This is a genomic window from Enterobacter sp. YSU (assembly GCF_016082135.1).
GTDB classification, from domain to species: domain Bacteria; phylum Pseudomonadota; class Gammaproteobacteria; order Enterobacterales; family Enterobacteriaceae; genus Enterobacter; species Enterobacter hormaechei_C.
Genome location: NZ_CP059487.1, coordinates 1,379,220 through 1,494,088 on the forward strand (window position 1 = coordinate 1,379,220; position 114,869 = coordinate 1,494,088).

General features: G+C 55.9%; 109 protein-coding genes and 4 tRNA genes (2 of these 113 cut by a window edge). 44 read left to right on the forward strand and 69 right to left on the reverse strand.

Annotated elements, in window-relative coordinates:
- Positions 1-748: the beginning of a 4-hydroxy-3-polyprenylbenzoate decarboxylase gene (ubiD, locus tag H2Z33_RS06680; protein ID WP_023295742.1), read on the reverse strand. Its footprint begins 749 nt before the window's first position; the window shows 748 of its 1,497 coding nt (coding positions 1-748); its start codon is at positions 746-748; its stop codon lies beyond the left edge, outside the window.
- Between the two features lie 169 nt (positions 749-917).
- On the opposite strand from ubiD, the gene rfaH reads away from it, so the two are divergent.
- Positions 918-1,409, forward strand: coding sequence for a transcription/translation regulatory transformer protein RfaH (gene rfaH / locus H2Z33_RS06685; RefSeq protein ID WP_003860779.1), 492 nt, complete (start codon positions 918-920; stop codon positions 1,407-1,409).
- Here the strand turns inward: rfaH and tatD are convergent.
- From tatD to udp, 9 genes are all read right to left on the reverse strand, one after another.
- The gene (gene tatD, locus H2Z33_RS06690; protein WP_017694739.1) at positions 1,406-2,188 is read right to left on the reverse strand and encodes a 3'-5' ssDNA/RNA exonuclease TatD; all 783 of its coding nucleotides are present in this window, start codon (positions 2,186-2,188) and stop codon (positions 1,406-1,408) included. The two genes, rfaH and tatD, sit on opposite strands and share 4 nt — an antisense overlap.
- A gap of 41 nt (positions 2,189-2,229) precedes the next feature.
- Entirely contained in the window at positions 2,230-3,000 is a 771-nt protein-coding gene (tatC, locus tag H2Z33_RS06695; RefSeq protein ID WP_015569997.1) for a Sec-independent protein translocase subunit TatC, read from the reverse strand.
- A 2-nt stretch (positions 3,001-3,002) separates the two neighbouring features.
- The gene (gene tatB / locus H2Z33_RS06700; protein WP_003860783.1) at positions 3,003-3,545 is read right to left on the reverse strand and encodes a Sec-independent protein translocase protein TatB; all 543 of its coding nucleotides are present in this window, start codon (positions 3,543-3,545) and stop codon (positions 3,003-3,005) included.
- A 3-nt stretch (positions 3,546-3,548) separates the two neighbouring features.
- Entirely contained in the window at positions 3,549-3,803 is a 255-nt protein-coding gene (gene tatA / locus H2Z33_RS06705; protein ID WP_003860787.1) for a Sec-independent protein translocase subunit TatA, read from the reverse strand.
- Between the two features lie 76 nt (positions 3,804-3,879).
- A complete protein-coding gene (gene ubiB / locus H2Z33_RS06710; RefSeq protein WP_023295741.1) occupies positions 3,880-5,520 on the reverse strand; it encodes a ubiquinone biosynthesis regulatory protein kinase UbiB in 1,641 nt (546 codons plus the stop codon).
- On the reverse strand, positions 5,517-6,122 hold the full coding sequence (gene ubiJ / locus H2Z33_RS06715) for a ubiquinone biosynthesis protein UbiJ (RefSeq protein ID WP_023295740.1): 606 nt from the start codon (positions 6,120-6,122) through the stop codon (positions 5,517-5,519). Before ubiJ ends, ubiB begins: the two co-directional genes overlap by 4 nt.
- A gap of 13 nt (positions 6,123-6,135) precedes the next feature.
- The gene (ubiE, locus tag H2Z33_RS06720; RefSeq protein WP_063134718.1) at positions 6,136-6,891 is read right to left on the reverse strand and encodes a bifunctional demethylmenaquinone methyltransferase/2-methoxy-6-polyprenyl-1,4-benzoquinol methylase UbiE; all 756 of its coding nucleotides are present in this window, start codon (positions 6,889-6,891) and stop codon (positions 6,136-6,138) included.
- Between the two features lie 66 nt (positions 6,892-6,957).
- A complete protein-coding gene (rmuC, locus tag H2Z33_RS06725) occupies positions 6,958-8,415 on the reverse strand; it encodes a DNA recombination protein RmuC (protein ID WP_017383581.1) in 1,458 nt (485 codons plus the stop codon).
- A gap of 138 nt (positions 8,416-8,553) precedes the next feature.
- Positions 8,554-9,315, reverse strand: coding sequence for a uridine phosphorylase (gene udp / locus H2Z33_RS06730; RefSeq protein ID WP_003860792.1), 762 nt, complete (start codon positions 9,313-9,315; stop codon positions 8,554-8,556).
- Positions 9,316-9,574: 259 nt separating this feature from the next.
- Between udp and H2Z33_RS06735 the strand changes: the two genes are divergently transcribed.
- Positions 9,575-10,381, forward strand: a complete 807-nt coding sequence (locus tag H2Z33_RS06735) for a dienelactone hydrolase family protein (RefSeq protein WP_003860793.1) — start codon at positions 9,575-9,577, stop codon at positions 10,379-10,381.
- 47 nt (positions 10,382-10,428) lie between these two features.
- Here H2Z33_RS06735 and metE read toward each other — a convergent pair whose 3' ends face one another.
- A complete protein-coding gene (gene metE / locus H2Z33_RS06740) occupies positions 10,429-12,690 on the reverse strand; it encodes a 5-methyltetrahydropteroyltriglutamate--homocysteine S-methyltransferase (protein ID WP_063134717.1) in 2,262 nt (753 codons plus the stop codon).
- 116 nt (positions 12,691-12,806) lie between these two features.
- Between metE and metR the strand changes: the two genes are divergently transcribed.
- Positions 12,807-13,760, forward strand: a complete 954-nt coding sequence (gene metR / locus H2Z33_RS06745) for an HTH-type transcriptional regulator MetR (protein WP_015570000.1) — start codon at positions 12,807-12,809, stop codon at positions 13,758-13,760.
- Here the strand turns inward: metR and H2Z33_RS06750 are convergent.
- The 3 genes from H2Z33_RS06750 to pldB form a co-directional block, all read right to left on the reverse strand.
- Positions 13,648-14,547: a carboxylate/amino acid/amine transporter gene (locus tag H2Z33_RS06750; protein ID WP_023295736.1), complete on the reverse strand. Its 900-nt coding sequence runs from the start codon at positions 14,545-14,547 to the stop codon at positions 13,648-13,650. The genes metR and H2Z33_RS06750 overlap by 113 nt on opposite strands.
- An 82-nt stretch (positions 14,548-14,629) precedes the next feature.
- On the reverse strand, positions 14,630-15,430 hold the full coding sequence (gene yigL, locus H2Z33_RS06755; RefSeq protein WP_015570001.1) for a sugar/pyridoxal phosphate phosphatase YigL: 801 nt from the start codon (positions 15,428-15,430) through the stop codon (positions 14,630-14,632).
- Between the two features lie 31 nt (positions 15,431-15,461).
- Positions 15,462-16,454 (reverse strand): lysophospholipase L2, encoded by a 993-nt coding sequence (pldB, locus tag H2Z33_RS06760; RefSeq protein ID WP_063136115.1) that lies wholly within the window; start codon positions 16,452-16,454, stop codon positions 15,462-15,464.
- 111 nt (positions 16,455-16,565) lie between these two features.
- Here pldB and rhtB point away from each other — a divergent pair, with 111 nt between their 5' ends.
- A complete protein-coding gene (gene rhtB / locus H2Z33_RS06765; RefSeq protein ID WP_006812363.1) occupies positions 16,566-17,186 on the forward strand; it encodes a homoserine/homoserine lactone efflux protein in 621 nt (206 codons plus the stop codon).
- Here the strand turns inward: rhtB and rhtC are convergent.
- The 3 genes from rhtC to pldA form a co-directional block, all read right to left on the reverse strand.
- Positions 17,183-17,803 (reverse strand): threonine export protein RhtC, encoded by a 621-nt coding sequence (gene rhtC, locus H2Z33_RS06770; protein ID WP_006179256.1) that lies wholly within the window; start codon positions 17,801-17,803, stop codon positions 17,183-17,185. The two genes, rhtB and rhtC, sit on opposite strands and share 4 nt — an antisense overlap.
- A 61-nt stretch (positions 17,804-17,864) precedes the next feature.
- Positions 17,865-19,694, reverse strand: a complete 1,830-nt coding sequence (gene recQ, locus H2Z33_RS06775) for an ATP-dependent DNA helicase RecQ (RefSeq protein ID WP_063134716.1) — start codon at positions 19,692-19,694, stop codon at positions 17,865-17,867.
- 90 nt (positions 19,695-19,784) lie between these two features.
- Positions 19,785-20,654, reverse strand: a complete 870-nt coding sequence (gene pldA / locus H2Z33_RS06780) for a phospholipase A (protein WP_003860803.1) — start codon at positions 20,652-20,654, stop codon at positions 19,785-19,787.
- A 160-nt stretch (positions 20,655-20,814) separates the two neighbouring features.
- Here pldA and yigI point away from each other — a divergent pair, with 160 nt between their 5' ends.
- On the forward strand, positions 20,815-21,282 hold the full coding sequence (yigI, locus tag H2Z33_RS06785; protein WP_006812366.1) for an acyl-CoA thioesterase YigI: 468 nt from the start codon (positions 20,815-20,817) through the stop codon (positions 21,280-21,282).
- A 51-nt stretch (positions 21,283-21,333) separates the two neighbouring features.
- Positions 21,334-22,230 carry an EamA family transporter RarD gene (gene rarD / locus H2Z33_RS06790; RefSeq protein ID WP_017694744.1) on the forward strand — a complete coding sequence of 299 codons (897 nt, stop codon included), beginning with the start codon at positions 21,334-21,336 and terminating at the stop codon, positions 22,228-22,230.
- 428 nt (positions 22,231-22,658) lie between these two features.
- On the opposite strand, the gene corA is transcribed toward rarD, so the two are convergent.
- From corA to lptM, 8 genes are all read right to left on the reverse strand, one after another.
- Positions 22,659-23,609, reverse strand: coding sequence for a magnesium/cobalt transporter CorA (gene corA / locus H2Z33_RS06795; protein ID WP_003860807.1), 951 nt, complete (start codon positions 23,607-23,609; stop codon positions 22,659-22,661).
- A gap of 150 nt (positions 23,610-23,759) precedes the next feature.
- Positions 23,760-23,816, reverse strand: a complete 57-nt coding sequence (gene ysgD / locus H2Z33_RS23380; protein ID WP_212743980.1) for a YsgD/CorL family protein — start codon at positions 23,814-23,816, stop codon at positions 23,760-23,762.
- Between the two features lie 149 nt (positions 23,817-23,965).
- The gene (gene uvrD, locus H2Z33_RS06800; RefSeq protein ID WP_017383586.1) at positions 23,966-26,128 is read right to left on the reverse strand and encodes a DNA helicase II; all 2,163 of its coding nucleotides are present in this window, start codon (positions 26,126-26,128) and stop codon (positions 23,966-23,968) included.
- A 79-nt stretch (positions 26,129-26,207) separates the two neighbouring features.
- Positions 26,208-26,924, reverse strand: coding sequence for a 5-amino-6-(5-phospho-D-ribitylamino)uracil phosphatase YigB (yigB, locus tag H2Z33_RS06805; RefSeq protein ID WP_063135302.1), 717 nt, complete (start codon positions 26,922-26,924; stop codon positions 26,208-26,210).
- Positions 26,924-27,826 carry a tyrosine recombinase XerC gene (gene xerC / locus H2Z33_RS06810; protein WP_063135303.1) on the reverse strand — a complete coding sequence of 301 codons (903 nt, stop codon included), beginning with the start codon at positions 27,824-27,826 and terminating at the stop codon, positions 26,924-26,926. The genes yigB and xerC overlap by 1 nt, the downstream gene beginning before the upstream one ends.
- Positions 27,823-28,530, reverse strand: coding sequence for a DUF484 domain-containing protein (locus tag H2Z33_RS06815; protein WP_015570007.1), 708 nt, complete (start codon positions 28,528-28,530; stop codon positions 27,823-27,825). Before H2Z33_RS06815 ends, xerC begins: the two co-directional genes overlap by 4 nt.
- Positions 28,527-29,351: a diaminopimelate epimerase gene (dapF, locus tag H2Z33_RS06820; protein ID WP_023295730.1), complete on the reverse strand. Its 825-nt coding sequence runs from the start codon at positions 29,349-29,351 to the stop codon at positions 28,527-28,529. Before dapF ends, H2Z33_RS06815 begins: the two co-directional genes overlap by 4 nt.
- Before the next feature lie 35 nt (positions 29,352-29,386).
- Positions 29,387-29,590: an LPS translocon maturation chaperone LptM gene (gene lptM, locus H2Z33_RS06825; RefSeq protein WP_003860815.1), complete on the reverse strand. Its 204-nt coding sequence runs from the start codon at positions 29,588-29,590 to the stop codon at positions 29,387-29,389.
- Between the two features lie 135 nt (positions 29,591-29,725).
- Here lptM and cyaY point away from each other — a divergent pair, with 135 nt between their 5' ends.
- On the forward strand, positions 29,726-30,046 hold the full coding sequence (cyaY, locus tag H2Z33_RS06830; RefSeq protein WP_003860816.1) for an iron donor protein CyaY: 321 nt from the start codon (positions 29,726-29,728) through the stop codon (positions 30,044-30,046).
- A gap of 91 nt (positions 30,047-30,137) precedes the next feature.
- Here cyaY and cyaA read toward each other — a convergent pair whose 3' ends face one another.
- Complete coding sequence (gene cyaA, locus H2Z33_RS06835) at positions 30,138-32,681, reverse strand: class I adenylate cyclase (RefSeq protein WP_017383591.1); 2,544 nt, start codon at positions 32,679-32,681, stop codon at positions 30,138-30,140.
- A gap of 350 nt (positions 32,682-33,031) precedes the next feature.
- On the opposite strand from cyaA, the gene hemC reads away from it, so the two are divergent.
- From hemC to hemY, 4 genes are read left to right on the forward strand one after another with little or no spacing between them, the layout of a single operon-like run.
- The gene (gene hemC / locus H2Z33_RS06840; protein ID WP_017383592.1) at positions 33,032-33,973 is read left to right on the forward strand and encodes a hydroxymethylbilane synthase; all 942 of its coding nucleotides are present in this window, start codon (positions 33,032-33,034) and stop codon (positions 33,971-33,973) included.
- Positions 33,970-34,710, forward strand: a complete 741-nt coding sequence (gene hemD, locus H2Z33_RS06845) for a uroporphyrinogen-III synthase (RefSeq protein WP_033486955.1) — start codon at positions 33,970-33,972, stop codon at positions 34,708-34,710. The genes hemC and hemD overlap by 4 nt, the downstream gene beginning before the upstream one ends.
- A gap of 20 nt (positions 34,711-34,730) precedes the next feature.
- Positions 34,731-35,924, forward strand: coding sequence for a uroporphyrinogen-III C-methyltransferase (gene hemX, locus H2Z33_RS06850; protein ID WP_015570012.1), 1,194 nt, complete (start codon positions 34,731-34,733; stop codon positions 35,922-35,924).
- Between the two features lie 2 nt (positions 35,925-35,926).
- On the forward strand, positions 35,927-37,126 hold the full coding sequence (gene hemY, locus H2Z33_RS06855; protein ID WP_063135304.1) for a protoheme IX biogenesis protein HemY: 1,200 nt from the start codon (positions 35,927-35,929) through the stop codon (positions 37,124-37,126).
- Positions 37,127-37,663: 537 nt separating this feature from the next.
- Here hemY and H2Z33_RS06860 read toward each other — a convergent pair.
- The 17 genes from H2Z33_RS06860 to trxA all read right to left on the reverse strand — a co-directional run bounded on the left by H2Z33_RS06860 (position 37,664) and on the right by trxA (position 52,817).
- Positions 37,664-37,740: transfer RNA gene (locus H2Z33_RS06860), tRNA-Pro, on the reverse strand.
- A gap of 44 nt (positions 37,741-37,784) precedes the next feature.
- Positions 37,785-37,871: transfer RNA gene (locus tag H2Z33_RS06865), tRNA-Leu, on the reverse strand.
- A 21-nt stretch (positions 37,872-37,892) separates the two neighbouring features.
- Positions 37,893-37,968 (reverse strand) — tRNA-His (locus tag H2Z33_RS06870).
- A gap of 67 nt (positions 37,969-38,035) precedes the next feature.
- Positions 38,036-38,112, reverse strand: a tRNA-Arg gene (locus H2Z33_RS06875).
- Between the two features lie 102 nt (positions 38,113-38,214).
- Positions 38,215-39,600, reverse strand: coding sequence for a bifunctional threonine/serine APC transporter ThrP (gene thrP, locus H2Z33_RS06880; protein ID WP_017693946.1), 1,386 nt, complete (start codon positions 39,598-39,600; stop codon positions 38,215-38,217).
- A 197-nt stretch (positions 39,601-39,797) separates the two neighbouring features.
- Positions 39,798-40,538 carry a lipopolysaccharide N-acetylmannosaminouronosyltransferase gene (wecG, locus tag H2Z33_RS06885; RefSeq protein WP_015570015.1) on the reverse strand — a complete coding sequence of 247 codons (741 nt, stop codon included), beginning with the start codon at positions 40,536-40,538 and terminating at the stop codon, positions 39,798-39,800.
- 12 nt (positions 40,539-40,550) lie between these two features.
- Entirely contained in the window at positions 40,551-41,903 is a 1,353-nt protein-coding gene (gene wzyE, locus H2Z33_RS06890; RefSeq protein ID WP_017693948.1) for an ECA oligosaccharide polymerase, read from the reverse strand.
- Positions 41,900-42,979, reverse strand: a complete 1,080-nt coding sequence (locus H2Z33_RS06895; RefSeq protein WP_033486959.1) for a TDP-N-acetylfucosamine:lipid II N-acetylfucosaminyltransferase — start codon at positions 42,977-42,979, stop codon at positions 41,900-41,902. The genes wzyE and H2Z33_RS06895 overlap by 4 nt, the downstream gene beginning before the upstream one ends.
- A complete protein-coding gene (gene wzxE / locus H2Z33_RS06900) occupies positions 42,976-44,226 on the reverse strand; it encodes a lipid III flippase WzxE (RefSeq protein ID WP_033486960.1) in 1,251 nt (416 codons plus the stop codon). Before wzxE ends, H2Z33_RS06895 begins: the two co-directional genes overlap by 4 nt.
- Position 44,227: 1 nt before the next feature.
- The gene (gene rffA / locus H2Z33_RS06905; RefSeq protein ID WP_015570019.1) at positions 44,228-45,358 is read right to left on the reverse strand and encodes a dTDP-4-amino-4,6-dideoxygalactose transaminase; all 1,131 of its coding nucleotides are present in this window, start codon (positions 45,356-45,358) and stop codon (positions 44,228-44,230) included.
- Positions 45,359-45,362: 4 nt separating this feature from the next.
- Entirely contained in the window at positions 45,363-46,040 is a 678-nt protein-coding gene (gene rffC, locus H2Z33_RS06910) for a dTDP-4-amino-4,6-dideoxy-D-galactose acyltransferase (protein WP_032646798.1), read from the reverse strand.
- Positions 46,037-47,299 carry a UDP-N-acetyl-D-mannosamine dehydrogenase gene (wecC, locus tag H2Z33_RS06915; RefSeq protein WP_063135305.1) on the reverse strand — a complete coding sequence of 421 codons (1,263 nt, stop codon included), beginning with the start codon at positions 47,297-47,299 and terminating at the stop codon, positions 46,037-46,039. Before wecC ends, rffC begins: the two co-directional genes overlap by 4 nt.
- Entirely contained in the window at positions 47,296-48,426 is a 1,131-nt protein-coding gene (gene wecB, locus H2Z33_RS06920) for a non-hydrolyzing UDP-N-acetylglucosamine 2-epimerase (protein ID WP_063135306.1), read from the reverse strand. The genes wecC and wecB overlap by 4 nt, the downstream gene beginning before the upstream one ends.
- Before the next feature lie 56 nt (positions 48,427-48,482).
- On the reverse strand, positions 48,483-49,529 hold the full coding sequence (gene wzzE, locus H2Z33_RS06925; RefSeq protein WP_017693953.1) for an ECA polysaccharide chain length modulation protein: 1,047 nt from the start codon (positions 49,527-49,529) through the stop codon (positions 48,483-48,485).
- A gap of 13 nt (positions 49,530-49,542) precedes the next feature.
- Positions 49,543-50,646 (reverse strand): UDP-N-acetylglucosamine--undecaprenyl-phosphate N-acetylglucosaminephosphotransferase, encoded by a 1,104-nt coding sequence (wecA, locus tag H2Z33_RS06930; protein WP_023295723.1) that lies wholly within the window; start codon positions 50,644-50,646, stop codon positions 49,543-49,545.
- A 240-nt stretch (positions 50,647-50,886) separates the two neighbouring features.
- Positions 50,887-52,146: a transcription termination factor Rho gene (gene rho, locus H2Z33_RS06935; RefSeq protein ID WP_001054528.1), complete on the reverse strand. Its 1,260-nt coding sequence runs from the start codon at positions 52,144-52,146 to the stop codon at positions 50,887-50,889.
- A 341-nt stretch (positions 52,147-52,487) separates the two neighbouring features.
- Positions 52,488-52,817 carry a thioredoxin TrxA gene (gene trxA, locus H2Z33_RS06940; protein ID WP_006812392.1) on the reverse strand — a complete coding sequence of 110 codons (330 nt, stop codon included), beginning with the start codon at positions 52,815-52,817 and terminating at the stop codon, positions 52,488-52,490.
- A gap of 144 nt (positions 52,818-52,961) precedes the next feature.
- On the opposite strand from trxA, the gene rhlB reads away from it, so the two are divergent.
- The gene (rhlB, locus tag H2Z33_RS06945; protein ID WP_006812393.1) at positions 52,962-54,230 is read left to right on the forward strand and encodes an ATP-dependent RNA helicase RhlB; all 1,269 of its coding nucleotides are present in this window, start codon (positions 52,962-52,964) and stop codon (positions 54,228-54,230) included.
- 5 nt (positions 54,231-54,235) lie between these two features.
- Positions 54,236-55,720, forward strand: coding sequence for a guanosine-5'-triphosphate,3'-diphosphate diphosphatase (gene gppA / locus H2Z33_RS06950; protein ID WP_017383602.1), 1,485 nt, complete (start codon positions 54,236-54,238; stop codon positions 55,718-55,720).
- Between the two features lie 51 nt (positions 55,721-55,771).
- On the opposite strand, the gene rep is transcribed toward gppA, so the two are convergent.
- On the reverse strand, positions 55,772-57,796 hold the full coding sequence (gene rep, locus H2Z33_RS06955; RefSeq protein WP_063867156.1) for a DNA helicase Rep: 2,025 nt from the start codon (positions 57,794-57,796) through the stop codon (positions 55,772-55,774).
- Between the two features lie 85 nt (positions 57,797-57,881).
- Between rep and ppiC the strand changes: the two genes are divergently transcribed.
- The gene (gene ppiC, locus H2Z33_RS06960; protein WP_006812396.1) at positions 57,882-58,163 is read left to right on the forward strand and encodes a peptidylprolyl isomerase PpiC; all 282 of its coding nucleotides are present in this window, start codon (positions 57,882-57,884) and stop codon (positions 58,161-58,163) included.
- A gap of 54 nt (positions 58,164-58,217) precedes the next feature.
- Here the strand turns inward: ppiC and cysE are convergent, their stop codons facing one another.
- The 5 genes from cysE to H2Z33_RS06985 all read right to left on the reverse strand — a co-directional run bounded on the left by cysE (position 58,218) and on the right by H2Z33_RS06985 (position 61,327).
- Positions 58,218-59,039: a serine O-acetyltransferase gene (gene cysE, locus H2Z33_RS06965; RefSeq protein WP_022646641.1), complete on the reverse strand. Its 822-nt coding sequence runs from the start codon at positions 59,037-59,039 to the stop codon at positions 58,218-58,220.
- A gap of 75 nt (positions 59,040-59,114) precedes the next feature.
- Positions 59,115-60,134: an NAD(P)H-dependent glycerol-3-phosphate dehydrogenase gene (gene gpsA / locus H2Z33_RS06970; protein WP_006812398.1), complete on the reverse strand. Its 1,020-nt coding sequence runs from the start codon at positions 60,132-60,134 to the stop codon at positions 59,115-59,117.
- Complete coding sequence (secB, locus tag H2Z33_RS06975) at positions 60,134-60,601, reverse strand: protein-export chaperone SecB (protein ID WP_014168079.1); 468 nt, start codon at positions 60,599-60,601, stop codon at positions 60,134-60,136. Before secB ends, gpsA begins: the two co-directional genes overlap by 1 nt.
- A 31-nt stretch (positions 60,602-60,632) precedes the next feature.
- Complete coding sequence (gene grxC, locus H2Z33_RS06980) at positions 60,633-60,884, reverse strand: glutaredoxin 3 (protein ID WP_003860837.1); 252 nt, start codon at positions 60,882-60,884, stop codon at positions 60,633-60,635.
- Between the two features lie 11 nt (positions 60,885-60,895).
- On the reverse strand, positions 60,896-61,327 hold the full coding sequence (locus H2Z33_RS06985) for a rhodanese-like domain-containing protein (RefSeq protein ID WP_017383604.1): 432 nt from the start codon (positions 61,325-61,327) through the stop codon (positions 60,896-60,898).
- Positions 61,328-61,575: 248 nt separating this feature from the next.
- Between H2Z33_RS06985 and gpmM the strand changes: the two genes are divergently transcribed.
- The 3 genes from gpmM to H2Z33_RS07000 are packed head-to-tail and all read left to right on the forward strand — an operon-like array spanning position 61,576 to position 65,349.
- Complete coding sequence (gpmM, locus tag H2Z33_RS06990; RefSeq protein WP_063135308.1) at positions 61,576-63,120, forward strand: 2,3-bisphosphoglycerate-independent phosphoglycerate mutase; 1,545 nt, start codon at positions 61,576-61,578, stop codon at positions 63,118-63,120.
- 33 nt (positions 63,121-63,153) lie between these two features.
- Positions 63,154-64,413 carry a murein hydrolase activator EnvC gene (gene envC, locus H2Z33_RS06995; RefSeq protein ID WP_026094345.1) on the forward strand — a complete coding sequence of 420 codons (1,260 nt, stop codon included), beginning with the start codon at positions 63,154-63,156 and terminating at the stop codon, positions 64,411-64,413.
- A gap of 3 nt (positions 64,414-64,416) precedes the next feature.
- Positions 64,417-65,349 (forward strand): divergent polysaccharide deacetylase family protein, encoded by a 933-nt coding sequence (locus H2Z33_RS07000; protein WP_017693955.1) that lies wholly within the window; start codon positions 64,417-64,419, stop codon positions 65,347-65,349.
- Positions 65,350-65,402: 53 nt separating this feature from the next.
- Here H2Z33_RS07000 and H2Z33_RS07005 read toward each other — a convergent pair whose 3' ends face one another.
- Positions 65,403-66,161, reverse strand: a complete 759-nt coding sequence (locus tag H2Z33_RS07005; protein ID WP_063135310.1) for a glycosyltransferase family 2 protein — start codon at positions 66,159-66,161, stop codon at positions 65,403-65,405.
- Between the two features lie 206 nt (positions 66,162-66,367).
- Here H2Z33_RS07005 and H2Z33_RS07010 point away from each other — a divergent pair, with 206 nt between their 5' ends.
- Entirely contained in the window at positions 66,368-67,573 is a 1,206-nt protein-coding gene (locus H2Z33_RS07010; RefSeq protein WP_063135311.1) for a glycosyltransferase, read from the forward strand.
- A gap of 15 nt (positions 67,574-67,588) precedes the next feature.
- A complete protein-coding gene (locus H2Z33_RS07015) occupies positions 67,589-68,503 on the forward strand; it encodes a hypothetical protein (protein ID WP_198091829.1) in 915 nt (304 codons plus the stop codon).
- A gap of 26 nt (positions 68,504-68,529) precedes the next feature.
- Here H2Z33_RS07015 and tdh read toward each other — a convergent pair whose 3' ends face one another.
- Positions 68,530-69,558, reverse strand: coding sequence for an L-threonine 3-dehydrogenase (gene tdh / locus H2Z33_RS07020; RefSeq protein ID WP_017383610.1), 1,029 nt, complete (start codon positions 69,556-69,558; stop codon positions 68,530-68,532).
- A gap of 9 nt (positions 69,559-69,567) precedes the next feature.
- Positions 69,568-70,764 carry a glycine C-acetyltransferase gene (gene kbl / locus H2Z33_RS07025; protein WP_015570030.1) on the reverse strand — a complete coding sequence of 399 codons (1,197 nt, stop codon included), beginning with the start codon at positions 70,762-70,764 and terminating at the stop codon, positions 69,568-69,570.
- A gap of 213 nt (positions 70,765-70,977) precedes the next feature.
- Here kbl and rfaD point away from each other — a divergent pair, with 213 nt between their 5' ends.
- Genes rfaD through H2Z33_RS07055 form a run of 6 tightly spaced genes read left to right on the forward strand, consistent with a single transcriptional unit; the run spans position 70,978 to position 77,163 of the window.
- Positions 70,978-71,910, forward strand: a complete 933-nt coding sequence (gene rfaD, locus H2Z33_RS07030; protein ID WP_003860858.1) for an ADP-glyceromanno-heptose 6-epimerase — start codon at positions 70,978-70,980, stop codon at positions 71,908-71,910.
- 2 nt (positions 71,911-71,912) lie between these two features.
- Entirely contained in the window at positions 71,913-72,959 is a 1,047-nt protein-coding gene (gene rfaF / locus H2Z33_RS07035) for an ADP-heptose--LPS heptosyltransferase RfaF (RefSeq protein WP_015570031.1), read from the forward strand.
- Between the two features lie 3 nt (positions 72,960-72,962).
- Positions 72,963-73,946 carry a lipopolysaccharide heptosyltransferase RfaC gene (gene rfaC, locus H2Z33_RS07040; protein WP_032652135.1) on the forward strand — a complete coding sequence of 328 codons (984 nt, stop codon included), beginning with the start codon at positions 72,963-72,965 and terminating at the stop codon, positions 73,944-73,946.
- A gap of 3 nt (positions 73,947-73,949) precedes the next feature.
- Entirely contained in the window at positions 73,950-75,059 is a 1,110-nt protein-coding gene (locus H2Z33_RS07045) for a glycosyltransferase family 9 protein (protein WP_017693958.1), read from the forward strand.
- 5 nt (positions 75,060-75,064) lie between these two features.
- A complete protein-coding gene (locus H2Z33_RS07050) occupies positions 75,065-75,964 on the forward strand; it encodes a glycosyltransferase family 2 protein (protein WP_047364928.1) in 900 nt (299 codons plus the stop codon).
- The gene (locus tag H2Z33_RS07055) at positions 75,952-77,163 is read left to right on the forward strand and encodes an O-antigen ligase family protein (protein WP_063135312.1); all 1,212 of its coding nucleotides are present in this window, start codon (positions 75,952-75,954) and stop codon (positions 77,161-77,163) included. Before H2Z33_RS07050 ends, H2Z33_RS07055 begins: the two co-directional genes overlap by 13 nt.
- 26 nt (positions 77,164-77,189) lie before the next feature.
- Here H2Z33_RS07055 and H2Z33_RS07060 read toward each other — a convergent pair whose 3' ends face one another.
- Positions 77,190-78,143, reverse strand: coding sequence for a polysaccharide deacetylase family protein (locus tag H2Z33_RS07060; RefSeq protein WP_023302886.1), 954 nt, complete (start codon positions 78,141-78,143; stop codon positions 77,190-77,192).
- 150 nt (positions 78,144-78,293) lie between these two features.
- Between H2Z33_RS07060 and rfaQ the strand changes: the two genes are divergently transcribed.
- The 7 genes from rfaQ (at position 78,294) to coaD (ending at position 85,186) form a co-directional block, all read left to right on the forward strand.
- Complete coding sequence (gene rfaQ / locus H2Z33_RS07065; protein ID WP_074133810.1) at positions 78,294-79,364, forward strand: putative lipopolysaccharide heptosyltransferase III; 1,071 nt, start codon at positions 78,294-78,296, stop codon at positions 79,362-79,364.
- A complete protein-coding gene (locus H2Z33_RS07070; protein ID WP_063135313.1) occupies positions 79,361-80,488 on the forward strand; it encodes a glycosyltransferase family 4 protein in 1,128 nt (375 codons plus the stop codon). The genes rfaQ and H2Z33_RS07070 overlap by 4 nt, the downstream gene beginning before the upstream one ends.
- 2 nt (positions 80,489-80,490) lie before the next feature.
- On the forward strand, positions 80,491-81,591 hold the full coding sequence (locus tag H2Z33_RS07075) for a glycosyltransferase (protein WP_062933122.1): 1,101 nt from the start codon (positions 80,491-80,493) through the stop codon (positions 81,589-81,591).
- An 11-nt stretch (positions 81,592-81,602) separates the two neighbouring features.
- Positions 81,603-82,592 (forward strand): glycosyltransferase, encoded by a 990-nt coding sequence (locus H2Z33_RS07080; RefSeq protein ID WP_063135314.1) that lies wholly within the window; start codon positions 81,603-81,605, stop codon positions 82,590-82,592.
- 66 nt (positions 82,593-82,658) lie between these two features.
- The gene (waaA, locus tag H2Z33_RS07085; protein WP_003860874.1) at positions 82,659-83,933 is read left to right on the forward strand and encodes a lipid IV(A) 3-deoxy-D-manno-octulosonic acid transferase; all 1,275 of its coding nucleotides are present in this window, start codon (positions 82,659-82,661) and stop codon (positions 83,931-83,933) included.
- The gene (locus H2Z33_RS07090) at positions 83,933-84,703 is read left to right on the forward strand and encodes a glycosyltransferase family 2 protein (protein ID WP_032668867.1); all 771 of its coding nucleotides are present in this window, start codon (positions 83,933-83,935) and stop codon (positions 84,701-84,703) included. Before waaA ends, H2Z33_RS07090 begins: the two co-directional genes overlap by 1 nt.
- Before the next feature lie 3 nt (positions 84,704-84,706).
- Complete coding sequence (gene coaD, locus H2Z33_RS07095; protein ID WP_015570040.1) at positions 84,707-85,186, forward strand: pantetheine-phosphate adenylyltransferase; 480 nt, start codon at positions 84,707-84,709, stop codon at positions 85,184-85,186.
- Between the two features lie 2 nt (positions 85,187-85,188).
- On the opposite strand, the gene mutM is transcribed toward coaD, so the two are convergent.
- From mutM to radC, 4 genes are all read right to left on the reverse strand, one after another.
- Positions 85,189-85,998: a bifunctional DNA-formamidopyrimidine glycosylase/DNA-(apurinic or apyrimidinic site) lyase gene (gene mutM / locus H2Z33_RS07100; protein WP_003860879.1), complete on the reverse strand. Its 810-nt coding sequence runs from the start codon at positions 85,996-85,998 to the stop codon at positions 85,189-85,191.
- 72 nt (positions 85,999-86,070) lie between these two features.
- On the reverse strand, positions 86,071-86,238 hold the full coding sequence (gene rpmG / locus H2Z33_RS07105) for a 50S ribosomal protein L33 (protein ID WP_003024094.1): 168 nt from the start codon (positions 86,236-86,238) through the stop codon (positions 86,071-86,073).
- A gap of 22 nt (positions 86,239-86,260) precedes the next feature.
- The gene (gene rpmB, locus H2Z33_RS07110) at positions 86,261-86,497 is read right to left on the reverse strand and encodes a 50S ribosomal protein L28 (protein WP_002436699.1); all 237 of its coding nucleotides are present in this window, start codon (positions 86,495-86,497) and stop codon (positions 86,261-86,263) included.
- Between the two features lie 217 nt (positions 86,498-86,714).
- On the reverse strand, positions 86,715-87,380 hold the full coding sequence (gene radC, locus H2Z33_RS07115; protein WP_063135315.1) for a RadC family protein: 666 nt from the start codon (positions 87,378-87,380) through the stop codon (positions 86,715-86,717).
- A 173-nt stretch (positions 87,381-87,553) separates the two neighbouring features.
- Between radC and coaBC the strand changes: the two genes are divergently transcribed.
- The 3 genes from coaBC to slmA all read left to right on the forward strand — a co-directional run bounded on the left by coaBC (position 87,554) and on the right by slmA (position 89,919).
- Complete coding sequence (gene coaBC / locus H2Z33_RS07120; RefSeq protein ID WP_168728665.1) at positions 87,554-88,765, forward strand: bifunctional phosphopantothenoylcysteine decarboxylase/phosphopantothenate--cysteine ligase CoaBC; 1,212 nt, start codon at positions 87,554-87,556, stop codon at positions 88,763-88,765.
- Positions 88,743-89,201 (forward strand): dUTP diphosphatase, encoded by a 459-nt coding sequence (gene dut, locus H2Z33_RS07125; RefSeq protein WP_045348433.1) that lies wholly within the window; start codon positions 88,743-88,745, stop codon positions 89,199-89,201. The genes coaBC and dut overlap by 23 nt, the downstream gene beginning before the upstream one ends.
- Before the next feature lie 121 nt (positions 89,202-89,322).
- Complete coding sequence (slmA, locus tag H2Z33_RS07130; RefSeq protein WP_003860901.1) at positions 89,323-89,919, forward strand: nucleoid occlusion factor SlmA; 597 nt, start codon at positions 89,323-89,325, stop codon at positions 89,917-89,919.
- Positions 89,920-90,001: 82 nt separating this feature from the next.
- On the opposite strand, the gene pyrE is transcribed toward slmA, so the two are convergent.
- Positions 90,002-90,643, reverse strand: a complete 642-nt coding sequence (pyrE, locus tag H2Z33_RS07135) for an orotate phosphoribosyltransferase (protein WP_063135316.1) — start codon at positions 90,641-90,643, stop codon at positions 90,002-90,004.
- 66 nt (positions 90,644-90,709) lie between these two features.
- The gene (gene rph / locus H2Z33_RS07140) at positions 90,710-91,426 is read right to left on the reverse strand and encodes a ribonuclease PH (protein WP_015570044.1); all 717 of its coding nucleotides are present in this window, start codon (positions 91,424-91,426) and stop codon (positions 90,710-90,712) included.
- Positions 91,427-91,551: 125 nt separating this feature from the next.
- Here rph and H2Z33_RS07145 point away from each other — a divergent pair, with 125 nt between their 5' ends.
- The gene (locus H2Z33_RS07145; protein ID WP_003860907.1) at positions 91,552-92,415 is read left to right on the forward strand and encodes a YicC/YloC family endoribonuclease; all 864 of its coding nucleotides are present in this window, start codon (positions 91,552-91,554) and stop codon (positions 92,413-92,415) included.
- A 208-nt stretch (positions 92,416-92,623) separates the two neighbouring features.
- On the forward strand, positions 92,624-93,241 hold the full coding sequence (locus H2Z33_RS07150; RefSeq protein WP_032672156.1) for a trimeric intracellular cation channel family protein: 618 nt from the start codon (positions 92,624-92,626) through the stop codon (positions 93,239-93,241).
- 26 nt (positions 93,242-93,267) lie between these two features.
- Here the strand turns inward: H2Z33_RS07150 and etk are convergent, their stop codons facing one another.
- From etk to ligB, 8 genes are all read right to left on the reverse strand, one after another.
- A complete protein-coding gene (gene etk, locus H2Z33_RS07155; protein WP_063135317.1) occupies positions 93,268-95,445 on the reverse strand; it encodes a tyrosine-protein kinase in 2,178 nt (725 codons plus the stop codon).
- A 22-nt stretch (positions 95,446-95,467) separates the two neighbouring features.
- A complete protein-coding gene (locus H2Z33_RS07160) occupies positions 95,468-95,911 on the reverse strand; it encodes a protein-tyrosine-phosphatase (protein ID WP_015570047.1) in 444 nt (147 codons plus the stop codon).
- Entirely contained in the window at positions 95,899-97,032 is a 1,134-nt protein-coding gene (locus H2Z33_RS07165; RefSeq protein WP_032652117.1) for a polysaccharide export protein, read from the reverse strand. The genes H2Z33_RS07160 and H2Z33_RS07165 overlap by 13 nt, the downstream gene beginning before the upstream one ends.
- Positions 97,033-97,075: 43 nt before the next feature.
- Positions 97,076-99,169: a YjbH domain-containing protein gene (locus H2Z33_RS07170; RefSeq protein ID WP_074133811.1), complete on the reverse strand. Its 2,094-nt coding sequence runs from the start codon at positions 99,167-99,169 to the stop codon at positions 97,076-97,078.
- Positions 99,169-99,906, reverse strand: a complete 738-nt coding sequence (locus H2Z33_RS07175; RefSeq protein ID WP_047637999.1) for a capsule biosynthesis GfcC family protein — start codon at positions 99,904-99,906, stop codon at positions 99,169-99,171. The genes H2Z33_RS07170 and H2Z33_RS07175 overlap by 1 nt, the downstream gene beginning before the upstream one ends.
- Positions 99,903-100,547: a YjbF family lipoprotein gene (locus tag H2Z33_RS07180; RefSeq protein WP_047638000.1), complete on the reverse strand. Its 645-nt coding sequence runs from the start codon at positions 100,545-100,547 to the stop codon at positions 99,903-99,905. Before H2Z33_RS07180 ends, H2Z33_RS07175 begins: the two co-directional genes overlap by 4 nt.
- A gap of 115 nt (positions 100,548-100,662) precedes the next feature.
- Complete coding sequence (locus H2Z33_RS07185) at positions 100,663-100,959, reverse strand: hypothetical protein (RefSeq protein WP_017383628.1); 297 nt, start codon at positions 100,957-100,959, stop codon at positions 100,663-100,665.
- A gap of 704 nt (positions 100,960-101,663) precedes the next feature.
- On the reverse strand, positions 101,664-103,334 hold the full coding sequence (gene ligB / locus H2Z33_RS07190) for an NAD-dependent DNA ligase LigB (RefSeq protein ID WP_063135320.1): 1,671 nt from the start codon (positions 103,332-103,334) through the stop codon (positions 101,664-101,666).
- Between the two features lie 250 nt (positions 103,335-103,584).
- Between ligB and gmk the strand changes: the two genes are divergently transcribed.
- Genes gmk through recG form a run of 5 tightly spaced genes read left to right on the forward strand, consistent with a single transcriptional unit; the run spans position 103,585 to position 109,451 of the window.
- Positions 103,585-104,208 (forward strand): guanylate kinase, encoded by a 624-nt coding sequence (gmk, locus tag H2Z33_RS07195; RefSeq protein ID WP_006177710.1) that lies wholly within the window; start codon positions 103,585-103,587, stop codon positions 104,206-104,208.
- 54 nt (positions 104,209-104,262) lie between these two features.
- The gene (gene rpoZ, locus H2Z33_RS07200; RefSeq protein ID WP_000135058.1) at positions 104,263-104,538 is read left to right on the forward strand and encodes a DNA-directed RNA polymerase subunit omega; all 276 of its coding nucleotides are present in this window, start codon (positions 104,263-104,265) and stop codon (positions 104,536-104,538) included.
- A 19-nt stretch (positions 104,539-104,557) separates the two neighbouring features.
- A complete protein-coding gene (gene spoT, locus H2Z33_RS07205) occupies positions 104,558-106,672 on the forward strand; it encodes a bifunctional GTP diphosphokinase/guanosine-3',5'-bis pyrophosphate 3'-pyrophosphohydrolase (protein ID WP_003860921.1) in 2,115 nt (704 codons plus the stop codon).
- Between the two features lie 4 nt (positions 106,673-106,676).
- Positions 106,677-107,366 carry a tRNA (guanosine(18)-2'-O)-methyltransferase TrmH gene (gene trmH, locus H2Z33_RS07210; RefSeq protein ID WP_003860922.1) on the forward strand — a complete coding sequence of 230 codons (690 nt, stop codon included), beginning with the start codon at positions 106,677-106,679 and terminating at the stop codon, positions 107,364-107,366.
- 3 nt (positions 107,367-107,369) lie between these two features.
- Positions 107,370-109,451: an ATP-dependent DNA helicase RecG gene (gene recG, locus H2Z33_RS07215; RefSeq protein ID WP_033486998.1), complete on the forward strand. Its 2,082-nt coding sequence runs from the start codon at positions 107,370-107,372 to the stop codon at positions 109,449-109,451.
- A gap of 3 nt (positions 109,452-109,454) precedes the next feature.
- On the opposite strand, the gene gltS is transcribed toward recG, so the two are convergent.
- A complete protein-coding gene (gltS, locus tag H2Z33_RS07220) occupies positions 109,455-110,657 on the reverse strand; it encodes a sodium/glutamate symporter (protein WP_006812438.1) in 1,203 nt (400 codons plus the stop codon).
- A 225-nt stretch (positions 110,658-110,882) separates the two neighbouring features.
- Between gltS and xanP the strand changes: the two genes are divergently transcribed.
- Complete coding sequence (xanP, locus tag H2Z33_RS07225; protein ID WP_015570053.1) at positions 110,883-112,274, forward strand: xanthine/proton symporter XanP; 1,392 nt, start codon at positions 110,883-110,885, stop codon at positions 112,272-112,274.
- 118 nt (positions 112,275-112,392) lie between these two features.
- Positions 112,393-114,087, forward strand: a complete 1,695-nt coding sequence (locus H2Z33_RS07230) for an AsmA family protein (RefSeq protein WP_063135322.1) — start codon at positions 112,393-112,395, stop codon at positions 114,085-114,087.
- A gap of 128 nt (positions 114,088-114,215) precedes the next feature.
- Here the strand turns inward: H2Z33_RS07230 and yicI are convergent, their stop codons facing one another.
- A protein-coding gene (gene yicI, locus H2Z33_RS07235; protein WP_032104029.1) for an alpha-xylosidase crosses the window boundary here: on the reverse strand, positions 114,216-114,869 show its end. Its footprint extends 1,665 nt past the window's final position; 654 of the gene's 2,319 nt are visible here — the last part of the coding sequence; the start codon falls outside the window, past its right edge — the gene reads right to left on this strand; its stop codon occupies positions 114,216-114,218.

The window sequence follows — 114,869 nt, forward strand, 5'->3', positions numbered from 1 at the left end:
GCAGCAGCCCTGCAAAGGCATATTCAGACAGCGTATCAGGAACAGGCGTCACCGCGCCCAGAATGGTTGCCGGATCGGCACCCAGCGCGACGGAAACCGGGAAGCGTTCGCCCGGATGGGCCGCGCACCACTCCTGGAAATCCAGCGCCCCGCCGCGATGGGACAACCAGCGCATGATGAGCTTGTTTTTGCCAATCAGCTGCTGGCGGTAAATGCCGAGGTTTTGACGCTCTTTATGCGGCCCACGCGTCACGGTGAGGCCCCAGGTGATCAGCGGTGCGGCATCGTCAGGCCAGCACTGCATGATGGGAATTTTGGTCAGATCCACCGCATCGCCTTCCAGCACTTTTTGCTGGCACGGCGCACCGCGCAGGCGTTTGGTGGGCATGTTCAGCACCTGCTTAAACTGCGGCAGCTTGTCGAACAGGTCGCGGAACCCTTTTGGCGGCTCCGGCTCTTTAAGAAAGGCCAGCAGTTTGCCCACTTCACGTAACGCCGTGACATCTTCCTGTCCCATCCCCAGCGCCACGCGGCGAGGTGTGCCAAACAGGTTGCACAGCACCGGCATGGCGTAGCCTTTTGGGTTTTCAAACAGCAACGCCGGGCCGCCCGCGCGCAAGGTGCGGTCAGCGATTTCTGTCATTTCCAGATACGGATCAACAGGAAGCGTAATGCGTTTGAGTTCGCCCTGCTTTTCCAGCAGCGCCAGGAAGTCGCGTAGATCGTGGTATTTCATGCAGTTAATCATGGCCTCTCTGTAAGCGCTTCATTATACGGCGTAAGACCGCGTGATGCTGTAATTTTGTTAAATTAGCGTGAACTTCCACGACTTACTCTCTTTTTCGCCATTATAATCACCTTAGCGATCCCGCCAGGGTTTTGGTATGCTTGCGCCCCGAACAATGGGAAGAGTGATTATGCAGGCCTGGTATTTACTGTATTGCAAACGCGGGCAACTTCAGCGCGCGCAGGAACATCTTGAACGTCAGTCTGTTAACTGCCTGACACCCGTGATCACGCTTGAAAAAATGCAGCGTGGAAGACGCACGACCGTCAGTGAGCCTCTGTTCCCGAACTATCTGTTCGTCGAGTTCGACCCCGAAGTGATCCACACCACGACGATCAGCGCCACGCGCGGCGTCAGCCATTTTGTGCGTTTTGGCGCCCATCCGGCAAGAGTACCGTCATCGGTTATTCATCAGCTTTCTGTCTACCAGCAGCCTGAAGATATTACCGATCCGGAAACCCCTTATGCCGGCGACAGCGTGGTGATCACCGAAGGCGCCTTTGAAGGGTTACAGGCCATCTTCGCTGAGCCGGACGGTGAAGCGCGCTCCATGCTGCTGCTCAACCTGCTGAACAAAGAGGTGTTGCAGAGCGTTAAAAACACCGATTTCCGCAAAGTTTAGAACTGCACGCCGAACAGACGACGCACGTTATCATCGGTTTGTGCTGCCAGCCACTGGGCATCTTCTCCGCGCCAGTGCGCCACTCGCTCAGCAATATGCCCCAGGTAGGCCGGTTCATTACGTCGTGATGGCGGTTTGGGCTGCATATCCCGGGGCAACAGATACGGCGCATCCGTTTCCAGCAGCAAACGATCGGCCGGGATAACGGGTAACAGCTCACGCAGTTCCAGCCCACGACGCTCATCGCAGACCCAGCCCGTGATACCCAAATACAGCCCGCGGTTCAGGCAATCCAGCGCTTCCTGACGGGAGCCCGTAAAGCAGTGCAACACCGCGCCCGGCAGTTTCTCCAGCCAGGGTTCCAGTAGCGCCATAAAACGTTCATGCGCATCGCGACAGTGCATAAACACCGGCATCTCCAGCTCTGCTGCCAGCGCGAGCTGGGCGGTAAATGCCTTCTCCTGCTCTTCAGGCGTCGAGAAGTTACGGTTGAAATCAAGCCCGCATTCGCCAATGGCAACCACTTCTGGCGTTTGTGCCAGACGATGAAGCGCCTCAGCGCTTTCATGCGTCCACTGGCTGCTGTCATGAGGATGCACGCCTGCGGTGGACCAGCAGTGTTGATAGCGTTGCGCCAGCTGCCGTGCCTGCTCACTCTCATGCAGATTCGTTCCCGTCAGTAGCAGCCCACCCACGCCGGCGGCAAAGGCGCGCGCCACCACCTCATCGTGGTCTTTCGCAAACTGGGCGCTGGTGAGGTTAAGCCCGATATCAAACATACGTATCCCCATATGACAACCGCCCTGACGGGCGGTTGGTTTTATTCTTTAGTGGTCTCTTCAGACGGCTCGTCTTCTTCGTCCCGGGTACGCCCCTTTCCGACGTAGAAACGAGCGAAGAACACGCCGACTTCAAACAGGCAGTACATAGGTATCGCCAGTAAGGTTTGCGAGAAGACGTCCGGTGGCGTTAACAGCATACCTACGACAAATGCCCCCACCAGGATGTACGGGCGCTTCTTACGCAGATCGTCAGGCGTGGTCACCCCCACCCAGCAGAGCAGGACAATTGCTACGGGCACCTCGAAGGCGACACCAAAGGCCATAAACAGCGCCATCACGAAGCTGAGGTAGCTGGCGATGTCCGTCGACACCTGTACCCCTTCCGGCGCGGTATGCGTCAGGAAGCCGAAGGCCAGCGGGAAGACAACGAAGTAGGCGAACGCCATGCCGATATAAAACAGCAGCGAACTGGACACCAGCAGCGGAATAACCAGCTTGCGTTCATGCTTGTACAGCGCGGGCGCCACAAATGCCCAGACCTGATACAGAATGACCGGCGCAGAGGCAATCAACGACACCCAGAAGGTCAGTTTGATCGGGGTAAAGAACGGTGAAGCAACGTCTGTTGCAATCATCGTCGCGCCCAGAGGCATCTGTTTAATCAGCGGCGCGGAAACCACCTGATAGATATCGTTGGCAAAATAGACCAGACATAAAAAAATGAGGAAAACCGCAATAATGCAGTTTAACAGGCGCTTACGCAGCTCAATGAGGTGCGTAATAAGCGGTTGAGTATCATCTACTGCCATGTTTACGCTTTATCACTCGACGAGGGGGATGATTCGGAAACGGGCGCGGCGGGTTTTACCTCAGCCGTTTTGACCACGGGCTCTTCCGGCGGCACCTGCTTTTTCACTTCGGGCTCCTGCGGCGATTGCTCTGGCGAAGCAGCCTGATGCTCCGCGCTGGAAGGCGTTACACCCTCGCGCTGCTCTTCGCTACCCTTCACCACCGGATTGTGGATGGTGTTTGCTTCATCGCTCGCCTTCTCAGGATCGTTAATGCTGTAAGAACGCTTCATGGATTCCGCCGCTTCGCGCAACTCATCCATTGATGCTTTCAGCTCCGGCGTCAGGTTGTCCATGCTCGCCTTTTCAACCTTTTTCAGGCTGTCCTGAAATTCCTGAAGCTTCAGCTCCTGCGCCAGTTCGTTCTGCACGGTAGTTGCCAGCGAGCGAAGCGCCCGCACCCAGCCCACGACGGTTTTCACCGCAACGGGTAAACGCTGCGGCCCCAACACAATCAGACCAATCACAAAGACCAGCAGTAACTCACCAAAACCAATGTCGAACACGAATTACACCTGCTCTTTATCGTGACGTTTAGCCTCTTCCTTTTTGGCTTCGTCCTGCTTATCGGCGATGGATTTAGCGGTAAAATCAGCATCCTGACTGGTTTTTTCCTGCTTATTCTCATCATCGCTCATGGCTTTCTTGAAGCCTTTGATTGACGCGCCCAGGTCGGAACCAATCGATCCGAGTTTTTTCGTGCCAAACAGCAGCACAACGATGACGGCAATGATCACTAACTGCCAGATACTGATACCACCCATGCGTGTTCCCCAGTGATAGATGATTAATTAGTCAGATCGCATTATACGTATGCAATCTCTCGATAGCGACGCTAATTCAGCGCGTTTTTCGCCAGCCAGCAAGCCAGACAACCACACCGGCAGCCATAATCCAGGCTGGCATCATTTCCCAGTCCGGACGATTGATCAACAGCAACGTGCCGCTTATCAGCAGCGTCGCGCCAATTCCGAAGAGATAGCGGGACTGCCCCTGACGCACGCGACTGGATTGAAGCTCGTGCGCGATTTTATCCATGCTGTGCTGAAGGTTCTTGCTCTGACGCAAACTGTCGTAAACCAGTTCAGGAATTTCAGGCATTTTTTCAATCCAGAACGGGCCTTTCTCTTTAAGCGAGCGAACCAGGGCTGGAATACCGACCTGATCCTTAATCCAGGATTCGAGGAACGGTTTCGCGGTTTTCCACAAGTCTAACTGAGGATAGAGCTGGCGGCCTACGCCCTCAACGTAAAGTAATGTTTTCTGAAGTAAAACTAATTGTGGCTGCACTTCCATATTGAAACGGCGTGCGGTGTTGAACAGGTTGAGCAGGACGTGTCCGAAAGAGATCTCCGAGAGCGGCTTTTCAAAAATCGGCTCACAGACGGTGCGGATCGCAAATTCAAACTCTTCCACGTTGGTATCTGGCGGAACCCAGCCTGAATCCACGTGCAGCTCGGCCACCTTACGGTAGTCGCGATTGAAGAAAGCGATAAAGTTCTCGGCGAGATAACGCTTATCCTCTTTATTCAGCGAGCCGACAATACCGCAGTCGATGCCGATGTATTTCGGATCTTCCGGGTGCTCATAGCTGACGAAAATGTTGCCCGGATGCATGTCTGCATGGAAGAAGCTGTCGCGGAAAACCTGAGTAAAGAAGACCTGCACGCCACGCTCGGCCAGCAGCTTCATGTTGGTGCCCTGTTTTTCCAGCGCCACCACGTCCGAGACCGGAATACCGTAGATACGTTCCATCACCATCATGTTCTGACTGCAATAGTCAGAATAGACTTCAGGAACATACAGCATCGGGCTGTCTTCAAAGTTTCGACGCAGCTGAATGGCGTTCGCCGATTCACGCAGCAGGTTAAGCTCGTCAATCAGCGTTTTTTCGTATTCCCGAACCACTTCCAGCGGACGCAGACGGCGACCATCCGGCAACAGACGCGGCACCCAGCGAGCCAGGCGATAAATCAGCTTCATGTCTGCTTTGATAACCGGCAGGATATCCGGACGAATCACTTTGATGACCACCTCTTTGCCATTTTCCTTCAGGCGCGCGGTGTGAACCTGCGCAATAGAGGCAGAGGCCAGGGGCTGAATATCGAAATCATCAAACCAGGTCTCGATGGGGATATTGCCCATCGCTTCTTCGATTTGTTTCTTCGCTCTCGCTCCGTCAAACGGAGCAACGCGGTCCTGCAATAGCGCGAGCTGATCGGCAATCTGCGGTGGGAAAAGGTCGCGACGTGTTGAGAGCATCTGCCCAAACTTGATCCAGACCGGGCCCAGCTCCTGTAACGCAAGACGCAGGCGTGCGCCCAGCTCCTGATCCTTATGGCGATTCGGCATCCAGAACAGCGTGCGACGCCAAAGCCGAAGCGGCAGGGTGATACGCATTCTGGGGATAAGCTCGTCGAGCCCGTAGCTCAAAAAGGTGCGAACGATAAAATAGAGGCGCCGAATTTCACCAGGCGTCATTTGCCCTCCAGTTTTTCCAGCCGTTTGGTTAACGCATCAACTGCGCGCTCAACTGCCGCGGTCTCTTCTGCAAACCAGGCGACTTCTAAAGGCCCCGGCGCCATACGCCACTCTTCGGTCAGCACCTCGGCAGCGTAGCGCTGTTGACGGAGCAGACCTTTACGAAGGAAAGCGGAACCCGTGCGCAGCGTTTTGCTTATACCTTCAGCCGCGATGTCGCCGATATAGGGCGCCATCAGTTCCGCCGGGTCGAATTCAGCCTGATCGCTGAGTGCAACGAAGTTCTGTACCACCTGAATATCGCCTTCGACCTCCAGCTCACCGCTGCGAATAAGCGCCGTCATCTGCTGACGGTCACGCAGTTTTGGCAATACGCTCATGTGCGTAATCACCGAGCAGTCAGCCTCGCCTTCCCACTCACCCAGAACGTCAAGCTGGCGTTCGCTGAAGACCAACACAAGCGGCGTCGAGAACTCCTTTAAAACGATGCGCAGCACCTTTCCGTTAAGCCGCTGACGTGCGGTTTTCAGCGCCGGAGCGCGATACAGAAAGGCATTCAGCACATTCTCGATGCCAGCGGTGACTAAGGGTTTAATGGGCACGGGAAACCTCCACTCAGAACTTGTAACCACGATGCAGCGCGACGACACCCGCCGTCATATTGAAGTATTCCACGTTTTCAAACTCCGCATCCTGCATCATCGCTTTCAGCGTGTCCTGATCCGGGTGCATTCGGATGGACTCGGCCAGATAACGGTAACTTTCTGCATCGTTTGCCACCAGCTCGCCGATGCGCGGCAGAACGTGGAAGGAATAGGCATCGTAAGCTTTGCTCAGCGGGTCGATAATCGGTTTAGAAAACTCGAGTACCAGCAGTCGACCGCCCGGCTTAAGCACGCGGTACATGGAGCGCAGCGCTTTATCTTTATCGGTCACGTTACGCAGACCGAAAGAGATGGTGATGCAGTCGAACGTATTATCCGGGAACGGCAGCGCTTCGGCGTTGGCCTGAACATATTCAACGTTGCCTACCACGCCGATACTACGCAGCTTTTCGCGTCCCATTTTCAGCATGGAGTCGTTGATATCCGCCAGCACCACGCGGCCGGTTTCGCCAACCAGACGGGAGAATTTAGCGGTCAGATCCCCTGTGCCTCCGGCTAAATCCAGCACCGTTTGTCCACGGCGCACGCCGCTGCAATCAATAGTGAAGCGCTTCCACAAGCGATGAATGCCAAATGACATCAAATCATTCATCACATCGTACTTCGCCGCCACGGAATGAAATACGTGGGCCACCATGTCAGCTTTCTGCGCTTTGGCGACAGTCTGAAAGCCAAAGTGCGTTGTGTCTTGTGAATCGTCAACCATCTCAGAGCCTGCTAATCAGTCAAATGTTCGTGAAGTGTAACAGATTGGGCGCATTTGCCCTACGTTTCAACCACCGTGAAAGAAACGCGCCGGCTGCGCTTCGGGGGATAAACTCGCCGCTAAATCGTTGTCTTCATTGCGGCTATTTTGCTTACCGTCGCCTTCACGCAGACGAAACTCTTCGTCCTGAGCGGTAGCCTGCTCCACCAGTTCCGGATTAATCTCGCGTTTAACTTCCACCCCCAGGCTGCGAAACGCCTCCGCCTGCGCCAGCAAATTGCCACGCCCGGAGGAGAGTTTTTTCATCGCCTGGCGGTAGTTATCCTGCGCGCGATCCAGGCTTTGCCCCACCGAGGACATATCGTCCACAAACAGCCGCATTTTGTCGTACAGCTTGCTGGCGCGATCGGCAATCTGCTGCGCGTTACGGCTTTGGTGCTCATAGCGCCACAGGTTGGCAATGGTACGTAACGCCACCAGTAGCGTGGTGGGGCTGACCAGCATAATGTTATTTTTCAGCGCTTCGGTGATCAGTTCGGGCTGTCTGTCGAGCGCCAGCAGGAACGCAGGCTCGACCGGAATGAACATCAGCACATAATCCAGCGATCGCAGCCCCGGCAACTGCTGATAATCTTTTCTGCCCAACAGACGGATATGGTTACGCACGGAGGCGATGTGCTCCTGCAACGCTGTTTCGCGGGTGTAGTCATCCTCAGCGTTGAAGTAGCGCTCATAGGCCACCAGCGTCATTTTGGCGTCGATAACCACATCTTTGCCCTGTGGCAGACGAACAATGACATCCGGCTGCATCCGCGAGCGCGCATCGTTCTCAATGCTGACCTGCGTTTCGTATTCGTATCCTTCGCGCAGGCCAGAGGCCTCCAGCACGCGCGTCATGACCACTTCGCCCCAGTTTCCCTGCGCTTTGTTATCACCTTTCAGTGCGCGCGTCAGGTTAACCGCCTCCTGCGCCATCTGCGCATTCAGCTGCTGGAGATTACGAATTTCATGCGCCAGCGTGTGGCGTTCGCGGGCTTCCTGACCAAAGCTGTCCTGTACCTGACGGCGAAAGCCATCCAGCTGTTCACGCAGCGGCGTCAGCAGGCTGTTCAGGCTCTGGCGGTTCTGCTCATCCACGCGGCGATTGCTGTGCTCAAAAATGCGGTTCGCGAGGTTCTCAAACTGCTCGCTAAGACGCTGCTCGCTGTTGATCATCTGACGGATTTTGTCTTCGGCGTGCAGTTGGGTGGACTCAAGACGGGTGGTCACTTCACGGAGATCGGCCTCCAGCGAGGTATTGATATCACGCAGATTGCGCAGTTCGTTATTGAGCAGTTCGCATTCGTCGCGCCAGTGGTCACTCAGCGCAAGCTGTTGTTTCGTCGCGCTAAGTTCAGCGACGATCTCTTCGCGCTCTGCCAGCTGTTCGGCTTTCTGCTGCGCATGCTGGTAGCCGGAAATGAGCCAGCCAATCCCCACGCTCACCAGCGCAATCACTGCATAAATAAGGATTGAGATATCCACAATGCCCCCTGCATCAACGTATTACCGCACAAAATAGAATTGTGCTGTATAAACGTCCAGTTTGAAAGGGTTTTCCTGCGAGGCGTTACGCAAAAAGAAAAGGCCGAGCATGTCGGCCTTTCAGCACTGAAGAGAGAATTAGATCAGGCGGCGCGCCGCTTCAACCACGATTTTCACCGCATGGCTTTCAGTCTGCTTCATGGTTTCAGCGTTCGGGATCTCCTGCTGGGTACGGTTGACGATAACGCCCGCCACCATACCGGCACGCAGACCCTGGCTTGCGCACATGGTCAGCAGCGTCGCAGATTCCATTTCGTAGTTCATGACGCCCATCGACTGCCACTCTTCCATGGAGCCTTTGAAACGGCTCACCACGCGACCAGAGAAGGTGTCGTAACGCTCCTGGCCCGGGTAGAAGGTATCGGAAGAGGCAGTTACGCCCACGTGGGTGGTTGCGCCCACGGACTTCGCGGCTTCAACCAGCGCGGTGGTGCATTCGAAATCGGCCACTGCCGGGAATTCCATCGGTGCAAAGTGCAGGCTTGCCCCGTCCAGACGCACGGATGCGGTGGTAACCAGCACGTCGCCCACGTTGATGTGCGGCTGAATGGCGCCTGTGGTGCCGATGCGCAGGAAAGTACGAATGCCCAGCTGCGCCAGCTCTTCAACGGCGATAGAGGTAGACGGGCCACCAATACCGGTAGAGCACACGATCACCGCTTTACCGTCCAGCTCTGCGCGCCAGGTGGTGAATTCGCGATGCGCTGCCAGCTTAACCGGCTTATCCATCAGCGCGGCGATCTTTTCCACACGCTCAGGATCGCCAGGGACGATAGCAAGCGTAGCCCCTTGTAAATCGTTTTTAGTGAGGCCGAGATGAAAAACATCAGACTTAGACATAGGTGACTCCTCTGTGGGTCGGTTTGTCAGAAGAAGTAAAACGGTACTTTACAGAAGCAATGTGCATTATTTCGTGACACACCTCACCATGAATGAAAATGATTGCAGTTAATTTCCATAAAATAGTGATTCACATCACATTAACAAGTTATATCGCCGGGTGCTGCACAAAAGATAGACGCTATAAGGCACTGTGGATTGTTAACCTGGTGTCTATATTTATCTTTGCGCTAATCCATTCATTGGTACGGAGAATGCCATGACTGAAAAAACCGGTTTTGCACCTGCTGCGGCCCCGCATGCTTCAACCATCGTCTCAACCCCTGAAGAGGCCATTACCGCAGGCGAGACCTCCATTCCCTCCCAGGGAGAGAACATGCCAGCGTACCACGCGCGGCCAAAATCCGCCGATGGCCCGCTGCCCATCGTGATCGTGGTGCAGGAAATATTTGGCGTTCATGAACATATTCGCGACCTCTGCCGCCGTCTGGCGCTGGAAGGTTACCTGGCCGTTGCGCCGGAACTCTACTTCCGTCAGGGCGATCCGAATGATTACAGCGACATCCCGACGCTGTTCAGCAACCTGGTCAGCAAAGTGCCGGACGCGCAGGTGCTGGCCGATCTCGACCACGTTGCCAGCTGGGCGGCGCGCAACGGTGGCGACCCGCACCGTCTGATGGTGACCGGCTTCTGCTGGGGCGGACGCATTAGCTGGCTGTATGCCGCGCACAATCCGCAGCTGAAAGCCGCTGTGGCCTGGTATGGTAAACTGGTGGGTGAAAAGACCCTGAACTCGCCGAAACATCCAGTTGATATCGCCACCGATTTAAATGCCCCGGTGCTAGGGCTGTATGGCGGCCAGGATACCGGCATTCCGCTTGATACCGTCGAGACCATGCGCCACGCGCTGCGGGCGGCAAACGCGAAGGCCGAAATCGTGGTGTACCCGGATGCGGGACACGCGTTTAATGCCGATTATCGTCCGAGCTATCACGCAGAATCGGCGAAAGATGGCTGGCAGAGAATGCTGGCGTGGTTCAGCCAGTACGGCGGGAAGAAAGCGTAATACAAAAAGCCCGGTGGCGGCTGCGCCAACCGGGCAATCCAGCCCCACTACGCCTGACGCAAATTCTGCGCCGCCTGCACCATGTTCGCCAGCGCCGCGCGGGTTTCAGGCCAGCCGCGAGTTTTCAGGCCGCAGTCCGGGTTTACCCACAGGCGTTCCGCCGGAATGCGCCGGGCGGCTTTTTGCAGCAGCGATTCAATCCACTCCACGCTCGGCACGTTAGGGGAGTGAATGTCATACACGCCCGGCCCGATTTCGTTCGGGTAGTCGAACTCTTCGAACGACTCCAGCAGCTCCATGTCTGAACGCGAGGTCTCGATGGTGATCACATCGGCGTCGAGCGCGGCAATGGAGTCCATGATGTCGTTAAATTCGCAGTAACACATGTGGGTGTGGATCTGCGTGTCGTCCTTCGCGACGGCCGCGTTGAGGCGGAACGCCTCCACGCCCCACGTCAGATAAGCATCCCAGTCGCTGCGACGCAGCGGCAAGCCTTCACGCAGCGCCGGTTCGTCGATCTGAATGATGCCAATCCCCGCCGCTTCCAGATCCGCCACTTCATCACGCAGCGCCAGGGCGATCTGTTTGGCGATGGTTTCCCGGGATACATCTTCACGCGGGAACGACCAGCAGAGAATGGTCACCGGCCCCGTCAGCATGCCTTTTACCGGTTTGTCGGTCAGAGACTGCGCATATTTCGCCCACTCCACGGTGATCGCTTCCGGGCGGCTGACGTCACCGATCACCACCGGCGGCTTCACGCAGCGGGAGCCGTAGCTTTGCACCCAGCCGTTCTGGGTAAAGACAAAGCCGTCCAGGTGTTCACCGAAGTATTCCACCATATCGTTACGCTCGGCCTCGCCGTGCACCAGCACGTCCAGACCCAGACGTTCCTGCTCGACGATCGCCTGTTTGATGTGCTCCGCAATGCCGGTGCGGTAGTGATTCGCATCCAGATTGCCCTTTTTGAAGTCCAGGCGCAGGCCGCGGATCTCGGTAGTCTGCGGGAAGGAGCCGATGGTTGTGGTCGGCCACGCGGGCAGGTTAAAGCGCGCACGCTGGGCTTCGGCGCGCACTTCATACGGGCTCTGGCGCTGGCTGTCCCGGGCAGTGATGGCCGCCAGACGTTTTTCCACCGCCGGGTTATGCACGCGCGTCGAGTGACGGCGCGCCTGGATCGGGGCGCTCCAGTCAGTAATCGCTGCTGTGTCGCCGCTGTTCAACGCGTCGCGCAGTAGAGCCAGCTCCTCACACTTTTGCAGGGCAAAGGCAAACCAGCTTTTCACCTCAGGATCGAGTCGGGTCTCCACGCTCAGGTCGATCGGGCTGTGCAGCAGGGAACAGGAAGAGGCTACCCACAATTCACGTTTACCGACAATGTCCTTGATTTGTGCATATTTCCCGGTGAGATCGGCACGCCAGACGTTACGACCATTCACCAGACCGGCAGAGAGCAGCCACTCCGCAGGCAGACGCTTGTGCAACTCTGCCACATCGTCTTTGCCGTGAACGAGATCAACGTGCAGACCCTGAACCGGCAGCGCGGTAATGGTGTCGAGGTTCGGCGTTACGCCCTCGAAATAGGTGGTCAGCAGCAGCTTCACCTGGCCCGTGAGCGCGTCATACGCCGGTTTGAAGGCATCCAGCCACGCCTGCGGCAGCTCAAGCACCAGCGCCGGTTCATCGATTTGCACCCACTGAATACCGCGTTTGCCCAGCTCAATCAGCACCTGCTTATAAACCGGCAGAATATCGTTCAGCAGGCTGAGGCGGTCGAACTGCTCGCCTTTCACTTTGCCCAGCCACAGGTAGGTGACCGGCCCCAGCAGCACGGGTTTCACCTGGTGACCCAGCGCCAGCGCTTCGTCCACTTCATCCAGAAGCTGGGTCCAGGTCAGTTTGAACTGCTGGCCCTTAACGAACTCCGGCACCATATAGTGATAGTTAGTGTTAAACCACTTGGTCATTTCCGCCGCTGCCGCTGGCTCACCCGTTGGCGCGCGGCCACGGCCGATGCGGAACAGGGTATCGATATCCACCGATCCATCGTTGTTCTGATGACGAGCCGGCACGTTGCCAAGCAGCAGGCTGGTGGTCAGAACATGGTCGTACCAGGCGAAATCGCCCACCGGCAGCAGGTCTACGCCCGCCTGTTTTTGCTGATCCCAGTGAAGGGCGCGCAGCTCGCGCCCCACCGCCAGCAGTTCTTCGCGGGTGGCGTTACCCGCCCAGTAGCTTTCTTGCGCTTTTTTCAGCTCGCGACGCAGACCAACGCGAGGGAAACCGAGAGTGTGAGTGCGGATTGTCATGGCATACCCCTTGTAGAAATTCGTTATTTAGACGTCCAGATGTTTACACTTCTATAATTGGCAGGTACTGTATATTCCTCAAGCGCAAAATGTTCATGGCGAAGTGAAGGACTTTCATGATCGAGATAAAACACCTGAAAACGCTACAAGCGTTGCGGAACTGCGGTTCTCTTGCGGCGGCAGCGGCCACGCTGCACCAGACTCAGTCTGCCCTTTCTCACCAGTTCAGCGATCTGGAACAACGCCTCGGCTTTCGTCTTTTTGTGCGTAAGAGCCAGCCTTTGCGCTTTACGCCGCAGGGCGAAATTTTGCTTCAGCTGGCGAACCAGGTGTTGCCGCAGATTGCCAGCGCGTTGCAGTCCTGCAACGAGCCGCAGCAGACCACCCTGCGCATCGCCATTGAGTGTCACAGCTGTATTCAGTGGCTGACCCCCGCGCTTGAGAACTTCCGCCAGAAGTGGCCGCAGGTGGAGATGGACTTCAAATCCGGCGTCACGTTTGATCCGCAGCCGTCGCTTCAGCAGGGTGAGCTGGATCTGGTGATGACCTCAGATATTCTGCCGCGCAGCGGTCTGCACTATTCGCCAATGTTTGATTTTGAGGTGCGTCTGGTGCTGGCCCCGGACCATCCGCTGGCCGCTAAAACGCGTATCACGCCGGAAGATCTGGCAACGGAGACGCTGCTGATTTACCCGGTACAGCGCAGTCGTCTGGATATCTGGCGCCATTTCCTGCAACCCGCGGGCATCAGCCCACAGCTGAAAAGCGTGGATAACACGCTGCTGTTAATTCAGATGGTGGCGGCCAGAATGGGGATTGCGGCGCTGCCGCACTGGGTGGTCGAGACGGTTGAACGCCAGGGTCTGGTGGTCACCAAAACCCTGGGTGAAGGACTGTGGAGCCGGCTGTACGCCGCCGTGCGCGACGGCGAGCAGCGTCAGCCGATTACGGAAGCGTTTATTCGCTCAGCGCGGAACCACGCGTGCGACCATCTTCCGTTTGTGCGGAGCGCGGAGCGACCCAGCGGCGATGTACCCACAGCGAAGCCAGGATCACCGTTCCCCCAATAAGGAAACTCGGCCAGTGCGGCTGCTCCTGCCAGATGGCGAGGTTCACCAGTAGCCCCGCCGGCACGTGCACATTGTTCATGATCCCCAGCGTCCCGGCGTCTACCTGCGTAGCGCCGTAGTTCCACATAAAATAGCCCAGCCCCGACGCCACCACGCCCAGCCAGACCAGAACGCTCCACTGCACGGAGGTAGTCGGCAGCTTTTGCGGATTGCCGAGCAGAAACCACGCCGCTACCGCGACAATCGCCGCGCCCATATAGAACCACGCAAACGCGTTATGCTGCGGCATCGGGCGGGTCTCCATCAGACGTTTGTAACCCACCATCCCAATGGCAAAGCTGATATTAGCGAGCTGGACGAACATCAGCCCGGTCCAGAAGTGATCGCTTACCTTGTCATAGCGAATAATCGCAGCGCCAATGACTGCCAGCGCAGCGCTCAGCAGATATCCCCAGCGCAAACGGCGCCTGCTGAGCAAGTCATAAATCAGCGTGATGTAGAGCGGCGTCAGCACGGTGAAGAGCAGAAATTCCGAGACGGACAGGTAAACGTAGGCCCGGAAGCTGAACAGGTACATGATGCCGAGCTGCATCGCGCCTACCAGCATGTACAGCAGTATCGTTTTTAGCGACTGCCCGCGGGTACGCAGGAACGGCAGGAACACCAGCGCCGCCAGCCCCACGCGCATCAGCACCGAGAAGTAGCTGTCGACCGATCCGGCAAGGTATTCGCCAATCAGACTAAAGGAGAAGGCCCACAGGATAGTGGTGATAATGAGTAGCGCCACAATGCTTGTCTCTCAGAAAGAAGGAGAGGCATTGTAGCGAACTCTTCAGTTGACATCTGAACAATAAACAATCAATTGAAGATTATTCAAGGAACAGTTTGCGCAGATACTTAGGCACGGCGTTATCGCCGTTGGTGCCGATCACTTCCAGCTCCGGGTGCAGATCTTTCAGGCGCTGGTGCGCGTTCTGCATGATGCAGCCTTTACCCGCCATGGAGAGCATCTCGGCATCGTTCATGCCATCGCCAAAGGCGATACAGTCTTTCAGATCAAAGCCCAGCCGTTTCGCTACCGCTTCCAGCGCGTGACCTTTGGACACCCCGCCCGCCATCACTTCCAGACAGGTCAGCGTGGAGAAGCTCACGTTCACGCGGTCGCCCCAGCGGGCGTTGATCGCCTGCTCCAGCGGCAGTAACTCCTCATGATTTACACAGGTGAAGAATACCTTGCTGATCCCTTCCGGCTCCAGCAGACCCGGCTCGTACAGTGAGTACTGGAATACGGCTTCCTTGAAGAAGCGCATCTCTTCCGGGCGATGGCGGTTCATAAACCACTCGTCGTCGCGGTAAACGTTAGTCACGATATCCGGGTTGTTATGCACAATGCCGAACAAATCGGTGGCGATGTCACGATCGAGATTATGGGTAAAAATCAGGTTGCCGTCCGTGTCATGTACGCGCGCACCGTTAGAGGTGATCATGTACGACTTGATCTCCAGGTTATCGCGGATCTGTCCCACGTCCACGTGGTGGCGACCGGTGGCGAACACAAAGTTCACGCCACGGGCAGTCAGGAGTTTTAGGGTCTCTTTCGCATAAGGCGACAGGGTGTGGTCGGGGGAAAGCAGCGTGCCATCTAAATCAGATGCAACAACCTGGTACATAGGGATTTCAACCTCTGGTGGAAAACAATAATCAGTTATGCCTGTTGAAAAATTCAACAATGGCGTTGAGCGCGACTGAGCGCATAGCGTCCTTTTCAAAAAGGATCTCATGGTACGCACCGTTGATGACCAGCGGTTTACCCCCTTCACAGGGATGGCCCGCAGCGGCGCGAAGTTCACAATAGCGGTCATGCATGCGGTTATCCACCACACGCTCTTCTTCCGCCTGGATCAGGAGCGTCGGCGTGTCATCATCGCCTACGCCCGCCAGCACCTGCTCACCGGCATGAATACCTTCCCGCACCCAGTGCCAGGTGGGGCCGCCGACCCGCAGACGCGGTTCATCGGCATAAAAACGCAGGTTGCGGCGATAACGCTGCCGGCTGTGGGTTAACACGTTGATGGCAAATGGCAATGCCCGCCAGCGTCCTGTTCCGATGGCATAGCCTTCTCGAATGCGCTGATGGCCCTCAGCCCAGTCGAGAAGATGGCGCACCATCCAGTCAGGAAAACGTATCACAATGCCGTACATCGGCGCGGTCAGCGCAATGGCGTCACACTGGTGCTTATGGCGCTGCAAAAACAACGTCGAGATCGCCCCCCCCATGGAGTGGGCAAGAATATAACGCTTGCGCCACGGTCCGGGCTGCACTTCCTGCTGCCAGAACGCGGCCAGATCGTCGACGTAATCGCTGAAGTTATCCACGTGGCCGCGATGGGTATCCGGCAACATCCTGCCAGAAAGCCCCTGCCCGCGATGGTCGATAATTAACACATCAAAGCCCAGATGGAACAGGTCATACGCCAGCTCGGCATATTTGATATAGCTTTCGATGCGCCCGGGGCAGACCACAATCACCCGGTCATTTTTTTCATCACGGAAACGAACGAAGCGCACCGGGATTTCCCCGACGCCCATAAACTCATCTTCCTCACGCTGGCGCCAGAAATCGGTCAGCGGCCCCATGGAGAAAGCAGCAAATGCGTTTTCTCGTGTTTCCCAGTCCTTTTTCTGCCGAAACATTGGGTTTCCACCCCCCGTAATTCAGGGAATATCGTTTTTTTCGTCACCGGTCACAAAATGACTCAACAATAGCGTATTGTGGCATAAAAACAGACGATCCGGGAGTTTCAAATGACCTTCGAATGGTGGTTCGCCTACCTGCTGACATCCATCATCCTCAGCCTTTCACCTGGCTCGGGCGCAATCAACACCATGACCACCTCCATCAATCACGGCTATCGCGGCGCGGCGGCGTCAATCGCCGGTTTACAGACCGGGCTTGGCATTCATATTGTGCTGGTGGGGATTGGTCTGGGCACGCTGTTCTCCCGTTCGGTGCTGGCCTTCGAGGTGCTGAAATGGGCTGGCGCAGCGTATCTTATCTGGCTGGGTATTCAGCAGTGGCGCGCCGCAGGCTCGATTGATCTGCATACGCTCTCCCGGACGCAAACACGCGGCCACCTGTTTAAACGCGCGGTGTTCGTTAACCTGACCAACCCGAAAAGCATCGTGTTCCTCGCCGCCCTGTTCCCGCAGTTTATCGTGCCGCATCAGCCACAGGTGATGCAGTACGTGGTGCTGGGCGCGACCACCATTATTGTCGATATCATTGTGATGATTGGTTACGCGACGCTGGCGCAGCGAATTGCGGCGTGGATCAAAGGGCCTAAACAGATGAAGGCCCTGAACAAAGTCTTTGGTTCGCTGTTTATGCTGGTTGGCGCGCTGCTTGCGTCAGCGCGTCATGCTTAGCGAGAAATGATGAGATGAATGCCGAAGCCGGCGAACAGCGCGCCGGCAAAGCCGTCGATCCACTTCGCGATGCGCTGGTAGCCGCGACGCATCGCCGGTAAGGCAAACAGGCTTGCCACAACGGTAAACCAGGCGAACGTCTCAACAACGATCAGCAGAAAGATCCCCCAGCGCGCGCCCGCGCCGACGTTATCCCCTACAAACAGCGAGAACACAGAGCCGAAGTAGATAATCGCTTTCGGGTTCGCCAGGTTGGTCAGCAGCCCTTTCACAAAGCTACGGCCGCCCGTTGCCAGCTCAACCTTTGGCTCTTCCGGCTTTTTCTCTTCTTTCTTCAGCGCCCCGCGCAGCATCTGGTAGCCCATCCAGCACAGGTACAGACCGCCGCCGACCATGATGATGTTATGCAGCCACGCCATTTTCGCCAGGATCAGGTTCAGACCGAGCAGCGCAACCGCCGCCCAGACCATGACGCCCATGGTAATACCGAGCACACCCATCATTGCCTCTTTGCGGGAGCGGCTGACGGCCGTTTGTGACACGAAGAAAAAGTCAGGGCCAGGGCTCATCAGCGCAACGATGTGCACTAACGCCACGGTGAGAAATAGCATTAACATAATTAGCTCGCGGGGAAATAATACAGTGAGTCACCATCCTGGCACTTTTTCGCCCGGCTGACTACTCCTCATCATCACCATCAGCGTGGGAACGGATGAGCGCCATAAACTCTTTCCCGAAGCGCTCCAGCTTACGCGTGCCAACGCCGTTGACGCTGAGCATCTCGCTGGCGCTGAGCGGCATTTGCTCGGCCATCTCGATAAGCGTCGCGTCGTTGAACACCACGTATGGCGGGATGTTCTCTTCATCCGCAATGGCTTTACGCAGCTTACGCAGCTTGGCGAACAGCTTGCGATCGTAGTTGCCGCCGTAGGATTTCTGCATCACGCGCGGCTTCAGGGCGACAACGCGCGGAACGGCGAGCTTCAGTTCAACCTCACCACGCAGGACCGGTCGCGCCGCTTCGGTCAGCTGAAGCGCAGAGTGCTGGGCAATGTTCTGCGTGGCAAAGCCGAGATGGATCAGCTGGCGGATGATACTCACCCAGTGCTCGTGGCTCTGGTCTTTCCCGATGCCATAAACCGGCAGTTTGTCGTGACCCATATCGCGGATACGCTGGTTGTTAGCCCCGCGCAGCACTTCAACGACGTAGCCCATCCCGAAGCGCTGGTTCACGCGTCCGATAGTCGAGAGCGCTTTGCGCGCGTCCATCAGGCCATCGTACTGCTTCGGCGGGTCGAGGCAGATATCGCAGTTGCCGCACGGTGCCTGACGCCCTTCACCAAAGTAGTTGAGCAGCACCAGACGGCGGCAGGTTTGCGCTTCGGCGAAGGCACCCATCGCGTTAAGCTTGTGGCGTTCGATATCCTGCAACTGCCCCTGCGGTTTCTCCTCGAGACAGCGGCGCAGCCACGCCATATCCGCCGGATCGTAAAACAGCATCGCTTCCGCAGGCAGGCCGTCACGCCCGGCGCGGCCGGTTTCCTGATAGTAGGATTCGATATTGCGCGGAATGTCGAAATGCACCACAAAGCGCACGTTGGGCTTGTTGATCCCCATCCCGAACGCCACCGTTGCGACCACGATTTGCAGGTCGTCGCGCTGGAATTTCTCCTGCACGTCGGCGCGGATATGGTTCTCCAGCCCGGCGTGATAGGCCGCGGCGCTAAAGCCACGGTTTTGCAGACGGGCGGCGGTGTCTTCCACCTTCGCACGGCTGTTGCAGTAGATGATGCCGGACTTACCGCGCTGCTCCTGCACGTAGCGTAAGAGCTGATCCAGCGGCTTGAACTTCTCCATCAGCATATAGCGGATGTTCGGGCGGTCGAAGCTGCTGACCTGAATATACGGGTCGTTTAGCCCCAGCAGGCGAACGATGTCCTGACGCGTGGTGTCGTCCGCCGTGGCGGTAAGCGCCATAAACGGCAGCTCGGGGAAGCGCTGACGAAGCTGGCCAAGAGCGGCGTATTCCGGGCGGAAATCGTGCCCCCACTGGGAGATACAGTGCGCTTCATCCACCGCCAGCAGCACCGGATTCCAGTGCGCCAGATGATCGAGGAAGTTGTCCAGCATCAGGCGTTCTGGCGCGATATACAGCAGGCGGATCTGCCCGGTGCGGCACCCGGTCATTACCTCTTGCTGTTGCTCGCGGGTCTGCGTCGAGTTCAGGCAGGCCGCCGCCACGCCGTTGGCAAGCAGTTGGTCGACCTGGTCTTTCATCAGGGAAATAAGGGGCGATACCACGACCGTCAGGCCATTAAGCGCCAGCGCGGGCACCTGATAGCAGAGCGATTTTCCGCCGCCGGTCGGCATGACCACCAGGCAATCGCGGCCTTCCAGCACGGTTTCAATGATGGTTTCCTGGCCAGGGCGGAACTGCTGGTAGCCAAAGGTTTCCTGCAAAACCTGTTTAGCCAGCGATTCCTGATTCAATACTTCCGCCTGCGCCACGTTAACCCCATATGCCAGAAATGAAACAGGCGCTATTTTCAGCGCCTGAGAGAGAAACTTCAACGTTTAACGCAAAAACATTCGAGCAGCTTAGAAAATATCGTTCAGCATCACGCCCACACCGACGCGGGTCTGATTGAAATTGTAGTCGATCAGCGATTCGCCATACCCGCTATACACCTGAGTATAAAGACGAACGTGTTTCGTTACCGGGTAGCTCAGGCCCAGCTCTGCACCGCCGTAGCCGGTATTCCAGTTGTACTGGCCTTTGGCGCTCAGCACCGCGTCACCCAGCTGATAGCCCACTTTAAGCTGATAGTAGCCCATATATTTGGTGATATCCGGGTTGTCATCGGTGCTGCCCACCACGTACCACGGCTTCACTTCCACCATGAAATTGCCGTTCTGCGCCATCAGACGCGTATAGATGCGGTTCCAGCTGCGTGAGGTTGGGTCGGAACGACCGTTGGAATCGTGGTTATAGCCCACCTCCACGTCTCGCAGCGTCCAGCCTGCAAACTCATAATCGGTGGCGAAACCGAGGAACAGCTGCGGTTCATAGTTGGTTTCGCGGAACGGTGAAGATTCCCCGCTGTTGGAGAGCTGCCACCATGACTTCTGCGTGTAAGACGCGCCAAGCACCGAGTTCGGCCCCAGGATGCCGCGCCAGAACGGGAAGGCGAGGCTGAGCTGGAACTTCACCTCATCTTTACGCGCATTATCAGACCAGTTATAGGAGCTTATCGCCTCTTTGTTGAGATCGCTGGTCTGGGTGTAGATCACGTAGTTTGTATCATAAGGGTACAGCGTGAACGGATTGTCATGCTCCTGAAGCATATTGGCGATGATGCTGCCCTTAACGGCAGGTTTATCATGCACCTCTTTGATCGTCGCTTCCTGCGCATATGCTGTGAGGGGCAGCGCAACCGCCGCCAGTAACCAACCCAGATACGTCCGCATCGGTGGTGTTCTCCTGAAATGGTGACATTTAATGAATAGTTTTGTCCGGGCATTCTACAGACTTCTGCGATAACTTCCGCTTCCTCGTTTCTTAAAGTGGCATTCCTTTATCCTGAAGCATAAAATCAACATTTTGTTAACAACAAGGATGCCACGTCAGATGTCAGCCACACTCACCGCCGAAGAAACCTTAAAGCTCGTGGGCGAGATTTTTGTGTACCACATGCCGTTCAACCGTGCACTGGGTCTTGAGCTGGAGCGATACGAAAAAGACTTCGCTCAGCTGAGTTTCAATAATCAGCCAATGATGGTCGGTAACTGGGCGCAAAGCATTTTGCACGGCGGGGTCATTGCCTCCGCGCTGGACGTGGCGGCCGGTCTGGTGTGCGTGGGTAGCACGCTGACGCGCCATGACACCATCAACGAAGATGAGTTACGCCAGCGCCTGTCGCGCATGGGCACCATCGATTTACGCGTCGACTACCTGCGTCCGGGACGCGGAAACCGCTTCACCTGCACCAGCAGCCTGCTGCGCGCCGGGAATAAAGTTGCCGTCGCCCGCGTTGAGCTGCATAACGAGGAGCAGGTTTATATCGCCAGCGCAACCGCCACTTATATGGTGGGTTGAGACGGCAAATTCGGGTAAAATTACTTCACTTTTTTGTAACGGATTTTCCCGATGGATGCTAAACAGACGCGGCAGGGCGTTTTACTCGCCCTTGCCGCTTATTTTATTTGGGGTATCGCACCGGCGTACTTCAAACTTATCGCCTATGTCCCGGCGGACGAGATCCTCACTCACCGCGTCATCTGGTCCTTTTTCTTCATGATTGCGCTGATGAGTATCAGCCGTCAGTGGTCAGGCGTCAAAACGCTGCTGAAAACCCCGAAGAAGGTCTTCCTGCTCGCTCTCTCTGCGGTGCTGATTGGCGGAAACTGGCTGCTGTTTATCTGGGCGGTGAATAACCATCACATGCTCGAAGCCAGCCTGGGCTACTTTATTAACCCGCTGGTCAATATTTTGCTGGGGATGATTTTCCTTGGTGAGCGCTTTCGCCGGATGCAGTGGGTGGCGGTGATTCTGGCCTTCTGCGGCGTGCTGGTACAGCTGTGGACCTTCGGCTCACTGCCGGTTATCGCCCTGGGGCTGGCGTTCAGCTTTGCCTTCTACGGCCTGGTGCGTAAAAAAATTGCCGTGGAAGCGCAGACGGGAATGCTGTTTGAAACCCTGTGGCTGCTGCCTGTCGCCGCGATCTACCTGTTCGGTATTGCCGACAGCGCCACCAGCCACATGGGCAGCAATCCATGGTCGCTGAACCTGATGCTGATGGCCGCGGGCGTGGTCACGACGATCCCCCTGCTGTGCTTCACCGGCGCGGCAACGCGTCTGCGCCTCTCCACGCTGGGCTTCTTCCAGTACATTGGCCCGACGCTGATGTTCCTGCTGGCGGTGGTGTTTTACGGCGAGGTGCCGGGTGCGGATAAGATGGTGACGTTCGCCTTTATCTGGGTGGCGCTGGCCATCTTTGTTGCGGATGCGATTTATACCCAGCGCAGGGTGCGCAAAGGGTTGTGATGTTGCCCTCACCCTAACCCTCTCCCACAGGGGAGAGGGTTCCCCAGTAATTTGAAAGCAAAAGCGATAACATTGCCTCAGAATAACTGAGGGCTTTACAGGGATGTTACCTCCGCCCGTCCCCGATAAGCCGGAAGGAATAAGCCGAAGGTACCGCGAAGCGGCGATTTTCCGCCGGAAGCCCGGGTCGCCAGGGTGGTGGCGACTGAGCCACCCTGGCACGTTCACCGGTTATGCCGTGACAGAGTAGCAAGGAACATAAAGTGAACGGAATGACCACCAGAGCCGTATGTTCCCCCTCACCCCAGCCCTCTCCCTCAAGGGAGAGGGGGCCGTCTGTGCAGGCATTATTTTGTGGGGAACCCTCTCCCACAGGGAGAGGGAATTCGATCGTAGGGCGGGTAAGCGCAGCGCCACCCGCCAGATTTTTACAGCCAGTTCTTCCGCTTGAAGTACAGATACGGCGCCAGCCCGGCGAGGATCATAAAGATAATCGCCCCCGGGTAGCCAAAGCTCCACTTCAGCTCCGGCATAAACTCGAAGTTCATCCCGTAGCTGGACGCCACCAGCGTCGGCGGCAGGAACACCACGGACACCACCGAGAAGATCTTGATGATGCGGTTCTGCTCGATGTTGATAAAGCCCATCGCCGCCTGCATCAGGAAGTTGACCTTCTGGAACAGGGATTCGTTGTGCGGCAGCAGGGATTCGATATCGCGTAAGATCTCACGCGCCTGCTCCAGCTGACCGCCCGGCAGACGCGCCTTGCGCACCAGGAAGTTCAGCGCGCGCTGGGTATCCATCAGACACAAACGCACCTTCCAGCCGATATCTTCCAGCTCAGCCAGCGTGGACAACGCTTCGTCGTACTCATCGCCCTGATGGCCTTCCATGATCACGCGGCTCAGCTTTTCCAGGTCGCTGTAGATGTTTTCGATTTCATCCGCCAGCTGTTCGATTTTGGTTTCGAACAGATCCAGCAGCAGCTCATAAGCGTTGCCGTCCATCATCGCCTGGCTGCGGGCACGCATACGGTAGAGACGAAACGCAGGCAGTTCGCGCTCGCGCAGGGTGAACAGGCGGCCATCGCGGATGGTAAACGCCACGGTGGAGTTCCCCGCGTGGTCTTCGGCATCTTCGAAAAAGAAGAAGGAGTGAATGTGCAGGCCGTCTTCGTCTTCAAAAAAACGGGCGGATGCTTCGATGTCTTCCAGTTCCGGGCGTGTCGCCAGGCTTTGCCCCAGTTCAGATTGTACGCGAAGGCGCTCATCGTCGTCCGGCTCGACCAGATCCACCCATACGGCATCAATGAGGGGCTGTGACTCTTCGGCTTCAAGCCGAGTCAGTCGGTTATTTTCGAGTTGAAATGCGCTCAACATGACCGGGACTCCCAATGCAAAAAATATCGGACAGTTCGGTGGGCACACAGAAACAAATTGGGTTTCAGACCATTAAACAGCCTGACTCAGCGCGACGGGAATGATGCAGTCGCTGACAACCACTAAGGCCATCAGCAAGAGGAGATAGCCTTAGGAGTTGTTCCTGGATGACAGGGAATTGAGCCAGTATCTACTGGGTGTGTCCAAGGCGAATGTCCTCTTAGCGTAATCGTGCGCGCATGTTACGCCAGCAATAACTGTGGCGTCAACACGCAACGGAACGCTGAAGGGCATTAATTGACCTTCAACGTATAAGGCTAGCAGATTATTACAAAATAGTGATATTTTTCTGAAAGTTACACACTTTCCAGCTTGGCATAGGCTGCCACCAGCCATTTGATCCCCTGCCCCTGGAACGCTACCTGCAAACGGCTGTGCTCGCCGCTGCCTTCCAGGTTGACGATGGTGCCTTCGCCAAACTTCGAGTGGCGCACGCGCTGGCCCAGCTTGTAACCGGTGTCGGTTTCAGAGATCGGCGAGCCCATACGCTGATGGCTGACCGGACGGCTGATGCTGGCGCGCAGGCGCACCTCTTCCACACACTCTTCCGGCAGTTCGCCGATAAAGCGCGACGGACGGTGATACACCTCTTTCCCGTACAGGCGGCGGGTTTCCGCGTAGGTCAGGGTCAGTTTCTGCATCGCACGGGTCACGCCCACGTAGGCCAGACGACGCTCCTCTTCCAGACGCCCGCCTTCATCCAGCGACATCTGGCTCGGGAACATCCCCTCTTCCATCCCGACGATGAACACCTGCGGGAACTCCAGACCTTTTGCGGAGTGCAGGGTCATCAGCTGAACCGCATCCTGCCAGGTATCGGCCTGCCCTTCACCCGCCTCCAGCGCGGCGTGAGAGAGGAATGCCTGCAACGGCATCAGGTCTTCGTCTTCTTCGTTGTAGCTGAACTGGCGCGTTGCCGTCACCAGTTCCTCTAAGTTCTCAATACGGGTCTGGCCCTTCTCGCCTTTTTCCTGCTCGTACATGGTGCGCAAGCCGGAATCTTTGATCACCCGGTCGGTCTGGACGTGCAGCGGCATGTCGGCCGTTTCCTGCGCCAGCGCGTCGATTAACTCCAGGAAGCGCTGCAATGCGCTGGCGGCGCGCCCGGCAAGGGCTTTTTCCTGTAACAGCTCGCGGCACGCCTGCCACAACGTGAGCTGACGATCGCGCGAGGCCTGACGCACCACGTCCAGCGTACGATCGCCGATGCCGCGCGTCGGCGTGTTCACCACGCGCTCAAACGCCGCATCGTCGTTACGGTTGGCAATCAGACGCAAATACGAGAGCGCATCTTTGATCTCCTGACGTTCGAAGAAGCGCATACCGCCATAAATGCGGTACGGCATGCTCACCTGCAACAGCGCCTCTTCCAGCACGCGCGACTGGGCGTTGCTGCGATAGAGAATGGCACACTGCTCCAGCGCGCCGCCGTTCTCCTGCCAGGTTTTAATGCGGTTCACCACGAAGCGGGCTTCGTCGAGCTCGTTGAAGGCGCAGTAAATCGAAATCGGTTCGCCGTCGACGCCATCGGTCCACAGCTTTTTACCCAGGCGCCCGTTGTTGTTCTCAATCAGGGCGTTGGCCGCGCTCAGAATGTTGCTGGTAGAACGGTAGTTCTGCTCCAGACGGATGGTTTGCGCGCCGGGGAAATCGTTGAGGAAGCGCTGGATGTTCTCCACCTGCGCGCCGCGCCAGCCGTAGATAGACTGATCGTCATCGCCTACGATCATCACCTTGCCGGTATCCCCGGCCAGCAGGCGGATCCAGGCGTACTGGATGTTGTTGGTATCCTGGAATTCGTCCACCAGGATGTTGGTAAAGCGTTCACGGTAGTGTTGCAGGATATGCGGTTTGTTCAGCCACAGCTCGTGGGCGCGCAGCAGCAGCTCGGCGAAATCCACCAGACCGGCGCGATCGCACGCTTCCTGATAGGCCTTGTAGACGTTCTGCCAGGTCTGCTCGACCGGGTTACCGAAGCTCTGGATATGATGCGGACGCAGCCCTTCGTCTTTCTGACCGTTGATGTACCACATCGCCTGACGCGGCGGCCACTGCTTCTCATCGAGGTTCATCGCCTTGATCAGGCGTTTCAGCAAGCGTAGCTGATCTTCGCTGTCGAGGATCTGGAAATCCTGCGGCAGGTTAGCGTCCATATGGTGCGCGCGCAGCAGACGGTGCGCCAGGCCGTGGAAGGTGCCAACCCACATGCCGCCCTGGCTGGTGCCCATCAGCTGCGCGATACGGTGGCGCATCTCCGCCGCAGCCTTGTTGGTGAACGTCACGGCCATAATCGAGTACGGCGAGCAGTTCTCCACGCTCTGTAGCCAGGCGATACGGTGAACCAGCACGCGCGTCTTACCACTGCCCGCTCCAGCCAGTACCAGCAGGTTTGTACGCGAGGCGGCAACCGCGTCACGCTGTTTATCATTAAGGCTGTCGAGCAGGTAAGAAACGTCCATTGGCACCGTCACGTCATGTCGGGCAGGCAAATGTTTCCATTCGCCAAAACCCTGTTAATTTATACAGAACAATTGATGATTATATCAGCGTCGTGAGGGATGCCAACCGTGAAATTTCCACGTGCGGCAGAAGACGGCTATCCGGGGTAGTCATCAGATCGGCATTTTCCGGCTTGATCCAGCAGGCCTGCATGCCGCAGCGGATCGCCCCGGCGACGTCCGTGGTCAGGTCGTCGCCCACGTGCAGGATCTCACCGAGCGGCAAATCCAGTTTTTCCGCTGCCAGATGATACATATCGTTGAACGGCTTCGAGCGTCCGTGCGGGCCCGCGCGCAGCACGAACTGAAAATAGTTCCCCAGACCAAACAGTTCAGGCTGAGCGTTGCCGTTGGTGATGGCCACCAGCGGCCACTTTTCGGCGAGCTTCGCCAGCGTGTCGTGGGTCTCCTGCGGCACGTCGATCCGACTGCGCCATTTGGCGAAGTTTTCCATGGCCGCTTCGGCCCCCGTGGCCGCATCCTGCGCGCTCAGGCCGGCGTTGAGCATCGCCTGCTCAACCGCACGGCGGCGCCATTCGGTCACGTCGTGGTAAATCTCCGGTTCGGTTTCCCGCAGGGACTGACGCAGCTGCTGGAAGTCTTTGTTCTGCATCGCTTTCAGCGCAGGATGGTAGTCCTGCACAAACGCCAGCGACTCCTGCTCGGTACGCAGGATCACCGGACGATTGTCGTAAAGGGTGTCATCAAGATCAAACGTCAGGGCTGAGATCTGACCGAGTGGGCGGTAAAAACGCATTATTTCCCCCGTTTGGCGCGTGGATGCGCCGCGTCATACACCGAGGCAAGGTGTTGGAAGTCTAAGTGGGTATAGATTTGGGTGGTCGACAGATTCGCGTGACCAAGCAGCTCCTGTACGCCGCGCAGGTCGCCGCTTGATTCCAGCATGTGCGTCGCAAAGGAGTGGCGCAGCTTGTGGGGGTGAACGTGGCTGTTCAGCCCCTGCTTAATGCCCCACTCCGCAAAGCGCTTCTGCACGTTACGCGCCGAGATCCGCTTGCCGAGTTTCGACAGGAACAGCGCATCTTCGTCGGCGCCAAACAGCCCGCGAAGGTCCAGCCAGTGCTCAATCCAGGAGACCGCGTTGCGGCCGATCGGCAGGCGGCGCTCTTTGCTGCCCTTGCCCATCACCCACACCTCGCCGGATTCCAGATCGAGGTGCTTTAAGTCGAGGTTCACCAGCTCAGAGAGACGCAGGCCCGCGCCGTACATCACCTCCAGCATCGCGCGGTCGCGCACGGCCAGCGGATCGTTAAGATCGATATCCAGCAGGCGGTTTACGTCGTCGACGTCGATATTTTTCGGCAGATGACGCGGGGCTTTCGGCGTGGCGATCCCTTTTGCCGGGTTGGCTTTCAGACCGCCCTGACTGACCAGCCAGTCGAAGAAACTGCGCAGGGCAGAGAGCCGGAGCGCCAGGCTCGCCGGGCTGAGATTTTTTTTACGGCTACGCACGACGAATCCGCGTACCGTGGCGGCGTCACATTGTTGCCAGCTTTTCAGGCCAATTTCATCGGCAAGCTGCATGATGGCATCAAGCTGACGCTTATAGTTGAGCAGCGTAACAGGGCTGAGCTGGCGTTCTACGCCCAGATAGCGCAGAAAGCGGTTGACGTCAGTGGCGAGCAATCCGTCCGTCATACGCGCTCAATCCAGCGCTCCAGCAGCTCAGGCAGCATCAGGGCGATCTCCTGCAACAGTTGCGTGCCCTGCCCCTGTTCATAATGATGCGCGTCGCGGCTGGTAAATAACATCACGCCCAGGTCACCATCGCGCCCCATCAGCGACATCGCCACCGAGCCGATAGCTTTGGCTTCCGGCAGCACCACCAGCAGTTCTGGCCCGTTAAGCGGCCCCAGATAGTGGTGCTCATGGCCCAGACGCTGAATGCGCAGCGGCTCAAACGCCTGACGGCTCAGCGCCAGATGGGTAAACCCGGACGGCGCGCCAATGCGCCAGCGGTCAGGGAAGAGACGGATCGTCGCGCCTGCCAGCCCCAGCTCGCGCGCCCAGCGGTGGAAGCGGTTGAGGAACTCTTCTAGACTGTGCGCGGAAGCCAGACGCGCCTGAAGGTGCAGTAGACGGTAGAACAGGCTTTCGTTATTGCTGGCCTGCTCCATCAGCAGCGTCATGTTCTCTTCGAGCTGATTGATGTGGTTGCGCGAGCGCGCCATGTGCCATTCAACCAGCGACACGGTCTCGCGAACCGGATGCGGCACGCGCATCCGTTCGACGACGCGTGCATTGCGGATAAAAAACTCAGGATTGTGCAGCAGGTAATCCACAACAGCGCTGTCGTCCAGCTCTGATACAGGTTCCCGCAGTTCTTCCCCTGGTTGCTTCATAGATGGATAAACCCGTCATAAACATGTGTCGCCGGGCCAGTCATGTACAGTGGATGACCCGCTCCTTTCCAGGCGATATCAAGACGTCCGCCCGGTAATTCCACGCGAACCTCTTCTGCCAGTAACCCCTGTGAGATACCGACGGCCACCGCCGCACAGGCACCGCTTCCGCAGGCCTGGGTTTCGCCCGCGCCGCGCTCGTAAACCCGCAGGCGAATGTGTTCACGCTTCACCACCTGCATGAAACCGATGTTCGCCCGCTCCGGGAAGCGCTCATGGCTTTCCAGCACCGGGCCGAGCGTTTCAACCGCCGCGGTTTGCACATCATCCACCTGAATCACGCAGTGCGGGTTACCCATTGAGACGACGCCGCACAATACTGTCTGCTCGGCGGCACGCATAATATAGGTCTTTTCCGCTTTGTTGGCGCGAAACGGCACGGCAGAGGGGTCGAAGTTCGGCTCGCCCATGTTCACGCGCACCAGTTCGTCGTCGGTGACGCTGAGCACCATCCGGCCGTTGGCGGTGCTGACGCGGATATCGCGCTTGTTGGTCAGCCCTTTCAGCCGAACAAAGCGGGCAAAACAGCGCGCGCCGTTGCCGCACTGGGAAACTTCGCTGCCGTCGGCGTTAAAAATGCGGTAGTGAAAGTCCAGGTCAGGATCGTAAGGCGGCTCCACCACCAGCAGCTGGTCAAACCCCACGCCCATGTGTCGATCCGCCAGGCGACGGATCAATTCCGGGGAGAAAAAGACATTCTGCGTTACCGCGTCGACGACCATAAAGTCGTTGCCAAGGCCATGCATTTTAGAGAACTGCATCATTTGCTCCATTGCGCGGGTACAGAACGTAATTGTCAGAGATTGACCTGAGTCGGGCCGCCGTTATTGCCGCGATCGTTGGTATCCGGCGTAGATGACTCGATACCACTTTGCACCGGTTTTGTCGGCGGTGGTGCGTTTTTATCCTCTGGCGGGAAGTACAGTGGTCCCTTCAGTCCACAGCCGGTCAGGCTAAACAGAGTGACAAGAACGACAAGCGTTCGGAAGACGTTTTTCATGTAGAGGTTGCCCGTAAGTTCAAATCTGTTTCTATCATCGCAGGAGAAGACACAAAAGCAAGAGTTTGCCGCTTTCCTGCAACGGGAATTATTTAGCGTTATACTGCCGCCATCACGAAAAACAGGAATAAAACCATGAACGACAGTGAATTTCATCGCCTTGCCGATACCCTGTGGATGACCATCGAAGAGCGTATCGACGACTGGGACGGCGACAGCGATATCGATTGTGAAATCAACGGCGGGATCCTGACCTTAAGCTTCGAAAACGGCAGCAAGATTATTATTAACCGTCAGGAGCCGCTTCACCAGGTGTGGCTGGCGGCGAAACAGGGCGGCTATCACTTTGATCTGAAAGGTGACGAGTGGGTCTGCGATCGCAGCGGCGAAACGTTCTGGGATCTGCTGGAGCAGGCGGCGACGGCGCAGGCGGGCGAGGACGTGAGTTTCAGGTAGTTGCGTTGCCCGGTGGCGGCTACGCCTTACCGGGCCTACAACGGCTCAAACCGTAGGCCGGGTAAGCGATAGCGCCACCCGGCGAAAAGCCTCAGGAAAAGTACTGCTGCAACAGCGGCGCAGTTTCCTGGTTAGCGGGCGCCGCAGGGGTAATCGCCTGCGTACGGAACGGGATCACCTGCGCTCGCCCATCCACATTCACAATCTGGTAGAACTGCGGCAGGTTGAAGTTGATAAAGCTTGAGCCGTAGGTAAAGCGATCGTGCGAGGACGAATAGAAGCGGCTGACGTCGCGCACCAGCTCCTCTTTGCTGCCTTCACAGTGGTGATACACCTCGGCACGGTTGGTTTCATCCAGAATGTAGATGTTAAACCCGGCGTTATCGCCCGACTCTTCGAAGAAGAACTGAATAATCCCTTCACTCGCAAAGCCATCCACCACCTGCGGCAGCTTAACGTGATTGGTTTCCACCTGAACCGACAGGCCATGCAGTTTGTTGTGTGAAATCGCGCCGTAGAATTCAATGGCGTTCTCCAGCTTCTGCACCGACACGTTCAGGCGCTCAAAGAACAGCCCCCAGGTCTGGCCGGAGACGCGCAGCGCTTTAAAGCGCCCGGTTTCCTGTCGGGTGCTGGAGAGACGCAGTTCGATGCACTCAGACACCAGTTGCTGAACGCGGGTACGAATCAGGCCGCGCAGGTGCTGGCTGTAGCAGAACACCTCCACGCTGTCCGGCGGCGCGGCGTCCTGGTGCATCTTGCCGAGGATCGTTTTCAGCGCCTCGATCATCGCCTGCTCGCCGTTAAAGTGCAGGGTACGCACTTCGTTCCACGAGTTGCGGTACAGCAGATCCACGCTGCCCACCAGGCAGTTTTGCTGCTCGCCAAAGCTAAAGACGTCCAGCTTGCGGAAGTCAAAGTGAACGACCTGATTGCGGAAGGCCGCCGTCGGGTCGTATTCCAGGTTGACGATGATCGCCAGATGGCGAATCTCACACGGGCTGTAGAGCGCTTTTGGCGTCGGCGCAGGCAGACGCAGCGGGAAGTGGTGCGAGACATCCGCCACCATCTCCTGCAACTTGGCTAAATCGACCACCTCGTTGCCTTTGATAAACAACCGGGTGCGTGAGGTGAGAAGGCCGTTAAACCAGGCCCAGGCCACCAGCTTGTTCAGGTAGCGGTTATACTCCAGCGGCTGATGGCTGATGATCGAATCCATGCTTGGCGCACGGTTGTACAGATACCACCCGGTGCGGTTCGCGCGGCCCGGCGGTACGTAGATAAAGGTCAGATTCGGTTCAGACAGGTCAGGCGAAATCTGTGGGTTAACCAGCGTTACCTTGCCCGGCAACGCTTCAAACGCGGCGTACAGTTTGCGGGTCAGCACCCCGATATCCTGTGGGCTGGCAGAAACACTAAGGTTGTTACGGCGGGCAAAGCGGATCAGGTTGCGGTAGCTCTGCATCATCGCATCAAGCAGTTCGTTGTGCGCCTCACGCACCTGATCGATCTTCCAGTTGGCGCGGTTGTCGAGCATGGCGAGACGCTCTTCGTCCCATCCCCACTCTTTGACTAACTGGCTGACGACTTCACGACGCCAGCCCACGCAGGCGCGTTCGCGGCTCAGTTTTTCACAGACTTTGAGATAGAAACATCGACGCACCAGGTCAAGACGCGTGGCGTCCTCAATGGCTGTCAGGTATTCGGTGACGCGTTCCAGCATCATGCAGTAGGCATCAAGCCCGTAGGAGACGATCTCCCCGTCGTGCAGACGCTGTTTAATATCTTTCGCCAGCAGGCGCGGCGTGGGGTATTCCCAGGAGTAGGCTTCCAGCAGCAGGGTTTTCAGCACCGCTTTGTACGGTGAATCAATGCTCTTATAAAGCTGCCAGAGGCTTGCGCCAAAGTACTCTTCGGCGGACAGGGAGCTCAGGCCGCCCAGATCCAGCCACTCGTTTGGCGTCAGAACGCCCTGCGAGTAAAGCGACATGACGTAGTCGTCATAATTCTCTTCTTCATCGCACGGCACCATATTCCACAGAATACGTTTCCCGGCCAGGCGAACGGCAGTACGGTAAAACTCATCCAGCAACAGGATGTGCTGAGTCGAGCCGCAGTCTTCACCACCCAGACTGCCGCTTTCGTTATGGCGGAAACGGTTTTCATCAATCAGGAAGAAGCTCACTTCCACGCCGAGCGACGCCGCCCAGCTCTCCAGCAGGCTGCATTTACGCTGCAACAGCTGGCGCTCTTCATTGTCGAGCCAGGACTGATGGCAGACCCAGATATCCAGGTCAGAAGAGCAACTTTGCCCAACCGATGACGTGCTGCCCATGGAGTAAACCCCGGTAATCGGCAGCTCGCCTTTCGGCGAATCCTGCGGCGGCATACCACGGTAGAGTTCAAGTTCAGTCAGGTAATGCTGTTGGGTTTCATCAGGCGTGAAGAGGCAAATGCCCTGGGGAACGTTACCATCAAGGTAACCCGGCATCAGCGGATGGTGATAGTGCAACAATGTTGGCAGTAGACTGTATACCTGCTGGAAAGCAGGGCCCATGGCAGCAAGCGCGCGATCCACACGCAATTGATTGATGGCATCCAGTCTCTGTTTCAGAGTCTCAATATAGAGGTACAAGACGTATCGCCTGATGTTTCCGGGTGTCGCACGCCAGTCAGAACACAAAAAGCAGCGGACCCGCAGTATTTCAAAAAATAACCGTTACCCTTTTTTCGCCTTTTGCTTTTCTGGTGGTACAGACGAAAAAATGGTCTAAAACGTGATCAATTTAACACCTTGCCGGTTGACCGTAAAGAAAGATGCGCTACATACAAGTGTAGCACCGTTCTTGACGTGTAAATTCCTGAATACGGCGATGGCTGACGAGTACGCCGCCCTGTCCCTCTCACTCTTCATCAACCGTAAAACTGCCATCCGAGTGTCAACAATGTTAGGATGGTTAGCGATTGATAATGACGGTAACAAGCATGTTAGACAATGTTTTGAGAATTGCCACACGCCAAAGTCCTCTTGCACTCTGGCAGGCACATTATGTTAAGCAGCGCCTTGAAGCCTGCCACACCGGATTACGCGTTGAGCTGGTGCCAATGGTCACGCGTGGCGATGTCATTCTGGATACGCCGCTGGCCAAAGTGGGCGGAAAAGGTCTGTTTGTCAAAGAGCTGGAGCTGGCATTGCTTGAGAACCGCGCCGATATCGCCGTGCATTCGATGAAGGATGTGCCCGTTGAGTTCCCGGAAGGGCTGGGGCTGGTGACCATCTGCGAGCGCGAGGATCCGCGCGATGCGTTTGTCTCTAATCGCTATGACTCGCTCGATGCGTTGCCGGCAGGCAGCGTGGTCGGCACGTCAAGTTTACGCCGCCAGTGTCAGCTGGCTGAACGTCGCCCGGATCTGGTGATCCGTTCGCTGCGCGGGAACGTCGGCACACGCCTTGGCAAGCTGGATAACGGCGACTACGATGCCATTATTCTTGCGGTTGCGGGCCTGAAACGCCTGGGGCTGGAAGAACGCATTCGCGTCGCGTTGCCGCCGGAGCTGTCGCTGCCCGCCGTCGGCCAGGGTGCCGTCGGCATTGAGTGTCGTCTGGTTGATGCGCGCACTCAGGCACTGCTCGCGCCGCTGAATCATGACGATACCGCCGTTCGCGTAAAAGCCGAGCGCGCGATGAATACTCGCCTCGAAGGAGGCTGTCAGGTGCCAATTGGCAGCTATGCTGAATTAACTGACGGTGAGCTGTGGTTGCGTGCGCTGGTTGGCGCGCCGGACGGCTCACAGATGGTTCGCGGTGAACGTCGCGGCAAGCCGCAAGATGCCGAGGCGCTTGGCGTATCGCTGGCGGAAGAGCTGCTGAATAACGGCGCGCGTGAAATTCTGGCTGAGGTCTATAACGGAGAGCCCCCTGCATGAGCATACTTGTCACCCGCCCTTCTCCCGCAGGAGAGCAGTTAGTGAGCCGTCTGCGCGCACTGGGGCAGGTGGCCTGGAGTTTTCCGCTGATTGAATTCTCCCCCGGTCGCGAGCTGCCTGCGCTCGCTGACCAGATGCGTCTCTTGCAGGAAGGCGATCTGCTCTTTGCGCTGTCGCAGCATGCCGTGGAGTTTGCCCATGCGCAGCTGCAACAGCATGCCGTTAGCTGGCCTCACGCCCCCCGCTATTTCGCCATCGGGCGCACCACGGCGCTGGCCTTACATACCGCGAGCGGAATCGATGTTCGTTACCCGTTAGATCGGGAAATCAGCGAAGTCTTGCTACAATTACCTGAATTACAAACCATTGCCGGAAAGCGCGCGCTCATTTTGCGCGGCAACGGTGGCCGCGAACTGCTGGGCGAAACGCTGCGCGAACGCGGCGCAGACGTGACGTTTGTGGAGTGCTATCAGCGCTGTGCGAAACACTATGATGGCGCGGAAGAAGCAATGCGCTGGCACGCCCGCGGTATTAATACGCTGGTGGTCACCAGCGGTGAAATGTTACAACAGCTTTGGTCGCTGATTCCGCTTTGGTATCGCGAAAACTGGTTACTCCGCTGTCGGCTTCTGGTCGTCAGTGAGCGTCTGGCGAACCACGCCCGGGAACTGGGCTGGCAGGATATTCGGATCGCTGAAAACGCCGACAACGATGCGCTGCTGCGCGCATTACAATAACTCTCAAATGGGAAGCCATAATGACGGAACACGAAAAATCCTCCGCCGTGGTTGAAGAGACCAGGGAGACTGTGGACACCACGTCACAGCCAGAGACGACAGACACAACCGTTGAGAAGAAAAACGGCAGCAACAAAACCAGCCTCACGCTGAGCGTGATTGCCATCGCGATTGCGCTGGCCGCAGGCGTGGGACTTTACGGACTGGTGAAGAAACAAGGCACCAACCAGACGGCCACCAGCGACGCGCTGGTTAACCAAATCACTGCCCTACAGAAAGCGCAGGAGACGCAAAAAGCTGAGCTGGAAGGCGTGATCAAACAGCAGGCTGCCGCCCTCGCCGACGCGAACAGCAAACGTGAAGAGTTGACCAAACAGCTGAGCGAAGTGCAGGAAAAAGTCGCCACAATTTCGGGAACCGATGCCAAAACCTGGCTACTTTCACAGGCCGATTTTCTGGTGAAACTGGCCGGGCGCAAGCTCTGGAGCGATCAGGATGTCACCACCGCCGCCGCGCTGCTGAAAAGCGCCGACGCAAGCCTGGCGGACATGAACGATCCGAGCCTCATCAACGCTCGCCGCGCTATTACGGAAGATATCGCCAGCCTGTCCGCGGTTTCTCAGGTCGATTACGATGGTATCATCCTTAAGGTAAATCAGCTCTCCAACCAGATTGATAACCTTCAGCTGGCCGATAACAACGACGATGACTCCCCGATGGATTCTGACGGCACCGAGCTGTCCAGCTCCCTGAGCGAATGGCGTATCAACCTGCAAAAGAGCTGGCAGAACTTTATGGACAGCTTTATTACCATTCGCCGCCGCGATGAAACTGCCGTGCCGCTGCTGGCGCCGAACCAGGACGTCTATCTGCGCGAAAACATTCGTTCCCGCCTGCTGGTGGCTGCCCAGGCCGTACCGCGTCACCAGGAAGAGACCTACAAACAGGCGCTGGATAACGTTTCAACCTGGGTACGTGCTTACTACGATACCAATGACGCAACCACGACCGCGTTCCTTGAGGATATCGACAAGCTGAGCCAGCAAAACATCACCATGAACGTGCCGGACAAGCTGGAAAGCCAGCCGATTCTGGAGAAGCTCATGCAGACGCGCGTGCGTAACCTGCTGGCCCAGCCGGGCGTTCCGGCAGAGCGTCCGGCTGAAGCACCTGCCGCCGCGCCAGCGCCTGAAAGCGCGCCGCAAGGAGAGTAATGATGCTAAAAGTCTTCTTACTCTTCATCCTGCTGATCGCCGGGATTGTACTGGGGCCGATGCTCGCGGGTCACCAGGGTTATGTATTGATCCAGACCGATAACTACAATATCGAAACCAGCGTAACAGGGCTGGTAATTATTCTGATCCTGGGTGTGGTCGTTCTGCTGGCAGTGGAGTGGCTCCTGCGTCGTATTTTCCGTACCGGCGTACATACGCGCGGCTGGTTCGTTGGCCGTAAGCGCCGTCGCGCCCGCAAGCAGACCGAGCAAGCGTTGCTGAAGCTGGCCGAAGGCGACTATCAGCAGGTTGAGAAGCTGATGTCGAAAAATGCCGACCATGCAGAACAGCCGGTTGTTAACTATCTGCTGGCCGCTGAGGCGGCGCAACAGCGAGGCGATGAGGCCCGCGCCAATCAGCATCTTGAACGCGCGTCTGAGCTCTCTACTAAAGATCCGATTCCGGTTGAGATCACCCGCGTTCGTCTGCAACTGGCGCGCAATGAAAACCATGCCGCTCGTCACGGCGTTGACCGTCTGCTGGAAATTACCCCTCGTCACCCGGAAGTGCTGCGTCTGGCTGAGCAGGCATATATTCGGACCGGTGCCTGGGGCTCGCTGCTGGACATTATCCCTTCCATGGCGAAAGCCGACGTGGGCGATGATGAACATCGTGATGAACTTCAGCGTCTGGCCTGGATTGGCCTGATGGATCAGGCGCGCGCCGATCTCGGCAGCGACGGCCTGAAAACCTGGTGGAAAAACCAGAGCCGTAAAACGCGCCAGCAGGTTCCTCTTCAGGTGGCGATGGCAGAACATCTGATTGAGTGTGACGACCATGACACCGCGCAGGAGATCCTCCTCGACGGTCTCAAGCGACAGTATGATGACCGCCTGGTGATGGTCATCCCGCGTCTGAAAACCAACAATCCGGAACAAATTGAAAAAGCACTGCGCCAGCAGATCAAAACCGTGGGCGATCGTCCGCTGCTGTGGAGTACGCTGGGCCAGTCTCTGATGAAACACGGCGAGTGGCAGGAGGCGAGCCTCGCCTTCCGCGCCGCGCTGAAGCAACGTCCGGACGCATTTGATTACGCCTGGCTTGCTAATTCGCTGGACAAGCAGCATAAGCCGGAAGAGGCCGCAGCTATGCGCCGTGATGGGCTGTTATTGACGTTGCAAAATAACGGAACGCAGCAGTAATTAACAGGAGGCCAGATGGCCTCCTTTTTTACGCCCATAAAAAAACGCCTGCTATAAAAGCAGGCGTTAAAACAGGTCTGTAAGACAACATATTTGGTGCTTCACTCAACGTTGTGTCCATGGTGTCTGATGAGGCCGAAGCGACATCTGTCAGTGGACGATAAGCACCGTAAACGGCTCTGCGTCATTCCTGAGTTTATGAGGCCTTAAGGCGAACATAAGAGATGGAATGAGCATCTACACGCATATTATTGCATGTAATGTGCCAGGTTTACACGCAGAACTTTTACATCGCGCAACATTTTAAGATAAAAGGAAATTATGCTGTTAAGAACCGCCTGAAGCCATACACCATCGCGCTGAAGGCGGCGATATGTCGTCACCAGGAGACAGGTTAAGAGGTAAAATAATAAATTCTTTAATATTAACGGGTTATATGTCGCTGAATCGCGACAAGGATATAGAGTGTTGTCGGGGAAAGGCTACAGGATAAAAAACGCAGAAAACAAAAAACCCCGCCGAAGCGGGGTTCAAAATTGGTCGGCGAGAGAGGATTCGAACCTCCGACCCACTGGTCCCAAACCAGTTGCGCTACCAAGCTGCGCTACTCGCCGATGTACTGCTTTTTTGAATTTTTAGTTCAACTCATTAAAAGTCGTGGTGCGAGGGGGGGGACTTGAACCCCCACGTCCGTAAGAACACTAACACCTGAAGCTAGCGCGTCTACCAATTCCGCCACCTTCGCAATTCACAACTCTTTCAATAATGGGGTGGCTAATGGGATTCGAACCCACGACAACTGGAATCACAATCCAGGGCTCTACCAACTGAGCTATAGCCACCACTGTATTCTTTCACGCGGTTCTGACTACTTCTCAGACCACCGCAGCTCTAGCGCCGGGACTAAAATGGCGCGCCCGACAGGATTCGAACCTGAGACCTCTGCCTCCGGAGGGCAGCGCTCTATCCAGCTGAGCTACGGGCGCTTAGCGCCGTTGCGGGGCTGGATATTACGTACCTCCGTCCCCGCTGTCTAGTGCTTTTTTGAAAAAAATGCGCGTTTGGTTATGGTTTGCACATTTTGCCGCTTATTCCTCCACTTTATGGGCGGAGCCACGGCGGCCCAGGCCAAAAAGTTTATATGCAGCTGTGACGGCAGCCAGGAAGATCATCCCGACAAACAGCGACATGCGGGTATCTTCATTAAAGTACATTCCAATTAATACGCAAATCAGGAACGCCATCGTCAAATAGTTCGCATACGGGAACAGAATGGAGCGGAACGGATGGCTGGCGATCGCTTTTTTGTGCGCCTGTCGGAAACGCAGCTGGCTAATCAAAATGACAAACCACGGTACCATTCCCGGCAGCACGCTGGCGCTATAGACGTAAACAAACACGCGCTGCGGATTCGGGATGATGTAGTTCAGGCAAGAGCCAATCAGCAGAATCACAATCGACACCGCTACGCCCGCCACCGGTACACCCACGCGGGAGACTTTACCCATCACCGCCGGCAGCTGTTTGTTTTGCGAGAGCGCGTAAAGCATACGCCCGCAGCTGTACATCCCGCTGTTACAGCCGGAGAGCGCCGCCGTCAGCACCACAAAGTTGATAATGGCGGCCGCCGCCGTGATGCCAATCTTAGCGAAGGTTAAGACAAACGGGCTGCCGGTGGTGCCGATCTCGTTCCATGGGAAAATGGTCACGATAACGAAGATCGCGCCCACATAGAAAATCAGGATACGCCACAGCACCTTGCCTACCGCGCTACGCAGCGTGACCTGCGGGTTTTTCGCCTCACCTGCGGTAATGCCGATCAGCTCAACGCCCTGATAAGAGGCGACAACGATACAGAGTGCGGTCAGGAAGCCTTTCCAGCCGCCGGCAAAGAAGCCGCCGTGTCCGGTCAGGTTACCGAAACCAATCGCGTGCCCGCCGTTACCGAAACCAAAGAAGATGACACCCAGACCCACAACAATCATCACGATAATGGTGGTGACTTTGATCATCGCAAACCAGAACTCGATTTCACCGTAAAGGCGAACGGCGGCAAGGTTCGCCAGCGCCACAAGCCCTACGGCGATGAGCGCGGGTATCCACTGGGCCATCTCCGGGAACCAGAACTGCACGTAGACCCCGATGGCGGTGATCTCCGAAATCCCGACGGCCATCCACATAAACCAGTACGACCAGGCCGTGAGATAGCCAAAGAACGGGCTCATATAACGGTGGGCGTAAACGGCGAAAGAGCCCGTTACCGGCTCCAGAAACAACATTTCGCCCATTGAGCGCATGATGAAGAAGACGAACAGCCCGGCAATAATATACGCCAGCAGGACGGAAGGCCCCGCCCATTTCAGCGTGCTTGCCGAGCCCATAAACAGGCCAACGCCGATAGTCCCGCCCAGCGCGATCAATTCAATATGTCGAGCTTCCAGCCCACGCTGAAGCTCCGGTTTTTTCTCTGCCATAAATCCTCGGTTGTGTTTGCTGTTTCCCGACTTATTGCCGGGTATTGTTTTGAGGGGTACTGAAATACGGAGCGAATGGTTTCTTAAATTCTGGCAAATGGCAAACAATGCATTAAAAAAATGAATGCATTGCACAGAAATCCAGCAGTTTTACAGGGGGGATTGCAGCGCGAACAGCAGATCGCGCTGCATATTGATTACATTTTCCCGGTGTAGTGCCAGGCGAGGTAGCGCAGCAGACGAATCTGTCGTTTGATACGCGTCGGTTGAGAGAGCAGGCGGTAGAGCCACTCCAGCCCCAGGTTTTGCCAGACTTTGGGCGCACGCTTAACGTGGCCAGTAAAGACGTCGTAGGTGCCGCCAACGCCCATATAGAGCGCATCCGGGCTGACCAGACGGCAATCGCGCATCAGAATTTCCTGCCGCGGCGACCCCATGGCGACAGTGACAATTTTCGCCCCGCTGTCGCGCACGCGCTCATATAACGCCTGGCGATCTTCCGGCCTGAAATAGCCATCCTGGCTGCCCACGATGTTAACATTCCACTGGCTACGCAGCTTTTGTTCGGTCTGCGCCAGCACCTCTGGTTTGCCGCCAATCAAAAATACCGGCGTGCCTTCAGCGCCTGCGCGTTCCATAAGCCGCTCCCAAAGGTCAGCACCCGCCACGCGAGACACATTAGCGTCAGGAAACTTTTTACGAATTGAACGCACCACGCTAATACCGTCGGCGTATTTAAACTCCGCGGCTTCAATCAGGCTTTTCACTTCCGCATTATCTTCAACCGCCAGCATCTTTTCTGCGTTGATGGCCACCAGCGTGCCCGATTTCATCTGCCCGTCCGCGAACAGGAAATCCAGCGCGTGTTGCATGTCACGCCAGCCAATAAGCTGTAGCCCACGCAGCGCATAACGCGGGGCTGAAGTTGTATCCGTCATGATAATCCCTACTCAGACTTGCGACAGCGTTGTGCTGCCCTGTGGCTCACGTCTGTGCACAAGCCCTGCACTGTCAAACAACCAGTACAGCAGTTTTGCCAGCAGCAGACAGAGACCGAAAACGACCATAAAAAACACCACGCGTGAGACGAACGAATCCAGTCCCTCACGCGCCAGAACGATCATATTGAAAATGGCACCGAAACAGAAACTGTGCAAAACAGCGGCTTTGTAGCGGTTGGTCTCTTCATTACCCAGCGTATATAACCAGTCGAACCATTTTATTATCAGCCCGACCGCGATCGCGCCCGGCAGGATAAACCACGTTCCGCCCATCACTACCAGCGAGCCAATCAGTGTTGGGGAAATCGCCAGGCCCGAATGGTTGTTCAGCACTTCCCAGGTAAAGTAGTTCGCCGTGTTCAGGACAATACCGGGACGGTCAGGCCACAGCCACGTCGGTATAAAGACATAGAAATCGCGAACAATCGGCGCCAGCCCCTGGAATTCGATTTTGTCGTAGTTTTGCAGCAGCAATGCCAGGTTTTCCCACGGCGAGAAGGTGTCGCGCGTCAGATACAGGAAGGTATAAAACGCTTCGTCGCCCGCCACGTTCAGTCCGTAGCGCTTCAGCGCCAGCCAGAACATCCCCACAATGCCAAAGACGCCTGCCGCCGCCAGCATCCACAGCGAGATCCAGCCGCGAATAATGCCGATAAACAGGAAAATCGCGAAGGCGATAATGATGTTGGCGCGGGTGCCGCCGACGATCATGTAGGTCAGAATGCCAAATGCGACGGTGCTGACCAGGAAGAACAGCCAGGCTTTACTGTCCTGACGCAGGAAAAAGACCACCAGCATCGCCGGAATGAAGAAATAGAAGAAACGCTTGAGCGCGACGCCGGAGACTTCGGCGGAGAAAATCTGGCTATAGGACTGCAACTTAAACAGTAAAAAGCCGTTATGCATGAAGAAAATCGCCACGCTGACGAGGGCGATGGTCATCAGCATAACCCACGTCAGATGGGTTTCTACCCGGTTCATGGTAAACAGCGGACGACGGGGTGTGGTGTCTTTCGCCGCGCGCAGGCGCGTTTTATAGGTGACGTAATACACCGCGTAGAAGCAGGTCGCAGAGAGCAGCGCCTGCAACAAGATTTCCGGCGGAGCGACGCCAACATCAAAGCGGAACACGAGGATGCTGGTCAGCGGGAAGCCAAAGAAAAAGGTCAGCAAAAACAGCAGCGAGAAGAATACGTTGAAGTTAAAACGTACGCGCCGGAATTCAAACCAGGTGAGCGTGGCGATAAACAGCGTGCTCAGCAGCCAGACCACCAGCAAGCCGCTAAATTGCAACTGGCTCATGCGTTGTCTCCTGAAGCAATACGCAGCGCGCGGTGCCACGGCGTGAGATAGTTCGGGCTGAAAAAGTCGATGCTATTTTTATCCACCAGCGTGAGCTGACGCTGCGCTTCCCGTACCACCTCGACATTAAGCGTGTCAGAGGTAAACAGCACCGGAATATGCTGTTCGGCCATGTCCTGCCAGAACGGGTTTTCGCGGTTGAGCACGCACGGTACGCCCGCCTGAATCAGCAGACACAGCGTACCAATCCCCTGCTGACGGGCAAAGATGAAATAGCCCAGATCGCATTTTCGCAGCAGCGCGAGATAGTCATCAAATTCCAGCTTATCGCTGAGAATGTGCAGATTTTCCGCGCTAAACAGCGCAAGCCCCTGCTGGCGAACGTCATCGATGTAGGCGTCGTTATTGGCGGGATAGCCCATCGGCACCACGACGTTCACCGTATCGCCAAACTGCTGATGCACCGCCCGCAGCGCCGCGACATGCTCGTTACTGCGATCGCCGGAATTTCCCACCAGAATGGTCAGTTTGCCCTCACGAACCGCGTCATTCGCCATGGTATTCAGTGCCGGATCCATACGGGTCGGAAAATAGAGCAGTTCCCCGCGAACCTTCGGGTGCTGTTTAGCAAAATAGTTGAGGTCGCCACGGGTAGCAAAAACGCAGCCCACGCGCGCCTGCGCCAGACGACGCAGCGGATAGAAAAGACGGAACTTCCAGCCGTGGGAGACTTCGTAGAGATCCGCTCCCCAGATATGCCAGCTGAACTGGGAAGGTTTTATCCCGCCGCTTAACAGCGCCAGCCACAGCCCGGTATTGAATTGTCCGTGGAAGAAGAAACGCTGGCTTCGGTCCGCTTTGGCTTTCGCGACAACGGCTTTGGTCAGGGCCGCTTTGTCTGGCCAGAAGGTGATGTGCAATGCCGGACACGCCGCGCTCAGGCCGTTATCGCGTCCAACGACCATAAACTCGCGCGCATCGGGCGTGCCGGATGCCAGTTCATCGTTGAAGAACCGCAGAACGGTCTGGTTATGATGCGGGATATCCGATCCCAGTATGTGTATCAGTGCAGTCATGCGCGTTTACGCCAAAGTAAAAATACGCCGCAACAGGCAGCGAAATAAACGATATAAGTTGCCATATAGGCCTGAGCCGCCCCCAGCGCACCGTGGGTGGGGATCAGCCAGTGAGAAAATGCCGTCAGCAGCGCAAACTGGCCGATCTCTGCCAGGATATACAACCGCAGCGAAGCCTTCGCAATCACCAGATAGCCGAAAACGTATGCCCCCACTTTCAGCACATCGCCGACCAGTTGCCAAGCAAACAGATCGCGCATGGCGGTAAACTTCGCCGAAAACAGCAGCCAGATGGCGAAATCACGCAGTAACCAGACGGTAAAGCTGGCGATCGCAACCGCCGGCAACACAAAACGCAGGGAGCGAAAAATCTCGCGGGTAATATCCTGCCTGGAAGTCAGGCGCGATAAGGTTGGCAGTAAATAGACGCTAAAGGAAGCCGTAATAAATTGGAGGTAAGCATCTGAAATGCTGCTCACGCCCTGCCAGATCCCCACTTCATCCCAGCTGTAATGCGCTGCCAGCAGGTTTCGCATCATCACGTAGGCAACGGGAAGCGTTACCGAAGTGATGAGCGCCATCAGGGTAAACTTTCCTAGCTGCCCCGCCAGCATCTTGTCCCACTGCGGTTTCAGGTAATTCAGCGGGACATTGCCTCTGCGCATCAGCATAAACGCTGCCGGAATGACAACGAGCGCAGGCACCAGCGCCAGCCCCAGCAGCGCGCCTTCATAGCCGCCCAGCCGATAGCAAAAGTAGTAGGCGACAACGCCGATAATGCTGCCGAGGATCAGCGCCAGCGCATTCCCGGCGGCATCACGGAAGCCTTTCATCAGCGCCAGCAGCAGGTTCGCCCAGGCGATCCCCATCTGAACGAGCGCCACCAGGCGCACCAGCCCCTGATAGTGCGTGTGTCCGAACAGTCCCTGGCTGATGGGTGCCGCCGCCAGCAAAAAGACGACGGCCAGCAACGTAGAAAAGCCCAGCACCATTGCAGAGGAGGTGCCCACCACCGTGCGGAGCTTTTCGGCATCGTCATGATGCTGCGCGACGTATTTGGTGACGCCATTGAATATCCCGGCTCCCGCCAGCACGCCAAGCACCGTGACCAGCTGGCGGAAGTTCCCTGCCAGCCCAACGCCTGACGGACCAAATGAGACGGCCAGCAGCTTGACGACCAGTAACCCGGCGCCAATTTTTACAAGCGTGGACGCTGCCGTCCACACCGACGCTTTTGCCAGAGACATATCAGGCGAAATAACTCAGAAGCGAATTGATCACCGTACGCTGGTTCACCGGCGCGAGGTTGTAGAACAGGGGCAGGCGGAGCAGACGTTCGCTCTCTTTGGTGGTGTAGCGGTCTTCACCGGCAAACATCCCGAAGGCTTCGCCAGCCGGGCTGGAGTGCAGCGGAATATAGTGGAATACCGCCATAATTTCCGCCTCTTTCAGCCAGGCAATCAGCTTGCTGCGATCGTCGTTATCGCGCAGCTTGATGTAGAACATGTGAGCGTTGTGGATGCAGTCTGCCGGAATAGTCGGCAGTTCAATACGTCCGGCTTTTGCCAGCGGCTCCAGCGCGTCGTAGTAGGTTTGCCACAGGGAGAGGCGTTGCAGATTGATTCGCTCTGCCGCTTCCAGCTGCGCCCAGAGATACGCGGCCTGCAAATCCGCCATCAGGTAGCTTGAGCCGATATCGCGCCAGGTGTACTTATCCACCTGACCGCGGAAGAACTGGCTGCGGTTGGTCCCTTTTTCACGGATCACTTCCGCACGCTCCACCAGGGCACGATCGTTAATCAGCGTCGCGCCGCCTTCTCCGCCTGCGGTGTAGTTTTTGGTTTCGTGGAAGCTAAAGCAGCCGATATGACCAATGGTGCCCAGCGCGCGCCCTTTGTAGGTGGACATCACGCCCTGCGCGGCGTCTTCCACCACAAACAGGTTGTGCTTTTTAGCGATGGCCATGATGGTGTCCATCTCACAGGCCACGCCCGCGTAATGCACCGGCACAATCGCCCGCGTTTTATCGGTGACCGCCGCTTCAATCAGAGTTTCGTCGATGTTCATAGTATCCGGACGGATATCCACAAACACGATTTTCGCCCCGCGCAGGACAAACGCGTTCGCCGTGGAGACGAAGGTGTAGCTCGGCATGATCACTTCATCGCCGGGCTGGATATCCAGCAACAGCGCCGCCATCTCAAGCGATGCGGTACAGGACGGCGTCAGCAGTACCTTGGCACTGTGAAAACGTTGCTCCATCCACTGCTGGCAGCGGCGGGTAAAACCGCCATCGCCACAGAGCTTGCCGCTGCCCATAGCAGACTGCATGTAATCAAGTTCAGTGCCCACAACGGGAGGCGCGTTAAATGGAATCATCTTGTCACCTGTATAACCAGTAGGCGGTGGCGTCGATGCTGGCACCACTCGCAATATAACGTTTAAGCGCAGCGGTGTTGCCCATCTGGGTTGCGACCCGCAGCGTCGATACCTGTTGTTGCTCCGCCCAGTGCAGCGCCGCCTGCATGAGTTTCTCGCCCATGCCGCGCCCGGCTAACAAACCGATGCGCGCCTCGTGCTCGTTGAGCCTGCGAAGCGAAACAAAACCCTGAATCTGCCCCCCGGCAGTACGGAACACCAGACAGACGTGGTCAAACGTGCCTTTGACCGCATTCTCTATCCACTGGGCATAAAAGCGGCCGCTGTCATCGGGCGCATACCAGGGCGCCCGGAAACGGCTCTGAGCGAAGGCCAGCGCCGCCATCTTGCGCAGCGCGGGGATATCCTGCTCCGTTGCAATTTCCGCGCCCGGTGAGGCGTGGAGAGCCACGGTAACAGAGAGATCAACCTCACCCTCGACCAGCCGGAATCCGTGCTGCTGGAGGGCGTCCAGCAGATCGGCGCGGTCCGCCGGGATCTTAGCCTGTACGCGCTGCCAGGCGCTGAAGTCTGCTTCCTGCAACGCAGGGGCATTGTCGCGCAGACGCACTATCGCTGAGGGACGCGCAAAGAATGCGCTTTCCCACTCAAGGGACTCCAGCACGCCGTTGAGGATACTCAACGCCACACGCCTTTGGTATCAACAACATACTGCTGACGTACGGCATCACCGGAAACCGCTTTGAACGCATTGTGATCCACCAGCAGCACCAGCACATCCGCCGTCGCCAGCGCGTCATCCAGGGCGGTAAGGGTGCAGTGACCGGCAAGTTTTGCCGGCAGCGCATGAATATTCGGCTCAACCACCAGCGTTTCACCGCTGTGCCAGGCAGCGATTATTTCGGCAATTTCCATCGCCGGGCTTTCGCGCAGATCGTCAATATTCGGTTTGAATGCCAGACCAAAGCAGGCAATTTTCAGCTCACTGGCGCGTTTGCCGCTGTCGGCCAGACAATCCGCGACCGTGGCTTTGACCTGGTTGATAACCCAGTGCGGTTTGTGGTCGTTTACTTCGCGCGCGGTGCGAATCAGGCGTGCCTGTTCCGGGTTCTGCGCCACGATAAACCACGGATCGACCGCGATGCAGTGCCCACCCACGCCCGGCCCCGGCTGAAGGATGTTCACGCGGGGGTGACGGTTGGCAAGGCGAATAAGTTCCCAGACGTTAATCCCCTGATCGGCGCAAATCAACGACAGTTCATTCGCAAACGCGATGTTAACGTCGCGGAAGCTATTTTCGGTCAGTTTGCACATCTCGGCGGTGCGGGAGTTGGTCACCACACATTCGCCTTCAAGGAAAATTTTATACAGCTCGCTGGCGCGCGCGGAGCAGACTGGCGTCATGCCGCCAATCACGCGGTCGTTTTTAATCAGTTCCACCATCACCTGGCCTGGCAGTACGCGCTCAGGGCAGTAGGCGATATTGATATCGGCCTGGTCGCCCGCCTGCTGCGGGAAGCTAAGATCGGGACGCGCCTCGGCCAGCCACTGCGCCATCTGCTCGGTAGCCCCAACAGGTGAAGTGGACTCAAGGATAACCAGCGCCCCTTTCTTCAGCACAGGCGCAATGGATTTTGCTGCCGCCTCGACGTAAACCATGTCAGGCTCATGATCGCCTTTAAAGGGCGTTGGAACCGCAATCAGGTACGCATCGGCTTCTACCGGCGTGGTGCTGGCGCGCAGGAAGCCACCGTCCACCGCCTTTTTCACCACACGATCGAGATCGGGCTCCACGATATGAATTTCGCCACGGTTGATGGTTTCCACCGCGTGCGCGTTGATATCTACGCCAACGACCTGCTTTTGACGAGAGGCAAAGGCCGCCGCAGTAGGCAGCCCGATATAGCCAAGACCAACAACAGAGATGGTAGAAAAACTCATAGCGTTACCCGATTGTGTTTAAGTGCGTGCAAAATACGACCACAAGCCTGCCCGTCACCGTACGGATTGTGGGCCCGGCTCATCGCCTGATACTCTTCATCGTCATGCAGTAAGCGCGTGACCTCTTCGACAATACGACGCGGATCCGTTCCCACCAGACGCACGGTACCGGCAGTAACCGCTTCCGGGCGCTCGGTGGTTTCACGCATCACCAGTACCGGCTTACCGAGGGAGGGCGCCTCTTCCTGAATGCCGCCAGAATCGGTCAGGATCAGCCAGGCGTGGTTCATCAGCCAGACAAATGGCAAATAGTCCTGCGGCTCGATCAGGAGCACGTTTTCCACGTGGCCCAGGATACGGTTGACCGGTTCGCTGACGTTCGGGTTGAGGTGCACCGGATAGACAATCTGCACATCCTCGTTCTGCGCGGCGATTTCAGCGAGCGCGTGGCAAATTTGCTCAAAGCCACGGCCAAAGCTTTCGCGGCGGTGGCCCGTCACCAGAATCGTTTTCTTGCCGTTGTTCAGGAACGGATAGCGCGCAGCAAGTTCTGCCTGAAGCTCGCTGTTAGCCAGCACGCGGTCACGCACCCAAATCAGCGCATCAATGACCGTATTGCCGGTGACGAAGATCTTGCTGTCGCTGATATTTTCGCGCAGCAGGTTCTGACGTGAGTTCTCGGTTGGCGCAAAATGGTACATCGCCAGGTGACCGGTGAGCGTACGGTTGGCCTCTTCCGGCCACGGGGAATAGAGATTGCCGGTACGCAGACCCGCTTCAATATGACCAACGGGGATACGCTGATAGAACGCGGCCAGGCTGGTCGCCACGGTGGTGGTGGTGTCGCCGTGCACCAGCACCACATCCGGATTGAACGACTCCAGAATAGGCTTTAATTCTTGCAGAATACGGCAGGTGATTTCCGTCAGTCCCTGTCCCGGTTTCATTATATTGAGATCGTAATCCGGGACGATAGAAAAGAGGGTTAAGACCTGATCGAGCATCTCACGGTGCTGGGCAGTCACGCACACTTTCGCTTCAATATCAGGATCTCTGGCCAGCGCATGAACCAGAGGCGCCATCTTGATGGCCTCCGGCCTGGTGCCAAATACGGTTAGTACTTTCACATCGATTCTCTTCGATTAGACAATGAAGGCCGCAGCCTTCATCGTAGACGGCGTTCTTAGTTTGTGCGGCGACGCAATAACGCTACGCCAGCGCCAGTCAGTGCGCCCACAATCCCCCACATGATCATCAGGAATGCGCGACGCGGACTATCGCGTTTTACAGGCTCTTCAGGCGTTCTTAAATAACGATAGGTCTGAAAACGCGGGTCCAGCGTTGGACCGACGTTGAGCGTATTGAGCATGGCGCGGTTTTGGTCGTAATCAAGGTCAAAGTCAGGGCCAACGGCCTGGATATTTTCCAGACGTGCCTGAAGCATTGGGCGACCAAGAAGGAACATTTCTGAATCCGGGAGTTCGTCAGCCGGAACATCCGTTTCGCTACGGGAAATATTGTGCTGTTCCGCAATCTTCAGCGCCTGCTCAATATTATGTACGCGACGGGCGAAGATAGCCTTAGCGACCTCTTCCTGACGTTTGACCTGCGCTTTCATCTGAATAGTACGCGCAGCCCAGGCGCCTTTCAGCTCGTCATTCAGATGACTGGCCGCGCGCTGGCTGGCAAAAGCAACGTACTGACGCAACAGGTTATTGGCGTCCGGCGCCGTTTCCGCAATCAGCTTCACGCTGTCGCTAACGTTACGGAGCACATCGCCAGGCATAAACTGAATGTTATTAATCAGGTCATCCAGCAGCGCGGCATCCGCTTTGCTGTTACCGACCATGCGCTGCTTGTAGTAGTCCGTCTGGGACCAGAAATCGCGACGTGTATCCCACGACGCCAGCTGCATCACAAACTCTTTGTAGGATTCATCCATCACCGAAGCCTGATCCGGGGTCGCCAGATTGGCCTTGATATCAAGATTACGCAGGAATTGCTGCTGGGAGTAGTAGCCTCCAAGCATATTCACCGTTGGTCGGTCTGTGATCGCCGTGGCGCTCCACTCTTGTTTTGCAAAGAAGGTGTAGGCAAGCGCTAACAGCGCGAACCCCAGGGCAATCCCTACAATCCACAGTTTGCCCTGCCATAACACGCGAAACAAACCACGAATATCCAGCTCGTTCTCAGTGCCCACTGATTTCGCTCCCGCCAACGGTTGAGTCATCATAGTCCCGGTTTTACTTAGTTAATGTTGTGTTTTTGCCACTGTTCCGACGCATCCTGCGTTTTAAACGTTTAATAAAACGCGCGACTTTCCATGCACGCTTGATGCAGTAACCGTACATGAAAAATGCTAGCAAGAATAATACCAACATTACCCATTCAGGAATGAAATGTGCGTATTCCGCGGCTACGCCAATCGCAGCCAGAATAGCAGCCGCAAGCGTAATCAGCACAAATGCCTGACGAGACGTGAAGCCGGCGCGCATAATCAGGTGATGAATATGTTGCCTATCGGCAGAAAACGGGCTCATCCCTTTACGCAGACGGCGGTACATAATAGCGACCATGTCCATCAGCGGGATGGCGATAATCCAGAGAGCCGTTACCGGGCTGATAGGGTGAGTTTTACCCTGCGTAGTTTCCAACAAGATCCAGATAATAGTGAAACCAATCAATGTGCTACCCGCGTCGCCCATAAAGACTTTATAGCGACGGCCCAGCGCCCCAAGATTTAACAGGATGTAGGGTAGAATGGCCGCAATCATGGCGAAACACCACATTGCCAGGCTGTATTGACTATCAAACCATAGGATAATGCCAATAGCAGCAAATGAGACACAAGATAATCCGCCCAATAAACCATCTATCCCATCGACCATATTAAAGGCATTGATTGAAACCCATACGGCAAAGAGTGTGAGGAAGTAACCAAATGGTCCGAGCACCATCTCCCAGGAACCAAAAATGTAACCAAGGCTGCTCAAGTGAAGTTTTGCTGCCACCATCATGGCAATACCAACAGCAGCCTGTACGAGAGCTCGAATTTTTACACTGATATCGTAACGATCATCCAGTGCCCCCACAATAACCAGAACCGCCGCGCAACTGAGGTATAACCTTGCATGAGGGATATAGTAATCAGCGATAGCAAAAGTGAAACAGACACCTGCAAAAACGGAGATACCACCCACCAAGGGGATCATACCCTGATGCCGTTTACGAAAATTGGGTTTATCCACTAACCCCAGATACTTTGCCACCTTGCGCGCGAAAAAAAGAAAGCAAGTAGTAAACAAAAAAATACTGGTTAGTTCAGCAAACGTATCGAATAGGTTCACAATGGATGTTCTCAACATATGTTAGTCAAAGAAGTATAACCATGATGGCATCAAGCCAGAAGGCATAAAGCATACCTCTTGCGACCCATTTGTTTATTATTCAAGCTATTAATATTTTTACTGTGCGAATTATCTCATTCTCGCACCGACCGGTCAAAATTGGGAGTGTATGGTAATAGCGTATAGTCCATAAATAAAAAACGCCACGTAAAAACGTGGCGTTTACTGGGATTATTTGCGTTACGAGCGTTTCATCATGTCGAAGAAATCGTCGTTCGTTTTGGTCATCGCCAGTTTGTTAATGAGGAATTCCATTGCGTCGATTTCGCCCATTGGATGGATGATTTTACGCAGGATCCACATTTTCTGAAGCTCTTCCTGAGTGGTAAGCAGCTCTTCTTTACGGGTACCGGAACGGTTGTAGTCGATCGCCGGGAAGACGCGTTTTTCTGCGATTTTACGAGAAAGGTGCAGTTCCATGTTGCCTGTACCTTTAAACTCTTCGTAGATAACTTCGTCCATTTTGGAGCCGGTATCGATCAGCGCCGTCGCGATAATGGTCAGGCTACCGCCCTCTTCCACGTTACGCGCCGCACCGAAGAAACGCTTCGGACGATGCAGGGCGTTAGCATCCACACCACCGGTCAGTACTTTACCGGAAGCCGGCACCACGGTGTTGTAGGCACGCGCCAGACGGGTAATGGAGTCGAGCAGGATGATCACGTCTTTCTTGTGCTCAACCAGGCGTTTCGCCTTCTCGATGACCATTTCCGCAACCTGAACGTGGCGAGAAGCAGGCTCGTCGAAGGTAGACGCAACCACTTCCCCTTTCACCAGACGCTGCATCTCGGTTACTTCTTCCGGACGTTCGTCAATCAGCAGCACCATCAGCACACAGTCTGGATGGTTGTAAGCAATGCTCTGCGCGATGTTTTGCAGCAGCATGGTTTTACCGGCTTTTGGCGGCGCCACAATCAGACCACGCTGGCCACGACCAATTGGCGATGCCAGATCCAGCACACGAGCGGTTAAGTCTTCAGTAGACCCGTTACCACGCTCCATGCGCAGACGAGAGTTAGCGTGCAGCGGCGTTAAGTTCTCGAACAGGATCTTATTGCGGGAGTTTTCCGGTTTGTCGTAGTTAACTTCGTTAACCTTCAACAGCGCAAAGTAGCGTTCACCCTCTTTTGGAGGACGAATCTTACCTGAAATGGTGTCACCAGTGCGGAGGTTGAAACGGCGGATTTGGCTAGGGGATACGTAGATGTCGTCAGGGCCGGCGAGGTAGGAGCTGTCTGCGGAGCGGAGGAAACCAAATCCGTCTTGCAGTATCTCCAGCACACCGTCGCCAAAGATATCTTCGCCACTCTTAGCGTGCTGCTTCAGGATGGCGAAAATGATGTCCTGCTTGCGCATACGAGCCTGGTTTTCCAGTCCCATATTTTCGCCGAGAGTGATCAGCTCAGAAACCGGCGTATTCTTTAATTCGGTAAGATTCATAATGGTGTGGGTTCTTAAACTCGGGGTGATTCTCGAACTTAATGTTGTGAATGGTATGGCAGGGTCATCCATGCCTGTTTAGCGGCCATCACCTCATGTCTGTTCGCTGTCTGGTCACAGGGAAAGAACGCAGAACTGAAACGACAAGACGGATTGAGTGACAAGCCCGGAATCTAGCAACTTCACGCACTGTTTAAGTTAACAACGGGAAGTATCGGGTAAAACAAGATTCAAACAACAAGATATGTTTAAAACGTAGTCATAGCTAACTTAGCACGACTAAAGCCGGGCGTCCAGAGCTCGCCGTTAATTAGGCGTTCTGGACGCTCGGCTGAGAAACCTTACGCCAGGTTAGCGTCCAGGAACTCTTTCAGTTGACCTTTGGACAGTGCGCCCACTTTGGTCGCCGCCACGTCACCGTTCTTGAACAGCAGCAGGGTCGGGATGCCACGGATACCGTATTTTGGCGCGGTGCCCGGGTTCTGGTCGATGTTCAGCTTGGCAACGGTCAGTTTGCCCTGATATTCGTCAGCGATTTCATCCAGAATCGGAGCGATCATTTTGCAAGGACCACACCATTCAGCCCAGAAATCAACGAGGATCAGCCCGTCAGCTTTAAGTACGTCCGTGTCAAAACTGTCGTCAGTCAGGTGAATAATTTTATCGCTCATATATAACTCCACAGGAATAAGCCTGGTACGTTGGTTTTGTCTCCACCAACGACGTGTTGATGTCGCATTAACCAACTAAAGGTTGACTTTATTTCACCGGATACGCTTTCGTAAAGCAATAGTAAGCTGATATTCTACCACACTATGAGCAAAACACATTTAACAGAACAGAAGTTTTCCGACTTCGCCCTGCACCCAAAGGTGATCGAAGCCCTTGAAACTAAAGGGTTTCATAACTGCACGCCCATTCAGGCTCTCGCCCTGCCGCTGACGCTGGCCGGTCGCGACGTTGCAGGGCAGGCGCAAACCGGTACTGGCAAAACGATGGCGTTTTTAACGTCAACGTTTCATTATTTACTTTCTCACCCGGCGATTGCAGACCGCAAAGTTAACCAGCCGCGCGCGCTAATTATGGCCCCGACGCGAGAACTGGCGGTACAGATCCACGCAGACGCTGAGCCCCTGGCGCAAGCCACCGGCCTGAAACTTGGCCTGGCCTATGGCGGCGACGGCTACGATAAACAGCTGAAAGTGCTGGAAAGCGGCGTCGATATCCTGATTGGGACCACCGGCCGTCTTATCGACTACGCCAAACAGAACCATATCAACCTCGGCGCAATCCAGGTCGTGGTGCTGGATGAAGCAGACCGCATGTACGATCTGGGCTTCATTAAAGACATCCGCTGGCTGTTCCGCCGTATGCCTGCGGCAAACCAGCGTCTGAACATGCTGTTCTCCGCTACCCTGTCATACCGCGTACGTGAACTCGCATTCGAGCAGATGAACAATGCGGAATATGTGGAAGTAGAACCGGAGCAGAAAACCGGGCACCGCATTAAAGAAGAGCTCTTCTATCCTTCTAATGAAGAGAAAATGCGCCTGCTGCAAACCCTGATCGAAGAAGAGTGGCCGGATCGCGCAATTATCTTCGCGAACACCAAACACCGCTGTGAAGATATCTGGGGTCACCTGGCGGCAGATGGGCACCGTGTGGGCCTGCTGACCGGCGACGTGGCGCAGAAAAAACGCCTGCGCATTCTCGACGAATTTACTCGTGGCGACCTTGATATTCTGGTCGCGACCGACGTGGCGGCCCGTGGCCTGCACATTCCAGCCGTGACGCACGTCTTTAACTATGACCTGCCAGATGACTGTGAAGACTATGTACACCGTATCGGTCGTACCGGTCGTGCCGGCGCAAGCGGTCACTCCATCAGCCTTGCGTGTGAAGAGTATGCGCTGAATCTTCCGGCCATTGAGACCTACATCGGTCACTCTATTCCACAGAGCAAATACAATCCGGACGCGCTGTTGAGCGAACTGCCGCCACCTAAGCGCCTTACCCGTCCACGCTCCGGCAATGGTCCGCGTCGTTCCGGCGGTGCACCGCGTAATCGTCGTCGTTCAGGTTAAAAAATATGCTCAGCTCCACCTCGCTTTATGCGGCAATTGATCTCGGTTCGAATAGTTTTCATATGCTGGTTGTGCGCGAGGTGGCGGGAAGCATACAAACGCTGACGCGCATTAAGCGCAAGGTCCGCCTCGCGGCGGGCCTGAGCAGCGATAATCACCTCTCCCCGGAAGCCATGGAACGTGGCTGGCAGTGTCTGCGTCTGTTTGCAGAACGTTTGCAGGATATCCCGCTCAGTCAAATTCGCGTTGTTGCCACGGCGACCCTTCGTCTGGCGGTTAACGCTGGCGATTTCATTGCCAGAGCACAGGAAATTCTGGGCTGCCCGGTGCAGGTCATCAGCGGTGAAGAAGAAGCGCGTCTGATTTATCAGGGTGTGGCGCATACGACCGGCGGCGACGATCGTCGTCTGGTGGTCGATATCGGTGGCGCCAGTACCGAACTGGTCACGGGCACAGGCGCGCAGGCGACGTCGCTCTTCAGCCTGTCGATGGGCTGTGTGACCTGGCTGGAACGCTACTTTACCGATCGAAACCTTGCCAAAGAGAATTTTGACGAGGCGGAAAACGCGGCGCGTGCGGTCCTGCGCCCGGTTATGGACGAACTGCGCTATCACGGCTGGAAAGTGTGTGTCGGCGCGTCCGGAACCGTTCAGGCGTTGCAGGAAATCATGATGGCACAGGGAATGGACGAGCGGATCACGCTTGCCAAACTCCAGCAGCTTAAACAGCGCGCCATCCAGTGTGGTCGTCTGGAAGAGCTTGAAATAGAAGGGCTGACGCTCGAACGCGCGCTGGTTTTCCCCAGTGGGCTCGCCATTCTGATCGCCATTTTTACTGAACTGAATATCCAGTGTATGACCCTGGCAGGCGGTGCGCTGCGCGAAGGTCTGGTCTACGGAATGCTGCACCAGTCGGTCGATCAGGACATCCGTAGCCGTACGCTGCGTAACGTTCAGCGCCGCTTTATTGTTGATATCGACCAAGCACACAGAGTGAGTCAACTGGCGTCACTGTTTGCCGATCAGGTGAAAAAAAGCTGGGATATTGAACCGTTAAGCCGCGATCTGCTGCTAAGCGCCTGTGCGCTACATGAAATTGGTCTTAGCGTGGAGTACAAGCAGGCACCGCTGCACGCGGCCTGGCTGGTGCGTAATCTCGATTTACCGGGCTATACGCCCGCCCAGAAGAAGCTGCTGGCCACCCTGCTGCTAAATCAGACTAACGCCGTCGATCTCTCTTCCCTTCACCAGCAGAACGCTGTACCGCCGCGCGTGGCGGAGCATCTGTGTCGTCTGCTTCGCCTGGCGATCCTGTTTGCCAGCCGGCGTCGTGATGATTTGCTGCCAGCCATTACGCTGGCGGCAGACGATGAGAAACTGACGCTGACGCTACCGGAAAACTGGCTTGAGGATCATCCGCTTGGGGCGGAACTGATTGAGCAGGAGTACCAGTGGCAGAGCTATGTGCACTGGGCGCTTGATGTGAAGTGACCCTTTGAAGCGTGCCGGGTGGCGGCTTCGCCTTACCCGGCCTGCAAATAGTTATCCCTTCTCTTTGGCTTTTGCCAGCATCGCGCGAATGTTTGCCACGTTTGCCTGCCCTTTGTGCATACGCTCTTCAGCGGTAATGACTTTACGCTCCTGCTCCCAGATAAGATCGTCCTGAGGCAACTCCAGCAGAAAACGGCTCGGCTCCGGGCGCACCAGCTCACCATACTGACGGCGCTCTTTGCACAGCGTAAACGTCAGCTCCTTCTGCGCACGAGTGATCCCCACGTAGGCCAGACGGCGCTCTTCGTCAACGTTATCTTCATCAATGCTGCTCTGGTGCGGCAATAATCCCTCTTCCATCCCCACCAGATAGACATACGGGAACTCCAGCCCTTTCGAGGCATGTAACGTCATTAGCTGAACCTGATCGGCCTCTTCTTCGCTTTCGCCGCGCTCCATCATATCGCGCAGCGTGAAGCGGGTGACCACCTGCGTCAGGGTCATGGGCTCGTCAATCTCAGATCCTTCAAGCATTTCGGTCATCCAGCTGAAGAGCTGGTTAACGTTTTTCATCCGCATCTCGGCTGCTTTCGGGCTGGCAGAGGTTTCATACAACCAGGATTCGTAATCAATGCCGTGGATCAGATCGCGTACTGCCGCCACAGGCTCGCGCTCTGCCAGACGCTGCACCTCACCCAGCCAGTGGGTAAAGCGGGTTAAGGCGTCATAGCCGCGCCCGGTCAGGGTCTGGCTCAGCCCCATATCGAAGCTGGCGGTGAACAGGCTTTTGTTGCGGGTCATCGCCCATTCACCCAGTTTTTGCAGCGTCGCAGAGCCAATCTCGCGTTTCGGCGTATTCACGATGCGCAGGAAAGCGCTGTCGTCATCCGGGTTGGTCAGCACGCGCAGATAGGCCAGCAGATCCTTGATTTCGGGACGCGAAAAGAACGACGTACCGCCGGAGATTTTGTAGGGGATGCGGTTCTGCATCAGCATCTTTTCAAAGACGCGCGACTGGTGGTTTCCGCGATAGAGGATCGCGTAATCCTTGTATTCAGTTTTGTTGACGAAGTGATGGGCAATCAGCTCGCCCGTTAAGCGCTCCGCTTCGTGCTCTTCGTTGTTGGCGCTGAGCACTTTCAGCTCGGTGCCGTAACCCAGTTCGGAGAACAGGCGCTTCTCAAAGACGTGCGGGTTATTGGCAATCAGGATGTTCGCCGCCTTCAGGATACGCCCGGAAGAACGGTAGTTCTGCTCCAGTTTAATCACCTGCAACGCCGGGAAGTCTTTGCTCAGTAGCACCAGGTTTTGCGGACGCGCGCCACGCCATGAGTAAATCGACTGATCGTCATCGCCTACGACGGTAAAGCGTGCACGCTGCCCTACCAGCAGCTTCACCAGCTCGTACTGGCTGGTGTTGGTATCCTGGTATTCATCCACCAGCAGGTAACGAATTTTGTTCTGCCAGCGCTCGCGTACCTCTTCATTCCGCTGAAGCAGCAGCGTCGGCAGCAGGATCAGATCGTCGAAATCCAGGACGTTGCAGGCTTTCATATGCGCGTCGTACAGTCCGTAGCAGTGGGCAAAGATGCGGTCGCGCTCGCCTTTGGCGCTTGCCGCTGCCTGGGCCGGCGTCATCAGATCGTTTTTCCAGTTCGAGATCGTCGAGATCAGCTGTTGCAACAGAACTTTGTCATCTTCTATCAGCCCTTCCGTCAGCTCTTTAAGCAGCGCCACCTGGTCGGTGTCATCGAAGAGAGAAAAGTTGGACTTCATGCCCAGCGCCGCGTATTCGCGCTTGATAATATCCAGACCCAGCGTGTGGAAGGTGGAGATCATCAGCCCGCGCGCCTCTTTACGGCCCAGCGTCTGGCCGACGCGCTCTTTCATCTCACGCGCCGCTTTGTTGGTAAAGGTGACCGCCGCGATATGGCGCGCCTGATATCCACAACCCCGAATTAAGTGGGCGATTTTGTTGGTGATCACGCGTGTTTTACCGGATCCCGCTCCCGCCAGCACCAGGCAGGGTCCGGTGACGAATTCGACAGCTTGTTGTTGTCCGGGGTTTAAACGCATAAATGATCACTCAATGAAAGTCGGGAGAGGAGGAAAAACGCGTGGTAGTATACCGATCGTAAACTAGTCGACTCAAGGCACGATCATGGCAAAAACAGCAGCAGCACTGCATATCCTTGTTAAAGAAGAGAAACTGGCACAGGATCTGCTCGAACAGATTAAAAACGGCGCCGACTTCGGCAAACTGGCGAAGAAACACTCGATTTGCCCGTCAGGCAAACGCGGTGGTGACTTAGGCGAGTTCCGCCAGGGCCAGATGGTCCCGGCGTTTGATAAAGTGGTTTTCTCCTGCCCGGTGCTGGAGCCAACCGGCCCACTGCACACGCAGTTCGGCTATCACATTATCAAAGTGTTATACCGCAACTAATCAAAAGCCCGGTGCATTGACTCACCGGGCTTTTTTATTTGGCTGTTCCGGCGTTCAGATACCGTCGCCGTATTCGAAGGTGTGGTGAATACCGTTGAAGTGCTGATCCATATCCATCGACGGCTTATCGCTGTCTGGCTTACCGACGATGCGCGCCGGGACGCCAGCGGCGGTGGTATGCGGCGGTACAGGCTGGAGCACAACCGACCCCGCGCCAATCTTCGCGCCGCGTCCGACTTCAATATTGCCGAGGATTTTAGCGCCCGCGCCGATCATCACCCCTTCACGGATTTTCGGATGGCGATCGCCGCTGGTTTTACCGGTACCGCCCAGCGTAACGGATTGCAGGATCGACACGTCATCTTCGATCACCGCCGTTTCACCAACAACAATGCCGGTGGCGTGATCGAGCATGATCCCGCGGCCAATTTTCGCCGCCGGGTGAATATCGACCTGGAAGGTCACGGACACCTGGTTTTGCAGGAAGATGGCCAGCGCGCGGCGTCCCTCATTCCATAACCAGTGGCCGATGCGGTACGCCTGTAAGGCATGGAAGCCTTTGAGATACAGCAGCGGCGTGGAGTATTTATCCACCGCCGGGTCTCGCGTGCGCACAGCCTGGATGTCGCAGGCGGCAGAAGCAATCATCTCCGGATCTGCGGCGTAGGCCTCTTCCACCACCTCGCGAATCGCGATAGCAGGCATGATAGGGGAAGCCAATTTATTGGCGAGCATATAGCTCAGGGCGCTGCCGAGATTTTCGTGCTTAAGTAGCGTCGCGTGATAGAAACTGGCCAGCATGGGCTCACAGTCGGCCAACGCTCGGGCTTCGGCTTTAATATTATTCCAGACGATATCCAGTTCTTCACACGGCATTGCTTGCTCCAGACGATAGTTAATGACCAGCCAGTTCTGCGCTGGCTGGGTCATTCAGGTGACGATACTTCCCGGCTAATTGCTGCTGCGCTCGTCCTTGCGCGCACGACCTAATAAGGTCAATGCTGCCTCGCGCGCATTTTTTCCGCAATACAATACCTGATAAATTTCCTCGGTTATTGGCATTTCAACACCGAAACGGTGCGCCAGTTCGCGAACTTCCTTGGTATTGCGATAGCCTTCAACCACCTGACCAATCTTCTCCTGCGCGCTTTTTACATCGCTGCCCTGTCCGAGCATCATGCCAAAGCGGCGGTTACGCGACTGGTTATCGGTGCAGGTCAGCACCAGGTCACCCAGCCCTGCCATTCCCATAAAGGTGGCCGGATCGGCACCCAGCGCTTCGCCCAGGCGGGACATTTCGGTCAGGCCACGGGTGATCAGCGCAGTACGCGCATTCGCGCCGAAACCGATGCCGTCAGACATCCCGGCCCCGATGGCAATGACGTTCTTCACCGCGCCGCCCAGCTGCACGCCGATAAAATCGGGGTTGCTGTACACGCGGAAGCTTTTGCCGCAGTGCAGCAGTTGCTGAAGATCGTCGGAAAATGCCTGGTCGGTGGACGCCAGCGAAATCGCCGTCGGCAAGCCCGCAGCCAGCTCTTTGGCAAACGTCGGCCCGGAGATCACCGCCAGCGGGATCGCTGTTCCCAGCGCTTCGCGGGCAACGTCCTGCAACAGACGTCCGGTTTCCGCTTCCAGCCCCTTCGTCGCCCACACAATACGCGCATCCGCACGCATCAGCGGCTTAATCTGACGCAGGACTTCGCCAAACACATGGCTTGGCACCACAATCAAAATATTGCGGCTGGCCGCCAGCGCGGTCGCGAGGTCGCTTTCCAGATACAGGGAGTCAGGGAACGGAACGTCCGGGAGAAACGCCACATTGCAGCGGTCGTGTTGCAACGTCGCGATATGTTTTGGATCGTGGCCCCACAGGACCACGTCGTGACCATTTCTTGCCAGGGTGATGGCAAGAGCGGTGCCGTAAGAGCCGGCACCGATCACAGTCATTGACGCATTAACAGTGCTCATCAGGCATCCTGATGTTGTTCGGTACCTTCGCCAGCCTGCTGCTGTAGATAGTTCATGAACAGCGCATCAAAGTTTACTGGCGCAAGGTTCAGTTGCGGGAATGTACCGCGAGAAACCAGGCTGGTGATGCATTCACGGGCATACGGGAACAGGATGTTCGGGCAGTATGCACCCAGGCAATGCGCCATCTGGTTGCCTTCGATGCCGCCGATGGAGAAGATACCGCCCTGCTGAACTTCGCACAGGAATGCGGTTTCTTCGCCCAGAGAGGCGGTCACGGTGACACGCAGTACGACTTCATACACATCATCCGCCAGCTGGGTGGATGCGGTATCCAGATCAAGTTTAACCTCTGGCTGCCAGTCTTTCTGGAAAACGTGCGGCGCATTTGGCGCTTCGAAAGAGACATCCTTGGTGTAGATGCGCTGGATCTGGAAAGTCATCTCGGTGTTGTTTTGTTCTGACATGGAAAAACCCTTTTTAATTGTCCTAAAGTCTCTAGCTCAGCAGCGGATCGAGTCCGCCACGAGCGTCGAGCGCATACAAGTCATCACAGCCGCCAATGTGCTGCGCATCAATAAAAATCTGTGGAACCGTTGTGCGACCACTGCGTTGGATCATCTCTTCGCGTTTAATCGCGTCACCATCGATCGGCAGTTCCTTGAACGTTACGCCTTTGCTGGACAGCAGCGCTTTCGCTCGGTGGCAGAACGGGCACGTTGCTTTGGTGTAGATCTCAATATTGGCCATCACTTAACTCCTTATTTACCGCGCACTAAAGGAAGATTCTCCCCGCTCCAGCCGGAGATGCCTTCTTTCAGCACCGTTACGTTTTCAAAGCCTGCTTTATGCAGTGCGCTGGCAGATTCCTGCGCCTGCATGCCAGTGCCGTCAACAACAATAATCGGCTGGGCTTTATGCTTCTCCAGCTCACCAATGTTGTTCGCTTTAATTTCCGCTGGCAGCAGGTTGATAGCACCTGCGATGTGGCCCTTGCGGAAATCGTCGCGCTGACGCAGATCGACAACCACGGCGTCCTCTTTGTTGATCAGACGTGTCGCTTCACCGCGGGTGATCACCTTAATTTTAGACGTCAGTCCCTTAAATGTGGTGAACAGTACAGCGACCAGCAGGCCAATCCACGCGATGCTCAGAACCGGGTGGCGGCTAACGAATTGCATAATTTCTTGCATGGGGGGTAACAACTCCCGACTAAGTGATTAAAAAAACCAGGACAGGAGTATACCTGTGCGCTGTGGCAAATACAGCCAGCGACATAAAGCTAATCCATTTTCTGCGGCATGCCACGTAAAAAAAGCCTCAAAATGGCCTGAGAACAGCATTGCCCCCGCGCTTTCTTTGATCTTCTGCGGCTATTTTATCGATTCAGCTGTAGTAAAATTACGCAAATTTTTTGTCTCTTGAGCATGAGGTTGTCGCAATGTCGGTTTCTAAAAAACCTATGGTACTGGTGATTCTGGATGGCTATGGCTACCGTGAAGATCAACAGGATAACGCCATTTTCAACGCCAAAACCCCGGTTATGGATGCGCTATGGGCAAAACGTCCCCACACCCTGATTGATGCGTCTGGCCTGGAAGTGGGTCTGCCAGATCGTCAGATGGGCAACTCTGAAGTGGGTCACGTTAACCTGGGTGCGGGCCGTATCGTTTATCAGGACCTGACGCGCCTGGACGTTGAAATCAAAGAACGTACATTCTTTGCCAACCCAACGCTCACCGGAGCGGTTGATAAAGCCGTTGCCGCAGGCAAGGCCGTTCACATTATGGGTCTGCTCTCTGCGGGCGGCGTTCACAGCCACGAAGATCACATCATGGCGATGGTAGAACTGGCCGCCGAGCGCGGTGCGGAAAAAATCTATCTGCACGCCTTCCTGGATGGTCGCGATACGCCGCCACGCAGCGCAAAAGGTTCTCTTGAAGCGTTTGAAGATAAATTTGCCGCACTGGGCAAAGGCCGCGTGGCGTCCATCGTTGGCCGTTACTATGCCATGGACCGTGACAACCGCTGGGACCGCGTTGAGCAAGCCTATGATCTGCTGACCCTGGCAAAAGGCGAGTTCCAGTTCCCGACCGCCGTTGAAGGCCTGGAAGCAGCTTACGCGCGTGATGAAAACGACGAATTTGTGAAGGCAACCGTGATCCGCGCTGAAGGCCAGGCCGATGCCGCCATGGAAGATGGCGATGCGCTGATCTTCATGAACTTCCGTGCTGACCGCGCGCGCGAAATCACCCGCGCCTTCGTCAACAGCGATTTCGACGGTTTCGCCCGTAAGAAAGTGGCGAAGATCGATTTCATCCAGTTGACCGAGTATGCAGCGGATATCAAAGCCCCATGCGCGTATCCACCCGCTCTCCTGGAAAATACCTTCGGCGAGTGGATGGCGAAAAACGATAAAACGCAGTTGCGCATCTCCGAAACTGAGAAGTATGCGCACGTGACCTTCTTCTTTAACGGCGGCGTAGAAGAGCCGTTTAAAGGCGAAGACCGCATCCTGATTAACTCGCCGAAAGTCGCCACTTACGATCTCCAGCCAGAAATGAGCTCTGCGGAGCTGACCGAAAAACTGGTGGCCGCGATCGAAAGCGGTAAATACGACACCATCATCTGTAACTATCCGAATGGCGACATGGTGGGCCACACCGGCGTGATGGAAGCAGCCGTTAAAGCTGTTGAAGCGCTGGACCACTGCGTTGAGCAGGTCGCGAAAGCGGTTGAATCCGTGGGCGGCCAGCTGCTGATCACTGCTGACCACGGTAACGCAGAACAGATGCGTGATCCGGCAACCGGTCAGGCGCATACCGCCCATACCAACCTGCCTGTTCCACTGATTTATGTAGGTGATAAATCAGTGAAAGCTGTGGAAGGCGGCAAGCTTTCCGACATCGCGCCAACCATGTTGTCGCTGATGGGTATGGAAATCCCTGAAGAGATGACTGGCAAGCCGCTGTTCATCGTGGAATAATCGCTCCCCATGAGGGGAAAGGCGATTTTTTCAATCACATGGGTCGTGAAGCCGCTTCGGTTATCAGTCAGACCTCTGCTTTGCGCCAGCGCACTCAGCGCTGGCGTATTGCTGTGCGCCGCATCCGCCCACGCGGATGACCGCGATCAGCTTAAATCCATTCAGGCCGATATCGCCGCCAAAGAGCGTGCGGTACGTCAGCAACAGCAGCAGCGCGCCACCCTGCTCGCCCAGCTTAAAAAGCAGGAAGAGGCCATTTCCGCCGCCGCGCGTAAGCTGCGTGAAACACAAAACACCCTTGCCCAGCTCAATAAGCAAATCGATGAAATGAACGCGTCGATTGCGAAACTGGAGCGTCAGCGCGATGCCCAGGAGCGGAACCTTGCTGCACAGCTTGATGCTGCTTTCCGTCAGGGTGAGCACACAGGCCTTCAGCTGATCCTCAGCGGTGAAGAGAGCCAGCGTGGTCAGCGTTTACAGGCCTATTTCGGCTATCTAAACCAGGCGCGTCAGGAGACCATTGCGCAGCTGAAACAGACGCGCGAAGAAGTCACCACGCAAAAAGCCGAGCTGGAAGAGAAGCAGAGCCAGCAGCAAACGCTGCTCTACGATCAGCAGGCGCAGCAGGAGAAGCTTGAGCAGGCGCGCAATGAGCGTAAGAAGACGCTCGCCGGGCTGGAGTCCTCTATCCAGGCAGGACAAAGCCAGCTGAGCGAAATGCGCGCCAACGAATCCAGACTGCGTAACAGCATTGCCCGGGCAGAAGCCGCGGCCAAAGCGCGCGCCGAAAAAGAAGCGCGCGAAGCGCAGGCGGTGCGTAATAAGCAGCAGGAAGCCTCCCGGAAAGGCACCACCTACAAACCGACTGAAAATGAACGTTCCCTGATGTCGCGTACCGGCGGCCTCGGCTCCCCGCGTGGTCAGGCTTACTGGCCCGTTCGCGGTACGATCCTGCATCGCTATGGCGAACAGTTGCAGGGTGAGCTACGTTGGAAGGGGATCGTTATCGGTGCGTCTGAAGGTAGCGAAGTGAAAGCCATCGCCGATGGCCGCGTGATCCTGGCCGACTGGCTACAGGGTTATGGGCTCGTGGTGGTGGTTGAACACGGTAAAGGCGATATGAGTCTTTACGGCTACAACCAGAGCGCGCTGGTCAGCGTTGGCACCCAGGTGCGCGCGGGTCAACCCATTGCCCTTGTGGGCAGCAGTGGCGGTCAGGGCCGCCCGTCACTCTATTTCGAAATTCGTCGTCAGGGTCAGGCGGTCAATCCACAGCCGTGGTTGGGAAGATAGGTTTTGCTTCAATTTCGTCGAATTGTTGTTTCCGTAGTCAGCGCACTGGCGCTGGCTGCACCGGTTTATGCAGGCAAACTCGCGATTGTGATTGATGACTTCGGTTATCGACCACACTATGAAAATCAGGTGCTGGCGATGCCGCCAGCCATCTCTGTCGCCGTCCTGCCTAATGCGCCTCACGCGCATGAAATGGCGACCAAAGCGCACAATGGCGGCCATCAGGTCCTCATCCATCTGCCGATGGCCCCCCTCAGCAAGCAGCCGCTGGAAAAAGATACCCTGCGCCCGGACATGAGCAGCGACGAGATCGATCGCATCATCCGCGATGCGTACAATAAAGTGCCGTATGCCGTGGGTCTGAATAACCATATGGGAAGCGCAATGACCTCCAGCCTGTACGGTATGCTGAAAGTGATGCAGGCGCTGGAGCGTTACAATCTCTATTTCCTCGACAGTATGACCATCGGCAACAGCCAGGCGATGCGTGCCGCTCAGGGGACGGGTGTGAAAGTCATCAAGCGCAAAGTATTCCTGGACGACTCCCAGAACGAAGCGGATATCCGCGTGCAGTTTAACCGCGCGGTACAGCTGGCGCGCCGTAACGGTTCGGCGATTGCCATTGGGCATCCGCATCCGTCTACCGTTCGCGTTTTGCAGCAAATGTTGCCGGGCTTACCCGCCGATATTACGCTGGTGCGTCCGAGCGATCTGCTCAATGAACCTCAGGTGGATACTTCTCGTCCGGGTAGCGCGCAACCACCCGCAACGCAGCCGCGTAATCCATTCCGCGGCGTGAAGAACTGCACGCTGAAACAGCCGCCTGAACCGGTCTATGCAACCCGCTTCTTCTCGGTGATTGGCGAAAGCATCAGCAGCAGTACACTGGTTAAATACGTCCAGCAACAGTGGCAGGGTTGGGGAAAAAAAGCCTGATCGGCTAACGCCTATTCTGCCAGATAAGAGTCCGACTGCTCTTTTGCAACGGACTATTTCTTTTCCCGATCCTGATACCAGGCCTTGAAATATTTCAAAAAACTGTACGCCGTGGCATAAAACCCTGTCACCACACCCACTTTTCCCTGACGCCAGGCACCACTAAACAGATACCATTTGAAAAATGCGCCGATAGCGCTGATCGCGCCGCGACCAAGAGAGGGACGTATCGTCTGATATTGAACCAGGCGAGTGGTATATCCGTTTAATTTATTAAAAAGTTCATGCAGCGAATGAAACGTATCATGTCTGACATAACCTGGAATACGTTCAGAACGGAGAAAACCTTCAACCTGATCGTCTACTGGCCGGTTATTAAATCGCGACTGCGTACGGTTAAAAAGACGCACCGGATAATCCGGTGATGAGACGGGATAAATCGTTCGGACATTTTCTCCCAAAACAAACCAGTGACGACATATCCGCCACGCCATATCCAGTTCGGGTTCATCGCCCATTTTTAATTCTAAAATAGCATCAACGGTTTCTTGATCGAGTATTTCGTCACTGTCCATGCACAGCACCCAGTCGTTGTGCGCATGGGATACGGCATGGTTCATCTGCTCGCCGTGCCAGCTATATTTTTTGAATATGGGCGACAATCCATAACTCTGGCAAATATATATCGTCGAGTCTGTACTTCCGGAATCCACTATAACGAATTCATCTGCTATTTTTAAAAGAGGAGGAATAACATCGTGCAACGTTCTTTCGGAGTTAAACGTTAATAAGCAGACCGTTATTTTAAACATATTTTCACTCTCTCAATAACAACATAAAATTTTTGCACTCATACTATCGAATTGAGAAGAGGCGATTAAAGTCTTAAATCGCACTTTTAAAATAAGCGCGTTTAAAATGTTTTCTTGTAAAAAGACAAAGAAATACAAAAAATCTATTTTATTTCAGTAAATTCTTTATAATGCGGTCAGATGAAGGGTAGCATACGGATTCAGACATGCCGCAAAAACGTAAAATCCTCCTCCTGGACACGGGCAAAGAATGGGGGGGAGGTACCAACAGTATGCTTGAGCTTCTGAAGCGAATCAACCGCGACAAATTCGACATTACCTGTTGTTTTTACAGTGATTATAGTCGTGCTGAAGGTCAAACGATTGGCCAGGTGCTCAATAGCATTGGGATCCCGCTACTCGTTATCCCTCAACGTAAGCAACCGGCATGGGCAAAACTACTGAAAGAAGCGGGACGTGGTCTGCTGTTTTTTTCGCGTTCAGCGCGCAAAGCATTTACGCGGCATATCGATACCCTGTGGCGCATTCGCCCCAACGTCAGCAAGATCGAGACCATTTTCAGGGAAGGTGGATTCGATACGCTGTATATGAACAACCAGCCAGGCTCTAACGAAGAAGGGTATCTGGCGGGCGCAAACCTGCATGCGCGGATAATCCAGCACTGCCGGATTGAACCGGTGCTGACCCCGCCGCTGGTGAAGCTGGTGAATACCCATGCCACAAAAATTATCGCCGTCTCGCACGGCGTTGAACGCGTGTTGCTTCAGCATGGCGTCCAGCCAGCGCTGTGTACCACGGTCAACAATGCTATCGACATCCACCAGCCTTTGCCCGACCGACGCGCGATGCGCCAGCGCCTGAACATTGATGACGACACGTTTGTGTTCGGCAGCATTGGCTCGCTAATCCCTCGCAAAGCCAACCACCATACGCTGGAGGCGCTGGCACAGTTCAGCCAGAGGCACCCGCAGGCAAAATGGAAGATGGTGCTGGTCGGTGAAGGGGCGGAGCGCGGCGCACTGGCGGCACAGGCTGACGCGCTGGGTATTGCTGAGCACGTCATTTTTACCGGTTTCCAGAACACGCCTTTTGACTATCTCGCCACCTTTGACGCATTTATTCTGGCCTCGAAGAGCGAAGGCCTGCCGCGCGTCGTGCTGGAGGCGATGCTGCTGAATATTCCCGTGATTGGTTCAAAGGTGACCGGCACGGCAGAATTGATCGATCATGAGTCGACCGGCCTGCTGTTTCCCTGGAGCGACGTGTCGCAACTTGCTCAACATCTGGATAATATCTGGCAGGATCCTGCTCTGCGCGCCCGGCTCGCCGCTGCCGCACACCAGAATGTCTGCAACATGTATGCCATTGAAAGCTATGTTAACGGTGTCGAGGCCGTTCTTGGCGCGCAATAACCAAACGAGAAGAACATGTTTAAATTCCTGAATGCTCGCTACCGCCACATTACCGGGCGTCATAACATTCCTTACGCTTCCCTTCCGGTCACGCGCGATCTCGTTGCGGTGGATTCCATTGTGATCCCGTGTACGGGCGCGGATTTCGTCGAAGAGGCGTTATTGTCAGCGACCTTTGCAGAGCGTTATGCCACCGACGTCAGCGAGATTGTTATCGTCAGCGATCAGCCTGAATCCGCTTTCGGCGAGCTGCCGCCAAAAACCCGCGTTGTTACCCTCACGCTTCCAAAACGTGAAGAAGGTTACCGCTATAAGCAGATCTACCTCAGTCGTCTGGTGAAGCTTAACGCTCCGTTGCAGGCGCGCGGTGAAGGTGTGCTGATGATCGACTCCGATCTCAACCTGCTTAAAATGCCAGAGATCAACATGGCGGATATGCACATCTACTCCAGCTTCCGTCAGGGCAAAATGATTGCCAAGCTGGACGGCGCGCCAGCGGAGAAAGTGCCGGCATATTACAAAGAAACGGTGCGTCCGTATCTGGTCGATCACGTTAACGGCGCGTTTCTTGCCGCCACCAAAAAGACCTGGCGCCGTATCTGCCCGCTGTGGCTGACGCTGTTCCAGGATACCTGGGAGCTGATGGACGACACGCAGCCGCCGACCGATCAGCTGCCGCTCGCTGCGCTGCTGGACATGCTGGATGTAAAAACGGTTAACCTGGACGACTGGATGAACTGGCCGGTCTCCAAGAAGATCGGCGGTCAGGAAGCCGTTGTGCCGAAAGAGGTGATTGGCGCGCACGGTGGTTTCCCGCTTTCCGAATGGCAGAAGTATCTGGAATCGCCGGATAACAAACTGCTGTTCAAAGGCCAGGATTACACCCGCAAGGTGCGTTACCTGACGGACGAAGAGAAAAAGAATCAGTAAAAAAGGGGCCGCTGGCCCCTTTTTAATTACTTATCCCAGCTCAGGATCACTTTCCCTGACTGGCCGGACCGCATTGCGTCAAAGCCCTGCTGGAACTCATCGATGGAGAAACGGTGAGTGATAATCGGGGACAGATCCAGACCGGACTGGATCAGCGCGGCCATCTTGTACCAGGTTTCGAACATCTCACGGCCATAGATGCCCTTAATGAACAGCCCCTTGAAGATGACTTTGTTCCAGTCAATGGACATATCTGACGGCGGAATACCCAGCATCGCGATACGGCCACCGTGGTTCATGGTGTCGAGCATGGTGCGGAACGCCGGTGGCGCGCCGGACATCTCCAGACCCACGTCAAAGCCTTCGGTCATGCCCAGCTCTTCCATCACATCGGTCAGGCTCTCTTTCGAGACATCCACCGCGCGGGTGACGCCCATTTTGCGCGCCAGCGACAGGCGGTATTCGTTCACGTCGGTGATCACCACGTTGCGCGCACCCACATGCTTCGCCACGGCTGCCGCCATAATGCCGATGGGGCCCGCGCCGGAAACCAGCACGTCTTCACCCACCAGGTCGAAGGAGAGCGCCGTGTGTACCGCGTTGCCGAACGGGTCGAAGATGGAGGCCAGATCGTCAGAGATATTGTCCGGGATTTTGAACGCGTTAAACGCCGGGATCACCAGGTATTCCGCGAAGCAGCCCGGACGGTTCACGCCCACGCCGACGGTGTTGCGGCACAGGTGGGTACGCCCACCGCGACAGTTACGGCAGTGACCGCAGGTAATGTGGCCTTCACCGGAGACGCGATCGCCAATGTTGAAGCCTTTTACTTCCTGGCCGATACCCACCACTTCGCCGACATATTCGTGACCGACAACCATCGGTACCGGAATGGTTTTCTGCGACCACTGGTCCCAGTTGTAGATGTGAACGTCAGTACCGCAGATGGCGGTTTTACGAATTTTGATCAGCAGATCGTTATGACCGACTTCCGGCTCCGGCACGTCGGTCATCCAAATCCCTTCTTCCGCTTTCAGTTTGGATAACGCTTTCATCATACGTCCTCAGGCAATGACGCCCAGCTGTTTGCCGATGCGGGTAAAGGCTTCCACCGCACGTTCAATTTGTTCAGGCGAGTGCGCCGCAGACATCTGGGTGCGGATACGCGCCTGACCTTTTGGTACCACCGGGAAGAAGAACCCGGTCACGTAAATCCCTTCTTTCTGAAGCTCACGAGCAAATTTCTGCGCGACAACCGCGTCGCCCAGCATCACCGGAATGATCGCGTGATCGGCACCGGCCAGGGTGAATCCTGCGGCACTCATTTTTTCACGGAACAGGCGGGCGTTAGCCCACAGGCGGTCGCGCAGCTCAGCCCCGGATTCCACCATCTCCAGCACTTTAATGGAGGCAGCCACAATCGCCGGCGCCAGGGAGTTGGAGAACAAATACGGGCGGGAGCGCTGGCGCAGCCACTCGACCACCTCTTTACGCGCGGCAGTGTAGCCGCCAGACGCGCCGCCGAGCGCTTTGCCCAGCGTACCGGTGATGATATCCACGCGGCCCATTACGTCGCAGTATTCGTGGGAGCCACGACCGTTTTCGCCGACAAAACCGACCGCGTGAGAGTCATCCACCATCACCAGCGCGTCGTATTTATCCGCCAGATCGCACACGCCCTTCAGGTTGGCGATCACACCGTCCATGGAGAACACGCCGTCGGTGGCGATCAGGACGTGGCGAGCCCCCGCTTCACGGGCCTCTTTCAGGCGCGCTTCCAGCTCCACCATGTCGTTGTTGGCGTAGCGGAAACGCTTCGCTTTGCACAGGCGTACGCCGTCGATGATGGAGGCGTGGTTCAGGGCGTCGGAGATAATCGCGTCTTCTGCGCCGAGCAAGGTCTCAAACAGACCGCCGTTGGCGTCGAAGCAGGAGGAGTACAGAATCGCGTCTTCCATTCCGAGGAAGTTCGCCAGCTTTTGCTCAAGCTGCTTGTGGCTGTCCTGCGTACCGCAGATAAAGCGAACGGAGGCCATACCGAAACCGTGGGTGTCCATGCCGTTTTTCGCCGCGGCAATTAGCTCAGGGTGATTCGCAAGACCTAAATAGTTGTTCGCGCAAAAGTTGATCACATGGCTGCCGTCGGCAACGGTGATGTCCGCCTGCTGGGCAGACGTGATAATACGCTCTTCTTTGAACAACCCTTCCGCACGTGCGGTGTCGAGGTCGCTGTTTAACTGTTTGTAAAAATCACCACGCATTGCAATTCTCCAGACTCGGCAAATTTTGGCACATATTACCCAAACCAATAGTTCATGACGAGATGACGCAGTATCTCTTCTCGTTTTTGCAGCATAAATCACGCGTACCCCTGCTGCATATCGGTGAATGGCTGAAGCCTGAGCATTGTGATGATATGATAAAGAGATTAGCGTTCGGGATATTCCCCGACTCATACTTCAAAGGTTACAGTTATGATCATCGTTACTGGCGGCGCGGGCTTTATCGGCAGCAATATTGTTAAGGCCCTCAATGACAAAGGCATCACCGACATTCTGGTGGTAGACAACCTGAAAGACGGCACCAAGTTCGTGAACCTGGTGGATCTGAACATCGCTGACTACATGGATAAAGAAGACTTCCTTATCCAGATTATGGCGGGTGAAGAGTTCGGCGAGATCGAAGCCATCTTCCACGAAGGTGCGTGCTCCTCCACCACCGAGTGGGACGGCAAGTACATGATGGATAACAACTATCAGTACTCCAAAGAGCTCCTGCACTACTGCCTGGAGCGTGAAATTCCGTTCCTGTACGCCTCTTCCGCGGCAACTTACGGTGGGCGCACTTCAGATTTCATCGAATCCCGCGAATATGAGCAGCCGCTGAACGTTTACGGTTACTCCAAGTTCCTGTTTGATGAGTACGTACGTCAGATCCTGCCAGAAGCGAACTCGCAGATTGTCGGCTTCCGCTACTTCAACGTCTACGGGCCGCGCGAAGGCCACAAAGGCAGCATGGCGAGCGTGGCGTTCCACCTGAACACCCAATTAAATAACGGCGAAAGCCCGAAACTGTTCGAAGGCAGCGACGGCTTCAAGCGTGACTTCGTCTACGTGGGCGATGTGGCGGCAGTAAACCTGTGGTTCCTGGAAAATGGCGTGTCCGGCATTTTCAACCTGGGCACAGGCCGCGCGGAATCTTTCCAGGCGGTGGCAGACGCGACGCTGGCGTACCATAAGAAAGGCAGCATCGAGTACATTCCGTTCCCGGATAAGCTGAAAGGCCGCTACCAGGCATTCACCCAGGCGGACCTGACTAACCTGCGCGCCGCAGGCTACGACAAGCCGTTCAAGACCGTTGCCGAAGGCGTAACGGAATATATGGCCTGGCTGAACCGCGACGCATAAGCATGAAAATTCTGGTGATCGGCCCGTCATGGGTGGGCGACATGATGATGTCGCAAAGTCTCTATCGCACGCTCAAGGCGCGTTATCCCCAGGCGATAATCGACGTGATGGCACCCGCATGGTGCCGTCCGCTGTTATCGCGTATGCCGGAAGTGAACGAGGCGATCCCGATGCCGCTCGGACACGGCGCGCTGGAAATCGGTGAACGCCGCAAACTCGGCCACAGCCTGCGTGAGAAACGCTATGACCGCGCGTACGTGCTGCCTAACTCCTTCAAATCCGCCCTTGTGCCCTTCTTTGCGGGCATCCCGCACCGTACCGGCTGGCGCGGTGAAATGCGCTACGGCCTGCTGAACGACGCCCGGGTGCTGGATAAAGAGGCCTGGCCGCTGATGGTGGAGCGCTACGTGGCGCTGGCCTACGACAAAGGCGTGATGCGCAGCGCGAAAGATCTGCCGCAGCCGCTGCTGTGGCCGCAGCTCCAGGTAAGCGATGGGGAGAAATCCCACACCTGCAACGCATTTGGCATTTCGTCCGAACGCCCGATGATTGGGTTTTGCCCTGGCGCAGAATTCGGTCCGGCAAAACGCTGGCCGCACTATCACTATGCAGAGCTGGCGAAACAGCTTATCGATGAAGGCTATCAGATTGTGCTGTTTGGCTCGGCGAAAGATCATGAGGCGGGCAATGAAATTCTCGCCACGCTGAGCACCGAGCAACAGGCATGGTGCCGCAACCTGGCCGGGGAAACGCAACTCGAGCAGGCGGTTATCCTCATTGCCGCCTGTAAGGCCGTGGTCAGTAACGACTCTGGCCTGATGCACGTCGCCGCCGCGCTGGACCGCCCGCTGGTCGCGCTGTATGGCCCAAGCAGCCCGGACTTCACGCCGCCGCTGTCGCACAAGGCGCGCGTGATCCGTTTGATCACCGGCTACCACAAGGTGCGCAAAGGCGATGCCGCAGAAGGTTACCATCAGAGCCTGATCGACATTACCCCACAGCGTGTTCTCGAAGAACTCAACGCACTGCTGTTGAGCGAAGAAGGATAACGGATGCGGGTATTGATCGTTAAAACCTCCTCAATGGGTGATGTTCTGCATACGCTGCCGTCGCTGACGGACGCCATGCGGGCCATTCCCGGCATCCGTTTTGACTGGGTGGTGGAAGAAGGCTTCGCGCAGATCCCTACCTGGCATGAAGCGGTTGATCGCGTGATCCCGGTGGCCATTCGCCGCTGGCGCAAAGCGTGGTTCTCCGCACAGATTAAAGCCGAACGCAAAGCCTTCCGCGAAGCGGTGCAGGCCCGGCGTTACGACGCGATCGTCGACGCCCAGGGGCTGGTGAAAAGCGCCGCGCTGGTCACGCGTCTGGCGCACGGCGTAAAGCACGGCATGGACTGGCAAACCGCCCGCGAACCGCTGGCGAGCCTGTTCTATAACCGTCGCCACCATATTGCGAAGCAGCAGCACGCCGTGGAACGTACCCGTGAGCTGTTCGCTAAGAGTCTCGGCTATGCAAAACCCGACCTCCAGGGTGACTACGCCATCGCACAGCATTTTCTGCGCGAAACGGACAAGGATAGCGCGCCCTATCTGGTCTTCCTGCATGCCACAACGCGCGACGATAAGCACTGGCCGGAAACGCACTGGAGAAGGCTGATTGAACTAATGCAACCTTGCGGTATCCATATTAAACTCCCGTGGGGCGCTGAACATGAGCGGCAGCGAGCGGAACGTCTGGCAGCAGGTTTTTCCCACGTCGAGGTGTTACCCAAACTCACGCTGGCGCAGGTTGCCGCACAGCTGGCGGGCGCTAACGCCGTCGTTTCTGTGGATACAGGGTTAAGCCATTTAACCGCCGCACTGGATCGTCCTAATATCACGATTTTCGGCCCGACCGATCCGGGGTTGATCGGGGGTTACGGTAAAAACCAGCATCAGATGGTCAGCCCTACGCAACAAACGAAGGATATTAGCGCAGATGCTATTTTTTCATTTTTACAGGGCAGCCATCGGCTTTCCAACAGGGATATTTAACCCATGAGTTATGTATTTCTGCTGATTTTACTCTTTCCGGTGAAACTCATCCGGAAGCTGTTTCGAAAGGACACGGGCAAGAACCTTGTCATTCAGACAGCCAAAATCGGTGACTTTATTAATGCGACGCCTCTTCTGGCATATCTGCAAAAAAGCGATGTGTTGATCAGTCGCAGCGTTGGCGCGCTGGCGAAGCATGATGAGACTATTGAGCAGATCTATTTTATTGAGCAGCATAAGCGCAACCTGTGGCGTAAACTGTGCTTCGCGTGCAGGATCATGAACCGCTACGACAACGTCTACCTGCTACAGCCCAATAGCGTGAACCTCTTTTTTGCCGCCGTCTGCAATGCCAAAAACAAACAATTTTTAAGCATTTACACGCGCAGGTGGTATCACGGGATTTTCTATCTCGCAGCCGACGGCACCGTTGAGCATGGCAAAAAAACGCTTTCGGTGACGAACTACCTGAAACTGGCCGACCGCTCGCTCACGTGGCAAGACTCTCCCAAGCACGCCACAAAGCCACTCTTCAAGCCGACGACCTGGCCGGCCATTCTTGATAAACCTGGCGTTATCCGCATCGGCATCAGTATTGCGGCGGGCAATAAAGCCAAAACCGTCCCTCCGGTTATCTGGAAGCGGATTGTTGATCAACTCGCTGATTTACCCTGCGAGTTTTATGTCTTCGGCGCGCCAAACGAACAGTCGTGGATGGACGATATCACCCGTCTTTACGGTGACATCCCCAATTTTATCAATCTTATTGGCAAAATTTCGCTGGAAGAGCTTCCCTGGGCCATTTCTAAGATGGACTGCTATATCGCGTCTGACTCGGGGAATGTCTACATCGCAGACGCCGTCGGCGTGCCGGTGGTCCTGCTGTTTGGACCGTGTTGTCACTATGAACAGCGTCCGCTTGGCAATGTGATGCTGATCGGGAATGACGATAACATTTGTTCTTATGTGTTTGAAACGCGCTATTACTTCCCGCAAGAGCGGGAAGCGCTATTCTCTGTCACTGACTCCGCGTTACACGATCTTCAGCAGTTTATCCGTACATTACCAAAAGCCCGCTCACTGGCTAGCGCTACCGACGCTCAAGGAAACTAATTTTTATGGCTTTTTTAAGCGTCATTATTGCTGCGCATAACGCTGAAGCTACGCTGCACGCCACGCTTTCAAGCCTGCTGTCAGCAACCGATCAGGATACTGAAGTCATTATTTTCAATGACAGTTCTGAGGATGCCACGCAGGCAATAATTGAAGAGTGGTCGCCGAAATTTCCTCAGATCATAACGCGCACCGTGAACTTTCGTAACGTTGGCCGGGTAAGAAACAGCGCTGTCGCACTGGCATCGGGTGAGTATATTACGATGCTCGACAGTGACGATTGCTTAAAGCCTGGCAGCCTCAGGGACGCAATGGCCTACCTGAAAGCGCAACGTCCGGATATGTTACTGACACGTTTGCTTGAGATTCGCGATCCCCGGAGAATGACTTCAGACTGGCAGGGATTTAATCCTGTGCCATTGTCACAACATGAAGCAATTGCTCGTTTCTTACGTCATAAAGACTTTCAGGCACATCTCATTGGCCAGTTTATTCATCGTAGTCTTTACGAGAAAAATCCCATACCTCCGATGTTATGTTATGAGGATTTCGCTGTCTTCCCGGGAATGTTGATGCAATCGAGCAAAATAGCCTATCAACGCCAGGGGCATTATTATTACATCAAGCGTCGCGACAGTTTGTCGAGCAGTCTGGACGCCAGCAAAATTTCAACGCTTGTCGAATGCACGTTACAGATGGAAAGAACATTTCCGTCACGCTACAAACATCTCGTCAATTGCCACTGGTTTGATATTTACAGCAACCATCGGTCCTGTCTGACAGACCAACAATTGCAGCTCGTGAAACAACGCGTAAAGACCATGTATACATTGTCTTTTTTCCTGTCCACCGATGTTCGTTTTAGCTACAAAAAAAGGGTTATTGAGGCGTTATGGAAAAAATAAAACCACGGCTATATCAACTGACGATCGCTTTAAGCCTCATCTCCTTGATACTGGCTTTAGTCAGTTCTGGGAAGCAAAGAGAATTTTTCTATATCGCTATTTACGTCAGTATTATTGGTCTGGCTTTCGAATATAAAAAAATCACTCTGCGACCTTTTACTATAGCACTGCCCATTCTGCTGATTGGGTTACTTAACCTCGGCTGGTACTTACTCTATGAGTATCATAACGAGGGCCTCAACCTTTACAGCGACTACCTCGATGCCAGCAAAAAGTTAATTTTAGCGAGCGTCCTGATTTTCTATATCGACCGCTTTAAGTTTTATATCGATAAGGATACCTTCAGGAAATTCTTCTTCTTCGCAACGGCCCTGGGGTTTGTGCTCGCCACAGGGTATGGCTTGTGGCAGGCCTCGCAAGGTATGACTCGCGTTGAGATGGCAATTAACCGTGCCACCGTTTCAGCCTATGTTTATTCTGTCCTGTCACTGGCTTTCGTATACAGTCTTTACCTTCAACAGAACGTGAAGCTGTATGTTGTTGCGGGCTTCACTATATTAATCTCTTACTTCGTCATACTGTTGACGGGGACCCGCGCTGCGATGGGTTTATATCTGCTTCTGGCGGTTGTGCTCACGCTGTATCATTTCAGAAAGATTCATCTCAAATCCACTCTCATCTTTTTATGTATTGTGGCCGGGATTGTCATCGTGAGCTACAAGCCGTTAATTTCCCCGAAAATAACGCAAACCCAAATTGAATTTGAGAATTATCAGAAAGGCTATGACCGCACGTCACTTGGCGCACGTTTTTCGATGTGGGCTGTCGGGATCGCGAATGGTCTTGCACATCCGTTGGGGCAATCACTTGAAGACCGTGAAACGTGGACACGGCAGTATATAAAAGACGGCCATCCTCACCTTGGCAGTGCACTCGAATACATCAAAGTCCACCTGCATAATGAATTTATTGAGAAATACTCTTTGCAGGGGATCCCCGGCGTGGCGGTAATGCTCTTTTTCTTCGTTTCGATGATTGTGTATGCCCTACGAAACAGAAACGCGCTGCTGCTGACGTCGATGCTTCTTTTGCTCTTATATGGACTGACAGATGTCATACTGCTCAGTTCAGAAGCCTTAATCTTCTTTATGATTTTGTTTGCGCTAAGTACACCTTTCTCACAAACAAAACAGCAATAACAAATATGCCCGCCTGGCGGGCATAACTATTTTTTGTACTGGTAAAACTCCGCCAGCGTCATCCCCACGGTCTTATCTGATAACCAGGTAAAGAGCTGCTCCAGATCCTGATACAGCCCCTCAATCGCGGCCTCGTCTTTAAAAGTAGGGCTCCCGCCAGGCATAAATTCCGACGAATGCAGCATGAATTCCACGTAGTCATTCCCCTGAGCCAGGCACTGCTGCGCAACCTTAATCATCTCCGCCGCATTTCCTCCGGACGGACGTAACCAGTTAACTGACGGAGAACGGTATTTACCGCGCAGACGATCATAACCCTGCTTCAGGGAATTCAGCCATGCCGGGTGTTTATACTGGATGCTCATCGGCACTTCGAGGAGAGGGCTGTTTCCCGGCCGGGAAATGTCGTCTACGTCCAAAAAGTAGGCACGATCGGGAAAATGCTGGTAATTCGTTCCGCCATTACCCTGCGGGGCACCTTTCGCGTTGCGCCAGTTCACGCGCGGCGTAACGGAACAATCTACCTGATACCCCAGCTCAATCAGCAACTGGGCGTAACGGCTGTCGAATGCCCAGCGCCCGGCGCGATGGCTGAGCATTTTTGTCTGGAAAGTCTCTTCCAGTAAGCGGGTCATGAAGAGCACTTTCTCACGCATGACCTCGTCTGAAAACTCAATCAGATAAGGCTGCCAGCGCCAGTCATCCCCGGTCAGATCGTGCTCCGGAGGGCTATTCCAGGCATGGAGATGCATTCCCACCTCACCCTGGCCGCGGGCTATGACCTCTTTCGCGAACTCAATGAATACCGGTTCGACTGCCATCTCGTAGTTGGTCAGCCAGACGGGCTTAAAGCCGAAGCGTTCACAAAGCGCCTGAAACCGCGCCAGGTAGCGCGCGTTTTCCGTTTTGATCACCCGGTGGTTCTGCCAGAGATTATCCCCTTCGGTATCGATCGTGATGATAAACGCTGGTTTTTTCATAATGAGCCCGCAAGACAAAATAGTTAGCGCTATGTTACGCACGCCCGAAAGCAGGAGTAAACCCTTCCAGGGAAATTCCTGACATTATGGAGAAAGAGTGCAAGTCGTTACCAGGTCTATTAGAATTGCCAATAGTACAACGCCGATAAGATGATGATGAATAACTTACCTGACACGCCTGATTTGCGCATTTTACTGATCAAACTTCGCCATCATGGTGACATGTTACTCACCACCCCCGTCATCAATTCATTACGCCAGAAATGGCCTGACGCCCAAATCGACGTGCTTCTCTATGAAGAGACGCGAGACATGCTCGCCGCGCATCCGGCAATCAGGACGATCTATGGTATCGATCGTAAATGGAAGCAGCTGGGGACGCTGAAGCACCTGCAAAAAGAGTGGCAGTTGCTTCGTGCTTTACGTGCTCAGCATTATCATCTGGTGATCAATCTTGCCGATCAGTGGCGCAGCGCGATTGTTACCCGCTTCACCGGTGCACCGGTTCGGCTCGGGTTCGCTTTTAACAAGCGCAATAGTGCCTTCTGGCGTTTTTGTCACAGTGAACTGGTCTCGGTCGCCAGCCATCAGTCGCTGCACACCGTTGAACAAAATCTCTCCATACTGTCAGCGCTGCCGGTAATGGCCAACCCTACCGTGACCATGGCTTACAGCGCGGATGACTGGCGCCATGCTCACCAAAAGCTGTCGCAAAAGGGCGTGGGAGACCGCTACATCGTTATTCAACCCACTTCACGCTGGTTCTTTAAGTGCTGGGATGAAGGCAAAATGGCGCAAACTATCGCCGCGTTGCAACAGGACGGCCACACTATCGTCCTCACGGCGGGACCGGATAAGAAAGAGCTGGCGATGATTGACCGCATTCTTGCCGCCTCCCCGCAGACGGGTGTTGTATCGCTGGCAGGGCAGTTAACCCTGCGCCAGCTGGCCTCGCTAATCGATCACGCGATCCTGTTCATTGGCGTTGACTCCGTACCCATGCACATGGCCGCCGCCCTTCAGACGCCCTGCGTGGCGCTGTTTGGCCCGTCAAAATTGACGTTCTGGTCGCCATGGCAGGTTAACGGAGAGGTCATCTGGGCAGGTAACTACGGCCCGCTTCCCAACCCTGACGCCATTGATACAAAAACGACGGAACGTTATCTCGACGCCATCCCCGTTGATGCTGTCGTCTCCGCCGCAAGGAGATACCTGCAATGAAGCTTCATCGTCTGGCCATTGTGCGCCAAAAATATCGTCCGGATGGGGGAGCAGAACGTTTTGTCTCCAGGGCACTTACCGCGCTGAGCAATCAAAATCTTGAGCTCAACGTCATCACCCGCGAGTGGCAGGGCGAAAAGCAGGACGACTGGCATATTCATATTTGCGATCCCCGGAAGTGGGGCCGCATCAGCCGTGAGCGCGGCTTTGCACACGCCGCACGCGCGCTGTGGCAGCAACAGCAGTTTGATATTGTCCAGAGCCACGAACGTATTCCGGGCTGCGATATTTACCGCGCCGGGGATGGTGTACATCGACGCTGGCTGCTACAGCGTACGCGTATTCTTCCCGCCTGGCGCGCGAAGCTGCTTATGCACGATCGCTATCACCGCTACGTGATGCACGCAGAACGTGAAATGTACCAGGCTCCCGAGTTGAAAGCCGTTATCTGTAATGCGGAGATGATCAAGCGCGAAATCGTCGAAGGCTTTGATATTGACGCAAAAAAGATACATGTGATTTATAATTCAATAGATTCCAGCCGCTTCGTTCCGGCAGAAGAGAGGCAACGCGCTGTACTGCGTCAGCAATTTGGCTTACCCGCTGATGCCGTCATTTTCTGCTTCGTGGGTTCAGGGTTTGAACGCAAGGGGCTGGCAAGCGCTATTCGGGCTATAGCAGGAACCTCGGCGTGGCTGGTTGTGGTCGGTCAGGATAAAGCGGAAAGCCGTTATCGCGACCTCGCCCGTTCATTAGGCTGTGAGGGGCAAATCCGTTTCCTGGGGATGCAAAAAGAGACGCTGCCATTTTATCAGCTTTCTGATGGTTTACTGCTGCCGACGCTGTATGATCCTTTCCCTAACGTCATACTTGAAGCAATGGCCTGTGGATTGCCCGTCATTACGTCAGAGAGTTGCGGTGGTTCAGAATTTATTGATCAAGGCCAGAACGGGTTTTACTGTGATGCACTTGATATCCACACATTGAAGGAGGCCGTCATGTCCATCCCTTCCCTGGAAAAAAATAACAATATGGGGCTTGCGGCGCGTGAACGCGTCAGAGAAGCAACCCCTGAAAAACTATCAAGTCAGCTTATTTCGCTTTATCAAAAATTACTGGATTAATAATGCGCATCCTAATGATTATTGATGGTTTACCCGGTGGAGGAGCCGAAAAAACGGTTCTCACCCTCTCCAGCGGACTGACAGAACTGGGGCATCAGGTCACCCTTTTCTCCTTACGGAAGGTGTGCGACTACGCCATTCCGGAAGGTATCGATTTTCAGGTTGTGCAGGATACCTGTAAAAAACCCTGGCGGAAGCTGACCGAGATCCCGCGTCGCGCCCGTTTGCTGGATCGCGCCATCGAGCAGGCAGAACGCAGCGGTAAATTTGATGTCGTCTTCTCACATCTGCATAAAACCGACCGTATCGTAGCGCACAGCCGCGTGCTGGATCGGGATAAGGTCTGGTTCTGCATACACGGGATGTTCTCCTTTTCCTATTTGCGCCATCGCAGCGGGCTTTCTCGCTGGTTTAAGCATTATAAAATTCGTCATACCTATGAAAACCGCAACGTGGTGGCGGTATCCGGCGCCGTGCTGCACGATCTGTCTGAGGTACTCGCGATCCCCCTGCGGCGCAAAGCGGTTATCCATAACCCCTTTGATATCCCTGAAATTCAGCGTCTGGCGGAAGCGCCCTTTGAGATGCAGGGGCAGGATTACATTATCCACGTTGGCCGTTTTCATGAACACAAACGTCACGACCGGCTGCTGCGGGCGTTCGCGCTGAGCAAGATCGACGCATCGCTGGTGTTGATGGGTAAAGGTTCTGACGCGAAAATAAACCAGCTCAAACAGCTTGCCGCTAAGCTGGGAATTGAAAACAAGATCGTCTTCCGCCCATTCGAAACTAACCCCTACCCGTGGATCAAAGGGGCACGCCTTTTAGTGTTAAGTTCCGACTGCGAAGGTTTTGGTAATGTACTGGTAGAGTCCATTATCTGTCAGACCCCACCGGTGAGTACAAACTGCCCTGGCGGCCCTGCTGAGATCCTTACTGGCCCCCTGGCGCGTGGTCTGACAGCGTTAACCGACGAATCACTGGCGAAAACACTGGCAGAACTGTATGCCTCTCCGCCGGTTGTTGATCGCGAAACGATCGCATCGTTCGGTATCAACGCCATTTGCCAGCAATACATTGCTTTGGTCGACAACCAAAAATAATCAGGTTTCATATGCAAAATTCAGCGCCTTTATTAAGCGTGGTGGTTGCCGTTTATAACGGTGAAGCTTTTCTCGATCAGTTCTTTACCTGCCTTGTAGATCAACACATCGACAGTATGGAAGTCATCATCGTGAATGACGGCTCCACTGACCGCTCGATGCAGATTGTCGAAAAATGGCGCGAAAAGCTGCCACAGATGCAGGTTATTGAACAACCTAATCAGGGCGTGTCCATCGCGCGTAATACTGGCCTGGCCGTTGCGACCGGGCAGTATCTCTCTTTCCCGGATATTGATGATGTCTTCAAACCCGGCATGTACCAGCGTCTGCTGGATATGGCCGTCACGCAGAATCTGGATGTCGCCACCTGCAATGGCAACTACGTCTGGGAAAATAACAAAAAACCGTCTCGCCCTATCTTCCCTGAAGATAAGCTCGCCTCAACGGGCGTCATGAATGGCGCGGCATGGTTAAAAAAGGCGCTGGATTCACGTAAGTTCCTGCATGTGACCTGGCTGAATATCTATCGTCACGATTTTATTCGTCAGCACGGCTTCCATTTCGAGCCAGGCCTGCGCCATCAGGATATCCCGTGGACGACTGAGGTGCTGCTTGCCGCGGAACGCGTTCAATACACCAGCGAACGCTTTTACGACTACTACATTCACTCCGCCTCGGTATCGCACACCCCGGATAATGACGACACGCTGATTCGCTCTGCGCGCCATTACATGAAGATCCTGAAGATGCTTGATGCCATTAACCAGCGCTACCCGGATAAAGTGAAAAATATCCCGGCCTGTTACTGGCAAATCGCTAAAGAGGGTCTGGGAATTATTCATACCTTCGACAACATGAAGGATGAGGCGAAGAAATCAATGATAATCAAAGAGTTCTTCGACACCGGGATCTGGAAGCTCATCTGGAAAAGTGCCAAAAGCCCGCGTTTGCGCTGGCGCCTGGGCCGGCGCTACTTCCGTTTAAAACGGTATCTGGCATAAGAGATAGCTTTAGCACGCTTAAATGCTTAGAATTTCCCGGCCGAAACTAAAAAAACGGATAATCGCTTGGAATTGTTGTATACCGCCCTGCTCTACATCATTCAGCCACTGGTGTGGCTGCGACTGTTGCTTCGTAGCCGTAAAGCGCCTGCGTACCGTAAACGCTGGGCCGAACGTTATGGCTACTGCCGCAATAAAGTGGCGCCGGACGGTATTCTGCTGCATTCCGTGTCAGTCGGGGAAACGCTGGCCGCCATTCCACTGGTGCGTGCCCTGCGCCACCGTTATCCGTCACTGCCCATCACCGTCACCACGATGACGCCAACCGGCTCAGAGCGCGTGATGTCTGCCTTCGGTAAAGACGTGCATCACGTCTACCTGCCGTACGATCTCCCCTGCGCCATGAACCGTTTCCTGAATACCGTGCGCCCTAAACTGGTGATCGTCATGGAAACCGAACTGTGGCCGAATATGATTTCCGCCCTGCATGCCCGTAAAATTCCTTTGGTTATCGCCAACGCGCGTCTGTCAGAACGCTCGGCGAAAGGGTACGGCAAGCTGGGTAAATTTATGCGTCGCCTGCTCAGCAAAATCACGCTGATCGCCGCGCAGAACGAAGAAGATGCCGCGCGCTTTATCGCCCTCGGCCTGAAGCGCAACCAGCTTGCGGTCACGGGTAGCCTGAAGTTCGATATTTCCGTCACCCCTGAACTCGCCGCCCGTGCGGTAACACTGCGTCGTCAGTGGGCGCCGCGTCGCCAGGTCTGGATTGCCACCAGCACCCATGATGGCGAAGAAGCCATTATTCTTCAGGCTCACCGCCAGCTGCTGGAAAAATTCCCTGATTTACTGCTGATTCTGGTTCCTCGCCATCCTGAGCGTTTTAAAGATGCCCGCGAGATGGTGCAAAAAGGCGGTTTCAGCTTCACCCTGCGCAGCAGCGGCGAAATCCCCTCTGGCAGCACGCAGGTGGTGATTGGCGATACGATGGGCGAACTGATGCTGCTGTACGGGATCGCCGATCTTGCTTTCGTTGGCGGAAGCCTGGTGGAGCGCGGTGGTCATAACCCGCTGGAGCCAGCAGCCCACGCCATCCCCGTACTGATGGGGCCACACACGTTTAACTTCAAAGATATCTGCGCGAAATTGCAGCAAGCCGATGGCTTAATCACCGTGACCGACGCGGATTCGGTGGTCAAAGAGGTCTCAACCCTTCTGACTGACGAAGATTACCGCCTGTGGTACGGTCGTCACGCCGTTGAAGTCCTGCATCAGAACCAGGGCGCACTGACCCGTCTGCTGCAACTTCTGCAACCTTACCTGCCGCAGCGGAGCCACTAATGTCAACGCGTCTGTCGGTCGTGATGATCGCCAAAAACGCCGCCGACCTGCTTCCGGATTGCCTGGCCTCTGTTGCCTGGGCTGACGAAATCGTCATTCTCGACTCCGGAAGTACGGACAATACGGCGGACGTTGCCCGTGCAGCCGGGGCAAAAGTCTTTACCGACACCGACTGGCAGGGCTACGGTATTCAGCGCCAGCGTGCGCAGGGTTACGCCACGGGCGATTACGTGTTGATGATCGATACCGATGAGCGCGTCACCCCGGAACTCCGACAGGCCATTCAAACGGTGCTTGCCGCGCCACAGCCCGGCGCGGTCTACAGTATCGCGCGTCGTAACTATTTCCTGGGCCGCTTTATGCGCCACAGCGGCTGGTACCCCGACCGCGTGATGCGCCTCTATGCGCGCGAGCGTTATCAGTACAACGACAACCTGGTCCATGAATCTCTGGCCTGCGATGGCGCTCAGGTCATCCCCCTGACGGGCGATCTGCTTCATCTGACCTGCCGCGATTTCGCCAGCTTCCAGCGTAAACAGCTGAACTATGCCACCGCCTGGGCGCAGGAGCGGCATACGCGCGGCAAGAAGGCCACGCTGACCGGCATCTTCACCCACACGCTGGGCGCGTTTCTGAAAACGCTGCTGCTGCGTGGCGGCGTGCTGGACGGCAAACAGGGCTGGTTACTGGCCGTAGTGAATGCCCAGTATACTTTCAACAAATACACCGAGCTGTGGGCGCTGAACCACGGCTACTCAGAGAAAACGTGAGCCATGAGCACAAAAGCGATTTATCCGGGTACCTTCGATCCGATCACTAACGGTCATCTTGATATCATCACCCGTGCGGCGTGTATGTTCGACAAGGTGATTCTGGCCATTGCCGCCAGCCCGAGCAAAAAGCCGATGTTCGACCTGAACGAACGCGTGCAGCTTGCCACCGATGCGATTTCGCATCTGTCGAATGTTGAGGTCGTCGGATTCAGCGACTTGATGGCAAACTTTGCCCGTGACCGGCAGGCCAATATCCTGATCCGCGGTCTTCGCGCGGTAGCAGACTTCGAATATGAGATGCAGCTGGCACACATGAACCGCCATCTGATGCCGGAGCTGGAGAGCGTATTCCTGATGCCCTCCAAAGAGTGGTCCTTCATCTCTTCTTCGCTGGTGAAAGAGGTGGCGCGCCATCACGGGGACGTTACCCACTTCCTGCCGGTTAACGTCCACCAGGCGTTGATGGAAAAGCTAAAGTAACCCTACTTCTGGCACTGACGGCAGTAAAACGTGGCGCGCTGAGCGTGCTTCGTGGCAATAATCGGCGTCCCGCAGGCTCTGCACGGCTCACCCTTACGGCCATAAACCTGCAACTCCTGCGCAAAATAGCCCGGCTTCCCGTCGCTTTGCAGGAAATCCTTCAGCGTCGTCCCGCCCTGCTCAATTGAGCGCAGCAGTACCGCTTTAATTACTCTGACCAGCAGCTCGCACTCCTGCGCCGACAGCGAGGAGGCCAGCCGATCGGGATGGATCCCGGCGGCAAACAACGATTCGCTGGCATAGATATTCCCCACCCCCACCACCAGCTTGTTATCCATCAGCCAGGGTTTAATCGGGGTTTTCTTTTTCGCGCACTTCTCTTTGAGATAATCCGCGTTAAACGCCTCTGACAGCGGCTCAGGTCCGAGATGCGCCAGCACGTTGTGTCCTTCCAGCTCTTTGGTCCACAGCCATGCGCCAAAGCGACGCGGGTCGGTGTAACGCAGCACTTTGCCGTTACTCATCACCAGATCAACGTGGTCGTGCTTTTCCGCAGGCAACTCTTCGGTGAGTATGCGCAGGCTTCCCGACATGCCCAGATGGATAATGATCCAGCCGTCAGGCAGCTCCAGCAGCAGGTATTTCGCGCGGCGCTGCACGCTCAGGACGGGTTTGTCGCTTAACGCGTGGATCTCATCGGACACCGGCCAGCGCAGACGCCCGTTGCGAACGACAGCATGAAGAATAGTCGCGCCAACCAGATGGGGCTCAATGCCGCGGCGGCTGGTCTCTACCTCAGGTAATTCAGGCATGGTTCCTCCGTTGAGATGCAGAATGCAAAAAACCCCGCAGTTGCGGGGTTTTTCAATACAAGGAGACTAAAATTATTTGATTTTAGCTTCTTTGTACAGTACGTGCTGGCGTACAACTGGATCGAATTTTTTCAGTTCCAGTTTTTCCGGCTTAGTACGTTTGTTCTTCGTGGTGGTGTAGAAGTGACCTGTACCAGCAGAAGAAACCAGCTTGATTTTCTCGCGAATACCTTTAGCCATGATTTATTTCCTCTTTAAGTACTTAGTACTTTTCGCCACGGGCACGCAGTTCGGACAGAACTGTATCGATGCCTTTCTTATCGATTACACGCATACCTTTAGCAGATACGCGCAGGGTGACAAAACGCTTCTCGCTCTCAACCCAGAAACGGTGAGAGTGCAGGTTCGGCAGGAAACGGCGTTTAGTCGCGTTCAGTGCGTGGGAACGGTTGTTACCGGTCACCGGACGCTTGCCAGTAACTTGGCAGACTCGGGACATGTCTATTCTCCAAAAATCAAATTAGCTCGAGCTTCGTATGGGGTATCGGCGCCTCGTCAGGCTTTACAGCCCGGTCATCGCATAGTTCTATTGAACTCTCGATTGCCAGGCCCAAATGCCAAACCCGAGATTCTCAAAGGTGGCGTAGTATACGCTGACTCGGCGGTGTGCTCAAGTCCCGAACAGACAAAGATCCCGATGGATCGCGAGAAAAGGCCTAAATCCAGCCACGTTCGGCAAAAGAAATGTACTCTCCGCGGCCAATTATCAGATGGTCCAGCACACGAATGTCCATGAATTGACAGCATTTGATAATACGTTCGGTAATTGCTTTGTCAGCTCTGCTTGGTTCTGCACAGCCAGAGGGGTGATTATGCGCGAGGATCACGCCGGCTGCATTCACTTTTATCGCTTCCCGCACAATTTCACGCGGATGCACCTCAACGTGACTCAATGTTCCCGAAAAAAGGCGGGTATGTTTCAGTACCCGGTTTTTGTTGTCGAGAAAGATCACCATAAAGATCTCCCGCTCCAGATCGGAGAGCTGGCTTTGCAGAAATTCGCGGGTCATGTCGGGGGTGAGGATCGGGTCTTCTTCCTCCATACGCACGTTGTAAAATCGCCGGGCCAGCTCGGCAATGCCCCGTAACTGGGCATATTTCGCCACGCCAATGCCCTCAACGTGCATAAACGCCTCCAGCTCAGCGGTCAGCAATCCATACAGTGAACCGAAATGGTCTATCAGTTCTTTCGCCAGCGTAAATACCGTTTTCCCCGGCGTGCCTGTGCGTAAAAAGAGCGCCAGCAGCTCGTCGTCCTTTAACAACGTGACGCCATGACGCAGCATTTTTTCACGCGGTAGCAGCAGTTCAGTCTCTTCCATGCCCGGCCTCCTTCTGTTTGCCATTATGCTGCCACAGGCAAATTCGGGGTTCGACGCTGGCATTTCGTTCTTGCGTAACGCCTCGCAAAGTGAATTAAGGACATCATCACCCCGTTTTAGGGATTGTGATAAAATGCCCGCTCTCTGGTGAAACCCAACAGGAAAGAATCATGATGAGCCTGGCCGGTAAAAAAATCGTTCTTGGCGTCAGCGGCGGTATTGCTGCCTATAAAACGCCAGACCTGGTGCGCCGTTTGCGCGAGCGCGGGGCCGACGTACGGGTCGCGATCACCGAAGGCGGCAAAGCCTTTATCACCCCGCTGAGCCTGCAAGCCGTCTCGGGATACCCGGTATCCGACAGCCTGCTCGACCCGGCAGCCGAAGCCGCAATGGGCCACATTGAGCTGGGGAAATGGGCCGATCTGGTTATCCTTGCCCCCGCCACGGCAGATTTAATTGCCCGCGTGGCAGCCGGTATGGCGAACGATCTGGTAACGACCATTTGCCTCGCCACGCCTGCGCCCGTCGCGGTTGTGCCCGCAATGAACCAGCAGATGTACCGCAACGCCGCTACCCAGCATAATCTGGACACGCTGGCCTCGCGCGGCCTGCTGATTTGGGGACCGGACAGTGGCAGCCAGGCCTGCGGCGACGTTGGGCCAGGGCGTATGCTCGACCCATTGACGATTGTTGATATGGCCGCCGCCCATTTCTCGCCTGTCAACGATCTGCAACATCTCAACATCATGATTACCGCGGGTCCCACGCGCGAGCCGCTGGATCCGGTGCGTTACATCACCAACCACAGCTCCGGCAAAATGGGCTTTGCGATTGCTGCCGCGGCAGCCAAACGCGGCGCGAACGTCACGCTGGTGAGCGGCCCGGTGTCGCTTACCACCCCTGCGTTTGTGCAGCGTATTGATGTAACGACCGCGCTGGAAATGGAAGCCGCCGTACAGGCACATGCTCAACAGCAGCATATTTTTATCGGCTGTGCGGCCGTCGCTGATTACCGCGCCGAAACCATTGCCGACGCCAAAATTAAAAAGCAAGGTGATGAATTAACAATAAAAATGGTGAAGAACCCGGATATCGTTGCCGGTGTCGCCGCATTGAAAACTCATCGACCTTACGTTGTTGGGTTTGCCGCAGAAACGAATAATGTGGAAGAATATGCCCGGCAAAAACGTACCCGCAAAAACCTCGATTTGATTTGCGCGAACGACGTATCGCTGTCCACGCAAGGATTTAACAGCGACAGCAACGCATTGCACCTTTTCTGGCAGGATGGAGATAAAGTCTTACCGCTTGAGCGCAAAGAACTCCTGGGCCAACACTTACTGGACGAGATCGTTACCCGTTATGATGAAAAAAATCGACGTTAAGATTCTGGACCCGCGCGTTGGCGAGCAATTTCCGCTGCCAACGTATGCCACCTCCGGCTCTGCCGGTCTTGACCTGCGCGCCTGTCTTGATGACGCCGTAGAACTGGCGCCAGGTGCAACGACCCTGATCCCGACCGGGCTGGCGATTCACATTGCTGACTCGTCACTGGCAGCGGTGATCCTGCCGCGCTCTGGCCTGGGCCACAAGCATGGCGTCGTGCTGGGTAATCTGGTCGGCCTGATCGATTCTGACTATCAGGGTCAGCTGATGGTATCCGTCTGGAACCGTGGCCAGGACAGCTTCACCATTGAGCCGGGCGAGCGTATCGCGCAGATGGTGTTTGTACCGGTGGTGCAGGCAGAATTTAACCTGGTGGCAGACTTCGACGCTACCGACCGTGGCGAAGGCGGCTTCGGCCATTCCGGGCGCAAATAACCGCCCGACAAACACGCATCTCACAGCGCCATAATGCAATAACAAACCGCAAACGTCAGTTTGCGGGTCGCTGTGTGGTTGCCAGCCTGACAAGTGCTTATTTTCAGGGGTATTTTGTAACATGGCAGAAAAACAAACCGCGAAAAGGAATCGTCGCGAAGAAATACTTCAATCTCTGGCTCTGATGCTTGAATCCAGCGACGGCAGTCAACGCATCACCACCGCAAAACTGGCGGCCTCTGTGGGCGTGTCAGAGGCGGCGCTGTATCGTCATTTCCCGAGCAAAACCCGGATGTTTGACAGCCTGATCGAGTTTATCGAAGACAGCCTGATCACGCGCATCAACCTGATTCTGAAGGATGAAAAAGACACCAGCACGCGTCTGCGTCTGATTGTGCTGCTGATTCTGGGCTTTGGTGAACGTAACCCGGGTCTGACCCGTATTCTGACCGGCCACGCGCTGATGTTTGAACAGGATCGTCTGCAAGGCCGTATAAACCAGCTTTTTGAGCGTATCGAAGCCCAGCTGCGTCAGGTTCTGCGCGAGAAGAAAATGCGGGAGGGCGAGGGATATAATACGGATGAAACCCTGCTGGCAAGCCAGATCCTGGCATTTTGCGAAGGGATGCTCTCCCGGTTTGTGCGCAGCGAGTTTAAATATCGACCAACGGACGATTTTGACGCCCGCTGGCCGTTAGTGGCTGCTCAGTTACAGTAACGCCATCGCCGGATGGCGGCTTTGCCTTATCCGGCCTACGAACGGGTAGGCCCGGTAAGCGTAGCGCCACCGGGCAATTGAATTATACGCCAAACTCTACGCGGTATTGACGCACCGCCGCCAGATGATCAGCCATCTCAGGCTTCTCTTCCAGATACGCAATCAGGTCTTTCAGCGTGATAATCGACGTGACCTTGCAGCCATAATCGCGCTCCACTTCCTGAATAGCAGAGATGTCGCCGCGCCCGCGCTCCTGACGATCGAGCGAAATCAGCACACCCGCAAGCGTTGCGCCGTTAGCCTGGATAATCTCCATCGATTCACGGATCGCGGTACCTGCGGTGATCACGTCATCCACCAGCATCACACGCCCCTGCAACGCACTGCCTACCAGATTGCCGCCTTCACCGTGGGTTTTGGCCTCTTTACGGTTAAAGCAGTACGGTACGTCGCGGTCATGGTGCTCCGCCAGCGCTACCGCCGTGGTGGTTGCGATTGGAATGCCTTTGTACGCGGGGCCAAACAGCAGGTCGAAATCAATCCCGGAATCCACCAGCGCTTCGGCATAGAAGCGGCCTAACAGTGCCAGGTCGCGCCCGGTATTAAACAGTCCGGCGTTGAAGAAATACGGACTTTTACGCCCGGATTTCAGCGTGAACTCGCCAAACTTAAGTACCTGCTTGTTAAGCGCAAACTCAATAAACTGGCGCTGATACGATTTCATGGATTTGCTCCTTTGTCTTTTCAGTCTTACAGGCAAAAAAAAGGCGACTCATTGGTCGCCTTAAAATCAATTTTCTAACGCCGCTTTCTGCGTCGCTACAATAGATTCGATTCCCCCTCGGGCCAACGCCAGCAAGGTGAGCAGTTCTTCGTGGGTGAATGGCTCGCCTTCTGCCGTACCCTGCACTTCAATGATGCGACCATCTTCGGTCATCACCACGTTCATGTCGGTTTCTGCGGCAGAATCTTCAACGTATTCCAGATCGCAAAGCGCCTCGCCGTTAACGATACCAACGGAGACAGCAGCAACCATCCCTTTCATTGGGTTGGTTTTCAGCTTACCGGCGGCAACCAGCTTGTTCAGGGCATCTGCCAGCGCCACACAGGCACCGGTAATAGAGGCCGTACGCGTGCCACCATCGGCCTGGATCACGTCGCAGTCCAGCGTGATGGTGAACTCACCCAGCGTTTTCAGGTCAACCGCGGCGCGGAGCGCACGCGCGATCAGGCGCTGGATCTCCATAGTACGACCGCCCTGCTTACCTTTTGCCGCTTCACGGGCATTACGGGTATGGGTTGCGCGCGGCAACATACCGTATTCGGCGGTGATCCACCCCTGGCCCTGACCTTTCAGGAAGCGAGGCACGCCCTCTTCAATGGACGCGGTGCAAAGCACCTTGGTGTCACCAAACTCAACCAGCACGGAGCCTTCAGCGTGTTTTGTATAGTTACGGGTCAGGGTGACGGGACGCACCTGGTTGGCGCTACGACCTGCTGGACGCATGATGGATTCTCCGGCTTGAAACGAATGTGGCTGCGCATTATACGGATAAAGGACGCTTATTCCTATCCTGAGAAGCCCCTGAAAGCTATAATCCCCCCATCTCTCCTTTAAAAACGGGAATGTCTATGATCCGCAGTATGACCGCCTACGCCCGGCGTGAAATCAAGGGTAGCTGGGGTAGCGCTACCTGGGAAATGCGCTCGGTAAACCAGCGCTATCTGGAAACGTATTTCCGTATGCCGGAACAGTTCCGCAGCCTGGAGCCTGTGGTGCGTGAGCGTATCCGTACGCGTCTGACCCGCGGGAAAGTGGAATGTAATTTGCGTTTTGAGCCCGATGCCAGTGCACAGGGCGAACTGATCCTGAACGAAAAGCTGGCAAAACAGCTGGTTAATGCGGCGAACTGGGTCAAAATGCAGAGCGATGAAGGCGAGATCAACCCGGTTGATATTCTGCGCTGGCCTGGCGTGATGGCCGCCGGAGAGCAGGATCTGGACGCGATTACCGCTGAAATCCTGGCTGCACTCGACGGCACGCTGGACGACTTTATCGTTGCCCGCGAAACCGAAGGCCAGGCGCTGAAAGCGATGATTGAGCAACGCCTTGAAGGCGTGAGCGCCGAAGTCGCTAAAGTGCGCGCTCATATGCCAGAAGTGCTGCAATGGCAGCGTGAGCGTCTTGTCGCCAAACTGGAAGAGGCGGAAGTTCAGCTGGAAAACAACCGTCTGGAACAAGAGCTGGTGCTGATGGCGCAGCGTGTGGACGTGGCTGAAGAGCTGGATCGTCTGGAAGCGCACGTTAAAGAGACCTACAACATTCTGAAGAAGAAAGAAGCGGTAGGCCGCCGTCTCGACTTTATGATGCAGGAGTTCAACCGCGAGTCGAACACGCTGGCGTCTAAGTCTATCAATGCAGAGGTAACCAATTCAGCGATTGAGCTGAAGGTCCTGATTGAGCAGATGCGCGAGCAGATCCAGAATATCGAGTAATTCCTTTCAGGGTGGTGTTGCCTCGCACACCACCCATTACTTTTTCTAATCCTTATTTAGCCTTACTTTCTTTTCCTCCCGCCTTATCACAAGCCCGCCAGGCATTCGTTGATAAATTTCTGTAGGGCAAACCCCCTCGCCTTAGAAAATCTCAATCGTGATCTTCCGCACAAATCGCTAATCTCCTCCTCTTCATTCCGGAGGGTTTATGCTGCTTCACATTCTCTATCTTATTGGCATTACCGCAGAAGCCATGACCGGCGCGCTCGCTGCCGGACGTCGCCGTATGGACACCTTCGGCGTGATTATTATTGCCACGGCCACCGCGCTCGGCGGCGGGTCCGTGCGCGATATCCTGCTTGGCCATTATCCGCTCGGCTGGGTAAAAAACCCTGAGTACGTCATTATCGTGGCAACGGCAGCCGTGCTAACCACGATTGTGGCCCCGGTGATGCCTCATCTGCGCCGCGTGTTCCTGGTGCTGGATGCGCTTGGGCTGATTGTTTTTTCCATCATTGGCGCACAAATCGCTCTCGATATGGGTGAAGGCCCGGTTATCGCCACCATTGCTGCCGTGATCACGGGCGTGTTTGGCGGGGTGCTGCGGGATATGTTCTGCAAGCGTATCCCGCTGGTTTTCCAGAAGGAACTGTATGCCGGCATCTCCTTTGCCGCGGCAGTGCTTTATGTCGCCTTGCAGCACTATGTCACCAGCCACGATGTGGTGGTTATCACCACCCTGCTGTTTGGCTTCACCGCGCGTATGCTGGCATTGCGCCTTAAGCTGGGCCTGCCCGTTTTTCATTACAAACACAATGCGCATTAATGTCAGAACGGGCAGGCGCCGGATAATCAATTACTCGAATAGTTGTAACCGTAGTGATGATAGCCGTAGCCGTAAGCGTTGCTTGCCCGCTTAACGACGCCGTTGAGAATCACCCCTTTGGTATTGACGCCACTCTGCTCCAGACGCTGTACACAGACCAGCATCTCCTTCACGCTGTTCATCCCGAAGCGGGCGACCAGCAGCGTGGTGCCTGCGCGACGACCGACAACAGCCGCGTCGGTGACCGCCAGGATCGGTGGCGTATCGATAATCACCAGATCATAGCGTTCATTCGCCCAGTCCAGCAGCTGCTGGAAACGCGTATGCATCAGAAGCTCCGCCGGATTAGGGGGGATCTGCCCGCGCACGATGGTATCGAACCCGCCTTTATCGAAGGTCTGAACGCCCTGGGTATACTCCGCCTTACCGGACAACATCTCCGATAAGCCGCAGGTATTGTCGAGCTTAAACAGATCATGGGCATACCCGCGACGCATATCCGCATCAATATAGAGCACTTTCTGGCCCGCCTGCGCCACGACGGCCGCCAGGGTACTGCTGACAAAGGTTTTACCGCTGTCAGGCGTGGCGCCAGAGATCATCAGTATATTGTTCGCTGACTCCATCATCGCAAAATGCAGACTGGTGCGCAGGCCGCGAATCGCCTCCACGGAGAGATCGACCGGGTTATCCGCCGCCAGGAAGGGGATATGTTTGGTCTTATGGCGCAGCCCTGAGGACATAAAGTCTTTTTTGCGCAAACGCATCTTTTTAGCCAGCCATTCCGACAGCGGTACGGTGGCATAGACGTTAATCCCATGCTCCTCCAGCTGCTCCGGCGTTTCAATGCCCATACGCAGCATACTGCGCGCCAGGATCCAGCCCACAGAGACGAACAGACCCAGGAGAACCCCCAGAACGACGACCAGCGCTTTTTTCGGCTTGACTGGCTGCGGCCGGGTCACGGCCGGATCGATAATGCGGACGTTACCAATTGCGCTCGACCGGGCGATGCTCAGCTCCTGTTCGCGGTTAAGCAGCTGCTGGTAGATAACGCGTCCCGACTCCACATCACGGCTCAGGCGCAACACCTCCTGCTGGGTTGACGGCATGGACGATACCCGTTTATTCAGGCGGTTTTTTTCCTGCTCCAGCGTCTGGCGTTTCTCAATCAGCGCCCGGTAGGTGGGGTGATCTTTTTTGTAGAGCTGCGAAATTTCCGCTTCCCGGAAGGTCAGTTCATTGAGCTGATTGTCCGCATTTACAATCTGCTCCAGCACCGCTTTTGCCTCCAGGTTCAGGTCAACGGAGTCATTTTGCTGGCGATAGCGGTTGAGCTTCTCCTCGGCCTGGTCCAGCTCGCTGCGCACCTGCGGAAGCTGCTGCTTCAAAAATTGCAGGCTTTTCGCATCCTGCGCCGCCTGGCGAGCCACGTTCTGTTGTAAATAGTTATCGGCGATGCAGTTAAGCACGCGCGCCATCTCACCGGGATCTTCCCCCGTGATGGTCAGGCCAAGCATCCCACTGTCCTTGCTGCGCTCGCTCACGGAAAAACGCAGCTGTAGCGCGTCAATGGCCTCCAGCTCGCTCAGCTGTGTAATCGTAAATTGCGTACCCGGCTTCGCCTGGATAGCGGCAATGGTAATGGCGATATTCGCCGCGCTCAGCGGCTGTCCCACGACGCCCTGTAACGTCACGTTATCGCCTTCCAGCTGATAGTGGCCCTTCTCGCCGACGGTCAGCGTCAGCTTTTGCGCCCGACCCGCGACAGGGGGAAGATTGAGCATACGGATATCGACGATGCCAGGCTGTTGCCCGGTGAGTCGCGCCCAGCCGCGTCCGACAAGGGGAAAATAGTTTTCACTTACCTGCGTGCGCAGGTTCAGGTCATCAATCGTTTTACCGAGGATCATGCGCGACTGGAGAAGCTGAAGCTCCGGCGCCGACTCTGGCGAGGAGTCAGGGATGAACTCGCTAAGGTTACTGAGTAGCGCGTTGCCCTGCTTCTGCTCCACCTGTATCAGCGCATCGGCCTGATAAACCGGTGTGGCAAAGAGCGCATAAAGCAGTGCCGCCAGCGTGAACAGCGCGGTAAGGATGAGAATAAATTTTCGGTGGTCGAGCAGCTCACCCAACAGGCGCACCAGATCGATCTCGTTATTCGCGGCAGACGCATCATGGGCGTGAAGGTTATTTGTTGACATAAAACGTAACTATCCCGTGTGATTAACTGAGCCGTTTCGCCCATTCCAGACTGGCCTGCTCCAGCAGCCCATAAACATATTCAAATGCGTCCCGGTTTTTACGGTAGGGGTCCGGGATCTCTTTTCTGCCCGTCCAGTGACCAAAGAGCATCATTTTGCCGCGCGCCTCCGGTGCGATAGCCGTGACCTGCTCGATATGTTCCAGCTCCATCGCCAGAATCAGATCGTAGTCGCGCACCATGGCGGGGGTGAGCCTGCGCGCCACGTGGCCCTCTAGCAGGGTGCCGCGTTCGGCGGCGATCTCTGTCGCCTGTGAATCGGCGGTGCGCCCTTCCAGGCCACACGTTCCCGCTGAATCGACCCGGGCGGCGGGAAGCAGCCGGCGTAGCAGCCGTTCCCCAATGGGAGAGCGGCAGATATTGCCGGTACAGATCACCAGGATGGCGTTAAACGTTAGTTTGGCCATGTTCTGATATATCTCCCTGTTTCAGTCAGGTCATGTACGCCGGTAATGGTCGGCACAAGCTGAGAGATCACGCGGTTCCAGCGCACCAGCGGCGCGGTGGTGACATAGACGATGTCGTAAGGCTCAAGCTGAAATTCGGTGCTCAACACCATCGCGGTGGCATCCCGGGCGTTAAGCTGGTAGACGTTGGCGATTTTGCCGTTCTGCTTGCCCTGCAACGGACGAATCACAAAGATCCCCGTGGCGTCGGCCATATCCTGATTCACGCCCTGCGCATTACCCAGCGCTTCCGCCAGCGTCATGCCGCTACGGTCCATCTTCAGGGTGCTCTGTTTACCCACCTCGCCCATGACAAACACTTTCAGGTCGTCATTACGGGGAATGAAGAGAATATCGCCCGGATAGAGGAGTTTGTTCTGGGTGAGATCGCCGCGCTGCATCAGCGCGTAGAGGGAAATGTGCGTGTCCTGGCCGTTATGGGTCAGCACCACGTGGCGCCAGTCCGCCTCCGACGTCAGGCCGCCTGCCGCATTGATCGCATCCATTATGGTCAGCGGAATGTTGGTGATGGGCTGCTGGCCCGACTTGGCCACTTCGCCCGTCACGTAGGCTTTTTGCGAGCGGAACGCCGCGACGCTGACATCCACCTGCGGGCTCTCAATCACCGAGTCCAGCCGGGCGGCGATCTCATCGCGCACCTGGGCCAGCGTTTTGCCGACGACGCGGATTTTGCCGATATAGGGGTAGAAGATCGTGCCATCGGCATTCACCCAGTTGCCCGTATCGCTGGCGCTACGGTACTGACCTGCGGGGGTGGTCAGCTCCGGGTGGTCCCAGACGGTAACCATCAGCACGTCGCCGACGCCGATGCGATATTGGTAGTTCTGAAGCTGGCGATCCAGTTCAGGATTCGCGCAGGAGTCGACTTTGCCAGGCAGCAACTGCTCCACCAGCCCCGGCGTGAGCGGATAGACGTTGACCATCTTATTCAGATCGTAATTGCTGTCAGGCAGATCGATAATATCTTTGCCCTGGGTGCTAAGTCCCTGGCCCGGTACGATAGTACAACCGCTTAACGCCATCATAGCCAACGCAAGCACGGAAAATTTAACGTTTTTCATTCAGGAAAATCATCTGGTTAAGTAATGCCTGTTTCATCCGGTACTACTGCCCTACCGGGGTTTCGCGTTCTGACGTCATGTCATAGAGCTGATATTTACGGCCTAACATCTGGCCGCCATCACGCGTGAGAGGCGTCCACGAGACCACCGCCCGGTTGCGATTTGGGCCGATCGTCATCAGATCAAGCGGGATCGAGATGTAGAAGCCTTTGCTAAAGCCACCTTCGCCATAATCCTCTTTCGAGACGTTGGTCAGCGCCGCCCAGACGCCTACCGTCACGCCGCTGTCGAATCGCTTCGCGACGTCGAGGGTGGCGCCTTTATCCTTCGCCAGGTACTGCCCGACGCTCAGCTTCATCAGCACGCTGTTGAGCTTCGCCGGGTTCCAGTAGGCGGTGATAAATCCGGTTGGCGCGCTGTAGTCGGTGAAGCGCATCATGTCGTCCCAGTCGCGCTGCTTGACGTAATTCGCATCCACGCCCAGCGCCCAGTCGCTATCAAGCGGGCGCCAGAGCGCCTCTGCTCCCACGCCGCCGTACATGGTTTCGAGGTAGCCGCCATAAATCTGGGCATAGAAGCCGTGCCCCAGCGCATCGACATAGTTGGCCTGTAAGTTGTTGATGTAGAAGTCATTGCTGACATAATCGCGAATATGGGTTCTGACGCGCGGCAGGCTGGAGTCAGCGGGAATCAGCGAGGATTTGAACTTGTCGTAGTTGTTATAGAGGTTGGCGAACACGCCGCCGTCGAGCAGCAGACGATCGGTCAGCCAGTAGCTGGCGCTGGCCATCACCCCCACCTGGAACATATAGAAATCTTCCGGACCGCCCAGCGACTGCGCCAGCGTCGGTTTGAAGCTGTAGCTGAAGCGATCGGCGCGAATACGGTAGCCGCGCCCGAACGCTGTAGTATCCACAGGCTCGACGCGCTGCTGTCTGAGCGCCTCCTCCTGGCCGAGCGGCTCTCCCGCCAGCTGTTTGCGCAGGCTGGTGACAGCGGTTTGCGTCGTGACCAGCGGCAGATGGTCACGCCGCTGGGTGATAGCGATCGTGTCGACCCCGTCGGGCAGGTTATTGATCAGAATACGGTTGGCGCGATCCACCGCTTCGCGCGGATCGCGATAGCGATACTGTTCGCCGGTCATGTATAAGGTATTGCCGTGCTGAAGGATCTCCGGCGCATCGAAGCCTGCGTTGTACTTAAGCGCGGTGAGCTGGTTTGCCGCCGAGGTATAGTCCAGCGTCTCGCCTGCCGGTGCCGGTTGCCAGGCCGGTTTCGGGTTATCACGCAGCGCGGGGCGCAGATCGTTAAAATTGGTCCGCAGGGTGAAGCCAAACATCAGCGTATTGCCGCGCTCGTAGCTGAGGTTGAGATCGGCCCAGTCGGCAACGCGATAGACTGCCCCCACGTTGATATGGCTCGACTGCTTAATGGAGCCGGCAAAATCATCGGCATAATTGTTGCCGTCATACTCGAGCTTCAGGCGCAGGGGCTGCCAGGGCGTCTGATACTGGAGGCCGCCAAACAGCGACGCCGGACCACGAAACATATCGCTAAAGCTGATATCCCCGGCATCATGTGATTCGCCGCGGGTGCAATACTTATTGTTGTCGTGGCACAGCGGGTTACCCACGTTGTCGCTATTACCGGGATATCCCCAGGCTATTCCAAAGGTAAAATCGACCGGTCCGGCCATTTTACTGGCAACCAGATATTCACCGTCGAACAGGCCGGTGCCCGCAATATCGCGCTTGCCGAGCGCCACCTGCGGCAGGCTATAGTCCTCTTCCCACAGACGAACCTTAAAATCGAACGACTTATCCTTGTAGCTTTGATCGCCGCTGAAATCCTCGTCGCTGCTGTATTTGCGGGTGCGGACGTCGGTATAACGAATCGTCCCTTCCAGCCACGGAAAGAGCACGACCGAAAAGGAGTAAAAACGATACTGGTCGTTATCGCGGTAGTTGACGCTGAATTCCCCTTCCCGACCAAAGCGCGCGTCGGGCATTTGCATCAGGCCGGTGCCGCCAAAGTCGGACTGTGAAGGTCCGGTCGGATCGGGCCAGGTACGCAGTTCCGCGTGGCAGGCAGAAGAGATCGCCAGAGCAAGGCCGCTCAGTAAAAAAAGTTTGTTCATCAGTCAGGTATCCGCCGCGTCAGGAGCGCAACGATTTGCTCATTCAGACCGGTAAAATCGTCCGGCACCGCCCGGGGATCAAACCCCACCCACAGAACAGCGCCCGGCTCTGCTTCAATATGGCGTGCGTTCCAGTACGCCACCGGCGCAACAACCCTACTGCCGTCAGGATCGATAACGGTCACGTTATTCCTGTCGGCGCCAGCCAGCCGCAGCTGCCCCTGTAAGTAATCCCTGATGCTTGCGCCCGGTCGCCAGGCCAGTTTCCCCGGTGTGGCGACCGCCCCCATCAGCGTGACGGTGCGGGGCGCAGGCGAGAGCCACAGATCGTAACGGCCCTCAAGGGAACGATCGCCGCGGGCGTCGGTACGCACGGCGTCTGGATCGAGGCTGACAAACTGCCGCCCGACGATCCGCAGGGAGCGGATCTGTGTAGCGACAGTGCGAATGGTCGCGATCTGCTCGTCATAGGCACGATTCTGCCAGGCTGAAAGCGACGCCAGCACCTGCTGTTGCGTCTGTTGCGCTCGCCGCGTGGCGGAAGGGGTTGCGATGACAGCGCCCTGCCACCAGACGTTGTTCAGCTGCGGCTGGGTGACCAGCCGGGAGAGCGTATCGGCCTGTCCAGCAGACCACGTTTTGCCCGGCTGATGCACGGTAACGACACTTGCGCATAAGGCGGGCAGGCTGAAGAGAGATAGCCCTACGCCAGGTAACCATTTTCTGAGTCTGTTCATGGGGCGGGCTTCAACATCGTCATGGCGAGAGGGAATACGCCCGCGCCGAGCATCTGTTCGCTCTGGCGTACCTGGCCGGTGGCGGAATCAATCCAGAAGGTGTTATGCCAGCGACGATCGAGGCCGTCGGCCTGCACCGTCTCCTGCCAGACCTGACAACGTAGCGTGTTTCCGGCAAGGGTCAGGTTTTCCGTCCCGCTCAGGAAGAAGCGCGAGGTCAGGTGTGCGGAGCGATACCGCCCCTCTTCCTGCCAGCGCACATCACGCGACCACTGGCTGCCGTCGCGGAGCTGCGGCGTGTGGCGCAGCGGATCGTACTCAAGGTTGGTTACCTCAAGCAGGTTATAAGGGAGCTTGAGCGTGTGGATAAGGCGACCGTTATGCGTGACGATCATCGCATTATCCTGCGATAACCACTTACTGTTTCCCTGTTCGATGTATCCGAGAACCACCAGGATCCTCGGGCCATTATCCAGACGCAGGAACATGGTTGAGTATGGGAGCGCCTGAATCTGCCCGTCCGTTACCGTCACATCCTGGCGCCCGTCCAGGCTGGCGTTAAAGGTCTCAATAATGCTCTGCTGGCTCGGCGTACATCCCTGGATCAGCAGAGTCATGATGAGCAGAATAAACAGTCTCACCAGAAATCCTTGATTAAATAACATTGAAATCAATTAAATACCCGGCTTTGATATCGCCACCGGGTCAAGTCGTTGCGCTGTTCAGCGCAAGGCTATATCGCCTTGCGCACCAGCCTTAGCGGGTAACTGTCGTCGTGGAAGTACCATTGCCTGAGTCATCGCCACTGTCGCTTGCCGCGACAACGGCTAACGTCGCTACGCCGGCAATCGCAGCGGTGGTGACAACAGCGGTTGTCCCAATCGCGCCTGCCGCCAGTCCCCCCGTAGTGCCAGCGGTAGTTCCCACCGTTGCTCCGGTTGTTGTACCGGTTGTTGCTGCGCTGGTACTACCTGCTTCGGTGGTAGCGCCTATAGCAGGCAGGGCAGTCGCCAGCGTGAGTGCCGTCAGCACTGTACAAAGCGTCCTTTTCATTTTTGGTCCTCATTCAAATGAAGGAAAATATGAGCACCTGGAAACCAGGTCCCGGTTAACGGGCATAAAGCCCGGGGCTGAATTCCGGCCCGACAGGGACGGAAAATCATCCATGTAAAAGCCCTGGGCTCTGAACACCAGCGCATATAAACCGCCAGGATATATTTCGGTACCCTTAATTGCTTCAATTGGAGTTCAGATAGTTAACTCCCTCACGGGGTGCAAAAAGAAAGGAAAACGCAGAAGTGATGCGAAATGCACCCCAGCGGTAACTACCTTAAAAATTTTGGATAAGATAATTCTTATAATAATTTGACGCAATGATTTCCGGCAGAATAAATATGACTAATTGTTAACCAGAAAACACTCAACATATTATTAATAAAATAGTTAAACAGCTGAAATTAAAAGCAAAAATACGAACAATACTCAGGCTGCATTGCCTATAACTCCTTCATTCCCGGCTATTGCCCTCGATTAATAGTGATTGAGATCAATTAAGCCGTTCTCTCAAAGAAAATAAAAACGCAAGCAGAGCAAATTCTGAAATTGGGTTCAGGGATAATATTTCCTCAAAATATATTTACCATGAATAATTCATTTATATTCATAATTATTGCGTATATAAACCGCGTCTCATAAATACGCTATTCACGGCAGCGGAAGTGTGCCCCCTCGCCAGTCTGTTCAGGAGCGCACGCAGATTAAAATCCACCGATGTGCTCTGCGGCCAGCCATTTTGCCAGGGCATCAATCTGAGGCTGATGCAGCCAGTTTACGATCTGGCGGGCCTTCTCCTGCCCGACACCCGGCAGCATCCGCCACTCCGCTTCGCTTCGCTGAATCAGCGCCTGCCAGGTGCGATCCCCTGCCGCCTTGAGCGTCGACCGGGCCAGCGGTATTCCCATCGCGGTGATCCAGCGGATAAAAGGTCGCTCCCGCGCCAGGTTAAACTGATGCCACAGCGCAGCGCCATGCGATGCCGATATCCCCGCCGTCGCGGTGAGCTGCGCCTGCGTGAGCTGTAGCCAGGAGAAGAGGTGCTTAAACCGATGCGCCTGATAGAGGGTCCGCCATCCTGATTCGCCCATTCCTTCGATATCTAACGCCTGCCTGGAACTTAGCCACGTCAGCCGGGCAAAAAATTGCTCCATGCACTCCGGGGAGGCATAGAAACAGGTTAAGCCGTTATAGCGCGATGAGGGCGGCTGCGGTTTACGGCGATCCACATTGCGCCACACCACGTTATCCAGCCGGGGAATACCTTGTCCCGCCAGGCTTACCAGCACCTGATCGCCGGGGGCAATATCCAGCCTCTGCCAGCGGTTAACCGACCCTAAGCTGACGCGCTGTACGCGTTTATCGTCGAGCATCAGCGGCTCAAGCTGCGCAATCGCGGTGATCCGCCCGGTACGGCCAACGGTAAAGTGAATCGCTTTGACTTCCGTCACCTGGGCCACAGGAAGGTATTTCCATGCGACGACCCAACTCCCTTCCCCCGGCAGCCATCGCTCGCCCGGCGGCTCTGCCGAGGCGCGAACCACAATGCCATCCGTGGCGAAAGGCAACGAAGCCTTAAACCAGGCCGTCCGCTGCGCTTCCACGTCAGCCGCGTTTTTAACCGGCAGGGTATAGCGGGCCGTCAGGGTAAAACCTGCCTCCGCCAGCGCGGAAAGGCGTGCTTTCATCGCTTTTGGGCCGTCCGGCCAGGCCCAGATAAAAATGCCTGTCTGCTTCAGCGCTGCGCGATCGGTCGCGCGCATCATCGCTCCCGCTACCTTCGCACGCGCGTTCATCCCTCCCATCCGCTGCTGGATATGCCCCTCGCGCAGCAGAAAAAGTTCACCCTGCAACACGCTGTTGGCAAGCGGCCCGGCCAGCGTTTGCGGAATAGCGGGGATCGTTCGCGCCTGTGCCGTCCACTCTTCCCCCTGTAAGCCGTCGCCCCGGCTAATCGCCTGCACCAGCTTGCCGTTTTTGTAGACCAGGGTGACCGCAACACCATCCACCTTTGGCTGTACCCAGAGATCCTGCTTCGTCGCCATCCAGCGGCTAAGCGCCTGCTTACTTTCTACCTTATGCACGCCGGTATGGGCGAAGGGATGTTTCACCGTCCCACTGGCAGCTGGAAGATCGTCGTGCAGCGGTTCATCGTGAAAACAGCGCTGCCACTGTTTTAAGCGGGCGTTAAGCCTGTCGTAAACGTCGTCGCTCACCTCGCTGCTGCCCTGCTTCCAGTAATCATCATTCCAGCGGGTCAGCTGCGCCTTCAGGGCCGCGATCTCCTGCCCGGCTTTAGCCGGTGACCAGACCGGGCAGATAGCCATCGCCCCGCTGCTTAAGAAGATCATCAGTATGCTTATCCATTTCACCATTATTACCCCTCCCTGTTTTGCGAAGGGTATACCCTGCCCGGGAGCCGCAGACCAGCTGCAAAATTGCATTTTACGAGCGCGCTTCAGCGCATTGTTTTTATTGCAGCAAAAAGAAGGTAAAAGCTGAAAACGGCACGCAAAATTTAATCATCCAGGGGAAAAAGTGTGACAAAGGCTACGTCACACAGCGGCGACGTGTATAATAAGCCCGTATGTAGGACTTCTTCGTTAACACATACAAAAGACTCTCATGGCTCAAGGCACGCTTTATATTGTTTCTGCCCCTAGTGGCGCGGGTAAATCCAGCCTTATTCAGGCACTGTTAAAAACCCAACCGTTGTACGATACGCAGGTTTCTGTTTCTCACACCACGCGAGCACCGCGTCCGGGTGAAGTGCACGGTGAACACTATTTCTTTGTGAATCACGACGAATTCAGAGCGATGATTGGCAGAGACGCGTTTCTTGAACATGCAGAAGTTTTCGGTAACTACTACGGTACTTCGCGTGAAACCATTGAGCAGGTTCTGGCGACCGGCGTTAACGTGTTCCTGGATATCGACTGGCAGGGCGCGCAGCAAATTCGTAAGAAAATGCCTGATTCGCGCAGTATCTTTATTTTACCGCCATCGAAAGATGAACTGGATCGCCGCCTGCGTGGTCGCGGCCAGGACAGCGAAGAAGTTATCGCGAAGCGTATGGCGCAGGCAGTTGCAGAAATGAGCCATTACGCGGAATATGATTACCTTATTGTGAATGATGATTTTGATGCCGCGCTGAGCGATCTCAAAACTATCCTTCGCGCAGAACGTCTGCGTATGAGCCGCCAGAAGCAGCGACATGACGCATTAATCACCAAACTGTTGGCAGACTGAACCCACTTTCAGTATCATGCCCAGTCATTTCTTCACCTGTGGAGCATTTTAAGTATGGCACGCGTAACTGTTCAGGACGCTGTAGAGAAAATTGGTAACCGTTTTGACCTGGTGCTGGTCGCCGCGCGTCGCGCTCGTCAGATGCAGGTAGGCGGTAAAGATCCGCTGGTACCGGAAGAAAACGATAAAACCACCGTTATTGCACTTCGCGAAATCGAAGAAGGTCTGATCAACAACCAGATCCTCGACGTGCGTGAGCGCCAGGAGCAGCAAGAGCAGGAAGCCGCTGAATTACAAGCTGTTACCGCTATTGCTGAAGGTCGTCGTTAATTAAACCTGCGGGTCGCCCTTGTATCTGTTTGAAAGCCTGAATCAACTGATTCAAACCTACCTGCCTGAAGACCAGATTAAGCGTCTTCAGCAGGCGTATCTCGTTGCACGTGACGCTCACGAGGGCCAGACACGTTCAAGCGGTGAACCCTATATCACGCACCCGGTAGCGGTGGCCTGTATTCTGGCCGAGATGAAACTCGACTACGAAACGCTGATGGCCGCCCTGCTGCATGACGTGATTGAAGATACCCCTGCCACCTACCAGGACATGGAACAGCTGTTTGGCAAAAGCGTTGCCGAGCTGGTGGAAGGGGTCTCTAAGCTTGATAAGCTGAAATTCCGCGACAAGAAAGAGGCGCAGGCCGAAAACTTCCGCAAGATGATCATGGCGATGGTGCAGGATATCCGCGTCATTCTCATCAAACTGGCTGACCGTACCCACAATATGCGCACGCTGGGCTCACTTCGCCCGGATAAACGTCGCCGCATCGCCCGTGAAACCCTCGAAATTTACAGTCCGCTGGCGCACCGTTTAGGTATTCATCACATTAAAACCGAGCTGGAAGAGCTGGGTTTTGAGGCGTTGTACCCGAACCGCTATCGCGTGATTAAAGAGGTGGTGAAAGCCGCTCGCGGTAACCGTAAAGAGATGATTCAAAAGATCCTCTCTGAAATCGAAGGGCGTTTGCAGGAAGCGGGCATTCCGTGCCGCGTGAGCGGTCGCGAAAAGCATTTGTACTCTATCTACTGCAAAATGGTGCTCAAAGAGCAGCGTTTTCACTCGATCATGGATATCTACGCGTTCCGCGTCATCGTCCACGATTCAGACACCTGTTATCGCGTGCTGGGGCAGATGCACAGCCTGTACAAGCCGCGTCCGGGGCGCGTCAAAGATTACATCGCCATTCCAAAAGCGAACGGATACCAGTCTTTGCACACCTCCATGATTGGCCCGCACGGTGTCCCTGTTGAGGTGCAGATTCGTACCGAAGATATGGATCAGATGGCGGAGATGGGTGTCGCGGCGCACTGGGCTTATAAAGAGCACGGCGGCGAAAGCAGTACCACCGCGCAAATCCGCGCCCAGCGCTGGATGCAGAGCCTGCTGGAGCTGCAACAGAGCGCAGGTAGCTCGTTTGAATTTATCGAGAGCGTTAAATCCGATCTCTTCCCGGATGAGATTTACGTTTTCACGCCGGAAGGGCGCATTGTCGAACTGCCTGCGGGCGCGACACCTGTCGACTTCGCTTACGCCGTGCATACCGATATCGGCCATGCCTGCGTAGGTGCCCGCGTTGACAGGCAGCCTTATCCGCTGTCGCAGCCGCTTTTCAGCGGACAGACGGTGGAGATCATTACCGCGCCGGGGGCACGTCCTAACGCCGCCTGGCTGAACTTTGTCGTGAGCTCAAAAGCGCGCGCAAAAATCCGCCAGCTGCTGAAAAACCTCAAGCGCGACGACTCCGTTAGCCTGGGGCGTCGTCTGCTCAATCACGCGCTGGGTGGCAGCCGCAAACTGGCAGAGATCCCACCAGAAAACATTCAGCATGAGCTGGAGCGTATGAAGCTCGCCTCGCTGGATGACCTGCTGGCAGAGATTGGTCTCGGCAACGCCATGAGCGTGGTCGTGGCGAAGAATCTGCAACAAGGCGAAACGACAGCCGTTCCTGCCACCACGCAAAATCATGGTCACCTGCCGATCAAAGGCGCTGACGGGGTGCTCATCACCTTCGCCAAATGCTGCCGTCCTATCCCGGGCGACCCGATTATTGCGCACGTCAGCCCAGGTAAAGGGCTGGTGATCCACCATGAATCCTGCCGTAACATCCGTGGCTATCAGAAAGAGCCAGAGAAGTTCATGGCGGTCGAGTGGGATAAAGAGACGGCGCAGGAATTTATCACTGAAATCAAGGTGGATATGTTCAACCACCAGGGTGCCCTGGCGAACCTGACGGCAGCGATCAACACCGCCTCATCCAACATTCAAAGCCTGAATACGGAAGAAAAAGATGGCCGCGTTTATAGCGCCTTTATTCGCCTGACCGCCCGTGACCGCGTGCATCTGGCCAATATTATGCGCAAGATCCGCGTGATGCCGGACGTCATTAAAGTCACCCGTAACCGAAACTAGCATTATGAATTCAAAACGTTACGAGCGAATCTGCGAAATGCTCGCCAGGCGTCAGCCTGATCTGACGGTCTGCATGGAGCAGGTCCATAAACCTCATAACGTCTCTGCTATCGTCCGCACCGCAGATGCCGTCGGCGTGCATGAAGTCCACGCCGTCTGGCCTGGCGCACGTATGCGTACCATGGCCTCCACCGCCGCAGGCAGCAACAGCTGGGTATCCGTGAAAACTCACCAGACTATTGGTGAAGCGGTCTCGCACCTGAAAGGGCGTGGCATGCAGGTTCTGGCAACCAACCTCTCTGCTAAAGCCGTGGATTTCCGTGAGATCGACTACACCCGTCCGACCTGCATTTTAATGGGCCAGGAGAAAACGGGGATCACGCAGGAAGCACTGGATTTGGCCGATCGGGACATCATCATTCCAATGATCGGCATGGTCCAGTCACTCAACGTGTCGGTCGCCTCAGCGCTGATCCTGTATGAAGCGCAGCGCCAGCGTCAGAATGCCGGAATGTACGAGCGCAGCAACAGCATGCTGCCTGAAGAGGAGCAGCAGCGCCTGCTGTTTGAAGGTGGCTATCCGGTGCTGGCTCGCGTTGCGAAGCAGAAGAAATTGCCTTACCCCCACGTCAACGCGCAGGGCGAAATTGAAGCCGATGCCGAGTGGTGGTCCACCATGCAGTACGCGGGGTAAATCATGAAAGGCCGCCTGCTGGACGCCATACCGCTCAACAGCCTGACGGGCGTGGGCGCGGCACAAAGCAGTAAACTGGCGAAGATAGGCCTGCACACCGTGCAGGATCTCCTGCTCCACCTCCCCCTGCGCTACGAAGACCGTACTCAGCTTTATAAGATTGGCGATCTGCTGCCCGCTATTTACGCCACCGTTGAAGGGGAAGTGCTGAACTGCAACATCACCTTTGGCGGACGCAGGATGATGACCTGCCAGATCAGCGACGGCACCGGCATTCTCACCATGCGCTTTTTCAACTTCAATGCGGCAATGAAAAACAGCCTTGCCACTGGACGACGCGTACTTGCGTACGGTGAAGCCAAACGGGGCAAATACGGCGCGGAGATGATCCACCCGGAATACCGCGTGCAGGGCGATCTCAGCTCACCTGAGCTACAGGAGACGCTCACGCCGGTCTATCCAACCACTGAAGGCATTAAGCAGGCTACGCTGCGCAAGCTCACCGACCAGGCGCTGGAGCTGCTTGATACCTGCGCCATTAACGAGCTGCTGCCGCCGGAGCTGGCGCAGGGCATGATGAGCCTGCCGGAGGCGTTGCGCACCCTGCACCGTCCACCGCCAACGCTTCAGCTTGTTGATTTAGAGAGCGGGAAACACCCCGCCCAACGGCGTCTTATCCTTGAGGAATTACTGGCTCACAACCTGAGCATGCTGGCCCTGCGCGCAGGTGCGCAGCGTTTCCACGCGCAGCCATTAAGCCAGCGTGATGAGCTCAAAGATAAGCTGCTGGCCTCACTGCCGTTTAAACCCACCGGCGCCCAGGCGCGGGTGACTGCCGAGATCGAACGCGATATGGCGCTGGATGTGCCAATGATGCGCCTGGTGCAGGGCGACGTGGGTTCCGGTAAAACGCTGGTCGCCGCGCTGGCCGCTTTGCGCGCCATCGCCCACGGTAAGCAGGTGGCGCTGATGGCGCCGACGGAACTGCTGGCCGAGCAGCACGCCAACAATTTCCGGAACTGGTTTGCCCCGCTGGGAATTGAAGTGGGCTGGCTGGCCGGGAAGCAGAAGGGCAAAGCGCGCCTTGCGCAGCAGGAAGCCATTGCCAGCGGGCAGGTGCAGATGATTGTCGGCACGCACGCCATTTTCCAGGAACAGGTGCAGTTTAACGGCCTGGCGCTGGTGATTATCGACGAACAGCACCGCTTTGGTGTTCATCAGCGTCTGGCGCTGTGGGAGAAAGGTCTGCAACAGGGCTTCCACCCACATCAGCTGATCATGACCGCCACGCCGATTCCGCGCACCCTGGCGATGACGGCCTATGCCGATCTGGATACCTCCACCATCGACGAACTCCCCCCGGGCCGTACGCCGGTGACGACGGTCGCCATTCCGGACACGCGCCGCAACGACATCATTGACCGCGTGCGCAACGCCTGCACCCACGAAGGACGTCAGGCTTACTGGGTCTGTACCCTGATTGAAGAGTCTGAGCTGCTGGAAGCGCAGGCTGCCGAAGCCACGTGGGAAGAGTTAAAGCTCGCCCTGCCGGAGCTGAACGTCGGTCTGGTTCACGGGCGCATGAAGCCTGCCGAGAAGCAGGCGGTGATGCAGTCGTTCAAACAGGGCGAGCTGCATTTGCTGATCGCGACCACGGTCATCGAAGTGGGCGTGGACGTGCCGAACTCCAGCCTGATGATTATTGAGAACCCGGAGCGCCTGGGCCTGGCGCAGCTCCACCAGCTACGAGGCCGCGTGGGCCGTGGTGCGATCGCCTCTCACTGCGTGCTGCTCTACAAAGCCCCTCTGTCGAAAACCGCGCAGATGCGTTTGCAGGTATTACGCGACAGCAATGACGGCTTCGTCATTGCGCAAAAAGATCTGGAGATCCGCGGCCCGGGCGAATTGCTGGGCACGCGCCAGACGGGTAACGCCGAGTTTAAAGTGGCGGATTTATTGCGCGATCAGGCCATGATCCCCGAAGTACAACGCCTTGCGCGTCATATTCATGAACGCTACCCCGAACAGGCGGCAGCGTTAATTGAACGCTGGATGCCGGAAACCGAGCGGTATTCCAACGCCTGACGGTCAGCCAAACATCGGCAGCATCAGGTAGAGCTTAATGACCAGCGCGTTGACGATATCAATGAAGAATGCGCCCACCATCGGCACCACCAGAAACGCCATGTGCGACGGGCCGAACCGTTCGGTGATCGCCTGCATATTAGCGATGGCCGTTGGCGTCGCTCCCAGACCAAATCCACAGTGACCCGCAGCCAGTACCGCCGCATCATAGTTTTTGCCCATCATGCGCCAGGTAACAAAGATGGCATACAGCGCCATGAACACGGCCTGCACCGCCAGGATCGCCACCATCGGCAGCGCCAGCGAGGCCAGTTCCCACAGCTTGAGGCTCATCAGCGCCATCGCCAGGAACAGCGACAGGCTGACGTTCCCCAGCACGGACACTGCGCGCTCAAAGACGCGGTAGAAGCCCATCTGCGCCAGACCGTTGCTCAGGATCACCCCGATAAACAGCACGCAGACAAAGGTTGGCAGTTCGAAAGCCGTTCCCGCCAGCCATTGCGCAACGATTTTGCCCACGGTAAGGCAGATGGCAATCATGGCGATGGTTTCAATCATCACCAGCGAGGTGATGCTGCGGCCAACGTCCGGTTTTTCAAATGCCGTCGGCACCATTTCATCGTCTGGCCTGCCTTCCGGCGTGGTGGAGTGTTTCACCAGATAGCGCGCCACCGGGCCGCCAATCAGCCCGCCAAGCACCAGGCCAAAGGTCGCGCAGGCCATTGCCACTTCCGTTGCGTTTTCAAAGCCATAGCGTTCGATGAACAGCTTGCTCCACGCCGCGCCCGTTCCGTGGCCACCTGACAGGGTAATCGACCCCGCCAGCAGACCCATCAGCGGATCCAGCCCCAGCAATGACGCCATACCGATGCCGATGGCGTTTTGCATCAGCAGCAGGCCCACCACAACAATCAGAAACACGCCCAGCACCTTGCCGCCCGAACGCAGGCTTGCGAGGTTAGCGTTCAGGCCGATAGTGGCAAAGAAGGCCAGCATCAACGGATCTTTCAGGGACATATCAAAATCGATTTCCCAGCCCATGCTTTTTTTCAGCACCAGCAGGGCCAGCGCCACCAGCAATCCACCGGCGACAGGTTCAGGAATGGTGTACTTTTTCAGAAAGGAAACACTGTGTACCAGCTTGCGACCAAGCAGAAGAACCAGCGTTGCGGCAACAAGGGTCGACAACGTATCGAGATGAATCATAAAAGGCTCCTGTTATGCGCGTGTTCCATACACACGCGGCGTTATCCTGGGCCGGGTGATGCTCGTCATGAGCCGCCGGCGCGAAAAGTGTAATTTTTTTTTCCTGTTCGTTGTAGAAAACCTGCTCACACCGGCAGATTTTCTCTCTTTTTTTTGCTGGCAATCGTTTGCTTTTACCAGGTGGTCAGCTAAAATGCCCGCTTTTCCACCGTGGGATTGCCGCCGATGTCTGTTAACACTCTGGAGTCTGCTGATGCGCAACCGATTGCGCAGAAGCAAAACAGCGAACTGATTTACCGCCTTGAAGATCGTCCCCCGCTGCCTCAAACCCTGTTTGCCGCCTGCCAGCACCTGCTGGCGATGTTCGTTGCGGTCATCACGCCGGCTCTGCTGATTTGCCAGGCGCTGGGGTTACCGGCGCAGGATACGCAACACATCATCAGTATGTCTCTGTTCGCTTCCGGCGTGGCCTCCATCATTCAAATTAAAGCCTGGGGTCCGGTGGGCTCGGGTTTGCTGTCGATTCAGGGCACCAGCTTTAACTTTGTGGCGCCGCTGATCATGGGCGGTACGGCACTGAAAACCGGCGGCGCAGATGTCCCGACGATGATGGCGGCGCTTTTCGGCACCCTGATGCTGGCAAGCTGCACAGAGATGATCATTTCCCGCGTTCTGCACCTGGCGCGCCGGGTGATCACCCCGCTGGTCTCCGGCGTGGTGGTGATGATTATCGGCCTGTCACTGATCCAGGTGGGTCTGACCTCCATCGGGGGCGGCTACGCGGCAATGAGCGACCATACCTTCGGCGCGCCGAAAAACCTGCTGCTGGCAGGCGTCGTGCTGGCGATCATTATTCTGCTTAACCGCCAGCGTAACCCGTACCTGCGCGTGGCATCGCTGGTGATCGCCATGGCGGCCGGTTACCTGCTGGCGTGGGCGCTGGGCATGCTGCCGGAAAACACCACCCCAACCAACAGCGCGTTGATTACCGTGCCAACGCCGCTCTACTACGGCCTGGGCATTGACTGGAGTCTGCTCCTGCCGCTGATGCTGGTCTTTATGATCACTTCGCTGGAAACCATTGGCGATATCACCGCCACCTCCGACGTGTCCGAGCAGCCGGTCTCCGGCCCACTGTACATGAAACGTCTGAAAGGCGGCGTGCTGGCGAACGGACTGAACTCGTTTGTCTCGGCGGTGTTCAACACCTTCCCGAACTCCTGCTTTGGCCAGAACAACGGCGTGATCCAGCTGACCGGCGTGGCCAGCCGCTACGTGGGCTTCGTGGTAGCGCTGATGCTGGTGGTCCTCGGCCTGTTCCCGGCGGTGAGCGGGTTTGTGCAGCACATCCCTGAGCCGGTGCTGGGCGGCGCGACGCTGGTCATGTTCGGTACCATCGCGGCCTCTGGCGTGCGTATCGTCTCCCGCGAGCCGCTGAACCGCCGCGCAATCATGATTATTGCGCTGTCTCTCGCCGTAGGGCTTGGCGTCTCCCAGCAGCCGATGATTTTGCAGTTTGCCCCGGACTGGGTGAAAAACCTGCTCTCTTCCGGCATCGCCGCGGGCGGTATTACCGCTATTGTGCTGAATCTCATTTTCCCGCCTGAAAAGAACTGATCCCCACACGGCAGGCTGTCAATGCCTGCCGTGACATCTCTTTACACCATTCCCGCCTTGAGCATTGCGCATAAATCGTGCATAACACCCTTATGTGCGTTTCGCGGGAAGGAAGACCATGAAATTTATTGGAAAGCTGCTTATCTATCTTCTGGTAGCCCTGCTCATTGTAGTGCTCGCCTTTTATTTTCTGCTCCAGACCCGCTGGGGCGCATCGCAGGTCAGCAGCTGGATCACGGTGAATACCGATTACGAGCTCAACTTTGACCTGATGGATCACCGCTTTTCATCCCCTTCTCACATCCTTCTGGAAAACGTTACCTTCGGACGAGATGGCAAACCGGCCACGCTGGTCGCTAAAAAAGTGGATATTGGCTTAAGCAGCCGCCAGATCACCGACCCGCTGCATATGGATGCCATCACCCTGTTCGATGGCACGCTGAATTTATCGCCGCAGACGGCGCCGCTGCCGTTCCAGGCCGACCGTCTGCAACTGAATAACATGGCCTTTAACAGCCCGAATACGGAGTGGGATCTCAGTGCGCAAAAGGTGACCGGCGGCGTCAGCCCGTGGCAGCCCGAGGCGGGGAACGTACTCGGGAAAAATGCGCAAATCCAGATGAGCGCCGGGTCGCTCACGCTCAACGGCATACCGGCCAACAACGTGCTGATTCAGGGACAACTCAACGGCAAAGAGGTGGTGCTCAATACCATCGGTGCCGATATGTCGCGCGGCTCGCTGACGGGCTCGGCTCTGCGTAATGCCGACGGTGGCTGGGTTATCAACACCCTGCGTCTGAATGAGATCCGCCTGCAAAGCGACAAATCGCTGCTGGATTTCTTCGCCCCTCTCTCCACCCTGCCTTCGTTACAGATTGGGCGGCTGGAAGTGACCGATGCCCGTCTACAGGGGCCAGACTGGGCGGTAACCGACCTCGATCTCAGCCTGCGTAACCTCACCCTGAGTAAAGGGGACTGGCAAAGCCAGGAGGGACGGTTATCCATGAACGCCAGCGAATTTATTTACGGCTCGCTGCATCTGTTTGACCCTATCCTGAATGCGGAATTCTCCCCGCAGGGCATTGCGCTGCGTCAGTTCACCTCCCGCTGGGAAGGGGGCATGGTGCGTACCTCCGGCAACTGGCTGCGCGAGGGTCAGGCGCTGGTGCTGGACGACGTTGCCATTGCCGGGCTGGAATATACGCTTCCGGAAAACTGGAAAACGCTGTGGATGGACCCGCTCCCGGCATGGCTGAACAGCGTAACGCTGAAAAAATTCGGCCTGAGCCGCAACCTGGTGATCGACATCGATCCGGCGTTCCCGTGGCAGATCACCTCCCTCGACGGTTATGGCGCTAATCTGCGGCTGGCGCAGGATCACAAGTGGGGCGTGTGGGGCGGTAACGCAACCCTCAACGGGGCGGCAGCAACCTTTAACCGCGTCGACGTGCGTCGCCCGTCGCTGGCGCTGAATGCCAACGCCGCAACGGTAAATATTACCGATCTGAGCGCCTTTACCGAGAAAGGGATCCTGGAAGCGACCGCCACCGTGTCACAGCTGCCACAGCGACAAACCACCGTGAGCCTGAACGGGCGCGGTGTACCACTCAACGTTTTGCAGCAGTGGGGCTGGCCAGCGCTGCCGATTGCGGGCGACGGCAATATTCAGCTCACCGCCAGCGGAAGCGTGCAGGCCAATGCGCCGCTGAAGCCGACGGTGAATGGGAAGCTGAGCGCAGTGAATATGGATAAACGGCAGGTGCAACAGACGATGACCGGCGGGATGGTGTCTACGGTGGCTCCGGCACAGTAAAAAGCCGGGTGGCGGCTTCGCCTTACCCGGCCTACGAGGTTTTGGTTCCTTCTACCGTGGGTGAGGGCATCAGACCGCATAATTACCGTAGGCCCGGTAAGCGAAGCGCCACCGGGCATTTTTCCAGCTCAGAGGTGAACCACCACCTCATCCCCCTCGGCTTTCACCACCACACCCCATTCGCTGCCCGCATGTGAACCGCCTTTTACGCCGCCGACCTTCTGCACGTTGCGCAAGCACACCGACCAGTTTTGCGCATCTCCCGCGCCGGTAAAGGTCACGACGTCGCCCTGACGTGACGCCTTCAGCGCAAACACTACAGAACCGTCCGCCGCAGGCACTTCACTCACCGCCGTTGCGCCATCGCTCAGGTTAAAGAGCTGGAAGGCCGTCCCCTCGTGCCACGCATAGTCCGGCTTCTGGTTATTATTGCCGAGCGCCAGCAGTGTGTTGTCGCGCACATAGACCGGCAGGCTCTGGAAATCGTGCTGCTGCTTATGCCAGCGGCTACCCTCGATTTCATCGTTGTGCCACAGGTGCGTCCAGCGCCCTTCCGGCAGGTAGAACTGCACGTCGCCCGCCTCGGAGAACACCGGCGCCACCATCATTGAATCCCCCAACATGTACTGGCGGTCGAGGTAATCGCACGCCGGATCGTCCGGGAACTCCAGCATCATCGCCCGCAGCATCGGCGTGCCGAACTCGCGGGCCAGCGCCGCCTGACGATACAGGTACGGCATCAGCTGGCATTTCAGCTGCGTGAAGTGGCGCACCACATCGCA

Excerpts from the sequence above, each read along its gene's own strand:
- rfaD (WP_003860858.1), top strand. The coding sequence starts at position 70,978 with ATGATCATCGTTACTGGCGGCGCGGGCTTTATCGGCAGCAATATTGTT.
- yigI (WP_006812366.1), top strand. The coding sequence starts at position 20,815 with ATGTCAGCCACACTCACCGCCGAAGAAACCTTAAAGCTCGTGGGCGAG.
- rfaC (WP_032652135.1), top strand. The coding sequence starts at position 72,963 with ATGCGGGTATTGATCGTTAAAACCTCCTCAATGGGTGATGTTCTGCAT.
- corA (WP_003860807.1), bottom strand. The coding sequence starts at position 23,609 with ATGTTGAGCGCATTTCAACTCGAAAATAACCGACTGACTCGGCTTGAA.
- gpsA (WP_006812398.1), bottom strand. The coding sequence starts at position 60,134 with ATGAGCACTGTTAATGCGTCAATGACTGTGATCGGTGCCGGCTCTTAC.
- xerC (WP_063135303.1), bottom strand. The coding sequence starts at position 27,826 with ATGACGGACGGATTGCTCGCCACTGACGTCAACCGCTTTCTGCGCTAT.
- H2Z33_RS07090 (WP_032668867.1), top strand. The coding sequence starts at position 83,933 with ATGTCAACGCGTCTGTCGGTCGTGATGATCGCCAAAAACGCCGCCGAC.
- H2Z33_RS07160 (WP_015570047.1), bottom strand. The coding sequence starts at position 95,911 with ATGGCCAAACTAACGTTTAACGCCATCCTGGTGATCTGTACCGGCAAT.
- rffA (WP_015570019.1), bottom strand. The coding sequence starts at position 45,358 with ATGATTCCATTTAACGCGCCTCCCGTTGTGGGCACTGAACTTGATTAC.
- udp (WP_003860792.1), bottom strand. The coding sequence starts at position 9,315 with ATGTCTAAGTCTGATGTTTTTCATCTCGGCCTCACTAAAAACGATTTA.
- ppiC (WP_006812396.1), top strand. The coding sequence starts at position 57,882 with ATGGCAAAAACAGCAGCAGCACTGCATATCCTTGTTAAAGAAGAGAAA.
- tatA (WP_003860787.1), bottom strand. The coding sequence starts at position 3,803 with ATGGGTGGTATCAGTATCTGGCAGTTAGTGATCATTGCCGTCATCGTT.
- cysE (WP_022646641.1), bottom strand. The coding sequence starts at position 59,039 with ATGCCGTGTGAAGAACTGGATATCGTCTGGAATAATATTAAAGCCGAA.
- rfaF (WP_015570031.1), top strand. The coding sequence starts at position 71,913 with ATGAAAATTCTGGTGATCGGCCCGTCATGGGTGGGCGACATGATGATG.
- dapF (WP_023295730.1), bottom strand. The coding sequence starts at position 29,351 with ATGCAGTTCTCTAAAATGCATGGCCTTGGCAACGACTTTATGGTCGTC.
- ubiE (WP_063134718.1), bottom strand. The coding sequence starts at position 6,891 with ATGGTTGACGATTCACAAGACACAACGCACTTTGGCTTTCAGACTGTC.
- yigL (WP_015570001.1), bottom strand. The coding sequence starts at position 15,430 with ATGTACCAGGTTGTTGCATCTGATTTAGATGGCACGCTGCTTTCCCCC.
- H2Z33_RS07015 (WP_198091829.1), top strand. The coding sequence starts at position 67,589 with ATGTTTAAATTCCTGAATGCTCGCTACCGCCACATTACCGGGCGTCAT.
- metR (WP_015570000.1), top strand. The coding sequence starts at position 12,807 with ATGATCGAGATAAAACACCTGAAAACGCTACAAGCGTTGCGGAACTGC.
- H2Z33_RS07010 (WP_063135311.1), top strand. The coding sequence starts at position 66,368 with ATGCCGCAAAAACGTAAAATCCTCCTCCTGGACACGGGCAAAGAATGG.
- yigB (WP_063135302.1), bottom strand. The coding sequence starts at position 26,924 with ATGCGTTTTTACCGCCCACTCGGTCAGATCTCAGCCCTGACGTTTGAT.
- hemC (WP_017383592.1), top strand. The coding sequence starts at position 33,032 with ATGTTAGACAATGTTTTGAGAATTGCCACACGCCAAAGTCCTCTTGCA.
- rpmB (WP_002436699.1), bottom strand. The coding sequence starts at position 86,497 with ATGTCCCGAGTCTGCCAAGTTACTGGCAAGCGTCCGGTGACCGGTAAC.
- H2Z33_RS07175 (WP_047637999.1), bottom strand. The coding sequence starts at position 99,906 with ATGAACAGACTCAGAAAATGGTTACCTGGCGTAGGGCTATCTCTCTTC.
- H2Z33_RS07165 (WP_032652117.1), bottom strand. The coding sequence starts at position 97,032 with ATGAAAAACGTTAAATTTTCCGTGCTTGCGTTGGCTATGATGGCGTTA.
- coaD (WP_015570040.1), top strand. The coding sequence starts at position 84,707 with ATGAGCACAAAAGCGATTTATCCGGGTACCTTCGATCCGATCACTAAC.
- etk (WP_063135317.1), bottom strand. The coding sequence starts at position 95,445 with ATGTCAACAAATAACCTTCACGCCCATGATGCGTCTGCCGCGAATAAC.
- pldA (WP_003860803.1), bottom strand. The coding sequence starts at position 20,654 with ATGCGGACGTATCTGGGTTGGTTACTGGCGGCGGTTGCGCTGCCCCTC.
- cyaY (WP_003860816.1), top strand. The coding sequence starts at position 29,726 with ATGAACGACAGTGAATTTCATCGCCTTGCCGATACCCTGTGGATGACC.
- H2Z33_RS07145 (WP_003860907.1), top strand. The coding sequence starts at position 91,552 with ATGATCCGCAGTATGACCGCCTACGCCCGGCGTGAAATCAAGGGTAGC.
- wzyE (WP_017693948.1), bottom strand. The coding sequence starts at position 41,903 with ATGAGCCAGTTGCAATTTAGCGGCTTGCTGGTGGTCTGGCTGCTGAGC.
- H2Z33_RS06735 (WP_003860793.1), top strand. The coding sequence starts at position 9,575 with ATGACTGAAAAAACCGGTTTTGCACCTGCTGCGGCCCCGCATGCTTCA.
- H2Z33_RS07150 (WP_032672156.1), top strand. The coding sequence starts at position 92,624 with ATGCTGCTTCACATTCTCTATCTTATTGGCATTACCGCAGAAGCCATG.
- rpmG (WP_003024094.1), bottom strand. The coding sequence starts at position 86,238 with ATGGCTAAAGGTATTCGCGAGAAAATCAAGCTGGTTTCTTCTGCTGGT.
- rfaH (WP_003860779.1), top strand. The coding sequence starts at position 918 with ATGCAGGCCTGGTATTTACTGTATTGCAAACGCGGGCAACTTCAGCGC.
- gpmM (WP_063135308.1), top strand. The coding sequence starts at position 61,576 with ATGTCGGTTTCTAAAAAACCTATGGTACTGGTGATTCTGGATGGCTAT.
- H2Z33_RS07005 (WP_063135310.1), bottom strand. The coding sequence starts at position 66,161 with ATGTTTAAAATAACGGTCTGCTTATTAACGTTTAACTCCGAAAGAACG.
- rep (WP_063867156.1), bottom strand. The coding sequence starts at position 57,796 with ATGCGTTTAAACCCCGGACAACAACAAGCTGTCGAATTCGTCACCGGA.
- ligB (WP_063135320.1), bottom strand. The coding sequence starts at position 103,334 with ATGGTGAAATGGATAAGCATACTGATGATCTTCTTAAGCAGCGGGGCG.
- secB (WP_014168079.1), bottom strand. The coding sequence starts at position 60,601 with ATGTCAGAACAAAACAACACCGAGATGACTTTCCAGATCCAGCGCATC.
- rfaQ (WP_074133810.1), top strand. The coding sequence starts at position 78,294 with ATGATGATGAATAACTTACCTGACACGCCTGATTTGCGCATTTTACTG.
- kbl (WP_015570030.1), bottom strand. The coding sequence starts at position 70,764 with ATGCGTGGTGATTTTTACAAACAGTTAAACAGCGACCTCGACACCGCA.
- H2Z33_RS07170 (WP_074133811.1), bottom strand. The coding sequence starts at position 99,169 with ATGAACAAACTTTTTTTACTGAGCGGCCTTGCTCTGGCGATCTCTTCT.
- H2Z33_RS07060 (WP_023302886.1), bottom strand. The coding sequence starts at position 78,143 with ATGAAAAAACCAGCGTTTATCATCACGATCGATACCGAAGGGGATAAT.
- lptM (WP_003860815.1), bottom strand. The coding sequence starts at position 29,590 with ATGAAAAACGTCTTCCGAACGCTTGTCGTTCTTGTCACTCTGTTTAGC.
- ubiB (WP_023295741.1), bottom strand. The coding sequence starts at position 5,520 with ATGACGCCTGGTGAAATTCGGCGCCTCTATTTTATCGTTCGCACCTTT.
- tatD (WP_017694739.1), bottom strand. The coding sequence starts at position 2,188 with ATGTTTGATATCGGGCTTAACCTCACCAGCGCCCAGTTTGCGAAAGAC.
- radC (WP_063135315.1), bottom strand. The coding sequence starts at position 87,380 with ATGGAAGAGACTGAACTGCTGCTACCGCGTGAAAAAATGCTGCGTCAT.
- trmH (WP_003860922.1), top strand. The coding sequence starts at position 106,677 with ATGAATTCAAAACGTTACGAGCGAATCTGCGAAATGCTCGCCAGGCGT.
- tatC (WP_015569997.1), bottom strand. The coding sequence starts at position 3,000 with ATGGCAGTAGATGATACTCAACCGCTTATTACGCACCTCATTGAGCTG.
- H2Z33_RS07075 (WP_062933122.1), top strand. The coding sequence starts at position 80,491 with ATGCGCATCCTAATGATTATTGATGGTTTACCCGGTGGAGGAGCCGAA.
- H2Z33_RS07050 (WP_047364928.1), top strand. The coding sequence starts at position 75,065 with ATGGCTTTTTTAAGCGTCATTATTGCTGCGCATAACGCTGAAGCTACG.
- tdh (WP_017383610.1), bottom strand. The coding sequence starts at position 69,558 with ATGAAAGCGTTATCCAAACTGAAAGCGGAAGAAGGGATTTGGATGACC.
- uvrD (WP_017383586.1), bottom strand. The coding sequence starts at position 26,128 with ATGGACGTTTCTTACCTGCTCGACAGCCTTAATGATAAACAGCGTGAC.
- pldB (WP_063136115.1), bottom strand. The coding sequence starts at position 16,454 with ATGTTTCGGCAGAAAAAGGACTGGGAAACACGAGAAAACGCATTTGCT.
- thrP (WP_017693946.1), bottom strand. The coding sequence starts at position 39,600 with ATGGCAGAGAAAAAACCGGAGCTTCAGCGTGGGCTGGAAGCTCGACAT.
- gmk (WP_006177710.1), top strand. The coding sequence starts at position 103,585 with ATGGCTCAAGGCACGCTTTATATTGTTTCTGCCCCTAGTGGCGCGGGT.
- H2Z33_RS07080 (WP_063135314.1), top strand. The coding sequence starts at position 81,603 with ATGCAAAATTCAGCGCCTTTATTAAGCGTGGTGGTTGCCGTTTATAAC.
- H2Z33_RS07045 (WP_017693958.1), top strand. The coding sequence starts at position 73,950 with ATGAGTTATGTATTTCTGCTGATTTTACTCTTTCCGGTGAAACTCATC.
- H2Z33_RS07230 (WP_063135322.1), top strand. The coding sequence starts at position 112,393 with ATGAAATTTATTGGAAAGCTGCTTATCTATCTTCTGGTAGCCCTGCTC.
- coaBC (WP_168728665.1), top strand. The coding sequence starts at position 87,554 with ATGAGCCTGGCCGGTAAAAAAATCGTTCTTGGCGTCAGCGGCGGTATT.
- hemD (WP_033486955.1), top strand. The coding sequence starts at position 33,970 with ATGAGCATACTTGTCACCCGCCCTTCTCCCGCAGGAGAGCAGTTAGTG.
- wecC (WP_063135305.1), bottom strand. The coding sequence starts at position 47,299 with ATGAGTTTTTCTACCATCTCTGTTGTTGGTCTTGGCTATATCGGGCTG.
- trxA (WP_006812392.1), bottom strand. The coding sequence starts at position 52,817 with ATGAGCGATAAAATTATTCACCTGACTGACGACAGTTTTGACACGGAC.
- slmA (WP_003860901.1), top strand. The coding sequence starts at position 89,323 with ATGGCAGAAAAACAAACCGCGAAAAGGAATCGTCGCGAAGAAATACTT.
- H2Z33_RS07185 (WP_017383628.1), bottom strand. The coding sequence starts at position 100,959 with ATGAAAAGGACGCTTTGTACAGTGCTGACGGCACTCACGCTGGCGACT.
- wecG (WP_015570015.1), bottom strand. The coding sequence starts at position 40,538 with ATGACGGATACAACTTCAGCCCCGCGTTATGCGCTGCGTGGGCTACAG.
- H2Z33_RS07070 (WP_063135313.1), top strand. The coding sequence starts at position 79,361 with ATGAAGCTTCATCGTCTGGCCATTGTGCGCCAAAAATATCGTCCGGAT.
- pyrE (WP_063135316.1), bottom strand. The coding sequence starts at position 90,643 with ATGAAATCGTATCAGCGCCAGTTTATTGAGTTTGCGCTTAACAAGCAG.
- H2Z33_RS06985 (WP_017383604.1), bottom strand. The coding sequence starts at position 61,327 with ATGCAAGAAATTATGCAATTCGTTAGCCGCCACCCGGTTCTGAGCATC.
- rhtB (WP_006812363.1), top strand. The coding sequence starts at position 16,566 with ATGACCTTCGAATGGTGGTTCGCCTACCTGCTGACATCCATCATCCTC.
- recG (WP_033486998.1), top strand. The coding sequence starts at position 107,370 with ATGAAAGGCCGCCTGCTGGACGCCATACCGCTCAACAGCCTGACGGGC.
- hemX (WP_015570012.1), top strand. The coding sequence starts at position 34,731 with ATGACGGAACACGAAAAATCCTCCGCCGTGGTTGAAGAGACCAGGGAG.
- H2Z33_RS07055 (WP_063135312.1), top strand. The coding sequence starts at position 75,952 with ATGGAAAAAATAAAACCACGGCTATATCAACTGACGATCGCTTTAAGC.
- wzzE (WP_017693953.1), bottom strand. The coding sequence starts at position 49,529 with ATGACTCAACCGTTGGCGGGAGCGAAATCAGTGGGCACTGAGAACGAG.
- dut (WP_045348433.1), top strand. The coding sequence starts at position 88,743 with ATGATGAAAAAAATCGACGTTAAGATTCTGGACCCGCGCGTTGGCGAG.
- gltS (WP_006812438.1), bottom strand. The coding sequence starts at position 110,657 with ATGATTCATCTCGATACGTTGTCGACCCTTGTTGCCGCAACGCTGGTT.
- wzxE (WP_033486960.1), bottom strand. The coding sequence starts at position 44,226 with ATGTCTCTGGCAAAAGCGTCGGTGTGGACGGCAGCGTCCACGCTTGTA.
- H2Z33_RS06895 (WP_033486959.1), bottom strand. The coding sequence starts at position 42,979 with ATGACTGCACTGATACACATACTGGGATCGGATATCCCGCATCATAAC.
- rhlB (WP_006812393.1), top strand. The coding sequence starts at position 52,962 with ATGAGCAAAACACATTTAACAGAACAGAAGTTTTCCGACTTCGCCCTG.
- mutM (WP_003860879.1), bottom strand. The coding sequence starts at position 85,998 with ATGCCTGAATTACCTGAGGTAGAGACCAGCCGCCGCGGCATTGAGCCC.
- rarD (WP_017694744.1), top strand. The coding sequence starts at position 21,334 with ATGGATGCTAAACAGACGCGGCAGGGCGTTTTACTCGCCCTTGCCGCT.
- gppA (WP_017383602.1), top strand. The coding sequence starts at position 54,236 with ATGCTCAGCTCCACCTCGCTTTATGCGGCAATTGATCTCGGTTCGAAT.
- hemY (WP_063135304.1), top strand. The coding sequence starts at position 35,927 with ATGCTAAAAGTCTTCTTACTCTTCATCCTGCTGATCGCCGGGATTGTA.
- rho (WP_001054528.1), bottom strand. The coding sequence starts at position 52,146 with ATGAATCTTACCGAATTAAAGAATACGCCGGTTTCTGAGCTGATCACT.
- rhtC (WP_006179256.1), bottom strand. The coding sequence starts at position 17,803 with ATGTTAATGCTATTTCTCACCGTGGCGTTAGTGCACATCGTTGCGCTG.
- metE (WP_063134717.1), bottom strand. The coding sequence starts at position 12,690 with ATGACAATCCGCACTCACACTCTCGGTTTCCCTCGCGTTGGTCTGCGT.
- grxC (WP_003860837.1), bottom strand. The coding sequence starts at position 60,884 with ATGGCCAATATTGAGATCTACACCAAAGCAACGTGCCCGTTCTGCCAC.
- rph (WP_015570044.1), bottom strand. The coding sequence starts at position 91,426 with ATGCGTCCAGCAGGTCGTAGCGCCAACCAGGTGCGTCCCGTCACCCTG.
- rpoZ (WP_000135058.1), top strand. The coding sequence starts at position 104,263 with ATGGCACGCGTAACTGTTCAGGACGCTGTAGAGAAAATTGGTAACCGT.
- H2Z33_RS06815 (WP_015570007.1), bottom strand. The coding sequence starts at position 28,530 with ATGAAGCAACCAGGGGAAGAACTGCGGGAACCTGTATCAGAGCTGGAC.
- xanP (WP_015570053.1), top strand. The coding sequence starts at position 110,883 with ATGTCTGTTAACACTCTGGAGTCTGCTGATGCGCAACCGATTGCGCAG.